Origin of the sequence: Lutibacter maritimus, assembly GCF_900116115.1 — a bacterium.
Lineage (GTDB): Bacteria > Bacteroidota > Bacteroidia > Flavobacteriales > Flavobacteriaceae > Lutibacter > Lutibacter maritimus.
Genome location: NZ_FOZP01000003.1, coordinates 115,343 through 230,685 on the forward strand (window position 1 = coordinate 115,343; position 115,343 = coordinate 230,685).

Consider the following 115,343-nt stretch of genomic DNA (forward strand, 5'->3'; position numbering starts at 1 on the left):
GTGATGGTCTAAAACCAGCAAAAGGATCTTCAGCATTTATTCTACATTCTATTGAATGTAATTTTGGTGTGTAATTTTTACCTGAAATTGGAATCCCTGCAGCAACTTTAATTTGTTCGTAAATTAAATCATAATCAATTACTTGTTCTGTAATAGGATGCTCAACTTGAATACGAGTATTCATTTCCATAAAATAGAAATTTCTATGCTTGTCTACCAAAAACTCAATAGTTCCTGCACCTTCATATGAAATATATTCAGCAGCTTTTACAGCAGCTTCTCCCATTTTTTTACGTAACTGAGTAGTCATAAATGGCGAAGGAGCTTCTTCTGTTAATTTTTGATGACGACGTTGAATGGAACAATCTCTTTCTGATAAATGACATGCTTTACCAAAAGAATCACCTACAATTTGTATTTCAATATGGCGAGGTTCTTCAATTAGTTTTTCCATATACATTCCGTCATTTCCAAAACAAGCAAAAGCTTCTTGTTTGGCAGAATCCCAAAGGTCCCGTAGTTTTTCTTTTTTCCAAACAGCACGCATTCCTTTTCCTCCTCCTCCCGCGGTTGCTTTTAGCATAACAGGATATCCCATTTCGTCAGCTAATTTCTCAGCTTCCTCATATGTTTCAAGAATACCATCTGAACCAGGAATTGTAGGAACTCCTGCAGCTTTCATAGTTGCTCTTGCTGAAGCTTTATCTCCCATTTTACTAATCATATCAGCTGTAGCGCCAATAAATTTAATACCATGTTCTTCACATAATTTAGAAAATTTGGCGTTTTCTGATAAAAATCCATATCCAGGATGGATTGCATCTGCATTTGTAATTTCGGCTGCTGCTAAAATTGATTGCATTTTTAAATACGACTCACTACTTGGCGGTGGACCTATACAAACAGCTTCGTCGGCAAATCTAACGTGTAAACTTTCTGCATCAGCTGTAGAATATACTGCTACAGTTTTTACACCAATCTCTCTGCAAGTCCTTATAACTCGTAGTGCTATTTCACCTCTATTGGCAATTAATATTTTTTTAAACATAAATTCTTCAATTTTTCAATATTCAACAAACAAATTCCAAAAAAATATGGAGATTGTGAATTGAAAATTGTGATTTTACATTATGATGGATCTACTAAAAATAATGGTTGCCCAAATTCTACTGGTGTACCATCTTCTACTAAAACTTTTACAATTTTACCTGATATTTCGGCTTCAATTTCATTAAATAATTTCATTGCTTCAACCATACACACAACAGTATCTGTATTAATTGAATCTCCTACTTCAACAAAAACTGGTTTATCTGGAGATGGCTTTCTATAAAAAGTACCTATAATTGGTGATGTTATCTCTTTATATTTAGAAGCTTCCTTAGCAGCTTCGTTTACAGGTGTTACCTGTCCTGTTTGAGTTTCGCCTTGCACAACATTTGGCATTGGATGCATGTTTAATGGAGCCTGTTGAACAATAGTAGTTTCGGTTTTTTCAGTTCCAGTTTTAATGGTAATTTTAATATCTTCCATTTCTAACTTCACTTCACTTGCGCCTGATTTGGCAACAAATTTTATTAGATTTTGAATATCTCTTAAATCCATATCATTCGTTTTAGGTTGTTAATTTGTTAAGAATTATATGCCCATTTAAAGTAGATTGATCCCCAAGTGAAACCTCCACCAAATGCAGCAAATATTATTTTATCTCCTTTTTTTAGTTGTTGCTCATAATCTGCTAACAATAATGGTAATGTTGCAGAAGTTGTATTACCGTATTTTTGAATATTCATCATTACTTTTGAACTATCCAAATTGATTCTATTAGCTGTTGCTTCAATTATACGTTTATTTGCTTGATGCGCCGCTAACCAATCAATATCTTCTTTTACTAAATTATTACGTTCAAGCATTTTAACAGACACATCTGCCATATTAAAAACGGCATTTTTAAATACTGTTTTCCCATCTTGAAAAACAAAATTTTCTCTATTATCAATTGCTTCTTTTGTTACTGGATACATAGAACCACTTGCTTTTACTTGCAAAAATTCTCTTCCAGTACCGTCGCTTCTTAAATATTCATCTTGCAATCCTAAACCTTCATTATTTGGTTCAAATAAAACTGCTCCTGCTCCATCACCAAATATAATACAAGTTGCTCTATCTGTATAATCAATCATGGAAGAACATTTGTCTGCTCCTATTAATAATACTTTTTTATATTTTCCTGATTCAATATAACGAGCTGCAACGGACATTCCAAATAAAAAGCTAGAACAAGCAGCTTCTAAATCAAATCCAAATGCATTTACCGCTCCTATTTCTGATGCTACATATGCTGCAGTTGCAGCGGCTTGCATATCTGGAGTTGCGGTTGCAACTATTACTAATTCAATTTCTTTAGGATTTAGTTTTCTTTTAGTTATTAGTTCTTGAGCTGCTTTAATTGCCATGAATGAAGTTCCTTTTCCTTCACCTTTAAGTATTCTTCTTTCTTTAATTCCGGTTCTAGAAGTTATCCATTCATCATTAGTATCAACCATTTTTTCTAACATTTTATTTGATAAAATGTCTTCAGGAACATACTTTCCAACGGCTGTTATTGCTGCGGTAATTTTAGTCATATTATATATTCTTTTAACAAAAAAAGACGGTCAAAAGTAATGAATTTTATTTCTATTCATTCACGATTTTTGTCATTTTTTAGTTTTATTGGGCATAAAAAACAAAAAAAACCCTCAAAATGAGAGTTTTTTGCTTAATTTTTTATATTAATTATGCTTGTGTTTCAACTGAATCAATAACAATTTGACCTCTGTAATAAAGCTTTCCTTCATGCCAATGAGCTCTGTGGTATAAATGAGCTTCACCAGTTGTTGGATCAACAGCTACTTGTGGTGTTACTGCTTTATAATGAGTTCTTCTTTTATCTCTTCTGGTTTTCGATATTTTTCTCTTTGGATGTGCCATTACTCTTATTTTTTTCTATTAGTATATTCTTTTAATTTACTCCATCTAGGATCAATTTCCTTAATGTTATCTTCTTCTATTTCTTCGTCTAGATCTTTAATTTCTAATTCTTTTAATTTTTCTAGTACGTCAGATTTTAATGTTCCGTCTTCAACACCTGGATGAATTCTTTTTAATGGAACATTTAATACAATTGCTTCATATATATATTGAGCAACATTAATTTTAAATTCGGAATGTGGTATAATTAACAACTCTTCATTTTCATCATTATATTCTTCTCCAAACTTTACAATTAAATCCATTTCAGCATTTATTGGTTGATGAAATAATTCGTTTGTTACATCACAAGCTACTTCTACCCAACCAGAAATTTGAAAACTTAATTCAAACATTGTTGTTTTTTTTAAAAATGATAAACCAACATTTACGTTTGAATTATTAAATTCATCGTACTTAAAAAAATCAAAGAACTTATTCTCAATTAAATATTCAAACTGATGATTACCTTCTTTTAATCCGATAAAAGAAATATCAAACTCTTTTAAATCTTTCATTTAGAACTTCAATTTGAGCGTGCAAAGATATAAAATTATAAATACTATTATAAAATTATTTTTGAAAATTTATTGTTTTTATTTTTAATTAGAAATTTTTAATACGTTTTCTGTCAAACTTTTATATTCACTTCTGGTTCTAAAAATTTGAATTGCACTAAAAACTGCTTCTTTAAATGAGTTTATGTTGGCTTTATCTTTACCAGCCAATTCATAAGCTGTGCCGTGATCTGGTGAGGTTCTAATTTTATTTAAACCTGCAGTATAATTAACACCTCCACCAAAAGCTAGTGTTTTAAATGGTGCCAAACCTTGATCATGATACATAGCTAAAATAGCATCAAAATTTTTGTAATTACCTGAGCCAAAGAAACTATCGGCAGCATATGGACCATAAACTATTTTTCCTGTTTGTTGAATATCAGTAATTGTAGGGCGTATTACAGTATCGTCTTCGGTTCCAATAACTCCATTATCTCCACAATGCGGATTTAAACCTAAAATTGCAATTTTAGGTTTTGAAATTGCAAAATCTTGAATTAACGTTTGATGTAAAATTGCAACCTTCTTTTGAATTAATTCTGAAGTAATAGTTTCTGATATTTTTGAAACAGGAATATGACCAGTAATCAAACCAATTCTTAAAGTATCAGACATTAATATCATCAAACTTTCTCCTTCTAGTTGAGATTCTAAATACTCTGTATGTCCAGGGAATTTAAAATTTTCTGATTGAATATTATCTTTATTAATTGGAGCAGTTACTAAAACATCAATTTCATTATTACTTAAAGCTTTTGTTGCAGCTTCAAGCGATTTAAATGCATATTCTCCAGAAAAAACTGAAGGGTTCCCTAAGTCTACTTCAATATCTTCCTTCCATAAATTTAAAACATTCAACTTATTTTCAATTGCCTTATCTGCTTCTTTAATACCATTTATTGGTATATTAGTATTTAATGTTTTTTGCCAAGTTGAAATTAATTTTGTTGAACCAAAAATTATTGGAGTACAAAAATCTAACATTCTTTTATCTAAAAATGTTTTTAATATAATTTCTATTCCAATACCATTAAAATCACCTATAGAAATTCCTAATTTTATTTTTTCGAATTTGTCCATCAAACAAGTTAATTATTCTTAATTTTGAGACTTCAAAAGTAATCAATTTAATTTACAAAATCATGTTTACAGGTATAATTGAAAGTTTAGGAACTGTTAAAAATATAATTAAAGAAGGCGATAATATTCATGTTACAATTGAAAGCAATTTCACAAATGAGCTAAAAATAGACCAAAGTATTGCCCATAATGGAGTTTGTTTAACAATTGTAAAAATAAATGACAATGAATATACGGTAACAGCCATTAAAGAAACACTTGAAAAATCTAATTTTAAAAATCTTAAAATTGGTGATTTAATTAATTTAGAAAGAGCAATGGTACTTGGTGCAAGACTTGATGGTCACATTGTACAAGGACACGTAGACCAAACCGCAACCTGCACCTCTATTACTGAAGAAAATGGAAGTTGGTTTTTTAGTTTTGAATATGACGATTCTTTAAACAACATTACTATTGAAAAAGGATCTATAACTATAAATGGTACTAGTTTAACTGTGGTAAATTCTAAAAAAAATAGTTTTTCAGTGGCTATTATTCCATACACTTATGAAAACACGAATTTTCATACCTTTAAAATTGGTACTGAAGTTAATTTAGAATTTGACGTTATTGGCAAATATGTAGCAAGAATTTTAGAAAAATAATTATTTCTTCTTTTTCAGTTCATAAACGCCATAAAAAATTCCTGAAGCTAGCAGATACAAAATACCTCCATTTATTGGTAATCCAGGGTTAGGCGGAGGAGCAGGAGGTGGTGGGGCTTTTTGGGAGTATCCTACTACACTTACAAACACAAAGAAAAAACATAACATATATATGTTACTCTTTTTTTTCATTTATTGGGGTTTATTTACAAATATATTTAAATTACAAATATATACATTTATTTTTAACCTTTTATAAATCAATAAATTGTATTTTATTATTAAAATTTAATTGAAAGTAAAAATAACTTTATATTATTAGTACAAATATAAATCTAATTTATTTATTTAATTAAAGATTTTATTAAATTAGACCAACTACAAGGAATTAATAATAATTGGTAAGTAAAGAAAAGCAAACTGTTCACTAAAATTATATTGCACTCAACAACATATAAGCTTTTATAAAAAAAGCCCTGCTAATGCAGAGCTTTATAGTTTTAAAAGTGGTCCCACTTGGGCTCGAACCAAGGACCCTCTGATTATGAGTCAGATGCTCTAACCAGCTGAGCTATGGGACCTAAAACTGGGCGCAAAAATAATACATATTTAACTTCTGTACAATATTTATTTATAGAAAAATTAAATAATTTAAAATCCTTTAATTATACTTTGTGTAATAATCAGTTTTTTAGCGATTTAAAAACTTTTGAAATTCTATTTTATGAATACATTTTTCTTAACAATACCTTTTGAAATTCTCTTTTTAAAATTAAAAAGGAGATATTTTCAATAGTATTTAGTAAATTATCATTTTTTATAGTGGCCATTTCATTTTCAGAAACATCTATTCTGTATAAAAGATTTAAATAATCATCATATTTTTTAGTGATTAAATTTAGGAGCAAACTATCTAAATTATTTTTTAGCGCTAAGGTTGAAATATTCAATTTAAATTCTTCATCAATATTTGCCAACTGAAAATCTTTGTTTAATTGTTCTATTAACTTGATAACTAAATTTTCAGTTTCAACAGCTTTTAATAGTTCTAAAGAATTTTTCTCTTCTAACATTATTATAAAGTACGTTTCATTAAACTACTTCCAAAATTTCTAAGAATTTCTTTTTTCTCATTTGAAATTTGTAATGTATCTAAAACTTCAAATGCTTTATTTGTGTATCGTTCTATTTCATTTACAGTAAGCTTATCAATACTATTCTTTTTAAAAAGAGTTGTTATCTCACTCACTTTATTTTCATTACTAGTTTTTGCTTTATAAAAATCTAACAAACAATTTTTATCTTTTTCATTACAAGTTTCAATAGCTTTTAAGTATAAAAAGGTTTTTTTATTCTCTAGAATATCTCCTCCAATTTGTTTTCCAAAAGTTACTACATCTCCAAATGTATCTAAATAATCATCTTGTAATTGAAATGCAATACCTAAATTTAAGCCAAAATCATAAATTTTTTCCGATTCTTCATCACTAACTTCAGCAATTATTGCACCCATTTTCATGGCTGCCGCTACTAAAACTGATGTTTTATAAGTAATCATTTTAATGTATTCTGCAATAGTTACATCATTTCTAATTTCAAAATCAACATCAAGTTGTTGTCCTTCACATACTTCTAAAGCTGTTTTATTAAATAGTTTTAATAGTTTTTTATAAATATATGGCTCGTAATTTTCAAAACATTGATATGCTAATATCATCATTGCATCACCAGATAAAATCCCGGTATTTACATCCCATTTAATATGTACAGTTTCTTTACCTCTTCTAATGGGAGCGCTATCCATAATATCATCATGAATTAACGTGAAATTATGAAAAACCTCCACGGCTAAAGCTGCATCATATGCATTTTTAACATTTCCGTTTAAAATATCACAAGTCATTAACGTTAAAATTGGTCGCAATCGCTTTCCTCCTATTTGCAATATATAATGTATAGGTTTATATAAATTTTTAGGCTCTTTAATTGTAATAGAAGTATTTAAATAGTCTAAAAAATCTTTTTTATAAGTTTCAACGATGTTCATTTAGTAATATTTTTTGTAAAAATACATCTTTCATTTTTACAATTAATAGTTAACTGTTTTTTTTTGAATGTTATTAAATTGTTAAAACTTAGGAAACTTTTTTTGTTTCTTAAGTTTCCTAATGTATATTTGCACACAATTTTTTGGAAAATGAATGTATGAAAGAAAAAATATTACAAAAATCTGGAGAATTTTTTTTAAAATTTGGATTTAAAAGTGTTACTATGGATGATATTGCCAATGAACTTGGCATTTCAAAAAAAACCATTTACAAATACTTTGGTAACAAAGAAGAATTGGTTGATGAATCAATATCTCATTTACATGGAGTAATTCTTAAATCAGTTTCCTGTATTTGTGACAAAGGCTATAATGCTATTGAGGAAAATTTTGAAATTAAAAATACATTTAAAGATTTATTTAAAAATACAGATGATTCTCCAATGTATCAACTTCAAAAATATTACCCAAAAACATACAATAAATTAATGACTGATGAATTTCACATGTTTAAAAATTGTATTCTTAAAAATATTGAAAAAGGAATAAATGAAGGCTTATACAGAGATAATATTAATATTGAATTAATTACAAAGTTTTATTTTTCTTTGGTAATGAGTGTGCATGATACAAATCTTCACAAATACAATAAAAACACAATTAACACATTGGAATTAAAAGCCTTGGAGTATCACACTAGAGCAATTGCAACAGAAAAAGGGATTAAAATATTAGAAAAACAACTTGAACAAAACGCAAATTAACTAATGAAAAAAACAATACTACTAATTGGAATACTATGTAGCATTCACATAAATGCTCAAGAAAGCATTTCACTATCACTTGAACAAGCTATTGATTATGCTTTAAAAAATAGTTATGCAAGCATAAATGCCACTAGAGATATTGATGCTGCCAAATTAAAAAAATGGGAAACTACCACAATGGGACTCCCGCAAATTAGCGCTACAATAGATTATCAGAATTGGATAAAACAACAAGTTTCCTTAATTCCTGCTGAATTTTTTGGAGGAAATGCTGGCGAATTTGCTGAAGTATCATTTGGTACAAAACATAATATGAATGCTACAGCAACTTTAAATCAATTAATTTTTGATGGATCTTATTTAGTTGGTTTACAATCAGCAAAAACCTATTTAAAAATTTCTGAAAACGCCAAAGAAAAAACAGATTTAAGTATTAGAGAAGCCGTTATTAACGCATACGGAAATGTACTTTTAAGTGAAGAAAGTATAAATATCATTGAAAAAAATATTGCAACACTTCAAAAAAACTTAGATGAAACACTCCAAATTTATAAAAATGGTTTGGCAGAAGAAGAAAGTGTAGAACAATTACAAATTACCCTAGCTTCAATAAAAAGTCAATTGTCTAAAACTAAAAACCTAAAAAACATTGCCTATAAAATGTTGAACATAACTTTAGGAACAGATATTAATACACCAATTATTTTAACTGATAATTTAAACAAATTAGCAGAAGAAAATTTAGATTTAGGACTCCTTTCAAGTGATTTATCTATTGAAAATCATATCGATTTTAAAATTGCAAAAAACAACGAAAGAGCTAATGAACTTTTAGTAAAACTAGAACAAAGTAAAGCATTACCTTCTTTAAGCAGTTTTATAAATTTTGGATATGCAGGCTATGGTGAAAATTTTGATTTTACAAAAAAAGAGCAAAAATGGTTCGATTCTTCGTTACTAGGCGTAAGTTTAAACATTCCAATTTTTAGTAGTTTAGCAAGAAGTTCAAGAACACAACAAGCTAAAATTGAATTAGATAAAGCTAAAACAAACCTAACAGAAACAGCACAAAAATTAAAACTTCAACTAGAATCAGCTAAAACCGAATACAACTTTAGTATTGAAGAATTTGAGACTTCTAAACAAAATTTAGCATTAGCAGAACGTATTGAAAAAAAGCAACAAATTAAATTTTTTGAAGGACTTTCAACAAGTTTTGAACTGTCTGAAGCGCAAAGACAATTATATACAATGCAACAAAATTATTTACAAAACATGCTGCAATTAATTGCAAACAAAGCAGCTTTAGATAACGCATTAAACACACCAATTAACAACTAGAAATCAAACAAAATGAAAAATATAGCATTACTTTTTATAGCAGCAACATTTCTTATTTCTTGCGGAGAAGAAATTGAAAAAACATCTATTTCCGAATTAAATTCAGAAAAAAATACTTTACTAAATCAAATAGACAGTTTAAATCAACAACTAAAAATTGTTGAAGACAAACTTTCTAAATTAGATACCACAAGAAAATTACACGTTGTTACTGTTTTGCCAGTAAAAAATGAAGTTTTTAAACATTATATTGAAATACAAGGTGTTGTTCAGGCAGATAAAAACATTGAAATTAGACCAGAAATGGGCGGAACAGTTACGGCTATTTATGTTAAAGAAGGACAAAAAGTTGCTGCCGGTCAAACACTAATTCAGTTAGATGATAGCGCCATTAAAAATAGCATTGCCGAATTAACAACACAATTAAATTTAGCAAAAACTACTTTTGATCGTCAAAAACGATTATGGGATCAAAAAATTGGTTCAGAAATGCAATTTTTACAAGCAAAAGCTCAAAAAGAAGGTTTAGAAAATAATTTAGCTTCCTTAAAAACACAAGCTAAAAAAATGAAAGTTATTGCACCTTTTAGCGGAATTGTTGATGAAGTTTTCCCTAGAATTGGAGAATTAACAAGCCCACAAACTCCAACCGTTCGTTTATTAAATTTAGATAATGTTTATATTGAAGCAGATGTAACTGAAACGTATTTACCAGTTGTAAAAATTGGAACTGAAACTATTTTAAACTTTCCTTCAATTGGAAAAGAAGTAGAGTCTAAAATTTCTCAAATTGGAAATTACATCAATCCAGATAACAGAAGTTTTAAAGCGCGTATTAATATTCCAAATAAAGACAACACTATTAAACCTAACCTTTTAGCAGACTTAAAAATTGTAGATTTTAAACAAGAAGGTTTGGTAATTCCTTCAACTTTAGTGCAAAAAGATCAAAAAGGAAACGATTACGTGTTTACATTAAAAACTGAAAACAATGAAAATGTGGTTATTAAAAAGTTAATCACTATTTCAAAAGAATATAACAACGAAGTATTTATTACAGAAGGTTTAGAAGCTACCGATACTTTGATAGATAAAGGCGCTAGAATTGTAAAAGCTGGTGATTTTGTGAAAATAAACAAGTAATTAAATCTGTAAACTTAATAATACAGCATTATAATGAATAAAGAATTTAAAATATCCACGTGGTCCATTTACAATAAAATGACCGTTTTTGTGATTATTGCTATGATTTTTATAGCAGGTATCTTCTCCTATACAAGTATGCCTCGTGAAGCATTTCCAGAAATTGTTGTGCCAGAAATTTACGTTTCTACACCATATCCAGGAAATTCGGCATTAGATATAGAAAAACTGATAACCAGACCTTTAGAAAAAGAAATTAACGGAATTTCTGGTGTTGATGAAATTATTTCAACATCTATCGAAGGTTTTTCATCAATTCAAGTGAAATTTGATTTTAGTGTAACACCAACAGAAGCTTTACGTAAAGTAAAAGATAAAGTTGATGCCGCTACTTCTGATAAAGATTTCCCAAAAGATTTACCAGCTGATCCGAACGTTCAAGAATTAAACTTTGCTGAGTTAATGCCAATTATGAATATTAATTTATCTGGAGATTTCTCTATGGATCAATTAAAAGAATATGGCGAATATTTAGAAGAAGAAATTGAAAAAGTTCCTGAAATATCTAAAGTTGATATTAGAGGAATTCAAGATAAAGAAATTGAAATTAGTGTTGATTTGTATAAGATGGAAACATCTCAAATTAGCTTTAATGATATTGCCATGGCCATTCAAAATGAAAACATGACTGTCTCTGGTGGCGATTTACTTGAAAATGGTATTAGAAGAAATGTACGTGTTATTGGCGAATTTAAATCGGCTAAAGAAATTGAAAACATTATTGTAAAACAAGAAAATAACAATATTGTTTATTTAAGAGACATTGCTGTTGTTAGCTTTAAAGAGCAGGAAAAAGAAAGTTTTGCTCGTGAGTTTTCACAGCCCGTTTTAATGTTAGATGTTACAAAACGTGGTGGAGAAAATTTAATTAATGCTTCAGAACAAATTGATGTTATTTTAGCAAAAGCCCAAGAAGAATATTTCCCTGAAAACCTAAATGTTTCTAAAACCAACGACCAAACCAACGATACTAAAACAATGGTTGCCGACCTTGAAAACAGTATTATTTTAGGAATTATATTGGTGGTTTTAGTACTACTTTTCTTCCTTGGAATTAGAAATGCCTTATTTGTGGGAATTGCTATTCCATTGTCCATGTTTATGTCTTTCATTATACTAAGTGCACTGGGCGTAACATTAAATACAATGGTGTTATTTTCACTGGTAATTGCTTTAGGAATGCTGGTTGATAACGGTATTGTAGTTGTTGAAAATGTATACAGATTATTAGATGAAGGTTATTCTAAAATTGACGCTGCAAAATACGGCGTTGGTGAAGTTGCAATGCCAATTATTGCCTCTACAGCCACAACTTTAGCTGCATTTATTCCTTTAGCATTTTGGCCTGGAATGATGGGAGAATTTATGCGCTATTTACCAATTACATTAATAATAGTATTAAGCTCATCATTATTTGTAGCTTTATTAATAAACCCAATGTTAACTTCTGTTTATATGAAAATAAAAGAAGATGAAGTTAACTTTAAAAGAGTTTTAATTTTTAGTAGCATACTATTTACTATCGGTGTACTATTTATAATCGGAGGATTATCAACAAACTCTAAAGTTTTAAACGCTATTGGGTTATTATTGGCTCTAGCAGGTTTATTACGTGTTGTAAATACCAAATTTTTAAGTCCAGCAACGGAATGGTTTCAAACAAAATTTTTACCAAGGTTAGAAACTTTCTACGAAAAAACTTTAGTATATACATTGAAAGGAAGAAGACCTAAATTTTTCTTTTTTGGAACGTTTGGCTTGTTATTTTTATCGTTTGTATTATTTGCAATTTTCCCTCCAAAAGTATTATTCTTTCCAGAAACGCCACCTAAACAAGTGTATGTTTATTTAGAATATCCTATTGGAACCGATATTGAAGTTACCAATAAACTTTCTATTGATATTGAAAATAAAATTCAAGAATATTTAAAAAAATATGAAGTAAACGGTAAAAATCAAATTATAACTTCTGTAATTGGTCAAGTTGGTGAAGGCACAAGTGATCCAAACCAAGGTCAACAAGGTGGCACAACACCAAATAAAGCACGTATTACTGTAGATTTTGTGAAATTTATGGAACGTGGTGATATTGATACTGATGATGTTTTAATTGAAATACGACAATTGTTAAAAAACTTTCCTGGAGTAAATATTACTGTTGATAGACCTTCGGATGGACCACCGACCGGAGCACCAATTAACATTGAAGTTTCAGGCGATGATTACGAAGAGTTATTAGCAACATCTGAAAATATAAAACAGTATATTAATGATGCAAATATTTTAGGTATTGAAGAATTAAGTTTAGATGTTGAACAAGGAAAACCTGAATTACCTTTTATAATTGACAGACAAAAAGCCAGAAGTTTAAATGTTTCTACTGGTCAAATTGGTGATGCAATTAGAACATCATTATTTGGTAAAGAAGTATCAACGTTTAAAGATGGTGAAGATGATTATCCAATTAATATTCGTTTAATGGATAAATACCGTTATAATAAAGAATCGTTATTAAATCAGAAAATCACATTTAGAAATGCTAGTAACGGAAAAATAGTTCAAGTTCCGGTTTCTGCAGTAGCGCATTCTGAAACTTCATCAACATTTAGCGCAGTAAAGCGCAAGGAGTTAAATAGAGTTATTACTATTTTCTCAAATGTTCTTGAAGGATACAACGCTACAGAAATAAACGACCAAATTAAAAAGGTTATGGAAAACTATAATTTACCTAAAAATGTTTCCGTTTCATTTACTGGTGAGCAAGAAAAACAAGCCGAAGAAATGGCGTTTTTAAGTAAAGCCTTATTAATTGCAGTTTTCTTAATATTTTTAATTTTAGTTGGGCAATTTAATTCAACTTCAACACCTATAATTATTTCATTATCTGTTCTTTTAAGTTTAATTGGAGTGTTGCTCGGATTAATAATTTTTAGAATGGAATTTGTAATTATGATGACCATGATTGGTATTATTTCCCTCGCCGGAATTGTTGTAAACAATGCTATTGTATTGATAGATTATACCAACTTAATTATGATTAGAAAACGTGAAGAACAAGGCTTAGAAGAAGGTACTTTAACAAAAGAATTAATTTACGAAAGTATTGTTGAAGGTGGAAAAACACGTTTGCGCCCAGTATTATTAACAGCAATTACAACCATTTTAGGGTTATTACCTTTAGCAATTGGAATTAACATAAACTTTATGACATTGTTTACAGAATTTGACCCTCAGTTTTATATTGGTGGTGAAAACGTAGCGTTTTGGGGACCAATGTCTTGGACAATTATTTTTGGTTTAACATTTGCTACTTTCTTAACTTTAATTATTGTACCAATTATGTACTCATTAATTAATAACTTAAAGGTTAGACTTCATAGAAAACAATAAATAAATTTTAAAAATAAATACAATTTTAAGGCAGCTTAAAAGTAATTTAATACTTTTAAGCTGCCTTTTTTAAGTTATCAAACATAAGTGCTTATTATTAAAAATATGAAACAAACACCTACAATTATTGAAAGTAATAAAGTTATTGAAATTGTATCTCAATATTTAGATTTAACGGTAACTCCTTTCGGACAATCAATTCGCTCCGTTGTAAGAGTAGATACAAGAGAAAACATGTATAATGGTGATGGTGTTGTGTATTTACTTCAAATGTTTGATGTTGAGGAATTAGTTAACAATAGAATTGGCGCGTATATGGTTTTTTTAAATAAAAATGATCAAGCAGGTTTTCATACACATGGAACCAGAAATGAACAAGAATTATATGTTGTAATGCAAGGTGAAGGAGAATATTTTGATAGAACTAGTGTTACAGGAACCATTAGAACTCAAAAAATAACAAAAGGAAGTATTACTGCTATAAATGGCATTGGTTTTCATTCCGTTAAAAACACAACAGATGAACCTTTAATAATTTTTGTAATTACAACAAACGAGCCAAAAAAGTAAATTACTTTTAAATGAAAAATGATAAATTATATACGGTTGATGAAGCTATAAAATTGTTAGAAAATTATTGTGCCTATCAGGAACGTTGCCACAAAGAAGTAGAGCAAAAACTTTATGATTTAAAACTAATTCCTGAAGCTAAAGAAAAAATTATTTTACATTTATTACAATTCAATTATTTAAATGAAGAACGCTATGCAAAAGCTTTTGTTAGAGGTAAATTCTCTATAAAAAAATGGGGAAAACAACGCATAATTAATGAGTTGAAATTTAGAAATATATCAACCTACAACATAAATACAGCACTTAAAGAAATAGATGAAAATGACTATTTTCAATGTTTAGAAAAATTAGCTCAAAAAAAATTACCGCTAATAAAAGAATCCAATAAATTTAAAAAATCTTCTAAACTAGCTAATTATCTAATCTCTAAAGGATACGAATCTGAATTGGTTTTTAAAGTTGTAAAATCAATTTTTTAAGCTTTTACATATTTTATCACTGACTTTAATCATTTTTAACGGATAATTAATTCAGTAAATTTGATGTTACTTTAAAAGTCAGATTATGAAAAATTTATTACTTTTTTTTGTCCTTCTATTCCTTTCAATATCAACTTATTCCCAAACAAAATACTTACCAAAAACTGAAACAAAAGGCAATTTACAAGAAATTACGTTGTATTACGAAAATGGCACAATAATGCAACATGGCTTTTACACAAAAGAAGGTAAATTACACGCATCTTGGGAAAGTTATAATACAGATGGAACCAGAAAATGTTTAGCAACCTATAACAACGGTGTAAAAGTTGGTGTTTGGACTTACTGGAATAAAGATAAAGTTACTAAAATAACGTACGAAAATAATAAGGTTTTAAAAATTGAAGAATTTGATGCTAAAGAATTAATTAAAAATACTTACTAACATATTTATTGGCGAATATTTCTTTTAGATTCTTTAATACTATTATTCATTCTTCTGTTATACTCAAAATTTTCACGTTTTTCCTCAATTGTTACAGGAACTTCTGTATCAATTTCTAATGAATTTTGAACATCTTCGGCTTTATAAATAGTATTAATTTTTGAATTTAAAGCTGTATACAATTCTAAAATTTTACCTACCTCTTCTTTAACTTCATCTTTTTTAATTGATGAAATTGTAGCCATATCAGCCAATCTTAAAGTTTCATTGTGTAAAACATTAAATCGTGCAATAACACTTAAATCTTTTAACTTTTCAACACGAATAGAATCTTTCATTAATTTCACCAAATCAGCCAATTCCTGAGCATTTGAAAGTGCTTCAGCACTACTTACATTATAAAATTTAAGTATAAATTCATCCACATTTTCATACTCTTTCCATTTAGAAATATCTTCTTTAGCTCTTGGAACCAAAGTTTCTCCTAATTGGTATGAAATTCTATCACTTACCTCTACAGAATCTTCAGAATCTGCAACTTCTTCCATAGGTACAGTTCTTTTACATGAAAAATTCAACAATAAAATGAACAATAAAAAACTATATAAATACTTCATTATAAAATTAATTGACTTCAAAAGTACTAATAAATAAAATGTTTTGTAAAAAAACATGTCATTTTCATAAAAAACAATAGTAGCTAATTTCAAATTTTAATTTCAGTATATTTGAAACTTAAATAATTTGATTTTTTTATAATGAATAAATCCATTTTAATAATTGGTGCTTGTGGCCAAATTGGCACTGAATTAACTTTAAAATTACGTGAAATTAATGGCATTAATAACGTAATAGCTTCTGATATTAGAGAAGGTAGCAAAGAATTAATGCAATCCGGACCTTTTGAATTTATAAATGCTATGGATTATCATTCAATTTTAGCAATTATAGAAAAATATAGCATTAATGAAGTGTATTTAATGGCAGCTATGCTTTCTGCAACTGGCGAAAAATTTCCAGCAAAAGCTTGGGAATTAAACATGAATTCGCTTTTTAATGTATTAAACATTGCCAAAGAAGGTAAAATACAAAAAGTATTTTGGCCAAGTTCAATTGCTGTTTTTGGACCTACAACACCAAAAGAAAATACCCCGCAAGAAACTATTATGGAACCATCAACCGTATATGGCATTAGTAAACAAACTGGTGAACGATGGTGTGAATATTATTTTAATAAATATGGCGTTGACGTTAGAAGCATCCGTTACCCAGGAATTATAAGTTGGAAAACTAATCCAGGCGGAGGAACTACCGATTATGCTGTTGAAATTTATCACAATGCACTTTTACTTGGTAAATACAATTCCTTTTTAAACAAAGAAACTAAATTACCAATGATGTATATGGATGATGCAATTGAAGCAACCATTCAAATTATGGATGCCAAACCTGAAAATATAAAGGTTCGATCGTCTTACAATTTAGCCGCAATGAGTTTTACTCCTGAAGAAATTGCACAAGAAATAAAAAAAATTGTGCCAGAGTTTAAGATTTCGTATCATTCAGATTTTAGACAAAAAATTGCTGACAGTTGGCCGAAAAGCATTGATGATTCTAGAGCGAGAGAAGATTGGGGATGGAAACATCAATTTAATCTAAAAAAAATGAGTGAAAGTATGTTGCACAGCCTAAAAATAAAATATGATGTTTTATAAAACCAAAACCCTTGATAGCTATCAAGGGTTTTTTTTGCAATATTCATATCATTATTAAAATAACTAATAATCAACACTTTAAATTAAAAAAATAATTAAATTTGTTGAATTTAACACACGCTAAAATTACTAAAACGTTTTAGTAGTTTTAGAGCAAATATGACATCTATCATATTTTTAACTTTTACTATACTCTAATTTTGTTATCTAAACTAGAATAAGCAAAAAACTTCACTTCTCCTTTAGGAATAATTAAAAAATAATACTAAAAAATATATAATTATGAATATTTCACATATTGAACACATTGGAATAGCTGTAAACAACCTAGAAGAATCAATAAAATACTATGAAGATGTTTTGGGAATGAAATGCTACGCAGTAGAAGAGGTTGTTGATCAGAAAGTGAAAACAGCCTTTTTTTTGGTAGGTACTACAAAAATTGAATTATTAGAAAGCACTTCTCCAGATGGACCAATTGGTAAGTTTATAGAAAAAAAAGGACAAGGAATTCATCACATTGCTTTTGCTGTTGATGATGCAACAGAAGCATTAAAACTAGCTGAAGAAAGAGGCGTTGCATTAGTAGACAAAGTATCTAGAAAAGGTGCTGAAGGTTTAAATATTGGCTTTTTACACCCAAAATCAACACACGGAGTGTTAACAGAACTTTGTTCAAAAAAATAATAAATAAAAAGAAAATTTATATAAAATGGCAAATCAAGATAAAATCAATGAGTTAATTGAAAAAAGAGCCAAAGCAAAACTAGGCGGTGGAGAAAAAAGAATTGATTCACAACACGCAAAGGGAAAATTAACCGCTCGTGAACGTATTGATATTCTTTTAGATGAAGATAGTTTTGAAGAATTTGATATGTTTGTAACACACAGAACCAAATCATTTGGTTTAGACAAACAAATTTACCTTTCTGACGGTGTTGTTACAGGTCATGGAACTATTGATGGAAGAATTGTTTATGTTTTTTCTCAAGATTTTACAGTATTTGGAGGTTCGCTTTCTGAAACTTATGCACTTAAAATTTGTAAAATAATGGACATGGCAATGAAAATTGGTGCTCCAGTTATTGGATTAAATGACAGTGGTGGTGCGCGTATTCAAGAAGGTGTTAGATCTTTAGCTGGTTATGCCGAAATTTTCCAACGTAACATTATGGCATCTGGAGTAATCCCTCAAATATCTTCAATTTTAGGTCCTTGTGCAGGTGGAGCAGTTTATTCACCAGCATTAACAGATTTTACCATAATGACAGACCAAACAAGTTACATGTTTGTTACAGGTCCAAAAGTTGTACAAACAGTTACAGGTGAGATTGTTACAACAGAACAATTAGGTGGTGCTAATATACATTCAACAAAATCTGGTGTTTCTCATTTCCTTGCTGAAAATGATGAAGAAAACTTATTATTAATCAGAAAATTAATGAGTTACCTTCCATCAAATAATTTAGAAGAACCACCATCAATTGTTTGTGATGATCCAATTGATAGATTGGATGATATATTAAATGAAATGATTCCTGAAAACCCAAATCAACCTTACGATATTGTTGATGTAATTTCTGTAATTGTTGATAATGGTGAATTTACTGAAGTTCACAGAAATTATGCACGAAATATTTGTGTTGGCTTTGCTCGTTTTAATGGTAGATCAGTTGGTATTGTTGCTAACCAACCAAAATACTATGCAGGTGTGTTAGACATTGAAGCTTCAAGAAAAGCTGCAAGATTTGTTCGTTTTTGCGACGCTTTTAACATTCCTATTGTAACACTTGTTGACGTTCCAGGATTCTTGCCAGGAACTGGTCAAGAATACGGTGGTATTATTCTTCACGGAGCAAAATTATTATTTGCTTATGGTGAAGCTACCGTTCCTAAAGTAACCATTACATTACGTAAATCTTACGGTGGAGCACATGACGTTATGAGTTGTAAACAATTACGTGGAGATTTAAACTACGCTTGGCCAACTGCCGAAATTGCAGTAATGGGAGCTAAAGGAGCCATTGAAGTACTTGAAGGTTCTAACATAAGAAAAATTGAAGATGCCGAAGAAAAACTTGAATACATTGAGAAAAAAGAAGATGAATACAATACCAAATTTGCAAACCCTTACGTAGCTGCAAAATATGGTTTTATTGATGATGTAATTGAGCCAAGAAATACTCGTTTTAGAATTATTAGAGGGTTAGAGTTATTAGCAAACAAAAAAGAAGTTAACCCACCAAGAAAACACTCAAATATTCCACTATAATGTTATACATGAAATTATACATCGACCAAATAAGTGAAGGTTACGTAATATTAATTACAGGTTTATTAATTGTATTTGGTGCCTTACTATTATTAACTGCGTTTTTTAAATTTGGATTACCTGTATTGCTATACATTTATAAAATTATTACCAAAGGAAGAGATAAAAAAATTAAAGATATATCTCCTAATGTTAATGAACAATTTACAGGTGAAATTGCAGCAGCAATATCTACAGCTATACATTTATATTTAAAAGAACAACACGATGAAGAAAATGCAGTTCTTACAATAAAGCAAGCTCGAAAATTATATTCACCTTGGAGTTCGAAAATATACGGAACGCATAATAGACTCAGATAAATTAATGATTATTAGTACACAAGGATAAAACCTTTAACTATAAAAATATATAAAATGAAAAATTTTAAATTTAGAATATACGATAACAATTACAATGTTAAAATTGTTTCGCACGAAGATAATATTATTGACCTGGAAGTTAACGGAACAGCATATTCTGTTAAATTAAAAGAAGAAGTTAAGGTTTCCAAAACTCCTACTTTAGTTAGATCGGCATCAAAAAGACCTGCTGAATTACTGAAAGTTAATCCAAGTTCTTCAAACACAAAAATTGTGGCTCCAATTCCTGGTACAGTATTATCAATTGATGTAAATATTGGTGATGAAGTTAAGGTTGGAGACAGACTTCTTGTTTTAGAAGCTATGAAAATGGAAAACAATATAACTTCAGAAAAAGCAGGAAAAGTTACAGCAATTCAAGTAAAAATTGGTCAACAAGTTTTACAAAATGAAGTAATGATTGAACTAGCATAGGAACTTTAAGAGTTATAGCATAATAAATAAGCTATAACACATAAAAAGAAAAAACATGAAAAAACTATTTATAATATTTTCTGTATTGTCCTTATTGGTATTTATTAGACCAGCACTTGGGATAAATACTAATTCAAATGCACAAAGCACATTACCCGTTTCAACTGTAGAACAAGTTGAAGAAAATTCTTCTGAAAGTTTTGTTGATGAAGCATTTGATGGAATTAAACAATTTTATTCTTACACAGGATTTGCAAATGCTGAAGGGGGTAATTTAATTATGATTTTTATTGGAATCATATTTATTTACCTTGGAATTAAATTTGATTATGAACCCCTTTTACTAATTCCAATTGGAACTGGTGTAATACTTGGTAACATACCATTTGTTGCAGGTAACCAAACTGGTATTTACGAAACAGGTTCAGTTTTAAATTACTTATATTTTGGTGTTGTAAAAGGTATTTATCCTCCATTAATTTTCTTAGGAATTGGAGCAATGACCGATTTCTCATCGTTAATTGCAAATCCAAAATTAATGTTATTAGGTGCAGCGGCTCAAATTGGTGTATTTGCCACATTTTTAGGTGCATTATATTTAGGATTTAATCTTCCTGAAGCTGGTGCAATTGGAATTATTGGTGGAGCCGACGGACCAACTGCAATTTTCCTTTCATCTAAATTAGCAAACGGTATTAACATATTACCAGACGGCACAACTGTTAAAAACTTAATTGGCCCAATAGCTATTGCAGCTTATTCATATATGGCATTAGTACCTGTTATACAGCCACCTATTATGAAATTGTTAACATCAAAAAAAGAGCGATTAATTAGAATGAAACCACCAAGAGCGGTTTCTCAAAAAGAAAAAATGATTTTCCCAATTGTTGCTTTATTGTTAACTACTTTTATTTCGCCAAGTGCATTGCCATTATTAGGAATGTTATTTTTTGGTAACTTATTAAAAGAATCTGGAAGAACTGAAAGATTAGCAGATACTGCACGTACAAAATTAATTGATATTGTAACTATTCTTTTAGGTGTAACTGTTGGAGCATCTACACAAGCTGATATCTTTATTACTAAAGATTCTATGTTAATTTTTGGCTTAGGTGCAATTTCATTTGTAATAGCAACAATGGGAGGTTTATTATTTGCTAAGTTCATGAATTTGTTCTTAAAAGGTGATGAAAAAATAAACCCATTAATTGGTGCCGCAGGAGTTTCTGCAGTTCCAGATAGTGCTAGAGTTGTTCATGCAGAAGGATTAAAAGCTGATAAAAACAACTATTTATTAATGCACGCTATGGCACCAAACGTAGCTGGTGTAATTGGTTCTGCTATTGCTGCGGGTATCATATTAAGTTTTTTAGGATAAAATGAATGTTGTTATTTAAAAAATAACAAATATTAAATATTATTAAAAATGAAAATACCAAATATAATGACAGCCGAAGAAGCTGTTAAATTAATTAAATCAGGAGATAGAATTTTAATTCAAGGAGGATCAGCTACACCACAAACTTTAGTAAAAGCAATGGTAAACCGTGCACCGGAATTAAAAGGAGTTGAAATTGTTCATTTACATACTGAAGGAGCTTGTGGTTATACGGCACCTGAATTAAGAGAAAGTTTTCACACAAACGCTTTCTTTATTGGAGGAAATATTAGAAAAATGATTGGTGATACAGCAGATTATATTCCAATTTTTTTAAGTGATATTCCAAGTTTATTCCGTCAAGGATATATGAATTTAGATGTTGTTTTAGTAAATGTTTCTCCACCAGACAAACACGGTTTTTGCTCTTTAGGCGTATCTGTAGATATTGTAATTTCTGGAATTGAGCAAGGAAAAACTGTAATTGCGCAAATAAATCCAAAAATGCCAAGAACTTTTGGTGATGCATTAGTACATTTAAATAACTTTAGTGCTTGTGTATTATTAGAAGAAGAAATTTACGAAATGAAATTTGTAGATCCTTCTGAAGAAGAAAAAGCAATTGGTAAAAATATTGCCGAAATAATTGATGATGGCGCTACGCTTCAAATGGGAATTGGTGGTATTCCAAACGCTGTTTTAACATTTTTAACCAACCATAAAGATTTAGGAGTACATACAGAAATGTTCTCAGAAGGAATTGTTGATTTAGTTGAAAAAGGTGTTGTAAATGGTTCACAAAAAAAAGTAAATCCTTATAAAATTGTTTCAGGATTTGCTATGGGAACTCGCCGTTTATACGATTTTATGGATGACAATCCTGAAATTGAAATGAAAGATATTGCCTATGTAAATGATACTGCAATCATCCGTCAAAACCCAAAAGCAACTGCAATTAATTCTGCCATTGAAATTGACATTACTGGACAAGTTTGTGCTGATTCTATTGGAACAAGAATGTTCTCAGGAGTTGGTGGACAAATGGACTTTATGCGTGGAGCTGCTTTATCACCTGGAGGCAAACCAATTATTGCAATTACTTCTACAACTTTAAAAGGTGTTTCTAAAATTGTACCAATGTTAAAACAAGGTGCTGGAGTAGTTACTACACGTGCACATGCAAGATTTGTTGCTACTGAATTTGGAGTTGCTGAACTATTTGGACGAAACTTAAAACAACGTGCACAATCATTAAGAGACATTGCACATCCAGACCATAAAGAAGAACTTGATAAAGCTATTTTTGAAAGATTTGGAAGCAGTTTAATGGTTAAATAATTTTATTTAAATTGCTGATATAAATCTAATATTGTCAACAATTTACCATATCTCAATTAATATAAAATATTATGAATGATACAAAAAAACCTCTTTTTCAAGATTTCAAACCTGTTACAAAACAGGAATGGATAGAAAAAGCAAACATCGATTTAAAAGGTGCTGATTTTAACAAAACCCTAGTTTGGAAAAACTTAAGTAAAGTTGAATTTCAACCTTTTTATACCAAAGAAGACAACCAAATTTTATTAAATAATACTGGTAAAAACTCACAATCTTTGGTTAACTACAGACTTATTGCTGTTAACACTAATGAAGAAGCAAATAAATTAGCCTTAAAAGCAATTGAAGAAGGTATAAACGGATTAATTTTTAATGTAACCGATAAAACAACAGCTTCAATATTATTAAAAGGAATTGATTTAAATACAATAACTGTTTCATTTCTTTTAGATAAAAATGCAATTGCTTTTGCCAAAGAATTTGTTGCTTTTGCCAAAGAACAAAATATTGCGAAAGAAAACTTAAAAGGATATTTTAATTCAAATATTATATCAACCTATGTAACCACAGGAAATTTAGATATTTCTCAATTTGAAATTGCAGCAGAACTTATTAAATTAACTGCTGAATATCCAAATTTTAAAGCGCTTACAATTTCTGGAAGTGAATATTTAAATTCCGGTGCAAATCAAGTTCAAGAAGTTGCCTACACATTAAATTCATTAATTTTTGTTACTGAAAAATTAATTGAAAAAGGAATAACTGCCACAGCTATTTTTAATAACTTAAATTTTGATTTTGCTATTGGTTCAGAATATTTTATTGAAATGGGTAAATTTAGAGCTTTTAATGTTTTACTAAATGAAATAGCTTTAAAATACAAAATCAGTACATTTTCAAATACAATAAATGCAAAAACAGCTATTTGGAACAAATCTATAACTGATGCTCACACTAATTTATTGCGTGCAACAACAGAAGCAATGTCAGCAATATTAGGAAATGTTGATGGTGTTTTAATTGATCCTTATGATAAAGAGTTTAAAAACCCTTCAGATTTTTCAAGCAGAATAGCCGGAAATATTTCAACAATATTAAAAGAAGAATCTTACTTTGGTAAGGTTTCTAATCCTGTTGACGGATCATATTATATTGAAGAAGTAACTTCTAAAATTGCCGAAAAAGCATTAGAATTATTCAAATCTATTGAATCAAACGGAGGATTTTACGCTTCATTTGAAAGCGAATTAATTCAACAGCAAATTGCTGAAATTCGTCAAGAAAAAATCAAACTTTTAAGTCAACGAAGATTAGTAATGGTTGGTGTAAATAAATATCCAAATTTAATGGAAAAAATTACTTCAAGCATTCTATCAAATGGCACTAAAGATTCTACTTCAAAAGTTTTAAAACCAAGAAGAGCAGCCTTAGAAATTGAAGCAATTAGAAAAACAACCGAAGAATTGGTAGAAAAAACAGGTATTAGACCTGTGGTTGAATTGGCTAGTTTTGGAAACTTAACAATGCGTAAAGCTAGAGCCGCTTTCTCTTATGATTTTATTGGCGTTAGCGGATTTAATGTTCAACAAGAAAAAAGTTTTGAAAGTGCACAACAAGCTGCAGAAGAAAGTGCAAAATCAGATTCTAATGTAGTTGTAATTTGTAGTTCAGATCAAGATTATGACGAAAGTGCTTTAACTTTTGTAAAAACATTTAGAACAATAAATACTAACAAAGTATTATTATTAGCTGGAGCACCAGCAAACTTAAGCGAATTAACCGACGCTGGTTTAGATGGTTGTGTAAATATGAGATCAGATGTGATAGCTACAATTTCTAGTATTCAACAAAAAGTTCAAAAAACAATTAAATCCTAAGAAGTATGAAACCAGATTTTTCAGATATAAAACTAAATTCAGCTGCTAAACAAACCGCAGCTCCAGAAAATAAAGACGTTTGGAATACTCCTGAAGGAATACCAGTAAAAAAACATTTTACAAAAGAAGATATTTCAGAAGCAGAGCATTTAGGTTTTGTAGCAGGTTTACCTCCATTTTTAAGAGGACCATACAGCACAATGTACGTTACACGTCCTTGGACAGTACGTCAATATGCTGGATTTTCAACTGCAGAAGAATCAAATGCCTTTTATAGAAGAAATCTTGCTGCTGGTCAAAAAGGACTTTCAGTTGCCTTTGATTTAGCTACGCACCGTGGTTACGATTCAGATCACCCACGTGTAACAGGTGATGTTGGTAAAGCTGGTGTTGCCATAGATTCTATTTTAGATATGGAAATTTTATTCGATCAAATTCCATTAGATAAAATGTCTGTTTCTATGACAATGAATGGTGCCGTTTTACCAATTATGGCATTTTATATTGCTGCAGCAAAAAAACAAGGTGTGGCATTAGACCAATTAAGCGGAACCATCCAAAATGATATTTTAAAAGAGTTTATGGTGCGTAATACATATATTTATCCACCATTACCTTCAATGAAAATTATTGGTGATATTTTTGAATATACCACTAACAATATGCCAAAATTCAATTCAATTTCAATTAGTGGTTACCATATGCAAGAAGCTGGTGCAACTGCTGATATTGAGTTAGCTTACACGTTAGCAGATGGTATGGAGTATATTAGAACCGGATTAGCTTCTGGTTTAAAAATTGATGAATTTGCGCCTCGTTTATCTTTCTTCTGGGCTGTTGGAATGAACCACTTTATGGAAATTGCTAAAATGCGTGCTGCACGTATGCTTTGGGCAAAAATCATAAAATCATTCAATCCACAAAACCCAAAATCAATGGCATTGCGTACGCATAGTCAAACGTCGGGATGGAGTTTAAGTGAGCAAGATCCGTTTAACAACGTAGCACGTACTTGTATTGAAGCTATGGCTGCTGGTTTAGGTGGAACACAAAGTTTACACACAAATGCTTTAGATGAGGCGATTGCATTACCAACAGATTTCTCTGCTCGTATTGCTCGTAATACACAAATATTTATTCAAGACGAAACACAAATTACAAAAGCTGTTGACCCTTGGGCTGGAAGTTATTATGTAGAGTATTTAACACAAGAAATTGCTAAAAAAGCTTGGAAATTAATTGAAGAAGTTGAGGAGTTAGGTGGAATGGCAAAAGCTATTGAAACTGGAGTTCCAAAAATGCGTATTGAAGAAGCTTCGGCACGTAAACAAGCACGTTTAGATTCTGGTCAAGATATTTTAGTTGGGGTAAATAAATTCCAAACTGCTGAAAAATCTGATATTGAAATATTAGAAGTAGACAATACTGTTGTTAGAGATTCTCAAATTGAACGTTTGAAAAAACTAAGAGCAAATAGAAATCAAACAATTGTAGATAAAAACTTAGCAGCATTATCAAAATGTGCCGAAACTGGTAAGGGTAATTTATTAGCTTTAGCTGTTGAAGCTGCTGAAAATTTTGCTACTTTAGGTGAAATTTCTGACGCTTTAGAGGTTCATTTTGGAAGACATAAAGCTGATACTAAATTAATAAGTGGTGTGTATAGTAAAGAAGTAAACAACGATAGCACTTTTGTGAAAGCTCAAAAATTAGCTGATAAATTTGCTGAAATTGAAGGTCGTAGACCAAGAGTTATGATTGCCAAAATGGGACAAGATGGACATGATAGAGGTGCCAAAGTGGTGGCTTCTAGTTTTGCAGATTTAGGCTTTGATGTTGATATGGGATCATTATTCCAAACTCCTGAAGAAGTTGCAAAACAAGCAATTGAAAACGATGTACACTTTGTAGGTGCATCAAGTTTAGCTGCGGGTCATAAAACATTAATTCCTCAATTAATTGGTGAATTAGAAAAATTAGGAAGACCTGATATTATGGTTTTTGCAGGTGGTGTAATTCCTGCTCAAGATTATGATTATTTATTAGAAAGAAAAGTAGCTGCCATTTTTGGTCCTGGTACTGTAATTTCTGAATCAGCCATAAAAATTATGGAATTATATTTAGAACAAGAATAATAGTAATAATGTTTGAATTATTAAACCCAGTACTATATTTGAAAGTACTGGGTTTTTAATTATAAGAAAACTACTTTTGCATTTCAAAAATAAATTATGGACTTTTCAAAGGTAAAATTAGTTGTTACTGATATGGATGGCACTTTATTAAACTCTAAAAGTGAAGTTAGTGCCCGTTTTTTTAAAATTTTCAACCAGCTAAAAAAACAAAATATCCATTTTATTGCAGCTAGTGGCCGTCAATATCAAAGTATTGTTGATCGATTTTTAGAAATCAAAGATGAAATAACTATTATTGCAGAAAATGGTGCTTTTGCAAAACAAGGAGATAAAGAATTATTTACCAATGAATTACCTTTTGAATATATTTTAAAAAGTATTGACACATTAAGAAAACTTCAGAACGTTTATATTGTTTTATGCGGAAAAAATGCTGCGTATATTGAAACAAAAGATGTGGAATTTATTGATGTATTTAAAAATTACTATTCAGAATATAAAATAGTAAATGATTTATCTAAAGTTACAAATGACACTTTTTTTAAAATAGCTGCCTATCATTTTGAATCTTCTGAAAAACACATTTACCCTGCTGTTAAACACCTAAAAAATGAAATACAAGTGATTGTTTCGGGTGAACATTGGTTAGATATTTCACACAACAATGCCAATAAAGGTTATGCCTTAAATATTCTTCAAAACCAATTAGGTATAACAAAAGAAGAAACAATGGTTTTTGGCGACTATAACAACGATTTACAAATGTTAGTATTAGCCGATTTTAGTTTTGCTATGGAAAATGCTCACAAAAACGTAAAAAAAATTGCAAAATTTCAAACTAAAAGTAACAATGAACAAGGCGTTGAAATAGTGCTTGAACAATTAATTTCTTTTAAAAGTATTTAAATAGATTTTTTAAATTCTTCAATAATTTTTTGAGCTGCTTTTACAGGTGAAATTTTTGAAGTTACAATGTCTGCTTCTAAATTATTTAATTCAACTGCAATATTTTTAGAACCATAAAACAACCGTTTTAGCTCTTCATTAACATTATTATACATCCATTGTATTTGCTGATGGTTTCTGTTTTTTTCAAAATAACCATTTTCATCAACTAGGTGTTTAAATTTTAAAACTTCATTCCAAACATTAGAAATACCAATATTTTTAATGGCTGATGCAGTACTAACAACTGGGCTCCAACCTGATTCAGATTGTGGGAAAATATGTAACGCATTTTGATATTGTAAACGTGCCATTTCACTCATTCTAATATTATCGCCATCAGCTTTATTAATAACAACCATGTCTGCCATTTCCATAATTCCTTTTTTAATGCCCTGAAGCTCATCGCCAGCACCTGAAAGCATTAACAATAAAAAGAAATCTGTCATTCCGTGTACAGCAGTTTCAGATTGTCCTACTCCAACTGTTTCAATTAAAACCACATCATACCCTGCAGCTTCACAAAGCAACATCGTTTCACCTGTTTTGTTAGCAACGCCTCCTAAAGTATCTCCAGAAGCTGATGGACGAATATAGGCTTCTTGTAAATTAGCCAATTCTTCCATTCTAGTTTTATCACCTAAAATACTTCCTTTTGAACGCTGACTACTAGGATCTATAGATAAAATGGCAACACGTTTGCCTTGTGTAATTAAATATTTTCCAAAAGCTTCAATAAACGTACTTTTTCCAACACCAGGAACACCTGTAATACCAATTCTAATTGAGTTTCCTGCGTTTGGAAGAATGTTTTGAACTATTTCTTTTGCAAGTATTTTATCGCTTTCTAAATTACTTTCAATAATAGTTATTGCTCTAGATAACAATACTCTATCGCCTTTTAAAATACCATCAATATATTGATTTGCGCTTAATCTTCCTTTTGGTTTGTAGTTCTTCATTAATAACAATCTTATCCATTTAAAATTCATTTCAAAGATAAGAATAATGGTAAAATGAGTTGTTGATAATTGTAAGTTTTATTCTTAAAAATTGAATTAAAAATCTTTGTTTTTCAATTTAAAATTTATTCTTGTTACTGGAATTATCACCCATAATATTAATATTGACATAGAAAGTACCATTCCTAAATTGGTTCCAAAGAATTTTCTAAAAACTGCACCTGTATATCCTAAAAGTGCTGATATATCTAACTTCAACAAAATTAAAATTCTTGATAAATCTATTGGATTAAACATTGTAGCAATTAATGAAAATTTATCTAACGGATATTCATCAAACATTACTAATGAAATAAGAAAAACACCATCGTAAATTACAGCTAAAAACAACCACATTAAAATGGCATAACCAAAGCCTTTTATTTTATTTTCTGTTGAAAGTGCAATATTATATGAAAGCGCAACAAAAATAAAGTTTAAGAAAGAACCAACTACCAATAACAATCCAAAGTTAAAAATTGCCGCCGATTTAAATAATCCGTACAATACAAATGGTATGCCTAAACCTAACACTAAACTAAGTGTTAGTGAAATTGAAATCCCTAAATATTGCCCCATAAAAATCTTCTTTCTATTAATTGGTTGGGCCAATAAAAGTTCTGTAAATTCTTTTGAATTATAATAATACATTACTCCAAAAATGGTCCCAATTAAAGGCGTTAAAACTATAATAATATTCATTAAAGTAATGACTGCTTTGTTTACATCATTATTTAAAAATAGTAAAACAAAACCTAATAATAAATAAAATAGAAAATACACATAGCTCCAACGGCTACGCATTAAATCGTAAAAACTATATTTTAATATTTTAAGCATATTGTTTGGCAATTAAATTGGCAATTGCGTGTTCTAAATTATCATTTTTTGTTTGTGTTTTTAAGGCATCTACACTTCCTTTAAAGTATATTTTACCATCTAAAATAAACACAATTTCGTCAGCCATTTCATCAACAAAACTCATTATATGAGTTGTGATTAATATGGTTTTACCTTTGGCCTTTTCTTTTAGAATTAGTTCTTTTAAATGTATTAGGGCAATTGGATCTAGTCCGTTTGTTGGTTCATCTAAAATAATTAAGTTACTGTCAAACATAAAGGTAAGCACAATATTTACCTTTTGTTTTGTACCACCAGAGAGGTTTCCTAATTTTTTATGAAGTGAATCTGTTAATCCAAAAAGTTTGATTAAATCTTGTTCATTACTTTGTTTTGGACGCAAATTTTTAACCATCTCAATCAATTCTAAAACTGTTAAGTTTGGTGGAAAATTGGCAATTTGTGGTAAATAATTTAAGTCGTTTCTATAATCCCATTTTCGTAAAACACTTTTATTTTTATAGGTAATAGTTCCTTCGTTTGGAATTACCATTCCTAACAAACATTTAATTAAAGTAGTTTTACCAGATCCATTTGGACCTAAAATGGCAAAAATTCCGCCTTCTTTAATATTTAAATCAAGACCATTTAGAACCACTAATTTTCCAAACTTTTTATGTAAATTTTTAAAATCTATCATTTATTCTATTCATTATAGGTTTTTTATCCATCAAATCATCTGGAGTAAAAACTGGTGATACTTTTTCAGAAAAATTGATAATATCTACAAACAAACTTCTTAATAAAACCAAGGCTTCTGGAGTTTTATTAACTACATACGAAAACAATTTTACAGGTCTATAAGGAATATCTCCAACACCATCTTTATCCAAATCGTACCCCGTATATTCACTCCAATGATTATTTTCAAATTTATTATCGTTTACCTTTGTGTTGTATGCTAAATCTAAGGAATTATGCATAAAATCGTTCTTTTCAAAAATATTTGTGTAGCAAGCTCCTGCAATTTTAATTGCCCAACCGTTTCGTAAAAATGTATTGTTTTTATAATTGATACGTGTACATCCTTCTCCTTTTATACCTATAGTGTTTTCTTGAAAAAGGTTATCGTAAATTTGTGTATCGTAAATTTCTTTTAACAACAAACCATATGAAGCTGACCCCCAATTATCAAGAAATTTATTTTGATACATTGTTATAAATTTTGAAAACATTACAGCAACACCTGCACCGTTATTTTTAAAAATGTTCTTATAGTAAGTATCATTGTTCGAAAACATAAAATGAAGTCCATACCTAACATTATTATGACTGTTATTGTTATGGACTTTACTTTCGGTAACAAACTCAAAATAGATTCCGTCACGCATTCCAAAAACTTCATTACTATCCACAATCATATTTGAACTGTGCCAAATATGAATACCATTTCCAGAGTTTGCTTCATCTTTAGCTGTACTTGAAAGTTTGTTTCCAATAATTTTTCCGTAATGTGATTTTTCAATTAAAATGCCAAAAAATATTTGATCTAACACAATATTTTGAATGGTAAAATTTTTACATTTCACCACTTTTACGGCTGCAAAATCTTTGGTATAACTTACCCCAACATTTATAATTTTAATATTTTTCAACACAAAATTATCTGACGTAATATGCAAAACACCACTTTTAAAACTACCATCTATTATGGAGCCTTCTTCTCCTGAAATTGTAACTGCTTTATTTACTTCAATATCATTTTCTTTGTAAACACCTTTTTTTATAAAAATTTCATCACCATTTTCAGCCAATTCCAACGCTTTTTTAATGGTTGAAATTTCACAGCTTTTACATACCTCAATTTTTTTAGCTTGAAGTAAAGTAATGCTAAAAAGTAAAAAAAAGAAGGTTACTTTTTTCATTTTATTTATCTGAAAGTCGTTGTTTTAAAGTTTGCCAAGTATAAATATCACCTGAATATTTTTGTTGTAGTTCATTAGCTTTTTCAGTAGTAGAAACTGCTGAAAGGTTTGCTCCCATTGGACTTTTTATTGCTGTACTAATTAAATATGAAGCTGTTTGGGCATCAATCATTTCACCTGGATTTGCATAATTAGCAACCAACATAATTGGCATTTCATCTTCATTTTTTTCACTTAAATCATTAACCATACATTCTATGGAATCAAATTTAAATTGTTTTCCTTTTTTTGTAACGTATTGTGCCGCATGTGTTTTATCAACAATATTCATCATACAAAAACTACATTGATCTTTACCAAAATCAATTGCTTCGGGTTCAGTTTTACACGAAATTGTAAGCAACAAAATAGCGAAACCAATAAATGGTTTGTAGAAATTAGTTCTCATTATTTTCGATTTTTTTAGATTATAAATATACATTAAAACGCATATAAAAAATATTCTATATAAGTTTTAACATAATAAGTTAGTACTTATTATTTCGATTTTGCTTCTTTTTTTCCAACAAAAAAAGCCATAAAAGTTAAAAACATTCCAAGAAACATAAAATAAGCACCTAGTCTTGGATATGAATGTGCTTTAAAGTTTAAAATATCTTTTGATCCAAATAATGGCGGTTGAAATCCCATAACTGTTCCATCTGGATTTTTAAAATTCATGATTGCCTTTGCACTTAAATTATGTCCATAATCATATTCCCATAAATAGAAATCATACATTCCTGCAACGCCCAATAAGGTCATTATTACAAACCAAACTAAAAATAATTTATAATTTCCAAGGAACCCAATAATTACACCAAGTACGACCATAATTCCAATAGCCCAAGGAAATATTTTAAACTCAGGAATGGTTTCTGGAATATACTGCATTCCTACATAATGGTTCATTAAGTTGATATTTTTAATATCAAACTCATGTGTATCTACAAATTTATTAATATGAATATCCATTCCTAATGGAATAGGATATTGTGGAGCTTCTAAAGTAATATTCCAAAGAGGAAATATAAATAGACCTAATAATAATAGTGAGCCTATTATCATTAATATTTTAGATTTTTTCATTATTATGATGAGATTTAAGTTTTAAGATAAAATCTGCTGAAAGTTAATTTTAAAACTTTTTTAATAGCTTAGTAACTTCAAAAGTTTTTATTGGAAACGGGCAAGTATAAATCTCTTGCCCGTTTTTTATCCTTTAAAAATCAATCTAAAAAGAATACTATTCACCTCCTATTGGATCACCGTCAAGTGTATAGGTAATTGGAACAGTTGATCCTTTTGGAGAAACTCTAACATAACCTTGCATTTCTTGGTGTAATGCAGAACAGAAATCTGTACAATAGAATGGCCAAACACCTACCTGATTAGGTTCCCAAACAAATGTTTCAGTTTGACCTGGCATAATTAAAAGTTCTGATGTGTTAGCACCAATCATTGAAATTCCGTGAGGAACATCATAATCTTGTTCTAAATTAGTTACGTGGAAATATACTTTGTCACCAACTTGCACACCTTCAATATTATCTGGAGAAAAGTGAGAACGAATCATTGTCATATAAATATGAACTTCATTACCTGTTCTAACAACTTTACCATCAGCTTCAGATTTAGTAACATATTTATGTTTGTTTTCTTCTAATTTGTATATTTTTTTAGAACGTTCTTTTATTAATTCCGCTGGTATTCCTGCGGCATAATGCGGTTCACCAATGGTTGGAAAATCTAATAATAATTCCATTTTTTCACCAGTAATATCATATAATTGCGCAGATTGTGTAACTTCAGGACCCGTTGGTAAATAACGATCTTTTGTGATTTTGTTCATTGCTAATACATACTTTCCAAATGGTTTTCTTGAATTTCCACCAGGAATCATTAAGTGACCTACTGAATAATAGGTTGGTTTTCTATCAATTACTTCCCAAGTTCCTAATTTCCATTTTACAACTTCCGAAGAAATAAAGAATGTAGTATACGCATATCCTTTTCCATCAAATTCAGTATGTAATGGACCTAAACCTGGTTGTTTTACTGAACCTCCTAAAATTTCTTCGTATTTTAAAATTGGAATTCCATACGCTTCACCATCAAACTTTTTACCTTCAATAGCTGCTAGCATTTTTGTAAATGAATGCGCAGTTAATTCTGCTGCTAATTTACCATTACCAATAATGTATTCTCCTGTTGGATCTACATCACAACCATGCGGAGATTTTGGTGTTGGTAAGAAATAAATTGCACCAGGAACATCTGAAGGATTCACAATTAAAATTTCTTTTTTCATTGTAGAAGTAGCGCTATGTGTTTCATCACTATAAACGTTATGCGCATAATTTGTTGGTGCTTTTGTACCGCCACCATTATTTACATATTCTTCAATTTTTTTCCAGTTAATTGCTGCAATAAAATCTTTATCGTTTTGAGATGCGTTTACTTCTAACAATGAGTTTGCTTCTTCTGTATTATAGGTTGTAAAGAAAAACCATCCGTGAGACTTTCCTCTTCCAGGATGCGATAAATCATAGTTAAAACCTGGCATCATAATTTGAAACTTGATATCCATTGCTCCATCTTCTGGATCAACAGAAATAAAAGTTAAAGCACCTTTAAAGTTACCTTTGTACTCTTTAATTGGCATATCTCTTTGAGGATAAGGCACAGAAAAACGAGTACCAGCAACAACATATTCTGTATTTTCAGTTACAAAAGATGAACTGTGGTTACCTGCTGAGTTAGGAATTTCAATAATCTCGGTAGTTTCAAAAGTTGTTAAGTCAATTTTTGCAATACGAGGTGTGTTGTTACCATTAATAAACACCCAACGTCCATCTAATTCACCTGCTGTTTGCGAAATGTCTGGATGGTGCGAATCATCCCAAGGAATAAATCCATGAGACGTATTTAACATCGGTTTTGTTTCTTCGTTAAATCCATACGCCTTTTCAGCATCTACTGAAAAAACAGGAATTACTTTAAATAAACGACCAGAAGGAAGGCCATAAACAGCTAACTGTCCACTAAAGCCTCCTGAAACAAATGCATAAAATTCATCGTGTTCACCAGGTGCAACGTATACTTTTTCAGCAGCGGAACTTGATAAAGCTCCCTGCTTTCCTTTGTCGCCTCCGTTACCACAACTACTTAGTACTGTTGATACTATTGTTAATGCTAATAAAGATTTAAAAATTGTTTTCATACTATTATTTGTTTGTTGTTTTAGTTTGTGTTTAAAGGTTTATTCTGCAACCTTTAAAGTTCTGAAGTATTCTAAGACTTTTCTAGCCTCATCTTCAGTTAAGCTTTGATTTGCCATTGGCGACAAATATTCTGCCAATAATTGTTTTGCGATTGGGTTTTCAGCAACCATAACTTCAGGATTTAAAATCATATTCATAATCCACTCAGGGGTACGTCTTTCAGTTACACCCGCCAATGCTGGTCCAACAAAACGTTTATCTTCTTTATGACAAGCAGAACATTTTGCTTTAAAAATTTCTTTTCCTGCATCTGCCATTGTTTGATCTATTTCACCTAAAGTTATACTTTTAACTGGTCCAATACCTTTATCTTGCATTGGGTCAACCACTGTTGGTTCTGCTTTTGCATCTTCTTGAGGTTGCGCATTTTTATCATCTTTTTTTCCATCACTTCCACAGCTTGTTACAAAGGCAACAATTACCGCTAATACAAATACTTTTAATTTCATGTTACTAATAGTTTATTATTTTTTTGATTTATTTAATTATTCTGTTGGAACTAATACGTTATCTATAACGTGAATCCAACCATTACTTACTTGTACAGTTTTTAATATTTTTGTTCCTCCTACATAAATTCCATCTTCTTTTTCTTCAACTACTAAATATTTACCTGATGCCATATATAATTTTCGTCCTTTTTTTGCTTCTTTTGATAACTGTGTGTCAGGGTAATTTGCAGGCGCAACGTGATTTTTTAAAATCATTGCTAATTGCGACTTATTTTCTGGTTTCAATAAATTTTCAACTGTTCCTGCTGGCAATTTATCAAACGCTGCGTTTACAGGTGCAAAAACAGTTAATGGTCCTGCATTTACAAGTGCATCTTCTACTCCAGCTGCTTCTACAGCTGTAACCAAGGTTTTAAAATCATCTAATGATTTGGCTACTTGCAATACATTTGCAGCAGATACTGTATCTTTAACTGCAGATTGTCCATAACCTACAGATACTTCATCTGTTTCTGAATTTTCAATAACTTGTTTTTTTTCTCCTCCATTGCATGCTATCGTAAAAATTGCTAATACTGCTAAAAGCGTGGTAGTTAAATTAATTTTTTTCATAAAATATATTATTAACGTTAATAAATAATTCAACAAATGTAATGTTCAAAAATGAGACGAAATATGATAAAAATCATATATTTAGATATTAAGATATTTTTATCTTTATTTCAGTGACTTATATAACATATTGATGTATAAATATGTTGTATTTTTGTGAAAATATAAAGTACATAATTTGTAAGTTTTAAATTTATAAACGACAATATACTGAGTTAAATATAACAAAAAAAAATGAATAACAAACTAATAGAGAGTAGTTTATTAAAAGGACTAACCTATAAAGAATATAGAGAAAAGATTAAAAATTTACTTTCACAAGGGCTGTCAACAGGCGTAGAACAATCGGAAGCTTTGTTAGATTATAGCTTATTAAATGATAAGCGTATGGATAGGCTTGATAAAACCTTAAAAATTTCTGATGAAACTTTAAATTCATTAAAACATCTTAATAAAAAATTTCAGTTTTTAGTAATTGCTGAAGGTTGGTGTGGAGATGCGGCTCAAATTTTACCAATTTTAAATTTACTTGCCGAAGCTTCTACCAAAATTGATTTAAAAATTGTATTTCGTGATGAAAATGAAGATTTAATGAATCATTTTTTAACAAATGGAAGTAAATCTATTCCAAAAGTAATAATTGTTGATGAAAAAAATACTGTGATTAATTCTTGGGGGCCTAGACCTTTTATTGCAACTAAAATGGTGCAAGATTATAAAGAAAAAAATGGTGCACTTGATGCTGAATTTAAAAAAGATCTACAAATCTGGTACAATAAAGATAAAGGAAATAGCACACAGGAAGATTTAATAAAACTATTAAAAGCTTCATAAGCTTAAACTACTGTTATTTTCAATATCTTTACCCAAAATTATAAAAATGATAGTAGGTTTTAGCACAATTCCAGAAGAAGCAAAAATTTGGGTTTTCCCATCAAACAGAAAGTTTTATCCACAAGAAGTTGATGAAATTTCTAAAAAAATTGAAACCTTTTTACAAAACTGGAAAAGTGACAGAAATGATGTAGAATGTTCTTTTTTAATAAAACATGACCGTTTTATAATTATTGCCGCTGATGATACTGAACATGCATTAAGTTTAGATACTCATGACGCATTAACAACACTTATTCTTGAATTAGAAAAACAATATAATATTGTTTTAATGGACAAAATAAATGTATGTTATAAACAAGGTGATTTTGTACAATACAAAGATTTAATTGAGTTTAAAAAACTTATAAAATCAAAAGCTGTATCTGATAAAACCATTGTTTTTAACAATATGATTACTGTTAAAGAAGAATTACGTTATAATTGGGAAATTAATATTATGGAAAGCTGGTTAGGCAGGTTGGTTAAATAAATTAACTTAATTGTTTTTCAATATATTTTAAAGGTTCTAAAGCATTTTCAACATTAAATTTACCAATTTTGGTTCTTCTTAATTTAGATAAATAAGCGCCGGAGTTTAATGCTTTTCCAAAATCATAAGCCAGTGAACGAATATAAGTTCCTTTACTACAAACTACTCTAAATTCAATTTTTGGTAAATCAATTTTAGTAATTTCAAATTCTGGAATTGAAATTTTTCGTACAGGAATTTCAATCTCTTTTCCTTCACGTGCCATATCGTACAAACGCACACCGTCTTTTTTTAATGCTGAAAACATGGGTGGTTTTTGTTCAATATCACCAATAAATTGTTTTGCTGTGTAATGTATTAATTCTTCGGAAATATGTTCAGTTTTAAAAGTTTCATTTAATTCAGTTTCCATGTCGTAACTTGGAGTAGTTGCTCCTAAAGTAATTTCACCTATATATTCCTTAATTTGCCCTTGATATTCATCAATTTTTTTTGTGAAATTTCCAGTACAAATAATTAACAAGCCACTTGCCAAAGGATCTAGAGTGCCAGCGTGCCCAACCTTAATTTTCTTTAAATTAAATTTTTGACGAATATGCCAACGTATTTTATTAACCACCTGAAAGGAAGTCCAATTTAAAGGTTTATCAATTAATAAAACTTGTCCGTTTTTAAAATCTTCAACAGTTAACATTAAATAATAGATAATGGGTAAATAAAATAGTGAATGAATAATAAAGCTATTCCTAAAATTATACGATAATAACCGAAAATTTTAAATCCTTTTTTACTTAAATAGTCTATAAATGATTTTATAGCAATTATAGCAACAATAAATGCTATAATATTTCCAATAATTAAATAGTTTATTTGTGATCCTGATAAAACCAAACCGTCTCCAAAATAATCGTATAATTTTTTAGCAGTTGCACCAAACATGGTTGGTACTGCCAAAAAAAATGAAAACTCGGCAGCTGTTTTTCTGTTTAATTTTTGAGTCATTCCACCAACAATTGTAGCTCCACTTCTTGATGTACCGGGAATCATGGCTAAACATTGAAAAAAACCAATTTTAAGTGCTGTTAAATAACTTATCTCGGAATGTGCTGTTGGATTTTCAGCATCAAATTCCTCATTAGATTTAAACCAATCATCAACTTTTAATAGTAAAACACCACCTAAAATTAGTGAAATTGCTACTACCAATGGACTTTCTAAAAGCCCATCAATTGTATTATTGAAAAGTAATCCAAAAAAAACGGCAGGAATAAATGCTATAAATAATTTTACATAAAAGTCTACACTTTGAAAAAATTGTTTCCAATACAATGCTAAAACTGCTAAGATTGCTCCTAATTGAATAACAATTGTAAATAGTTTTGTAAAATCATCATTGGCAATTTTCATAAAAGATGATGCAATAATCATATGTCCAGTTGATGAAACGGGAAGATATTCTGTAAACCCTTCAATTATGGCTAAAATAATGACTTCAATATAATTCATGCTTATTTTTTCGGCTTCGCCATAATAGCATAAATTTCAACAGCTAAACCAATTAAAACAAGTGTTGGTGCCAAACGAATTCTTCTAAAATTATAAATTTCTTCATTAAAAACAGTTGGGTCATCACTTCCACCACCTGCCATTAATATAAAGCCAATTGCAATTAAAAGAATTCCAATAAGCATAATTAAGTAATTCTTTTTTTTAAATAAAAATTCGCTTTGGTTGTTTTGATTTTTTTCTTTCATTTTTAGTAATATAATTCATCGGTTCTAAGGTTTAAAAACCTTTGAGTTGCAAAAAATGTGCTTATCCAGGTAATTAAAATTCCTAAACTAATTATTGTAACAAATAAAATTCCTAAAATTTTATAATCTGACAATAATTCAATTTCTGGAACCATTTTATTAATGTAGGTAATAAATAAAAGTAGTCCAACAATAGATACAAAAGCACCTATAATTCCTAACTTTATACTTTGTATAATAAACGGTACTCTAATAAATCCTTTGGTTGCCCCCACCATTTGCATGGTTTTAATTGTAAAACGTTTAGAGTAAACAGATAATCTGATAGAACTGTTTATTAAAACAACTGCTATTAGTGTAAATAAACCGCTAAATAGTAGCATCCAAAAACTTAAACGTGTTATATTTTTAGTTAAAATTTCAATTAAAGGTTTATCATAAGACACTTCAGCAACAATACTTCTTATTTTTAATTGATTTTCTATCTCTAACATTTTTTCTGGAGTTACAAAATCTGATTTTAAAGAAACATCAAAAGCGTCTTTTAATGGATTTTCACCTAAAAAATCTAAAAAATTTTCACCTATTTCTTCGCTGTATATTTTAGCTGCTTCAGATTTAGAGATAAAAGTTACCGATTTGGTATATTCTGCTTTTTTTAACTCAGCTTGTAAAATTTTAATATCATCATTTTTAGCATCGTCTTTTAAAAATACTGTAATTGCTACTTTTTCTTTAAAATGTTTAGTTATGCTGTTAGTTTTTAATACAATAAGCCCTAAAATTCCAACCAAGAAAAGCACCAATGCAATGCTTATAATTACAGAAAAGTATGAAGATCTTAACCTTCTTTTTTGATATTTTTCAAATGATTTATCCAAAAGTAATATGTATTAAATAGGCTGCAATATACAAATTTGTTGTTAGTTGTGGCAAGTGCAACAAACGATTAATTTAAGAACGAAGAAATTTGTTTTCTATTTTAATTTTCGGTTTATATTTATTTTTTTAAATACTGAATGTAAACCGTAAACAATAACAAATAGTATTGGTAAAATAACTATTGTGTAAGTATAATTCCAAAAATAAGTAGCTGCTTTCACTCCTCCTCTAAATACTGATTTACTTGAAAAATTAAAAGCCCAATTATCTGCTAAATAGTAACCCACAATACCCCATAAAAATGCTAGTATTATTAGTATTTTTAAAACTGTTTGATAGTTTTTTGAAAATCTTGTTTTTGGATTATTAATATGCTTACAAGCAAAATAAATTGAAAAAGGAAATGCTATAATGCCTATCCATGAAATTAATGTTCCAAAAGGCATTCCTATAGCATTTATTAAGGGTTTATTAAGTATTTCTGCTCCAGAAAACACTAAATATACAGTTAAAAAAAATGTACTTAATACTATAAACAATACTATTTTTCGTGGCATTTTTAAATGGTGTATGTTCAAAAAAAAACTTTTAAAGTATAATTTTCACAATACATACTCAAATTTAAGAAATAATAAAACTTTAAAAAACGTAACTGATAAAAACTTTTTCAACTTTCAGTAATTAGTTATGAATAAAAATAAAATAGAAATTATGTATATTTAACTATTATCTTTGCATTATGGAAACAAACAGACAAAAAAAAATAGCAGGTGTTTTACAAAAAGATTTAGCAGAAGTTTTACAACACGCCGCTCAAGATGGAATGAAGGGAGTAATTATATCTGTTACCAAAGTAAATGTTACTACAGATTTATCGCAAGCAAAAGTATACTTAAGCGTTTTCCCACAATTAAAGCGTGAAATTATTTTAAAAGGCGTAAAAGAAAATGCTGCTACAATTAGATACGAATTAGCAAAACGCACTAGAGATCAGCTAAGAAGAATGCCTGAATTATCTTTTTATATTGATGATAGTTTAGATTATATTGAAAACATTGACAATGCGTTACGTGGCAAAAACGAAAACCCAATTACAAATCCTGATATTTTAGACAAACGTCAAAAACGATAAATTGAATTTTCCTTTTTACATAGCTAAGCGATACTTATTTTCCAAAAGCAGCAACAACACTATAAATATTATCACATTTATTGCAGCAATTGGTGTTGTAATTGGTACGTTGGCTTTGTTTATTGTATTATCTGGTTTTTCTGGACTTAGAGAATTTAGTATTGGTTTTTTAAACACTTCTGATCCAGATATTAAAATAACTTCTGAAAAAGGAAAATCGTTTCTTTTTGATAAATCATTTCAATCTAAAATTGAACAGCAAAACGGAATAGCATCATATTCAAAAGTAATTGAAGAACGCGCTTTTTTTGAATTTCATGAAAAAACGCATATTGCTTATATTAAAGGAGTAGATATAAATTACACAAACGTAAATAGTATAGACACCACTGTTTATATTGGAAGTTGGTTAAATCAAGAAATTCCTTATGGAGCAGTAGTTGGAAACGGAATTTCAGCTATTTTATCTGTAGGTGTTTTTGATTATTTAGAACCGCTAAAAGTGTATGTTCCAAAACCAGGTTCGGGCTATATTACAAATCCAAATAATGCATTTACCGAAATCCATACACAACCTATTGGCATTTATGCTTTAACAGATGAAATTGATAAAAAATTCACTTTTATATCATTAGAAGTTGCACAAGAATTAGTAGGATACACGCCAGAACAAATTTCAGCTATTGAATTAAAAGTCACCAATATTGAAGATAGATCTGCAATTATAAACGCTTTAAAAACTACATTAGGATCCGATTATAAAATTGAAACACGTGAACAATTAAATGCTGTTTTTTATAAAATGTTGAATACTGAAAATTTGGCTTCGTATTTAATATTTACCCTTATTTTAATAATTGCATTATTTAATGTAATTGGCGCAATAATTATGATGATTTTAGATAAACGTGACAACCTAAAAACACTATATAATATTGGCGCAACCATTAAAGATATAAAACGCGTTTTTATTTTACAAGGTTTTTTACTATCCGTAGTTGGACTTTTTATTGGATTAACATTAGGAATACTACTGGTTTTACTTCAAAAAAAGTACAGTTTATTTATGATAACTCCTAACCTAGCCTATCCAGTTGAATTTAATTACACAAATGTACTTACCGTTATAATAACCATTTTGGTGTTAGGCTTTTTAGCTTCAAAAATTGCAAGTAGCAGAATTTCAATAAAATTGGTAGAATAATTAGTTCGGTTTTACAAAAACGTATAATTTATTTTGGCTATCACTCACACTAATAAATGATATTTAAAAATGCAATCTCTAAAAGTTCTTTAATAACCAATTTATAAGAATCAACAATTTTAAATGTTTCTTTAGATGTACCATTAATATTGCAGAAACTAGGCAAATTTTTGCAACACTTCTTCAAAAGCATCAAATACCTCTTGTGCAGAATCTGAAGTCACCATTTTCATTCTATATTCTTTAAAATTAGGAATCCCTTTAAAGTAATTTGTATAATGGCGACGTGTTTCCATAACACCAACTATTTCATTTTCTTTCCAGTCAATTTCCATTTGCAAATGTCTTCTTGCCATTTCAACACGCTCTGCAATGGTTATTTCGGGTAAATGTTCACCTGTTTCAAAAAAGTGTTTCACTTGTTTAAAAAACCAAGGATTTCCAATACTTGCGCGCCCAATCATTGCACCATCTAATCCAAATTTATCACGCATTTCCATTGCTTTTTCAGGAGTATTTACATCACCATTTCCAAAAACAGGAATGTGCATACGTGAATTATTTTTAACATCTGCAATTGGTTTCCAATTTGCGGAACCTTTATACATTTGTTTACGTGTTCTTCCGTGAATGGAAATTGCCGCACAACCAACATCTTGCAAACGTTCAGCAACTTCAACAATTTTTATAGAATCTTCATCCCAACCCAATCTGGTTTTAACTGTAATTGGCAGTTTGGTATGTTTCACCATTGCTTCGGTTAAACTTACCATTAAATCTATATCTTTTAAAATTCCAGCTCCAGCTCCTTTACTCACCACCTTTTTAACAGGACAACCAAAATTAATATCAATAATATCAGGGTTAGATTGTTCAACAATTTCAACTGTTCGTAGCATCGATTCTAAATTTGCTCCAAAAATTTGAATTCCAACTGGACGTTCTTTTTCATAAATATCCAGTTTTTTTCTACTTTTAGCAGCATCACGAATCAAACCTTCACTAGAAATAAATTCAGTATACACCACATCTGCGCCTTGTTCTTTGCACAACGCTCTAAACGGTGGATCACTCACATCTTCCATTGGTGCTAACAACAATGGGAAATCACATAATTCTATATCGCCTATTTTAATCAAAATCAAAAAATTAAGTGCGCAAAAATACATAATTTAAATTATTTATGAATTCTTAATTAAATTGTATTTTTGAAATTCTAAAAATATGAATATGAAACCAAACATTACTTTATTATTTATTTTAGCTTTATTTATTGGTTGTAAATCTTCTCATAAATCAGCTAGTTACGATGCAAAATCAGGTGCTACCAAAATTGTAAATACCATACATTATCCTCAAGAAAAACATTTAAAAAACATAAAACAATTAACTTTTGGTGGCGATAATGCCGAAGCTTACTGGAGTTTTGATGGTGAAAAATTAGTTTTTCAAGCAAGTAATATTTGGGATCTAAATTGCGATCAAATATTTACTATGAATATTACCGATGATTTAAGTAAAGGAGCAAAACCACAAATGATAAGTACTGGATTAGGTAGAACAACATGCAGTTATTTTTTTCCTGATAACCAAACTATTGTATATTCATCTACTCATTTAGCAGATGTAAACTGTCCGCCAGTTCCAAAAAAAGAAGATTATGGCAATAAATATATTTGGCCAGTTTATGAAGGTTTTGACATTTTTACAGCAGATATAAATGGTAATCAATTAAAACAATTAACTTTTGAAAAAGGATATGATGCAGAGCCAACAGTTTCACCAAAAGGCGATAAGATTGTATTTACCTCAACCAGAACAGGAGATTTAGAGCTTTTTACCATGAATTTAGATGGAACTGATGTTAAACAAGTAACTAACGAGTTGGGTTACGATGGTGGCGCATTTTTTTCACCTGATGGAACAAAATTAATTTTCCGATCATCACGCCCAAAAACTGAAGAAGATATTAAAGAATACAAAGATTTATTAGCGCAAGGTTTGGTACAACCCACAAATATGGAATTGTATATTTGTAATGTTGATGGAAGCAACTTAAAAAAAATTACCAATTTAGGAAGTGCAAACTGGGCGCCTTTTTTTCATCCATCAGGAAAAAAAGTCATATTTTCATCAAACCATAAAACCAAACACAGTTTTAATTTATTTATGATAAATGTAGATGGAACTGGTTTAGAACAAATTACTTTTGATACTGTTTTTGATGCTTTCCCAATGTTTTCGCCAGATGGTAAAAAAATTGTATTCTCTTCAAACAGAAATAATAACGGAACACATGATACCAATTTGTTTATTGCAGATTGGGTAGAATAATTATAAAATGAATAAAAAATATAATTGGGCAATTTTAGGCTGCGGAAAAATTGCAAAAAAATTCGCGTTAGAATTAAAAGGGTTACCAAATGCTAATTTATACGCAGCAGCTTCTAGAAATTTAGATAATGCAACTAGTTTTGCTTCAGAATTTGGATTTGAAAAAACCTATGATTCTTATAAAGAAATGGTAAAGGATCCATCTGTCGATATTGTTTATATTGCAACGCCACATAGTCACCATTTAGAGCATAGTTTACTTTGCTTAAATCATAAAAAAGCTGTGTTGTGTGAAAAAGCATTTGCCATAAACTCTAAAGAAGTTTTACAAATGGTAAATGCTTCAAAAGAAAACAATACATTTTTAATGGAGGCTTTTTGGGTACGTTTCCGTCCAAAATTTAAAAAAGTATTAGAACTTATAAAAAATGAAGATTTAGGAAAATTAAAAATGGTAAAATCTGATTTTAATTTTTTAGGAGAATACAACCCAGAAAGCAGGTTATATAATTTAAATTTAGGAGCCGGATCTTTATTAGATATTGGAATTTATCCAGTATTCACTTCGCTAATGTTATTAGGTAAACCAACACAAATAAAAGCAATACCACAATTCAGTCCAACTGGTTCTGAAGAAAGCATTACCGTTTTTTTAAGTTATAAAAACGGTGCTACAGCTATTTTAAACTCAAGTTTTAAAAGTGATTATAAAAATAATGTGGAATTAAGTTTTGAAAAAGGACATATTGCATATGATCGCTTTTCAAACGAACCAATATTATTACAAACAACAACTAAAAATCAACAAATAACTTTTGATGCAGGCCCAAATTTAGGATATCAATTTGAAGCTATGCATGTAATGGAATGTTTAGATAAAAACTTAACTGAAAGCCCTACTTTACCATTATCAACTAGTATTGATTTAATGAGTATTTTAGATACAATTAGAAAAGAAGCAGGTATAGTTTTTCCTAACCACGACTAAAACAAAAATTTACGTGTTAAAGGCAAAACAATTTAATTATATTTGCAAAAATTAGAGACAGGATTACGAAGTATGAAAAACATAAGAAATTTTTGCATTATTGCCCATATTGATCACGGTAAAAGCACCTTAGCAGACAGACTGTTAAGCTTTACCGGAACAACAACTGCACGTGAAGAACAAGCACAGCTATTAGATAATATGGATTTAGAACGTGAACGTGGCATTACCATTAAAAGTCACGCAATTCAAATGGATTACACCTATGAAGGGGAACAATACGTGTTAAATTTAATTGACACACCAGGTCACGTTGATTTTTCCTATGAAGTTTCCAGATCTATTGCTGCCTGTGAAGGTGCGCTTTTAATTGTTGACGCAGCCCAAAGTATTCAAGCGCAAACAATTTCAAACTTATATTTAGCTTTAGAACACGATTTAGAAATAATACCAGTATTAAACAAAGTAGATTTACCAGGCGCAAATCCTGAAGAAGTTACAGACGATATTGTAGATTTATTAGGTTGTAAACCTGAAGAAGTAATTCACGCAAGTGGAAAAACCGGCTTTGGTGTAGATGTAATTTTAAAAGCAATTATTGAAAAAGTTCCTGCACCTAAAGGTGATATAAACGCACCTTTACAAGCCTTAATTTTTGATTCTGTATACAATTCATACAGAGGAATTGAAACGTATTTTAGAGTTGTAAATGGTGAGATAAAAAAAGGTCAGAAAATTAAATTTATGGCCACCAATAAAATTTATGATGCCGATGAAGTTGGAACTTTAAAATTAAATCAAGTAGCAAAACAAAGTATAAAAGCTGGTGATGTTGGGTATTTAATTACCGGTGTTAAAACTGCCAGTGAAATAAAAGTTGGTGATACAATTACGGATGCTTTAAACCCAACAGATAAAAGAATAGAAGGTTTTGAAGATGTAAAACCAATGGTATTTGCAGGTATTTATCCTGTTGATACTGAAGAATATGAAGAATTACGTTCTTCAATGGAAAAATTGCAGTTAAATGATGCTTCCTTGGTATTTATTCCTGAAAGTTCTGCAGCACTTGGTTTTGGTTTCAGATGTGGGTTTTTAGGCATGTTGCACTTAGAAATTGTGCAGGAAAGATTAGAAAGAGAGTTTGATATGACAGTAATTACTACAGTTCCAAACGTATCTTACCATGCCTTTACTAACAAACATCCTGATACGGTATTATTAGTAAATAACCCTTCAGATTTACCTGAACCATCAAAATTAAACCGAGTAGAAGAGCCTTTTATTAAAGCTACAATAATTACAAAGTCTGATTTTGTTGGGCCAGTAATGAGTTTATGTATTGAAAAAAGAGGTCAAATTATCAATCAAACCTATTTAACTCCAGAACGTGTTGAATTAACTTTTGATATGCCTTTAGCTGAAATTGTTTTCGATTTTTACGACCGTTTAAAAACCGTTTCAAAGGGGTATGCTTCATTTGATTATCATCCAATTGGAATGAAAGCTTCAAAATTAGTAAAAGTTGATATTTTATTAAATGGCACTTCTGTTGATGCACTTTCTGCACTAATTCATGCAGATAACGCTTATAATATTGGTAAAAAAATGTGCGAAAAATTACGACAATTAATTCCTCGCCAACAATTTGATATTCCTATTCAAGCAGCTATTGGTGCTAAAATTATTTCGCGAGAAACTGTAAAAGCACTTAGAAAAGATGTTACTGCAAAATGTTATGGTGGTGATATTTCTCGTAAACGTAAATTACTTGAAAAACAAAAGAAGGGGAAAAAACGTATGCGTCAAGTTGGAAACGTAGAAATTCCACAAGAAGCATTTATGGCTGTATTAAAATTAAATGATTAAAAAATAAAAAAGCACTGATAGATTTCAGTGCTTTTTTATTTTAATACAAAGATTACTCTCCGTGTAACCAAGCTTTTTTAGCTAATAACTGTTCTTCAGTTTCAACGTGGTCTTCATCAGGAACACAACAATCAACTGGACAAACAGAAGCACATTGTGGCTCATCATGGAAACCTTTACATTCAGTACATTTATCAGTTACAATAAAGTAAAACTCATCAGACTTTGCTTCATGCATTTCTTCAGCATCAGCTGTTCCACCATTTGGCAAAGTAATTGTTCCACTTAAAGCAGTTTCGTCAGCATACGCCCACTCACTATCTGGTTCATAGATTGCATTGTTAGGACACTCAGAAATACAAGCATCACAGTTTATACATTCATCGGTTATTTTAATAGCCATGTTTACTAAATTTTAATATTTATTAATTTCACAAAATTATACATTTTTACCTAAAGCTATGTGACAAAAGTCATTTACTGTCTTAAAAAGTAAATTTATATTTGACTGTATGCTATAAGCATTAAAATATTTTCAATAAATTTAAACAAAATTTTCTAATTATCATATATTATGATTTCAGATAAAGTAAAATTACAACCCGAAGTTGTTGAAGCAGTCGTTATTCGATTTGTTGGCGACTCAGGTGACGGAATGCAGCTTACAGGAACTCAGTTCTCTGATACATCTGCCATGTTTGGAAATGATATTGCCACTTTCCCAAATTACCCTTCAGAAATTAGAGCTCCACAAGGAAGTTTATACGGCGTTTCAGGTTTTCAGGTTCACATAGGCAGTGTTGAAGTAAGCACACCTGGTGACAATTTAGATTTATTGGTTGCTATGAATCCTGCTGGATTAAAAACAAATTTACACGCATTAAAACCAGGTCACACAATAATTGTTGATTCAGATGCTTTTTCAAAGAAAAATTTAGAAAAGGCACAGTATGAAACCAATCCTCTTGAAGATGGGAGTTTGGAAAACTACAGAGTTATTCAAGTAGACATGACTTCTTTAACAAAAGAAGCTTTAAAAAACGTTGAAGGATTAGATAATAAATCCATTACCCGAAGTAAAAATATGTTTGCTTTAGGTATGGTTTATTGGATGTACGGCCGATCTAAAGATTATACTATAGACTTTTTCAATAAAAAGTTTAAATTAAAACCACATTTAATAGAAGCAAATACAAAAGTATTAAACGCTGGTTACTTTTTTGCTGAAACGCTAGAATTAATTCCGAACGCATATACAATTTCTCCTGCTAAAATGAGATCAGGTACCTATAGAATTATTATGGGTAATACTGCAACAGCTTGGGGATTTTTGGCCGCTGCTGAAAAATCTGGTTTAGAATTATTTTTAGGCTCGTATCCTATTACACCCGCTACCGATATTTTACACGAATTAGTAAAACACAAACATTTTGGTGTAAAAGCCTTTCAGGCTGAAGATGAAATTGCTGGTATTGCATCCGCTATTGGAGCATCGTTTGCTGGAGATTTAGCAATTACAACTACATCTGGACCAGGTTTAGCATTAAAAGGCGAAGCTTTAGGTTTAGCTATGATTATGGAACTACCATTAGTTGTAGTTAACGTTCAACGTGGTGGACCATCAACAGGTTTACCAACAAAAACTGAACAATCAGATTTATTACAAGCAATGTACGGCAGAAACGGTGAAAGCCCTGTTATTGTTATTGCTGCAAGCACACCAGCAAACTGTTTTCAATATGCATATGAAGCTGCTAAATTAACTTTAGAACATATGACTCCAGTTATTTTATTAACTGACGGATATATTGCTAATGGTTCTGCTCCTTGGAAAATAAAAAGTGTTGATGACTTACCTGACATTAAACCTAAAATATCTAAATACACTTCTGAAAACTGGCATCCATATGATAGAGATGAAAATACACTTGCCAGAAATTGGGCTATTCCGGGCACAGCAGGTTTAGAACATAGAATTGGTGGTTTAGAAAAAGATAGTATTACAGGAAACGTATCTCAAAACCCTGAAAATCATCAAAAAATGACTGAAATAAGAGCTGAGAAAATTAAACGAGTTCAAAACTATATTCCAGATATTAAAACAGAATTTGCTGAAACAGGTGATTTGTTAGTAATTGGCTGGGGAGGAACTTACGGCTCATTACATTCTGCTGTTAAACAAATAAATGAAGAAGGGTATAAAAATATTGGTTTCGCACATTTTAATTATATAAATCCACTTCCAAAAAATACCAGAGAAATTTTAACTAAATTTAAAAAAATTATTGTTTGTGAATTAAACAACGGACAGTTTGCTAAAATTCTGAAGATTAATTTTAATGGATTTGAGTTTTTACAATTTAATAAAATACAAGGATTACCATTTGGAAATAATGAACTGATTGGAGAATTTAAAAAATTAGTAGATTAATTATGGAAACAACTGCAGTACAAAAATATACTTTTAAAGATTTTGCTAGTGACCAAGAAGTTAGATGGTGTCCTGGATGTGATGATTATGTAATCTTGCGTTCAATGCAAAAAGCATTACCTGAAATGGGTGTTAAAAGAGAAGATGTAGTATTTATATCTGGTATCGGATGTTCGTCACGTTTCCCTTATTATATGAATACTTATGGTATGCACACTATTCATGGTAGAGCGCCAGGAATTGCTTCAGGTGTTAAATTAGCCAATCCAAATTTAAGTGTTTGGGTAATGACTGGTGATGGAGATTCTATGGCAATTGGTGGAAACCACTTTATTCATGTATTAAGAAGAAATATAGATTTAAACATTGTACTTTTCAATAATGAAATTTATGGTTTAACAAAAGGGCAGTTCTCACCTACTTCATTGGTTGGGCAAAAAACAAAATCATCACCTTACGGTAATACACAACCTCCATTTATTCCTGGAGAATTGGCGTTAGGTGCCGGTGCTCGTTTTTTTGCTAGAGTTGGGGGAAATGTACCAAAAGATATTACTCAAATTTTAATAGAAGCACATCAATTTAAGGGAACTTCATTAATAGAAGTTTTACAAAACTGCGTTATTTTTAATGATGGTTGTTTTAATAACATTACAGATAAAGATGTTAAAGAAGACAAACAAATTTTCTTAGAACACGGAAAACCAATGATTTTTGGTAAAAACCGCGACAAAGGGCTAATTTTAAACAAATTAAAATTAGAAGTTGTAACCATTGGTGAAAACGGAATTACACAAGAAGATTTGTTGGTACATGATGCAAAAGAAAAAGACCCAACACTACATCAAATGTTGGTTAGATTAGAATATCCAGTGGCTACTGGAATTATAAGAAGTTTTAATGATGTTACCTTTGAAGAACGTGAAGATGCATTAACCAAACAAGTAAAAGCTAATTCAAAATTCAAAAAAACCGACGATTTATTCTTCTCTGGAGAGACATACACAGTTAAGTAACAAATGTAACAAAGATACCTGATTTAAGTCAGGTATCTTTTTTTGCAGTTCATATACATTTGTCAGTAAATTTTTAAATATAAAAAGTTTAGGTTGGTTATATTAATTAATCTACTACTTTTGTAGACTAATAAAAAAGCGTATTAAAATGGGTTCAGAAGCTATTATTGTATTTCTACTCGCCGGAATTGTTTTAGTTGCAGGAGCAAATTTTTTATCAAATTTAATCTCGCATAAATCAGACAATCCACAAAAACGAGAACCTTATGAAAGTGGTATGACCACTATTGGACCAACTTGGGTACAATTTAAAGTAGGTTATTATTTATTTGCCATCTTATTTTTAATTTTTGATGTTGAGGTTGCCTTTTTAATTCCTTGGGCTGTTGTTTTTAAGGATGTGGGCGCTGTAGCATTTGTTGAAATCATTATCTTTTTAGTGATTTTAGGATTAGGATTATTATACGCTTGGAAAAAAGGAGCATTAAAATGGGAGTAGAAAAAAAACGATATACAAGTCAAATGGAACCAACGGAATCAGTTCCACAGGTACCAGCAGATTTTCCAGGGAAAGTTATTCCCGCAGGTAACGGAGCTAATGTAATTGTTACTTCGTTAGATCAAATAATTAACTGGGGTCGCTCAAATTCATTGTGGTCATTATATTTTGGCACAAGTTGTTGTGCTATAGAAATGATGCAAACTGGAGCAGCGCGACATGATTATTCCAGATTTGGTTTTGAAGTTGCAAGGCCTTCACCAAGACAAGCCGATTTAATTATTATTGCAGGAACTATTGTAAATAAAATGGCACCCGTTTTACGTCGTTTATACGACCAAATGGCGGAGCCAAAATATGTAATTGCAATGGGAGCTTGCGCTATTTCTGGAGGACCTTTTTATTACAATTCATATTCTGTAGTTAAAGGTGCAGATCACGTAATTCCTGTTGATGTTTATGTGCCGGGTTGCCCGCCACGTCCTGAAGCTTTATTAGAAGGTATGTTAATGCTTCAAGATAAAATCAGAACAGAAAATATGAAACATAAAGAGAATCCTGTTGATGGGTTTGATGAAGGACTATAAAAGAATAATTTATGACCAACGAAGCATTACAAAACTTAATTAGCAGCTGGATTCCTGAACTGGAATTTACTGAAGAAGGTTCTCAATTCTTAAATATTTCTGTAAAACCTGAGCAATTACACCAATTATTGTCACAACTTAAAAGCAATGCTGAAACTAGTTTCGACTATTTATTTTGCTTAACAGGTATTGATTATGAAAAAGCATTGGGTGTAATTTATCATTTAGAATCTACTACACACAGACATATTATTGTTGTTAAAGTTCAAACAGAAGATAGAGAAAATCCAACATTTGATTCTGTTTGGGATATTTGGAGAACTGCTGAATTTCACGAACGCGAAGTATTCGATTTCTTTGGAATAAAATTTAATAACCATCCAAAATTAAAACGCTTGTTTTTAACTGATGAATGGGAAGGATTTCCTTTAAGAAAAGATTATGTAGACGATATTAATATGGTTATTAAGTAATTATGGATACAACTATAAAAAACAGCAACTTAAAATCTGAAGAATATTTCATTAATATGGGACCTCAACACCCTGCAACTCATGGTGTTTTGCGTTTATTATTAACCATTGATGGTGAAATTATTAAAAAAGTTGAACCAGATTTAGGCTATATTCACCGTTCTATCGAAAAAATGTGTGAGCGAGATAGCTATCAGCAAATTGTACATTTAACTGACAGAATGGATTATTTATCATCACATATAAATAATGAAGCTGTTTGTTTAACTGTTGAAAATGCATTGCAGTTAGAAATTCCAGATCGCGTAAAAGTTATCAGAACTATTATTGGTGAATTAACAAGAATTGCATCACACACACTTTGGTGGGGCGTTATGGGAATGGATGTTGGTGCGTTAACAACTTACTTTTACGGTTTTAGAGATCGTGAAATGATTAACGATATTTTTGAGGAAACTTGTGGTGCGCGTTTAACAATGAACTACAACATTCCTGGAGGGTTGATGTTTGATATTCATCCAAATTTTGTAAAAAGAACAAAAGAATTTATTGCGCATTTCAAAACCAAATTACCAGAATACGACACCTTACTCACAGGAAACGTAATTTTTCAAAAACGTATGAAAGGTGTTGGAGTTTTAACAAAAGAAGATGCTATTTCATTTGGAGCTTCTGGCCCTGTTGGACGTGGCTCTGGCTATTCTTGCGATGTTAGAAAACACCATCCATATAGTGCAATAGACAAAGTTACTTTTAATGAAGTTTTAAAAACAGATGGTGATAGTTTTGCACGTTACCAAGTTAGAGTTCAAGAAATGTGGGAATCTTTATCAATCATTGAACAATTAATTGATAATATTCCTGAAGGTGATGTTCAAGTTGCAACAAATGCGGTTATAAAATTACCAAAAGGTGAATTTTACCAAAAAGTAGAAACTGCACGAGGTGAGTTAGGCGTTTATATAAACAGTACTGGAACAAAAAATCCTTACCGATTAAAATTCCGATCTCCTGGTTTTTCAAATTTATCATTACTAAATCATATTGCGGTTGGAAGTAAAATTGGAGATTTAGTAGCTTCAATGGCAACTTTAGACCTTGTAATTCCAGATATTGACAGATAAAATGAATACAATGAATATATCATTAAACATCACAAAAACCATTACCGAATTGCTGTCGGGTTTTATGCCTGAAAGTGCTGCTAATATTGGTGCAATGGTTACAATTGCTTTAATTTATTTAGCCATTTTTGCAGTTGCAGGATTGTATCTTGTTTTATTAGAACGAAAAGTAGCTGCTTGGTTTCAATTACGTTTAGGACCAAATAGAGTTGGACCTTGGGGATTGTTACAAACCATGGCAGATGCTTTAAAACTGGTTTCAAAAGAATTAACTGGAACAGTTAAAGCTGATAAATTTCTATATAATTTAGCACCTTATTTTGTAATTGTATCGTCATTAATGGCATTATCGGTTTTCCCTTTCACGCAAGAATTTCAAGCCTTTGATATTAATATTGGTCTTTTCTTTTTAATTGCTATTTCATCAATTGGTGTTATTGGAATTTTATTAGGTGGTTGGGCAAGTAATAACAAATTTGCTTTAATTGGCGCAATGCGTAGTGGGGTTCAAACAATAAGTTACGAACTTTCTGTTGGTTTATCATTATTAACAATGGTTTTACTAACCGGTACTTTACAGCTTTCAGAAATTATAGAAGTTCAAAAAAATGGCTGGTTAATTGTTCAAGGTCATATTCCTGCAGTAATTGCCTTTATGATTTATATGATTGCCGGAACTGCTGAAACAAACCGCGCACCTTTTGATATGGTAGAAGCTGAAAGTGAATTAGGAGCTGGTTTTCATACAGAATATTCAGGAATGAAATTTGCTTATTTCTTTTTGGCAGAATTCATCAACATGTTTATTATTGCCGCCATTGCTACAACGGTATTTTTTGGAGGATGGTTATCACCATTCGGAATTACAGAATCCATTCCTTGGTTAGGGGTTTTTTGGTTTATTGGAAAAACATTTATGCTGGTATTTTTAATGATGTGGTTCCGTTGGACTTTCCCTAGATTAAGAGTTGATCAATTATTAACATTGGAGTGGAAATATTTATTACCACTAAACTTACTAAACATTGTGCTTATGGCATTAATTGTTTGGTTAGGCTTCACAATTCAATTGTAAGATTATGAGTTATTTTGGAGACATATATAAAGGAATAAAAACGCTACTTACCGGTATGAGTGTTACTGGAAAGTACTTTTTAACCTCAAGAAAAGGAGCAATTACGCAACAATATCCTGATAACAGAGAAACATTAAAAATGTTTGAACGTTTTCGTGGAGAAGTTGTAATGCCTCACGATGAAAATAATGAACACCGCTGTACTGGTTGTCAGAAATGTGAATTAGCTTGCCCTAATGGTTCTATTGAAATTATTTGGGACAGACAAATTGACCCAGAAAGTGGTAAAAAGAAAAAAATGATAGATAAGCATATTTATCATTTAGGTATGTGTACAATGTGTGGTTTATGTATTGAAGCTTGTCCTACAGATGCCATTGTTTGGGCTCAGAATTTTGAAAATTCAGTGTATGACAGATCTTATTTGACCAAAGTTTTAAACCAACCAGGCTCCAAATTAAAAGCTGGTGTAGAAGAATAAGCATATGGAACAAATTATATTTTACATTTTAGCATTGATAATGATTGTGTTTGCAATCGCATCAGTGACCAGCAAAAAAATGCTTCGGTCAGTAATTTATCTATTATTCACTTTATGTGGAATTGCAGGTATTTATTTTTTAATAGATTATAATTTTCTGGCTGCTATTCAACTTACAGTTTATGCAGGTGGAATTATAGTATTAATCATCTTTTCAGTGGTGTTAGTTCATCATATTGAAATGGAACTAACATTAGCAAAAAGATCAAAACAAATTTTAACTGGTTTAGCCTGTTTAATTGGTTTAGGTATCTTTTTAACCACTATTTACGGTCATCAATTTAATGTTGTTGAAAATTCTGTAACTACAACAACTGAAGATATTGGTTATGGATTATTAAGCTACGAAACTGGCGGATTTATTTTACCATTTGAAGTAATTAGTGTGCTTTTATTAGCTTCTATGATTGGTGCAATTGTAATTGCAAAAGGGAAAAAACTAACCGACAAAAATGATACAACATTATGATAGCCGGAATTAGCATATACGAAATTTTAACCGTTACCTCTATCCTATTTTTTATTGGCGTGTACGGTTTTATTACCAGAAAAAACTTGATTTCAATTTTAATGTCAGTTGAATTAATTTTGAATGCATCGGTTATAAACTTTGTTGTTATCAACAAATATTTATATCCAGATATCTTGCAAGGTGTTTATTTTTCAATTTTCATTATAGCTGTAGCCGCTGCAGAAACAGCGTTAGCAGTTTCTATAATAATTAATTTATATAGACAAATTGCTTCTGTAGAAGTTAAGGACACTGAAATTATGAAATATTAATAGTTAAGAAATTATGGATTTTACTTACGTTATATTAATACCACTAATTCCTCTAGCTGCTTTTTTGTTGCTTGGAATTTTTAATCAAAAAATAAAACCAGCTGTTTCTGGATATATTGGTGTTGCAGGATTATCTACTTCCGCAGCCTTGTCCTTTTATACCGCTTATCAATACTTTTTTGAAGTTGGAAAGGTAGATGGAGTTTATCAAACATTTGTTGAAAAAACAACGTGGATTAATTTTACCGACACCTTAGCCATAGATATGGGTATTTTAATTGATCCTATTTCTGTAATGATGTTAATTGTTGTTTCAATCATTTCATTAATGGTTCATATTTATAGTAGAGGTTATATGAAAGGTGATGATGGTTACACCCGATTTTTTGCCTTTTTAGGTTTATTCTCCTTCTCAATGTTTGGCTTAGTTTTGGCAACAAATCTCTTTCAAATCTACATTTTTTGGGAATTAGTTGGAGTTTCATCGTTTTTATTAATAGGATATTATTATACAAAACCATCAGCAGTTTCTGCTGCAAAAAAAGCATTTATTGTAACGCGTTTTGCCGATTTAGGTTTCCTAATTGGAATTTTAATTATCAGTTATTACACAGGAACCTTCGATTTTGAAACTTTAAACAATCCTGAAGGAAGTGCTATTTTAAGTTGGGCATCTACCTCATTTATGGGATTATCAGTAATTACTTGGGCATTAATTCTGATTTTTATTGGTGGTGCAGGTAAATCTGCAATGTTTCCTTTACATATTTGGTTACCTGATGCAATGGAAGGTCCAACACCAGTTTCTGCTTTAATTCACGCAGCAACTATGGTTGTTGCAGGTGTTTATTTAGTGGCACGACTTTTTCCAATGTATTATTTTGTTGAAGATGGTTTTGCCTTAAATATAGTAGCTTATGTGGGTGCATTTTCTTCATTATTCGCAGCAATCATAGCTATTACTCAAACCGATATAAAAAGAGTTTTGGCATTTTCAACAATGTCACAATTAGGATATATGATGTTGGCTTTAGGTGTTTCTGGATATGATGGTCACGAAGGTGTTGGTTATATGGCATCTATGTTCCATTTATTTACGCACGCAATGTTTAAAGCCTTATTATTCTTAGGTGCAGGTTCTGTAATTCATGCTGTTCATAGTAATTATTTAAAAGATATGGGTGGTTTACGTAAGTATATGCCTATAACAAATATTACCTTTTTAATTGCTGCTTTGGCAATTTCAGGAGTGTTTCCATTATCAGGATTTTGGAGTAAAGATGAAATTTTAGTTGCCGCCTTTGAGCACAATAAATTAATTTACGGTGTAGGAATTTTTGTAGCTGGATTAACTGCTTTTTATATGTTCAGATTGTACTTCGGTATTTTTTGGGGAAAAGATACACAATACAAACATGCACCACATGAATCACATATTTCAATGACATTTCCTTTAATGGTGCTGGCATTGATAAGCATTTTTGGTGGATTTATTCCTTTCAGTGAATTAATTACTGCTGATAGAGTTGGATTTGAAGCGCATATAAATATTCCTTTAGCAATTGTTGCAACTGTTGTAGGTTTAACAGGAATTGGTTTAGCGTATGTTTTCTACAAAAAAGAAAATGATTTAGCAGATAGATTTTCAAATGCCTTTGGAGTTTTTTACAAATGGACGTTTAATAAATTTTATTTTGATGAAATTTATTTATTCGTTACAAAAAATATAATTTTTAATAGAATCGCTACACCTATTGCTTGGTTCGATAAAAAATTTGTTGACGGAACTATGGAAGGCATCGGAAATAAAACAGTGGTAATTTCTAAAAAAATTAAAGGAATTCAGTCAGGAAAGGTACAAGATTACGCTTTTGGTTTTATAGCTGGTGTAGTGGTTTTAGCATTGGTTTTTATTTATTTATGGACAAACTAACAAATTAATATGGATATTTTAACACTCTTTGTCATAATTCCAGTTTTAACAATTGTGGCCTTAGTTTTCACAAAAGGTTTAAAACAGGCACGTTTGGTTTCAATGGTTGGAAGTATTATTCAACTAGGAATGGCAATAAATTTAGTTTTCGCTTATTTCAAAGAAAGAGCTATCAATAAGGAAATAATGGTTTTTACCAAAGATTATGTTTGGTTTGAACAATTTAATATCCATTATACAATTGGTGTAGATGGAATTTCAGTTGCCTTATTACTTTTAACGGCTATTATAGTTTTAGCTGGTGTTTTCATTTCTTGGAAAATTGCTGATTTACCAAAAGAATTTTTTATATCACTATTAGTATTAGCATCAGGGGTATATGGTTTCTTTATTTCATTAGATTTATTTACAATGTTCGTTTTTTATGAAATCGCTGTAATTCCAATGTATTTATTAATAGGAATTTGGGGATCAGGTCCAAAAGAATATTCAGCAATGAAATTAACGTTAATGTTAATGGGTGCCTCAGCAGTTTTATTAGTTGGAGTTTTAGGAATCTACTTTAATTCTAATGCAGATGGAGGTACTTTAACCTTTAATATTTTAGAAATAGCACAAGTAAATATTCCTTTTGAAGCTCAAAAATTATTTTTTCCTTTAACTTTTGTTGGTTTCGCTGTATTAGGAGCTTTATTCCCATTTCATACTTGGTCACCTGATGGTCATGCTTCTGCACCAACAGCAGTTTCTATGCTTCACGCAGGTGTTTTAATGAAATTAGGTGGATATGGTATTTTTAGAATTGCTATGTTTTTATTACCTGCAGGAGCAATGCATTGGTCTTGGTTCTTTATTATTTTAGCCGCCATTGGTGTAGTTTACGGTGCATTTGGAGCTATTAGACAAACTGATTTAAAATATATTAACGCATACGCATCTGTTAGTCACTTAGGTTTAGTGTTGTTTGCGTTACTAACACTTAATAAAATAGCTTGGAACGGAGCAATACTTCAATCCTTATCACATGGGTTGTTAACTGCCTTATTTTTCGCCTTAATTGGAATGATTTATGGGAGAACACACACCAGAGATATTAGCAAACTGGGAGGTATGATGAAAATTTTGCCTTTTATAGGTGCTATTTATGTAATTACTGGTTTAGCATATTTAGGATTGCCTGGTTTTAGTGGCTTTGTTGCAGAGATGAATATTTTTGTTGGTGCTTTTCAAAATCCAGATAAGTTTCAAAGAATTTTAACTGTTTTGGTAGTATCTTCAATTGTTATTACAGCAGTTTATATTCTTAGATTAGTTGGGAAAATTATGATGGGACCATTGGTTACAAATGATTGTGAAAATTTACCAAAAGCAACTTGGTACGAAAAAACTGGTATTTTATTATTACTTATTCCAATTATAGGAATGGGTGTTGCACCACTTTGGTTGAGTGATATGTTATTAGAAAGTATTCAACCGTTTATTCAAGGAGTATTATAAAAATTAAAACAGATAACTAAAATGAATTTTAGTAACTTTTTATTAATGAGACAAGAAATTTTACTGTTAACAATTACATTATTGTTATTGGTTAGTGAAATTTTTATAAGCAAATCCAAAAAAAGTAGCTTGGTACATTTGGCTATATTTTTGTTTGGAATTCATACTGCAGTTGGATTTTTTCATATTGATGAATGCAGTATTTTTGGAGGATCTTTTCAAACAAATAATTTAATTCATTTCTTTAAAAATGTATTAAACATTGGTGTATTTATTTTATTATTACAATCTGCCGATTGGATTGAAGAAAAAATAGTGGGCGAAAACAGAGGTACAGAATTTTTTATTTTACTATTCTCATCGTTATTAGGAATGTATTTTATGATTTCTGCAGGTGATTTCTTAATGTTTTACATTGGTTTAGAGTTATCAACTTTACCTATTGCAGCTTTAGCAGCCTATGAAACTACCAAAAGAATTTCCAGTGAAGCTGGTATTAAATTAATACTTTCTGCAGCATTGGCTTCGGGAGTTTCATTGTTTGGTATTTCATTTTTATACGCAACATCAGGCTCTATATTTTTTCATGATATTATTGAAGTTATTGTTTCTAACAACTTAACAATTTTAGGATTCATCTTATTTTTTGCAGGTTTATCATTTAAAATATCATTGGTTCCATTTCATTTTTGGACCGCAGATGTTTATGAAGGGGCGCCAATTAGCGTGTCTTCATATTTATCAGTAATTTCAAAAGGAGCTGCAGTTTTTATTTTAATGATTTTAATGTTCACTATATTTAAACCATTAATACACGTTTGGGAAAACCTGGTATATGTTGTTGCTTTAGCTACCATGTTTATTGGTAACTTATTTGCTTTACGTCAACAAAATATGAAACGCTTTTTAGCATTTTCATCCATTGCACAAGCTGGTTTTATTTTATTAGGTTTAATAACCGGAACACAATTAGGAACTGCAACTATTGTATACTTTGTAATGATTTATATTTTCTCAAATTTAGCTGCTTTTGGAGTTGTACAAGCAATTTCATTAAAAACTGGTAAAGAAAATATGGACGATTATAATGGCTTGTACAGAACAAATCCAAACTTAAGTTTGGTAATGATGTTAGCCTTATTTTCATTAGCTGGAATACCGCCAGTTGCAGGGTTTTTTGGTAAGTTTTTCTTATTTACTGCAGCAGCAAGTAAAGGCTACTATTTATTAGTATTTTTAGCTGTAGTAAACGTAACCATCTCTTTATATTATTATCTTTTAGTTGTAAGAGCTATGTTTATCAGAAAAAATGAAAATCCTATTCCGTTTTTTAAGAATAAATTATATATGAAATTGGGTTTACTAATTACCGTAATTGGTATTTTAGCATTAGGACTATATAGTCCGTTGTATGATTATATTTATGAATTAAGCGCTGCTTTTAATTAAGATATTATGGGTTTAGATGGAAAACATTCTTTTGGAAGTATTGGTGAAACAAGAGTTACTTTTGTTGAAAAAAATACCGATGAAAACAGAAAAGACTTTTTAAAGAAATTATTAGAGCACAATGGTTTTGAGGTTATAATTGAAGAAGAAAAACGCAAAACGGAAGAAGATCCCCAATTATACACTGTTGCTGTAACTGACATGGTTTTTAATCCAACAATTTGGGTTTTTGAACGTAAATTAAAAACTTTTGATGGCCATAAGGTAACGCAAGATTATTGGAATCAGGTTTCTGAAAATACCAATCCACATTACTGGAACTACGCCAATTAAGTAAAAATATTTCTAAACGTCAAGTTAATTCTTGGCGTTTTTACTTTGGTTGTTTTAGGTAAACTATGCAACCATTTTTCTTGTGTTTCACCTTTCATAAGTATTAAACTACCAGATTGTAAAATTATATCAACTTTTTGCTTTGTTATTATATGTTTGAATGAAAATTTTCTTTCAGCGCCTAAACTTAATGAAGCAATTACAGGGTTTTCACCTAATTCTTTTTCATTATCCTGATGCCAACCCATTCCTTCATTTCCATTATGATATAAATTCAACAAGCATGAGTTAAATTTTTCTCCAGTTTTTAATTCAATTAAATCTTTTAGCGCAAGTAATTCTGGAGTCCACGCAAGTGCATTTTTTATGGTACTTGAATACGAATATTGATACTTTAAATCTCCAAACCAAGCAACTTTACGTGCAGTTATAATTCGTTTACCGAACATAACCAACTCATCTTGTTCCCAAAAATTAGCATTAAAAAAAGTAGTAAAATAATAAGCACATTCTTCATTATTTAATACCAAATCATAATCTAAAACTTCGCCATCAAAAGGCAAAATATTATGAATAGGATTGGTATTAAATAAATCCATTTATAAATTTTAAATAGTTCCTAATATTTTATCCATCACCCAACTTGTATGAAGCCCAGACTCACCCATTGAAGGATGCTCAGCATCGTTCAATAAAAAATCTCTCATTGCTTCTATATGAAAATATTGAACATTTTCAGGATGGCCAATCATTAAACTTTTATTTTTTAATGCACTTTCCAACACAATTGGAACATTATCAAAAATTGAAAACTGTATTGTTCCTTTACTCCCATAAATTTTTACAATATCTTCATTTAAATTACAACCAAAATTCCAACTTCCTGACCCAGTTACTCCATTTTTATGTACCCAACAAGCTGTAATTGCATCTTTTGCAGAATATAAACCTTGTTGATTTAAACTAATGCCCTTTGCCTCTTTGATGTTTCCTAAATAATAAGTAAATAAATCAAGTCCGTGACTCGCTAAATCATCAAAATAACCACCTGGAGCAACTTTAATATCTGTTCGCCAATTGTATTCTTTTGATAAATCTTGTTTACTTGTAGTTTTACTTAAATGCCAGTTAATATGCCTAATTTCACCAATAGCACCTTCATCAATCCATTTTTTAATTTGTTTAAATCTAGGTTGTGTTCGTCTATAATACGCAACAAATAGCGGAGTATTTGTTTTATTAAAAGCATTAAAAATTTCTAAACTATTAGCATAACTTGGTGCCAAAGGTTTTTCAATACAGCATGGTTTTCCAACAGCAGCAACCTTTAAACCATAAAATTTATGAGTATCTGGAGGTGTTGCAATATAAACTGCATCAATTTCTGTGTCATTTATTAAATCATCAGCGTTTGTGTAGTATTTTTTTACTTGATGACGTGTAGCATAATCTTTTGCTTTTTCTTTATCACGGCGCATAACAGCAGCTAAAGAAAAACCTTCAATTTTATAATACGGCGGACCGCTTTTAATTTCGGTAACATCACCACAACCAATTATTCCCCAACGTATTAACTTACATGTTTTACTTGTATTATACATATTTTCAGTTATTTTTAACTAAAATTAAAAGTTAAAAATACGAAGTTTTGAAATTATGACACTACAATAAAAAAAATTAGCATAAATTTTAGACAAATAAAAAATCTTCTTCAACAATAAAATCATATAAAATATGATCTATTATTTGTTGGGTTTCGTTAGGAAAATCTAATTCAATTTTTTGATTGCTTTCAATCCACATTTTAATTTTAGGAATATATTTCTTTTTTAAAGAGTTTAAAACAGGTACATTCAGCTCTTCTAATGCGCGAGCATTAAAATGCTGTTCGTATTGATTTTTCATTGGAATTATCATTAATTTTTTCTGTAAATAAATAGCTTCTGCTGGAGTTTCAAAACCGGCTCCACACAAAATTCCTTTACATGAAGCCAAACTTTTTTCAAATTTTTCGCTATCTATTGGTCTTACATATACATTTTTAACTTGGTAATATTTTTTGGCATTTTTTGAAAAAACCTTCCACTTTATATCTTTAATTTCAGAAAGCACTTCAATAATTTTTTTATCAGAATATGATGGTAAATACACTGTGTAGTGGTCTTTTTCAATTCTTTTTAATGTTCTTATAGCATTTCTTATAATTGGAGTATATATGTTATCATTGTATTTTTTAAAATGGAAACCATAGTTTATACTGCATTTTGCATATTTTTTTAAAATAAATTTTCCAATTAAATCTGTATGAGTTGGTTTTGGAACATTAGGAGTATACAATGCGCTTTGATGACTTAATGAAATACTTTTTACTCCTTTTAAATTACAAGCCATTGCTGTAATTGGTTCAAAATCATTAATTACTAAATCATAATTTTCAACAGGACAATTTTTTACTTCTTTTAAAACACTTAAAATTGAATTTCTTTTTATGGTTTTTATAAAATCTATTCCTCCTTTTTTACCAAAATAAAAACTTAATCCTTTATAAACATATTTAATTGGATGCGGAATAGAAACTTCAGCCTGAGTGCCACTCACTAAAACATCTACCTGAGCTCTATTTAACAAAGCTGGTATTATTTCTTTTGCTCTGCTTAAATGTCCATTTCCAGTACCTTGTACTGCGTATAATATTTTCATTATATTTTAAAATTAAAATCGGCTAATAATTGTCCAAATATTTCTTCTGTAGTTTGATCTATTATATCAATACTCGTTTCAGTTTCTAGTGTATTTTTTTCTAAATCATCATCATTATAACTATATAAATTCCATTGTTTGTTATAATATTCTAAAGCCGTTAAATTCTCAATCCAATCACCAGAATTTAAGTACATAACTTTACCTTTATTATTTTCAATTTCTTTAATAATTGGTTGATGTATATGACCACAAATCACAAAATCAAACTTATTTTCAATGGCTATATTGGTGGCTGTTTCTTCAAAATTATTGATAAATTTTACAGCTGATTTTACGCTATCTTTTATTTTTTTTGACAATGAAATTTTTCCTTTTCCAAAAAAGTTACTTATAAAATTTACACCTCTATTAATTAATATAAGGCTATCATAGCCTATGGCTCCTAACTTTGCTAACCATTTTGAATGTTGCATGGTAACATCAAAAACATCACCGTGAAAAAACCAGGCTTTTTTTCCATCCAACTCTAAAACAACTTTATTTTTAATAGAAAACGAACCTAATTTAAAGTCTGTAAATTTCCGAAGCATTTCATCATGATTTCCCGGAATGTAATACACTTCTTTTTCTTCAGAAATTAATTTAAAAATATACTTAATAACTTTCATGTGAGATTTTGGCCAATAGCGTTTGCTAAATTGCCAGATATCAATAATATCTCCATTAAGAATAAGCGTTTGTGGATTAATACTTTTTAAATAGCTTAATAACTCTTTTGCGTGGCAACCGTACGTACCTAAGTGTATATCAGAAATAACGACAATATCAATATTTCTTTTCGTTTTTTGGGAATTCACCTAATTAAATTTCATTCAAAAAATGAATATTTTACATAGGTACAATTACAGAAACATCTGTTATTTAAAAGTTTAGAGAATATTATATGTAGGTTAAAATTTATACTACTTTTTTACCAACATACATTAGTTTATTGCCTTTTTCTATAGTATCATCATTTAATAATGAAGAGATAATATGAATTACACCTTTATTGTCTTTAATAAACACTGGAATAGCATGGGTTTCGAAGTTGATTTCTTTTAGTAATTTTTTATAATTTTCTTTAGAAGAAATCTCGATTTCATTTATAAAAGGATAATCTCTAACTACTTCACTTAAATTTATATAATCGTTATTGTGAGTAAACAGATTTACATCAGGTTTGTGTTCTCCTGCTAACATTTCTTCCGTAGAAATTAACCTAAAAGCTCCTCGTTCTCCATAATTTTCAGAAAACCGTTCTAAAACAAATCTATTTACAGATGCACTTGCTGTTAATGCTAATAAATAACCCACATCATTTAATTCAATATTATCAATTAAATCATCAGAATACACATTACCTTCAATAGCTTCTAAACCCAAAGCTCTTGCTTTTTCAATACTTTTTGGGTTGCTATCAATTAACACTACACGTCTACCATTATCTTTTAAATATGATCCAATTAATCTTGAAAAACTAGAGGCACCCGCAATTAAAATACCATCGGATGATTTTAAAAACACACCTGAAAATTTTGCAAATAATCTGGCGGTAGTTGCATTCAGCACTACTGTACCTAATACAATCATAAAAACTAAAGGAGTAATATATTGCGCTCCTGGCTCACCTTGCATTGTTAATTTAAGTCCAAATAATGAAGCAATACCAGCTGCTACAATTCCTCTGGGGCCAACCCAACTAATAAATATTTTTTCATTTGTTTTTAGTCCAGAATTAATAGTACTTAAAAAAACACCCAAGGGTCTTAAAATTAAAATAACTACAGCAAAAAGTATTAAAGACTCCCAATTATATAATAAAAATAAATCGCTAATATTAATATTAGCAGAAAGCAAAATAAACAAGATTGAAATTAACAATACGCTTATAGATTCTTTAAAATATAAGATATCTTTTAATTCTTTTGCTTTTTTGTTACCTAAAACCATTCCCATAATTACCACTGATAATAAACCTGATTCGTGGGCAAAAAAGTCTGATAACACAAAAACAAACAATACACTTGCTAATGTTGCTACGTTTAATAAATAATGTGGTATTAATCTATTTTTTATTCCATAAAAAAGTCCATAAGCAAATGTAAAGCCAATAGAAATTCCAATAATTACTATTTTCCCAAATTCAACTAAAGCTTCTTTTGTGTATTCATAACCAGAACCAACACTAATAAACTCAAAAACTAGTACTGCAACTAATGCTCCAATAGGATCTATTAATATGCTCTCCCATTTTAATACTGTTGAAATATCCTTTTTTAAAGGAATGTTTCTAAGAATTGGCGCAATAACAGTAGGGCCCGTAACAATAATTAATGCAGAAAATAAAAATGAAATATCCCAACTTAGGTAAAAAATGTAGTGTGCAGCAATTCCTGCACCAATAAAAGTTATGATAGATCCTAAAGTGATTAATTTTAAAATTACAGGGCCAACATTTAAAATTTCTTCTTTTTTTAAAGTTAAACCACCTTCAAAAAGTATAATTCCAATAGCAAGTGATACAAAATTAAATAAACGTTCTCCTGGAAATAAACCTTCTGTTCCATTCCAAACAGGCTCTAACCATTTCGTGCCATCATCTGAAACTAAAGTTGATAAAGGACCAACTATTAAACCTATTAAAATTAAAGGTAAAATTGCTGGCATTTTAAATCGCCATGCAAACCACTGCGCTATAATACCTAAAATAATAATTCCTGCTAACTCTAACATAAATAGTATTAAAATTCAGGTCGAATATAACTAAAAATTACCAATTACTATATGGGTTCTTAGATAAAACCGAATTATAATATTTTAATTCGCCAGTAACTTCCTTTCCTAGCCACTTTGGCTTTTCAAAAATAAAATGTTCATTTGGCAATTCTATTTCTGCAATTAATAATCCTGTATTTTCACCCACAAATTCATCAACTTCAAAAAACAAATTATCATTTGTGGGAATAATGTGTCTGATTTTCTCAATTATTGAAGGCTCGCATATTGCTAATAATTCTTCAGCTTCTTTTAGTGTTATTTCTTTTTCCCATTCAAAGCGTGATGTTCCTGTTTGATTTGATACCCCTTTAACAGTAATAAATCCTGATGTATCTTTTATACGAATGCGTACCGTTCGCTCTGGAGCTGAAGACAGAAACCCTTGTGCAATTTTATAACTTTTTATAGCAAATTTTTTATAATCACCCTTCACCAAAAACTTTCTTTCAATTTCAATATTCATAAAAAATTATTTGAATTTTAATTCCCACGAAATACCTAATGAATACACCCAAAAGAAATTTCCTGGATCAAAACTTATTTCTTGATGCGATATTCCAAATTGAGTTCCCCAAGCATTCTGTTTACTTTTAGAAGTAAAATAATATCCGAAATTTATTTTTTGAGATTCTAGTTTAATAATCTCATCTTCATTTCCTTCAAAATTAAATCGGTACAATTCTGGTGAAAATCCAATTCCAGCTGCAATGCTAAAATAATTATCGGCATCACTGCTATATTTTCTATAATTTAATGTTCCTGATGTACTTGTTCCAGAATCTCCAGGTGTAAAATATGGCCTAAAGGACCAATAACTATTACCTGTATACCAACCTATTGAACCTGTATAAATATTGGTTGTTGAAGTATATTTTAATGATCTCATTCCTAATGAAATTTCAAAACTATGAGGTAAAGATTGATGTAATTCTGCACCAAAACGAACATCTGGATATAAATAAGAATTTGAAAACCCAATGTTTAAATATGCATATAACCCTTTTGCTATTTTTGGATATAAATCTACTTCAAACTGAGCGCCATTATCATTAAATCTTCTGCTAAAATTTCCTTTTGCTATAATACTTCCATATTTGGTTTGTCGTTTATATTTTAAGGTATAAAATTGCATTGGATCAAAAACTTCTGAATACAAATCAACAGAAGAACTAATACCAATTGCATTAAAGCGAAGCGATTGATTTAGGCTTTCTTTAAACTCGGTAGCTTCTTTATTATTTGGATTTTTATTTAAAATTTCTTGTACAGTTTTTAATGCGTCTTCTGGGTTTTGTGAATTTTCTTCGGCCTTTGCTTTTACCAATAAAATTTCTTCACTATTAGGAAAATATTCTAATGCCTGATTTGCCATTTCTAACGCACTAAAAGGTGCTTCAGACCATAATTCATTATTAATTGCCGCCACCCAAGTGGTTTCGTTTTTAGGATCTTTTTCTAAAACATACTGAAATTCCTTTTTAGCCAATTTATAATTTCCGTCCCATGAATAGGTACTTGCTAAAAATGAACGAATATCATGGTAATTAGGATATTTTTTTAGCAACATTATTAACGAATCTTGTGCTTGTTTTCTAGCGCCATTAAATGCTAATTTTCTGGCAGTTTCAAAAGTTACATCTGGGTCTCCGTTAAATTCTTTTTGTTGTGCAAAAACAGCAGTGCCAACTAAAAAAAATACTACTAATAGTTGTTGTTTTAGTTTCATTTTAGGGTTTGTTTAAAAGCTTTATATTCAACATTATCTGGATATATTTTTAACAAACTATCCATTAATGTATTTGATTTTTTTAAATTGTCTAATCTTTGATATGCTTTCGCTAATTTAAAACTCAAATCGCCATTTTCAATATTATTTTTAAATGCTTTTTTAGCTATTTCAATTGATTTTTGATCTTGATCAGACCACCAATATAAATCCATTAATGCTAAATAGCAATCGTAATAGTAAGGTACACGTTTAATTACATTTAGCAATTCTATCTCTGCTTCTTTGTATTTTCCTTCCCAAGCAAATGTTCGTCCTTTTAAAGTTCGTGCATCTGCATGGTTAGGATATTCATTTAAAATATAATTGCAAAGCAATTGTGCCTTCTTAAAATCTTTATTAAAAGCGGTTTTTTGAGCTAACTCAAAAATTTGATCAAATGTTAAACCTTTTGTTGATGTTTCAATAATTTTTAATTCCTCTTCAGAAAATTCTATTCCAGGATTCATATAAATATTATTTTCTTCAGGATAAATTCTATTTTTTAAAGTTGTGTATGCATTTAACTTTTTAAAGGCTTGTAATGAATCTGAAATTGTATTTAACAATTCTCGTTCAACAACTTTAATGGTTCCAAAATTTTCATTTATTTTATACAAACTACCATCTGAATATAAATAATCTTTATAAATATAATCGTTTATGTTGCCTTTATAGCGCATTAAAGGTATTTTATGAATATTTCTGAATTGCGCTGCAGTATCTAAACCTTTACTAATCCAAGGTACATTATCCAATTTTATAAAATTATAATTATGCATTAAAAGCGATAAAACGCTTGGTGTTACATTAAAATGTGAAGAAATAGATTTAAACTTTTTAGGTGCTTTTACCATTGGACTATAAATGTAAAATGGCACATGAAAACGACATAATTTATCCTTTTGAACTATTGGAATTAACCTATGATCTCCTGTAATAATAAATACTGTATTATCAAAATCTGGTCGTTTTTTGTATTCAGTAATAAAACCTTTAATAGAAGCATCTGTATATAATAAACTGGCAAAAATATCGGAGTACGATTTAATTTCAGTACTTAAATCTGAACTCATATTTTTTGCCGAAATAATACTGTCCACTTTTGTTAGATAAGCATTTTTATTTGGAAAAGAAAAAGGTTCATGGTTAGAAATAGTCATAATAATATCTAATCTTGGTTCAGCTTTTGTATCAAGAACAGAGACTACTTTTCTGAAAATTTCCGAATCTGGATAACCCCACGAAAAACCACCTTCATTAGCTTCTGTTTTGGTGAAATTTTCTCCAAATTTATCTTCATCAATTACTTCATCAATTCCATTAAATTCTAAAAAATTGATTTTTCTATCAAAACTAGATTTATCTCCAGAATAAAACGAAGTTGTATATCCATTTGCTTTTAAAATACTTATTAATGACAAATGCGATGGCAATTTTTGCTGTTCTAAAAATCCCTGTTGCGCAAATGGTAAAGAACCTAAAATTGATGGCAACACTCCAAAAGTTCTTCCGGTTGTACTTACAAAGTTTTCCCAATATAATGATTCATCTATTAATGAATCTAAAAAAGGTGTAAATCCACCATAGGCATTATTTCCAACAAATTCAGCACCTAAACCTTCAACAATTATAAAAACTATGTTTGGTTTGCTTTCTTTTAAATTTAATAATGGGCCAAGTACATTTTCAGCGTTTGCAGTAGATTTTAGAAAAGGGAAATCAGTTCTGCCATCTAAATTATAAGAATTCATTTCTCTTTTTTCTTGCTGAAATTTTAAAATATCAGAAACTAAATAATTTAGTTTGTTTTGATTTTCTGTTTCAGAAGTTTGAGAAAAAACTAATTTTCCGGCTCCAAAAAACACAATAGTGATTACTGAAACTGCTATTAATGATCTTTCTGAAAATAGTTTTTTAAAAGCGATATTTAATGCAAAAAAGCATCCAATAAAAATTAAATATGGCACAAAATAACCAATAGAAAATTCTACTGAAGAAGAAACTGTTGTAGTAATATCACTATAAGAATACCCCAATAAATCGGCTCCTAAATTAATTAAGGTTGTTAAGCTATAATTAACCAGCGTAAATTGACCAACAATTATAATTGTAAAAATAGCTTGAATAAAAATTGTAGCTGTTTTTTTGTGAAAATAAGCTATTAAAAAAAATAATGGTAACAGCAATATACTAATTAGTAATCCAGTCCAAAAATCATTTAATAATTTAAAAATTAAGGTTGAACCAACAGAAATATCGGTATTTTTTAAAGTTAATTGGTATACTTCAAAAAAACTAATAACCCAAAAAGTAGCTATTAAAGCTAAAGCCAAATAACCTAATTTATAAATTTCTTTAAACTGAGTTTTTATTTTCATATTAGTTTATTTCTATATAATTTTTTTTGATAAACCTTTGCGTTTCATTTCTCCCCATTTTTTCTTTTTATTAAAGTAATAATCGTAATTTCCTTTAATTGCGGCATATAAAATTACCGGATGTAAAATAAAAGGTTCTAATAATGTTACAAAAATTAACTTAAAACCTGTTCCTTTCTTTTTATATTGATGAAAAGTTAACTCTTCAGAAAAAATAGCAATAATTGTAAATATAACTGAAAACAAATATGCAAGTAAAAAAAATGCAAATGCATATTCCCATTTTACATTTTTTAAAGCTATTAAAATGATAAAATAAATTATACCAATTACTTCTATTACTGGCGCTAATCTTTCATAAAAAAACCAGTATGGAAAACTTAACATTCCCAATAAATTATATTTTGGATTAAAACCAATTTTTCTGTGCTTTCTTAAAGTTTCAATGGTGCCGCGTGTCCATCTATTCCTTTGAGAAATTAAAATTTTATAATTGTCTGGGGCTTCAGTCCAACACAAGGGATCTGGTATATACGCTACTTTATACTTTACATTTTTCTCTTCCATATACCGTCTCATCCGTACAATAATTTCCATGTCTTCACCAACAGTATTAGTGTCGTACCCTCCAACTTCTATTGCAGTTTTTTTCTCAAACATTCCAAAAGCACCTGAAATAACTAACAATCCATTTAATCTGCTCCAAGCCATTCTTCCCAATAAAAACGATCTTAAATATTCTAATATTTGAGCAATTTCAATCCATTTATTTGGCAAGTTAACATCTAATAACTTTCCTTCTTTAATAGTACAGGCATTGGCAATTCTGATAACTCCTCCTGATGCAATTACTTTAACATTGGTAACTTCTAAAAAAGGTTTTATCATTTTTTGTAACGAATCTTCTAACAACAAACAATCTACATCTATACAAGCACAATATTGACTGTTAGAAATGTTTAAACCAAAGTTTAAAGCATCGGCTTTTCCACCATTTTCTTTATCAACAACTATTAATTTTTCAAAAGCAGGATTTGTAGATTTAAAAATTCCGGCTCTTAATGGTTTTGTTGGTATTTGTTCATTTATTAAGTAGTTAACTTTTTCTAAATCGTAGGCTTCAATTAATAGCTCTAAACTATTGTCTTTACTTCCATCGTTTACAATTATTACATCATAATTTACGTAATGACTTGAAAGTAATGACCTTACATTTTCAATAATGTTTAAACTTTCGTTATAGGCAGGCGCAATAATTGAAATGGAAGGAGAAACGGTTGAGGAAAGTATTTCGTTATAATTAACAAAACTGTTTTTTTTCATATATTGATTTGACTCAATTCCAGAAATAATAGCTAAAATTATGTATGATACGATTACAGAAAATGCATATATAAAAAATAAGGTATGAATTATTAATAATATTATTTGTACGGTACTGCTATCCATAATTAAACAACTTCTAAAAAATTAAAAATTCTACTATTATCAAATTCGGTAGCATTTTGCTTTAATTCATGTAACTTTTCAATATGATTCTTTTTTAATAATTGAAATGCTAAAAACCTTATTTGAAAATTAGGATTTAGCGTATTTTCAATAATAAAAGCCTCATCATCAGCAGTTACAATATCTTGTAGAATTTTAAAAAACGTTATTTTTTCTTCACTGCTTCTATCTAAAAAATTTGATTTTACAATTTCTTTTGTTTCTTTTACTTGAAAGTATCCTAAAATTTCAATTGCACTAACTCTAATTTCTTTATTTTTATGATTTAATAATTGTAATAAAATTTCAATTACTTGAAACTGATTGTAAATTTTTGCTAATTTTAATGCAAATAATACTACCGAATCATTTTCTGATTTTAACCAAGGAGAAATGTCTGTAATTTCCTGATCATCAAATTTTTGAAGAATTTCTAATAGCTGTATTTGATTCCATTCAGAAATAGGTGTTTTTAAATTATCCAGGAATTCCAATCCTTTAAAATGAAATAAACTTACATAATATAGTTGTACTTGATTTCTAACTTCTTGCTTAGGATAATTTTGAAATTTACTAATTTCATTATAAACATTTGTAATTTCAAACTGTGTAAGCTCTTTAATACCAAGTGCAATTTGATTCCATTTTTTGCTTTCTAATTTTTTTAAAGCATAATTTAAAAGTCCTGTTTTAATAAATAATTGATTAATAGCTAATGCCATTTCACCCGAAATATCACTTTTTAATTTTGATAAAACTGAAATTAAAATAGTTCGCTTAAACGTATTTTGTATTGACACTTTCATTTTATCAATAATTGTTTGCTGCTCACTATTTATTTGCGAAGTATTTTCACCTAAATACAAATAAGTGATTAAATCATTTTCATATTGAGTAAATAGATTTTTAGAAATAAGTTCTTTGCTTCTTAAATAAGTTCTTAAATAATATAGGTAAAATAGAAAAAATAAAATTAGTATAAATAACACAACCGAACCAATCCAAACAATTTTTAGCAACGTTGGAAGTTGGTTAAAATATTCTAAAATATTTTGGTTGTTAAACATAAAATTTTCTAAAACTTTAAATTAATAATCTTTTTACTCTAATTACCAATTCATTTGGACTAAAAGGTTTTCCCATAAAATCATTTGCGCCTAAGTTAAATGCTTTTAACACCATTTCTTCTTGCCCAGCTGCGGAAAAAACGATAATTGGAATTTGTAACTTTAACTTATTTCTAACGTGGCTAATTACTTCTAATCCACTTATATATGGCATCATAATATCGGTTAAAATTATATCTGGAGCATTCGCTTCAATTAATTCAACTGCTTTTTTACCATCTTCAGCAATTAAAAGTTGAAACCCTTCTTTTTCTAACCTAAATTTTAATAAAAGTGACAAAGTTGAATTATCTTCGGCTAATACAATTTTTTTTAAATTACTCATTTTCTAAAATTTTTAATTCTTCTTTTAATTCTTCTTTTACTTTTTCAATAATTTGTTTACACTCATTTAATAGCGTTGATACGTTATCGAAATCTTCACGTTTCTCTAATTTTTTCATTAAAGTGTGTACCAAAGGTTCCATTTTAGAAATACCAAACATGCTAATATTTGGTTTAATTTTATGTGTAGCTCTGTGTAAAATTTCCCAATTTTTTGTTTTTATTTCTTTGGTTACCACCTGAACATATTCATCTAAATCTTTTATAAATAATTGTATAAGTAATACTAAAATTGATGTTTCATTTAATGATTCTTGCTTTAAAAATTCCAAATCTGTGTATTTTTCACTTTTGGTATTTTCATTAATAATTTTAATTTCTTTACTATCTTCTAACTTCTCTATATTCGTTAATTTTCCATACTTTTTTAATAATAAAAGTAATTCTTCTTTTTTAAAGGGTTTAAAAATATAATCGTTCATTCCTGCTTCTAAAGCCATATTAATATCTTTTTTAGAAGTATACGCTGTCATAGCAATTATAGGAATTTTGCTTACTTGTTTTGATAAATCATTTTTTATAATTTTTGTAGCTTCGTAACCATCCATAACAGGCATTTGAATATCCATTAAAATAATGTCGTACATGTTTTTTTGAACTTTTTTTACGCCTTCAATACCGTTATTGGCAATATCTACTATGCAATTCCATCTTTCTAATCTTGTTTTTGCTAATAATTGATTTGTTTTATTGTCTTCAACTAACAATATTTTTAAATTTAATATTGATTTTTCTACTTCACCAAGTTCTACAAAATGCTTTTCAATTTTAGTTACATCTTTTTTAAATGGTATGGTCATTTTAAAATTACTACCAACGCCAAATTTACTTTGTACTTTAATTTCTCCGTTTAACAATGAAACCAGTTTTTTAACAATAGCCAATCCTAAACCAGTTCCGCCATAAATTCTTGAAGTATCACTTTTAGCTTGTGTAAATACGCCAAAAACAGTACTAATTTTGTTTGAAACTATTCCAATACCGGTATCTTTTATTTCAAAATAAACTTCTGTTAAATTATTTTCATCTTTGGTTAATTTTACAGAAACTATTACCGATCCTTCATCTGTAAACTTAATGGCGTTTCCAATTAGGTTTAAAAGTATTTGACCAATTCTGGTGGGATCTCCTAAAACAAATTCTGGTGTATTTGGATTAATATCTAGCTCTAAAGCAATTTTTTTCTCTTTTGCTTTTAGCTTCATAAGTTTTACAACTTCGTATAAACTTTTATGAAGATTAAAAGGAATTTCTTCAATTTCTACTTTGTTTGAATCTAGTTTTGCTAAATCTAACACATTGTTTATTAGCGAAAGAAGGATTTCGCCTGAGTTACGCATGGTTTCTAAATGCTCTTTTTGCTCAGGTGTTAATTGAGTTTCTAACAATAAATCGGTAAACCCAATAACAGCATTTAAAGGTGTTCTAATTTCGTGGCTCATATTTGCCAAAAACTCATCTTTAACTTTTAATGATTTTTCTGCTGTTTCTTTCGCTTCTTTCAATTCCATTTCTGTTAAAACTCTATTGGTTATATCTGTTCCAACAGAAATGTAGGTATCATTTAATCCTTTAGACAATTGCCATTCAATCCACTTATAATCGCCATTTTTAGTTTTAATTTGTCTTTTTGAAATATCTGTAAAATCTTTAATATGAAAATATACAAAATTATGAATGGCTTCTTTAACTTTTTGTGCTTCGTATTGGTTTTCATAGGTTAATTTCCACCAATTATCGCCCATAATTTCTTCATCACTATAACCCAACATTCTTTCTACGGAAGGTGAACAAAAAATAACATTATCATTTTTATCACTAACTAAAATCATAGCATCAACGCTATTGATAATATCGTTAGAGTGAAACGATGCTATTTCTTGCGATTTTCTTATAGTAATATCTACGCCAACTGTGGTAAAAGTGTTATTTTCTAAAACCGTATCTCTCCACTCAATCCATTTAAAATTTCCATCACTACATTTTACTTTAGTTTCATAAGGTTTATTTGAAACTTTTAATTTACCTAAAGAAATTTCTTTAATTTTTAATTTGTTTAAAATACTTTCATCATTGGTAAAACTTATTTTATCCCACCAATCTTTTTTTAATTTATCGTTAACTTTATAACCTAACAAAGTTTCACAATAAGGAGATATGTACGTGATTTCACCATTATTATTTGTTGAAACAATTAGTATATTTAATTCATTTAGGTATTGAATTGAATTATCTCTCATTTGTTAATTTTCATTTTTTTTAATACTTTGCTTTTTTAAATTTCAAAAAAACACAGTAATATTACAATATATTTTAATATGTAATTCACTTCATATAAATATACCTAAATTATTCTATAAAAATAAAAAACCACTTTAAAAGTGGTTTTTTAATACATATAAAGTTTTTAGACTTTAGTTATCTGATACTGTTAATTTAACATTCCAAAACCTAATAAAAGTGATCCTATTCCAAATGTTATTCCTATAATTTTAAAAGAATTTGAAGACTTTTTATTTTGTTTTTGAATATTTAAAATAGCATCTTCATCTAAAATAGTTTTAATTTCATTATTTTCTATAGTTTTAATACCATATAATTCTAAATCTGTTCTCTCAATTTTTTCAAAAATAAGTTCATCACCATTCTTCATATTTACTTTAAAAAAGCCTGAATCAGTATTTTCTATCGCTTCATTAACCGTTACCGGATTTTGGTAAACCTTACAACTTAAACAAACTGTAAAAATTAATATGTAACTTATTATTTTCAGAATATATCTTTTTTTAATCACTTTAAGAGGTTTTAAAATTTAAATACAAGTTACATTTTAAATTTAAATGAACTACAAAAAAAATAATTTTTTAACTGAAATATTTATGAAAATTTTATATTTTTTTAAATCGCTTTTTATATATATTTGCAGCGTAAATGCGCTTTTAAAGCATTATAAAATAGCAATGAAAACAGCTGTTAAATTTGTGTTTATTTTTAAAAACACATTTTTTAGATTTACTACTCAAGTCGTTCGACAGAGATAACCACTATTCTTTTTAAACCTAATAAACCAACTAATTTATTATTAAAATTTGTTGAAACGTTCTGTGGTATGTGCAATTTACCTTTATTAATAAATTTCATTAAAAATTGCGGCTCAATTCAAATTAAAAAATTTAAAAAATCACAAAAAACATGAAAGCACTTTTAACCTTTTTTACAATTATTTCTTTAGCCTTTGGCAAAAATGATCAAGAAGTATTTACAATGAAAGCCATTTTTGACGGATTTGAAGATGATACTTATTTTTTTACTGATAGTGAGGATGAAACATACTATATTCAAGAAGTTACAGCAGAAGTAACAAAAACTTATGATCTTAAAGACATAAAATACAACGGAAAAACATTTAACGTAACTTACGAAACTCAAAAAAGAATTGATGAAAACAATGAACCTTACGAAGTTTTTGTAATTACAAAATTAACTTTAGTTGAATAAACAAAAAGAGGAGTTTAAACTCCTCTTTTTGTTTAACTTTGTTATTATGCAAAGAAATGAGCACCAAAAAATGAGTACCAAAAATCAAAAAAAGAAAGATGTTTCGCCTAAAAACGACCAACATATAAAACGAAATTTTTTATTTGTTTCAAGATGGGGAGAATCACTTGATATTGCCCATGCATCACAACAAGAAGGAAATTCAGTAAAACTTTTTATTGAAGATAAAGCTTCAAAAGAAATTGGATTTGGATTTGTTCCTAAAGTTCCAAATTGGAAAAAACATATTGATTGGGCAGATATTATTATTTTTGATTATACAGGTTACGGAAAAGAATGCGAAGAGTTAAGAACTGCAGGAAAAATTGTTTTTGGAGGATCTGAATATACCGATCAACTTGAACTAGATCGTAATTTTGGACAAGATGAATTAAAAAAACATAAAGTAAAAATATTGCAATCTAAAGAGTTTTTTAATTTTCAAGATGCAATTACTTTTGTTGAAAAAAACCCAGATGCATATGTTATAAAGCCTTGTGGTGAAACTCAAGAATTAAAACAACTCCTTTTTGTAGGAAATGATGATGAAGGCCATGATGTTATTAGAGTTTTAAAAGCTTATGAAAAATCTTGGGGAAATGATTTTGGTAATTTTCAATTACAAAGAAAAGTAAAAGGTGTAGAAATTTCAGTTTCAGCTTTTTTTAATGGAAAAGAATTTTTAACACCTATAAATGTAACTTTTGAACATAAAAAATTGTTCCCTAAAGAGTTAGGAGTATCTACAGGCGAAATGGGAAGTAGCATGTTTTGGGTAAAAGATTCACCAATTTTTGATGCTACTTTAAAAAAATTTGAAACTACACTTGGCAAAAAAAACTTTATTGGTCATATAGATATTAATTGTATTGTAAACGGCAATGGTATTTATCCATTAGAATTTACTTCACGCTTTGGATTTCCTCAAATATTTATTCAAAGAGCAGGCATAAACGAACCTATTGGAAATATGCTATTTAAAATTGCTAGCGGACAAAAGTTTACAATTAATGTTAAAAAAGGATTTCAAATAGGCGCTTTTATTGTGGTTCCTCCTTTTCCTTTTGATGACAAAAAAAGCTTTGAATTATTTTCAAAAGATTCTATAGTTATTTTTAAAAAAGAAATTAAGGAAGGTATTCATCCAATGCATCTAAAAAAAATAAATGATGAGTGGTTAATAACTGGAAATACCGGAATTGCAGTAATGGTTTCGGGAACTGGATTAACTATGAAAGATGCTCAAAAAATGATGAATAATAGAATCGCCAACATTATTGTAAATAACAGCTATTACAGAACCGATATTGGCGACAGATGGTTTGACGATTCTGACAAACTTTGGTCTTGGGGATTGTTATAATTTAATTTTATTGAAATGGAGTTACAATTTGAAAAACTTAAAGGAAATCCAAATCAGTTTTTTGATATTTTACCAGAAGATTGGAAAATTAGCATTGTTCCTAATTGGGTTTACTATAAAAAAACAGCATCAATTTATGTAATTAAAGAAAATAACGAAATTATATGTGGCGGCATTGTATTTACAGAAAAACTAAAAGAAATGACTTCTTTTGAAATTTTACACGCATATTTATTTACTGAAGGATATTATTATTTAGGATACATTTGGGTTTCAGAACATAAAAGAAACCAACAATTGGCCACAAAATGGTTTACGCATTTAAAAGATCAAAATCCAAAACAAAAATATTGGTTAACTATTGAAGAAGAACAACTCAATTATTTTTATAAAAAAAATGGATTCAAACTATTTGCAGAAAGCAATGATGATTTTGATGCTAAAGAGTGGATTTTCACCAACAATCCAATAAAATAAAAAAACGAATACATAATAAAGTATTCGTTTTTAAAATTTCTTTTTAGCTTTTTTAAACTTCTACACCTTTCATCATTTTATTCCAATACAAATAAGGAAGCATATATTTTTTCAACAGCCATAATCTCCAATGCTCTTTTGATGAATCTGAAATCATTAAAGGAAACTGTTTCAATTTTGGGTCTGGTTCAAAGTTTTGATTATAATCAAACTCAGCCAAAACCATTTTTCCATAACCCGTAACTAACGGACAAGAAGTATATCCTTTATATTCTTTTGTTGAAAGCGCATTTGTTTCAATTAACTTTAAAATATTTTCAACTACAACCGGAGCTTGTTTTCTAATGGCTGCACCTGTTTTTGAAGTTGGTAAATTAGAAACATCTCCTAAACTAAAAATATTTGCATATTTAAAATGTTGCATTGTTCCTTTATTTACATCAACCCAACCAGTTTCAGAAGCCAATGGCGAATTTTTTATAAAATCGGGAGCACATTGTGGTGGTGCCAAATGCATCATATCAAAATGAATTCCAAATTGCTCTCCTCGTCTACTTACTTTAACATCTTTATAATTGTATTGAATTTCTTTATCTAGTGAAGCAATATCACCATCAGCAATGGTAACACAGCCACCTGCTGTTAAATCTTTATCAATTTCATACCAAGCAATTTTTTTATCACCATCAACCTTTACAAGTCTGTGAAAAAATCGAACGTTAATATCTTTTTTATCAACTACATTCATTAATGTATCAGCAATAATTTTTACACCAAAAATAGAACCGCTTGGTAATGCAAAAACAATATCTGTTTTATCTCTCAATCCTACTTTTCTAAAATATTCATCAGCTAAATACATTATTTTTTGAGGCGCTCCACCACATTTTATAGGTGTAGCTGGTTGTGTAAAAAGTGCTGTTCCTCCTTTAAATTTTTTTAAAACTTCCCAAGTATGTTTTGGGTTGGTATAATTACTACATACTACACCACTATCCATCGCTTCTTTTAAACCCTCAATCATTTCAGGAGCAATCTTTAATCCTGGCACAACAACTAAATAATCATAGGTAAATTCTTCACCTTTTTTAGTAATGACTTTATTATTTTCCGGTTCAAATTTATCAGCATATTGTTTTATCCATTCAACTCCTTTTGGAATTAAAGAAGCCATCGGTTTTGCTGTTTTTTCAAAATCATATGTATTAGCGCCAACCAACGTCCAAGCAGGTTGATAATAATGCGTTTCTGCTGGCTCAATTAACCCAATTTGAATGGATTTATTTTTTCTTTTTAGCATTGAAGAAACCATAATTCCGGCGGTACCACCACCAATTATCAGTACTTGATAATGTTTTGACATAATAGTGTTTTTTAGATTAACGTTCAACTAAGAAAATTAAATAAAAAAAAGCATTTTAATGTGATTATAATCACATTAAAATGCTTTAAATAAATCATTAAGATTCAATTATTCTTTTATTTCACAAGTATTAATCCCAAAAAGAGTATAAAGCGGACAATACCCTGTTATTGGAGTTACCAACATTACAGCTGATATAACATATAAAACATACTGAATCCAATTGGTTTCAAATGTTGTTGAATAGGCAAAATAGCCAATTGCAATGGCTAAAACCATTCTTATAATTTTATCAGTACTGCCTACATTCTTTTTCATAATTGGTGTTTTAAGATTCTGAACCCAATTTCCCTGTTGCACAACTCACAAATGATTTTGCCTTGTGAATTATGGTGTTTGCATCACCTACTTCTGGATATCCCATTGTTGCAAGTTTATTTTTTACTTCTGTTAAAACCGAATTATCTTTGCTATCTATAGTCACTTTTGATGTTTCTAATTCTACAGAAACATCAGTAACTCCATCAATTGCTAACAATCCTTTTTTAATAGAATTGGCACAACCACCACATTTTAAGTTTAATATTTCTAATGTTATCATATTATTAATTTGAGATTACAAAATTACAAAAATAATTTTAGGAGTGACCTCTTACAACTATCATCATTACTTTTAAATTTAACCTGAAAAAATTATAAATCTGATATGGAAAAAAAACTCTCATAAATCGAACCAATTTTGTTGGTTCTGTTCCGTATGAAATATTACTATAAGGTACTGTTTTATCTGTTGTTGTTTTCATGTGTTTCGCTTTAAATTATTCTGGAATTAACCACCAAAATGGTTTTGCTTTAGCTTTATATAAAAACATATAATGCATAAATAATTTCATCCAATGTCCTGCTGTACCTACAACTCCAACAGTATCATCAATATTTCTTCCCCATTTTGGATATTTTTCCCAATCTTGAACAATTGGATTTACAGTCATTACAGCAGCTTGACCATTTCTTAATCCATAACCGGCAGAAACTATACAAGCAGCACCCATTTTTGCCATTGATGCTTTATGCGGATGCTCAATTTTACCAACTTTTATGGAATGGATAATATTTTGAGCAACAATTTTACCAATAACACCTGATGGCATTCCTGTTCTTGGAGGGGTTGGAAATATTTTTGTGCCGTTTGGACTTTCCATTGGTTTAGACATTGCATGTGGTGGTGCAAAAGCTATACCTGCTGCATAAATATTACTATATTTTACACTTTGGTAAGTTAATGGCCAATCTTCAGCTTTCCATTCTTCATAAGGTTTTGGAGTATAATCAGCATCTACTTTCATCATTCCATTGGCAGCAAAAACTTCAGCACTAATATCTTCATTACTTTTATTAAAAGCTTTCATTCCAGCTCCTGCAAAACCAGGAATCAACATTGCAAAATCAAAATTTACAGTTTTATGTTCACCTTTTAAATTTTCATAATATACAACACCTTTTTCTACTTTTTGTACACCAGCTTGCTTAATCCACTGTACGCCATATTCTTTTAAAATAGATTCAGCAAAAATTTTGGTTGGCGTTATATATCCGTTTCTTTTAATATAAGCGCCTCCCATACCAAAATCACCCAACTCATATTCATTGGTTATCCACCATAAATCTGCTAAATGTTGTAGTTTACGTTTTTTAATTTCAAAAGCTATATTTAAAATATACTCAAAAGCAGCACCTTGACAAGTTGCCATTGCGTGTCCAGTTCCAATTAAAAATGTTTGTCGCTCACCATTTTCCATTTTCTTTAAAGACTCTTGTAATTTGGTCCAAGCATGTGCAGCATGATCATATGTACAAACTGATTCTGTATGTTTTTTTGGCCCCAAACCTTCTGTCGCTTCAAAATTTAATTTTGGCCCTGTAGCATTTATCAAATAATCATAAGTAACTTTTTCTTCAACATCTTTTTTATCATCAGAAACATATTTTATAGTAACAAATCCTTTTTCGTGAACTGCATCTCCTTCAGGATTTATTGAAACTGCTAATGCTTGCTTATAATCTACACCCATCTTTTTATAAACTGGTGCTAAAGAAAATTTCACCTGATCTGGAGTCATTAAACCTACTCCAACCCAAATATTAGAAGGTACCCATTGAAAATTACTATTTGGAGAAACCATCACTACTTCGTGTTGTTTTTTAAGACTTTTACTTAAATATGAAACTGCTGTGTGTCCAGAAATTCCTGCACCTAAAACAACTACTTTTGCCATATTATTTATTTTTAAAAGTAATACTCCAAATTCCTCTTAAATCGCCTTCTGCATATCCGGTAGCCTTATCATTTGGATATAATGATTTTATAATTGAATCTGTTTTAATATTTACTGTTTCATTTAATTTACCGTGACAGACCAGACAATTTGCTTTTAAAATTATTGGTGCATAAAAATGTTTTTTGTTATTAGCATCTAATTCAACTATTGGAGATAATTGTTTACCGTCCATTTTCATTTTTTGAAAATCTGCTAAAATTTCTGATTCTCTTTTTGAAGGAGCGTTATCAGGATTTCTTAAATTATTTGAAGTTCGTTTAATTGTAGCTTTAAATTTATCTGACAACTCATTTGTGATTGGCATTGCTTTTTGATTGCAAAATGGTATTGCTTGAGCCGGACCGCCAGCTTTCATCTGTTCAGTTAACTGTGTACTTAACGCTAAAAATGATGCTTCAGCAATTTCTTTTCCTTTTACACGATATTCTTCCTTTTCTTTTTCAGAAAAAGAAGAATTACAAGAAATAGTTATCAATAGAATACTTAATAAATAAAATGTTCTTTGTATCATTATTTTGTAATTTGAAGATTTTCTTTGGACCAATTCATGATTCCTCCTTGTAAATCATATACTTCATTAAACCCTAATTTAGCAACTTTTGCTGCTGCAGAAGAGGTTCTATTCCCTGATCTACAATATAAAAATATTGGTTTTGATCTATCGTATTTTCCAATTTCTTCTATAAAAGAGCGATCAAAATAATTAATATTTATTGCACCTTCAATATGTCCTTGATTAAATTCTTGAGGTGTTCTAATATCAATAATAATTTGATTTACTGATTTCTCTTTAAATTCAGTTGGTTTAACTATGTGAATTGCTGCTTTTTCTTGCTCGTTTAATGGAGGTTTTGAGTTACAACCTATGCTAATAAATAGCACAAATAAAATAATGCCTAATTTTAATTTCATATTGATATGTTTTTGATTTTTAACAAATGTACCTAACCACATTTTGAAATGTGGTAACTAAAGTTACGAATAAAAATAAAAAAGGGGAGTTTAAAACTCCCCAAAATATTAAATAAAAAAGAACACTTATAATAATGTTGTTGGGCAAACATAATCTGTTAATTCTACCCCAGTATCTTTAATGTCATTAAAACCTCCTCTAACATCAATTACATTTTTAACGCCATTTGCTTTAAAAATTGACGCAGCAATTAACGAACGGTATCCACTTGCACAATGAAGTACATAGGTTTTATCTGGTTTTATTTCAGCAAAATTAGAATGAATATAATCTAACGGGAAATTTCCTACTCCCACTACATGCTCAGAAAGGTATTCTGACTCTTTTCTAACATCAAGCGCTTCACCAAGTGAGCCTTCTTTTAATTTGTTTGCAAATTGAGTTGCTGATATAGAACTAATTTTATCAGCTTCGTATCCAGCAGCAAGCCAAGCATGCATTCCTCCTCTTAAAAATCCGTAGGTATTATCATAACCAACTCTTGAAAAACGTGTTACCACTTCGTGCTCTCTTCCTCCTTCGGCAATAAAAATTATTTTTTGTTTTATATTAGGAATTAAAGCTCCAACCCAAGGTGCAAAACCTCCATCGGCTCCAATAAACCAGGCACCCGGAACAGTTCCTTCTTCGGTATATTCTTCTTTTGAACGTGTATCAACAACTAAAATATCATCACGTTCACTCATTTCTTTAAAGGTTGCAGCATCCAATGGCGTAGTTCCTCTATGAAGAATTTCATCTATACTAGTATTAATTCCTTTGTTCATTTTAACATTATTACCAAAATATTGTGGTGCTGGTTTTAAGCCAGTTGTAACTTCGGTAATAAATTCTTCTTTGGTCATATCTGCTCTTAATGCATAATTTGTTTTTTTCTGATTACCAAGTGTATCAAAAGTTTCTGAACTCATATTTTTTCCACATGCAGAACCTGCTCCGTGATTTGGGTACACTATAATATCATCTGGTAAAGTCATAATTTTATTTCGAAGAGAATCAAATAAGTGACCGGCTAAATCCGTTTGAGTTAAATCTGATTTTACGGCTAAATCTGGTCTACCAACATCACCAATAAATAAGCAATCTCCAGTAAATACGTACGGCATTTTTCCGTTTTTATCAATTAGCAAATACGATGACGATTCCATTGTATGACCTGGAGTATGTAATAGCTTTAAAGTTACATCACCAATTTTAAAAAATTCACCATCTTTTCCTTGATGGATATCATAATGAGGATTTGCATTTGGGCCAAAAACGATTGTAGCTCCTGTTTTTTTTGCTAAATCTACTTGACCAGACACAAAATCAGCATGAAAGTGAGTTAAAAAAACATATTTAATTTTAGCTCCATCAGCTTTCGCCATTTCAATATATGGTTCAGTTTCTCTAAGAGGATCAATAATTGCAGCTTCTCCATTAGATTCAATGTAGTAAGCCATTTCTGCCAAGCAGCCTGTAAATAATTGTTCAACTTTCATAATTCTCTGATTTTAATATTTTTAAACTTAGTATGTAGTTTTTCAAATCTACATGAAAGGTTCTTTTTTTTTGTAACCGAGGTTACATAAATAACTTTTTTAAGAAAAGTTTAATTATTTGTTTGTTGTATGTATTCAAAATATTTTAGTTCCAATTCTTTATTTTTTACTTTATCTTCAAAAGCATCAACTGCTTGCTGAATACTCATAAAACAATTTTCGTAACTAATTTTTTTCATAATACCGCTTTTTTCTAAAACATCTCTTACAGGACCTTTCATACCTGTAAGTGCAATTTCAATTTGTTGGTTGTGATATTTTGAAATGACATCATTAAACATGTAAATTCCAGAACTATCAATGGTATTAATACTTTCTCCATCTATGATAATTAGTTTTAAGCCAGTACCTTTTTCATTTACAAAATCTTCTAACTGATCTTTAAAATATTGCACATTTGCAAAAAATAATTGCGCATCAAAACGTACTATTAAAATTGCTGGATTTATTTCTAACAAGCCTTCAAACCGTTTAATGTTTCTATAAAAATGAGTATTTGGAATTTTTCCTAAAATAGCAATATGAGGTTTTGTACTTCTGTAAATTAACATTCCTAATGACAAAACAACTCCAATAAATATTCCTTCCTTAATTCCTATTGTGGCGGTAACAATTAAGGTAATATTTAAAATAATCAATTCTCTTTTTGAGTATTTTAGCAATTGTTTTGGTACCGTAAAATCTAACAAACCGAAAACAGCAACTATAATAATTGCTGCCAAAACCGCTTCTGGCAAATAGTAAAAAACGGGTGTTAAAAATAATAATGTAAGTCCAACAATTATACTTGAAATTATTGCTGCCATTGGTGTTTTTGCACCAATTTGATTGTTTACTGCTGATCTTGATAAACCGCCAGTTGCTGGATATGTTTGAAAAAATGAACCTACAATATTTCCCATTCCAATAGCAATTAACTCTTGGTTTGGATTTACTTTATAGTTATTGTGCTTTAATTCTATGGCTTTAGCAACAGATATTGCTTCTAAAAAAGCAATGAATGATAACGTTAATGCTATAGGAAATAAATCGACAATTATATCTAAACTAAACCTCGGCATTTTAAATGCTGGTAAACCTTGCGGAATATCGCCAATTATTTTTACGCCAATTTCATTTAAATTTAAATATTTAACAGCAACAATTCCTAATATCACTAAAACTAATGCTGCTGGAATTTTTTTTGTCAATTTTTTAAAAAAAACTAAAATTAATATGGATATAATTCCAATAGCAAACGTAACCCAGTTTATTTCGCTAATATGTTTATAAACTTCAATTAGTAGTTCGTGAATTTTATTCCCTTTTTGAAGATTTACACCTAATAAGTTTTTAAGCTGACTTAAAGCAATTATTAAAGCTGCAGCTGATGTAAAACCACTAATAACAGGTCGCGATAAAAAATTAACTAAAAAACCCAATTTAAACATTCCAAACAATACTTGTAAAACACCCATGATAAATGCCAGTAAAATAGCAAACTCAATAAAATGTTCCGTACCAACTTCTGCTAATGTAGCAACACCGGAAGCTACAATTAATGAATCCATTGCAACTGGACCCACAGCTAATTGGCGTGATGTTCCAAAAATTGCGTAAATAATTTGAGGAATCATTGCTGTGTATAAACCGTAAATTGGTGGTAATCCGGCAATCATAGCGTATGCAATTCCTTGTGGAATTAACATAATTCCAACAGTTAACCCTGCTCCAAAATCATCTTTAAACCAAGATTTTTGATAATTTGGCAACCATTCTAGTATTGGAATAAATTTTTTAATACTCATTATGTAAGAGCTTTTTACATTCGCCAAATAACTTAATATCACAATTTTCACAAATATTTTTATCTAATTTTTTATAAATAGTTGAAATTGCTGTGTATTTATCTTTAAAAAAGTTTTCTGAACCAATTGCGCTTATAAATCCACCATTTTGAAGTATATCCTGGCTGATAATTTTTAAGCCAACAAAGTAGATTCCTCCACCACGTTTTTGCCATTTCAAAACTTCTCGCGACAACCATTCTGCACCAGCTACATCAATAAAATTAACTCCGTTTGATATAATTAACAAATGTTGCTGCTTATTTTCTTCATATAAATCTGCAAAATAATTTGAAATTCCTTCAACAGCACCAAAATAAATAGAACCATCAATACGAATTATTTTTAATTGTGGACATTCTTTTGTGGTTTCATCTCTTATAATATTGATAAATTTATCATCACTATTTTTTCCTAAAACAGCAATATTTGGTTTAGATGTTTTTTCTAAATAGAAAAATAAAGAAATTAATATACCCAAAAGTAATGCTATTTCAAGTTCTAAAAACAAAGTACCTAAAAGCGTAATCATCAATACAATAAACTCTCGTTTGCTACTTTTAATAATGATTTTTATATTTTCAAAGTCAATTAAATTATAGCCAACTAATAAAATAATTCCGCCCATTGCAGGTTTTGGTAAATAGGATGCATATTTTGCAAAAAACAACACTACTAACATTAAACCAATTGCCGATACTATTGCTGATAAAGGTGTTTTTGCACCAGCTTGATAATTAACGCCAGAACGAGTAAAAGAACCTGAACTAGCATATGATGAGAAAAAACTTGAAATAATATTTGACAATCCCTGTCCAATAAATTCTTGATTATTATGTAACTTTTGATGAGAATGCAATGCTACAGCTCGTGCAATTGAAACCGCTTCAACCAAACCTAATAAAGCTAACGTTACGGCTCCTGAAGTTAACAGTCGCATATCTTCAAAGTTAAAATTTGGAATTTTAAAAGGAGGTAAATTAGAAGGAACAGTTCCAACAGTTTCAATTCCATGGATATTTCCTCCCAACAAGATAGCTAAAATACTTCCCAAAACCATGGCTATTAACATATACAATCTGGAAATATATTTTATTTTTTTTATGATAAAAGCCAAAATTAATGTACCTACAGCAACTGTCAACACATATAAATTTGTTTCTTGTATATGAACAATTATATAATTAACAATTTCATAAAATGAGCTACCCAACGGTACTTGAATACCAAAAACATGTTTTAATTGTTTAAATGCAATTAAAATACCTGCACCTGCTGCAAAACCTATAACAACTGAATTAGAAACAAAATTTACCAATTTTCCCATTTTAGCCAACCCCATAATTAACTTTATAACACCAGCCATAAATGATAATACTATTGCTAAAGAAATAAAGGCTTCTAACTCTGTTTCCGGACTTGCAAATTTACTAATTACTGCAAATACAACTATAGAACTTGTGGTGGTTGGACCAGAAATTAAATGATACGAAGATCCAAATAATGCTGCAATTATGGGAGTTATCATAGCAGTATAAAAGCCATAAATAGGTGGTAAACCAGCAATCATTGCAAAAGCAACAGCTTGTGGAATTACAATAATAGTGCCTGTAATACCAGCAATAAAGTCATCTTTCCAAGTGTATTTAACTAATGGTAACCAAGTTAAAAAAGGGAATATTTTTTTTAAACTCATATTCATAAGTTTATATAACAATTAACAACAAAAATACTTCGATATATATTTAGTATTGTGATGAAAGTCACATTAAAATTAAAATAACTCGCCCTGATTATGACTTTTAATTCTACCTAAATGTTTGTATGCAAGTTCTGTAACCTCTCTTCCTCGTGGAGTTCTCATAATAAAACCTTCCTGAATTAAAAAAGGCTCATACACTTCTTCTATAGTTTCTGAATTTTCTCCAACCGCTGTTGCTAATGTACTTATACCAACGGGACCACCTTTAAATTTATCGATAATAGTAGATAATATTTTGTTATCCATTTCATCTAAGCCATGCGCATCAACATATAAAGCTTCTAAGGCATACTTTGCAATTTGAATGGTTATACTACCATTTCCTTTTATTTGCGCAAAATCTCTAACTCTTCGTAATAATGCATTGGCAATTCTTGGTGTGCCTCTACTTCTTCCTGCTATTTCAATAGCTGCTTCCATAGAAATTGGTACTTTTAATATGGTTGCACTACGCTGCACAATGGTAGTAAGCAATTCTGTATTATAATATTGCAGTCTACTACTAATTCCAAAACGGGCTCGCATTGGTGCTGTTAATAAACCTGAACGCGTTGTTGCGCCAATTAAAGTAAAAGGTTCTAAATCTATTTGAACAGTTCTTGCATTTGGACCACTTTCAATCATTATATCAATACGATAATCTTCCATTGCTGAATACAAGTATTCTTCTACTACAGGACTTAACCTATGAATTTCATCAATAAAAAGCACATCGCGCTCACTTAAATTGGTAAGTAAACCTGCTAAATCTCCTGGTTTATCTAACACAGGACCTGAAGTAATTTTTAAACCAACATTTAATTCATTAGCCAAAATGTGAGCTAAGGTAGTTTTTCCTAAACCTGGAGGTCCATGAAAAAGTGTATGATCTAATGCTTCATTCCGCTGATTGGCAGCTTGAACAAAGATTTTTAAGTTTTCTAAAACTTGTTCTTGCCCAGTAAAATCATGAAATGATAATGGACGTAATTTTTTTTCTACATCCAATTCTTCCGATGAAAAATGTTCTTTATCTGGATTCAAGTTGTCATTCATAAAAACAAAGATAGTAGAAATTAAAAAACCTTTGTATAAAAACAGTAAGCTTTTCTATTTATATTTTTTTAATTTATTATAGTATACAACTATATTAAAACCATTAAAAAAAATTATAGCCGTTTAAACTTATTGATGGTACTTTTTTTAATATACCGCACTTTTAAAACCAATTTTCTAAATTAACTTAAGTAAATTTTACATACAGTAATGATTTTTTTATTTTTGTGAAAAATAAATTTTAATGATTTGCCGATTAGAAAAGAAAGCCATAGAAGAAATTAAAACAACACATATTTTACCCCAAACTCCCTTTTGGGGACGATTAAAAAGTAAACAAGGCTTTAAACCTTATGGATTTGAATTAACAGTTTCAAAAGATTTACTTTACAACACTGAAAATACTTCAAAAAGCATTAAAGATGATATCCTTATTCTTATAAAATATATCGATTCTAAACACTGTTTTGCTTATGTGCCTTATGGACCAAAATTAGAACCAGACTTTGAAAATCATGGAGTATTTCTTGAGTATCTTTCTGAAGTTTTAAAACCACAATTACCTACTAATTGTATTTTTATTAGATATGATTTAATGTGGCAAAATCAATGGGCGGTTGATGAAGAATATTTTGACGAAACGGGCAATTGGATTGGCCCGCCTCAAAGTCAAGTACAAGAATTTAGAGTAAATTTTAAAACTGCTAATTGGAACTTACAAAAAAGTCCGAATGACATTTTACCAAAAAATACATTCTTTTTAGATTTAACATTAAAAGAAAAAGATTTACTATATAATATGCGTTATAATACGCGCTATAATATTAAAAATGCTGCTAAAAAAGGAATTCAAATTAAAGAATATGGTATTGAACATATAGAAAATTGGTATTATTTATATAAAGAAACTGCTTTACGTCAGCATTTACCCTTACAAAATAAAGAATATTTTTCCACTATTTTAAGAAATCAAGATAACACTAAAAATGGCGTAAATGTAAAAATGCTAATGGCTGATTATGATGGTCAATTTTTAGCATCAATGTTTTTAGTATTATCTAACAAAAGAGGCACTTACTTGTATGGAGCTTCTTCTTCACAAAATAAAAATATGATGGCAAGTTACGCGCTACAATGGGAGTCATTAAAAATTGCTAAAAAATGGGGATGTTCTGAATATGATATGTTTGGTTCTGCACCAAACTTAAACCAAAAACACCCTTTACGTGGTATACATATTTACAAAAAAGGATTTGGTGGGAATTTATTTCATAGAATGGGATGCTGGGATTACCCATATAATCACAAAATTTATGAATTATACAAAATGCATGAAATCAATAATTAAAAACGCTATCAACAGCAACTTTTACAATAAAAAAACCTTACTGAAAATATCAGTAAGGTTTTTTTTTATTGTGTTTTATAAATAATTATGATTCTTCTTCACCTTCTTTTAAAGGAGTAATTTGAGTTACAAAATCATCATCATGACCTGGTTTACTATAATCATATGCCCAACGATGCACAGTTGGAAGTTCTCCTGGCCAGTTTCCATGAATATGTTCAACAGGTGTTGTCCATTCTAACGTGTTAGATTTCCATGGGTTTTGTTCTGCTTTTTTACCTTTATAAATACTGATAAAGAAATTTGCTAAAAATATAATTTGAGCAGCACCACCTAAAAGTGCAAACATAGTAATAACAACATTTACATCTGCTACATCATCAAATAATGGAAATGCAGTGTTAGAATAATATCTACGTGGTAAACCTGCTAAACCAATAAAGTGCATTGGAAAGAAAACTCCGTATGCCGCTACGGCTGTAATCCAAAAATGCCAATAACCTAATGTTTTATTCATCATTCTACCAAACATTTTTGGGAACCAATGATAAACACCTGCAAACATTCCGTAAATTGCAGAAACACCCATTACTAAATGAAAGTGAGCTACAACAAAATAAGTATCGTGCACATTAATATCTAAAGCACTATCTCCTAACACCAAGCCTGTTAAACCTCCAGATATAAATGTTGAAACCAGTCCAATTGAAAAAAGCATAGCTGGATTCATTTGTAAATTCCCTTTCCATAAGGTTGTAATGTAATTAAATGCTTTTACTGCTGAAGGAATAGCAATTAATAAGGTTGTAAATGTAAATACAGATCCTAAGAACGGATTCATACCTGATACAAACATATGGTGCCCCCAAACAATAGTAGATAAAAATGCAATTGCTATAATAGAACCAATCATTGCTCTGTATCCAAAAATTGGTTTTCTTGAATTTGTTGAAATAATTTCAGAAGTAATTCCTAAAGCTGGCAATAAAACAATGTATACTTCAGGATGACCTAAAAACCAAAATAAATGTTCAAACAATACTGGAGAACCTCCTTGGTAATGCAGCACTTCTCCTTGAATAAATATATCGGATAAATAGAATGAAGTTCCAAAACTTCTATCAAAAATTAATAACAAAGCTGCAGATAATAATACTGGAAACGAAACAACTCCAATAATTGCAGTAATAAAAAACGCCCAAATTGTTAAAGGTAATCGTGTCATTTTCATTCCAACAGTTCTTAAGTTAAGAACTGTAACAATATAATTTAATGACCCTAACAATGAGGATGCAATAAAAATAGCCATTGAAATTAACCATAATGTCATACCTAATCCCGATCCAGGAATTGCTTGTGGTAATGCACTTAAAGGAGGATAAATTGTCCAACCTGCAGATGCTGGCCCAGCTTCTACAAAAAGAGAGCAAACCATAATTACACTTGATAAAAAGAACAACCAATATGAAACCATGTTTAAAAACCCTGAAGCCATATCTCTGGCACCAATTTGTAAAGGAATTAATAGGTTACTAAAAGTTCCGCTCAATCCAGCAGTTAATACAAAAAATACCATAATGGTACCGTGAATGGTTACAATTGCTAAATAAATATCTGGCGACATAACTCCTCCATCTTGATGACGACCTAAAAAGGCCTCAATTATACTGAAGGATTGTTCTGGCCAAGCAATTTGTAAACGAAATAGCATAGACATAAATACACCTATAATTCCCATAAAAATACCAGTAACTAAGTACTGTTTTGAAATCATTTTATGGTCAGTACTAAAAACGTATTTTGTGATAAATGTTTCTTTATGATGATGATCTGACATATTATATTTTTTTAGTAAAGTAGTAGTAATTTTTATTGAACAACTTGAGCCATAGTTTTTTGACTAGCTAACCAAGCATTAAACTGAGCTTCTTCTTCAACAATGATTTTCATTTGCATATTGTAATGTGAAGCTCCACAAATTTTGTTACAAAGTAATAAATAATCAAACTCATAAGGGTCTTCTCCTTTTTCAGCTCTTATTTTATTAATTCCTTCAACCTTGGTAATTGTTTTTTCATTTGCTCTCATTTCTTCAGTTGTCATACTAGGAGTAAATGCAAATTCGGTTACCATTCCAGGAACGCAGTTCATTTGTGCTCTAAAATGTGGCATATAAGCAGAGTGTAACACATCTTGTGATCGAAATTTAAAAATCACTTTTCTTCCTTTCGGTAAGTGTAATTCTCTGGTAGGTATATCATCTAAGGCATTTTTATCTGTCATATCAACACCCATAGTGTTAATGCCTTGAATATTTCTAACATTTGCTAAACCTAATTCATTATCATTTCCAGCGTAACGTGCTTCCCATTGAAATTGTTTTGCATACACTTCAATAATTAATGGGTTTTCAGCATCAGAAGAATCCATTACATCGTTCCATACAGTTAAACCATACAAAACTAAACCTGCTAACACAATTGCTGGTACTACGGTCCAAATAGTTTCTAATTTATGACTATCTGCATAAAATAATGCTTTTCTACCTTTTATACCTCTATATTTAAAAGCAAAATAAAATAGTAAAAATTGAGTTATTGCCTGTACAACAAGAATTAATAACATTGTAATTAAATACAGCGTGTCATATTTTTCACCTTCTAAAGAAGCTGAATCTGGCAATAAAAGAGAAGAATATTTTACAAATGAAAATATCATCAACCCATAAAAGAAAATTCCAAATAGGGCAAATAAAATTCCTTGTGTATTGTTATCTTTTTCTGTGGCTATTACACCTTTTAAGTTAAAAATACTTGCTATTTGCCATATTGCTACGGCAATTACAACTGCAAGTAATACATAAAGTAATGCTGTCATATTTTTTTAGTTGTTAGTATAGTAGTGCCAAATATAAAAAAAATCCTGAATAATTAGAATTCAGGATTCTTTTATACTTAAAATTATATTATTAATAGTGAAAATGTTCACTTTCTTTAATAAATGGGTTTCCTTTTGCTAATAAAGGCGCTTTTGTTAATGCCGAGAATACAAAATAAATAAATAAGCCCAATATTAAAAGTACTGAACTAATTTCTGAAATTCCAAAATACCATTGATCTCCAACAGTTGCTGGCATAATCATTACAAAAATATCTATGTAATGACCAATTAAAATAATAATACCTGTGCAAACTATAAACCAGTTAACACGTTTAAAATCACTATTCATTAATACCAACAATGGAAATAAGAAGTTTAACACCAGCATTCCTAAGAAAGGTAATTTATAATCTCCAAATCTTGATACAAAATAGGTAACTTCTTCTGGGATATTTGCATACCAAATTAACATAAACTGAGAAAACCATAAGTATGTCCAGAAAATACTAAATCCAAACATAAACTTGGCTAAATCATGTAAATGGCTATTATTTACAAATTCTAAATACCCTTTTCCTTTTAAATAGATAGAAACTAATGCAATGGTAGTAACTGCAGACACAATCATACTTGCAAAAACATACCATCCAAATAAAGTACTAAACCAATGTGGATCTAAACTCATAATCCAATCCCAAGACATCATAGATTCTGTAACTAAAAAGAATACTAAAAATGCCGCAGAGCGTTTAAATAATTTTGTATAGTTACTAATGTCTCCAGACGTAGCATTATCTTGTGCCAAGGTCAATTTTCTTGCGTGTTGACGGTACCAAATCCATCCACCAATATAAATTGCAGCTCTCGCTAAAAAGAATGGTACATTTAAATATCCCGTCTTATTTTGAATTAACTCATCGTGTGCAACCACTTCTGGATCCATCCAAATAAAAAGGTGATTTAAATGTAACGATGATAATACAAAAAACACAAATAACAACACCCCTCCAACAGGTAAATACGCTGTTATTGCTTCCATAACTCTAAATAACACAATAGACCACCCTGCTTGCGCTGCATGTTGAATTGCATAAAAAGCTAAAGTTGCCAATGAAATCATAAAAAAGAAAAACAAAGCAACATATAATGCAGACCAAGGTTTATTTTTTAAATAATGATATGCGTGTTCTGCATGAGCATCATCTGAATGCGCAACATTTTCTTGAGACTCAGTTGTTTCGGTTGCATGTGCTTCTTTTTCCTGTGTAGCACTTTCTCCATGAGTTTCATGCGAGTTTGCTAACATTACTTTCACATCTTCTACTGAATTTGGTGTTGAGAAAAACCCATAGGCTACTCCCAAAAATCCTATAATCATTAAAGCAAATGAAAATTGTTTTAATTTACTTGAAAAGGTATACATATCTAAAAAATTCTATCTTAGTAAAAGTGTTATTGTAATAATTCTGTTCTAAGCTGTTGAACGTACATGGTAATTTGCCAACGTTCTTTAGCAGTTAATTGAGAAGCATGTGAACCCATCATATTTCTTCCATACATGATTACATGGTAAATGCTTCCTTCTGTAATTTCTCTATCCTTATAATTAGGAACTCCTAAAAATTTATCTCTTTTAACTAATTCTCCATCTCCTGCACCTGCGCTACCATGACATGATATACAATAAATATCATACATTTTTTTACCATTCGCTAAATTAGCTTCATTAACTTCTAAAGGGTTTTTTAAATTAAGCTTTGCTGCTTCATATCCTTCATTGGTGTTTTCGTAATCATAAGGCACATGACCACGAGCAATTGTTCCATCAACAGGAGTTTGAGTAGTCATACCATTTGCATAATTCGGATTTTGAGAATACGTTTCATACCCCACCGATTTATACATATCTGGCATATATTGGTAATTAGGCTTAGTTTTGTCACCCCAACAAGATGATAAGGTTATTAAAAAAGCCAATGCTATTGTTATTTTTAAAATGTTTTTCATTTTAATTATGCTTTTCTGTTACTTTAATTTCTACAGTTCCTGTATTTTCTAAGAAAGAAACTAGTTCGTCTTCATTTCCATCAACATAAACTTCCATTACAAACATATCATCTGTAGTTCTTGGGTCAGGGTTTTCCGCTTCTTTAAATGGCCATAATCTACTACGCATATAAAATGTAATTACCATTAAATGCGCTGCAAAAAACACACTTAATTCAAACATAATTGGCACAAATGCTGGCATGTTTAAGAAAAAACTAAAACTTGGTTTTCCACCAATATCTTGTGGCCATTGTTCAATCATCATATAGTTCATCATCCAAACGGCAAATGAAAATCCAACACAACCATATAAAAATGCAGTAATTGCAATTCTGGTTCCTTTAAGTCCCATTGCTTTATCTAATCCATGAACTGGAAATGGCGTGTACACTTCTGCAATATGATGATTTGCTGCACGTACCTCTTTAACGGCATCCATCAGGATGTCATCGTCGTTATACATTGCTTGTATTACTCTATTACTCATGATTTGTGTCTCTTAATTTTTTATAATTTTCACCTGAAGATTTTAAAATAGATTTTACTTCGGCTTGTGCAATTACTGGGAATGTTCTGGCATATAATAAGAACAATACAAAGAAGAATCCTATGGTTCCAACGTAAATTCCAATATCAACAAATGTTGGAGAGAACATTGTCCAAGATGATGGTAAATAATCTCTGTGTAATGAAGTTACAATAATTACGAATCTTTCAAACCACATTCCAATGTTTACAACAATTGAAATAAAGAAAGAGAACATTATGCTTGTACGTAATTTTTTAGACCACATGAATTGTGGAGAGAATACGTTACAACTCATCATTAATAAATAAGCCCACCAGTAAGGTCCAGTTGCTCTGTTTAAAAATGCATATTGTTCATATTCAACACCTGAATACCAAGCAATAAATAACTCAGTAATGTATGCACATCCAACTATTGAACCTGTAATCATAATTACAATGTTCATTAATTCTATATGTTGAACTGTTATATATGCTTCTAAATTAGAAACTTTTCTCATTATAATTAACAAGGTATTTACCATCGCAAATCCTGAGAAAACCGCTCCAGCAACAAAGTATGGAGGGAAAATTGTAGTATGCCAACCTGGAATAACTGATGTTGCAAAGTCAAAAGATACAATTGTATGTACAGAAAGTACTAATGGCGTTGCTAAACCTGCTAAAACCAACGATACTTCTTCAAAACGTTGCCAGTCTTTTGCTCTACCGGTCCAACCAAAACTCACTAAACTATAAATTTTCTTTTGAAAAGGTTTTACAGCTCTATCACGTAACATTGCAAAATCAGGCAATAAACCAGTCCACCAGAAAACTAATGATACCGATAAATAGGTTGAAATTGCAAAAACGTCCCATAATAAAGGAGAGTTAAAGTTTGTCCAAAGTGTTCCAAATTGGTTAGGAATAGGTAATACAAAGTGCGCATTCCACACACGCCCCATATGTATTACTGGGAATAAACCTGCTTGAACAACAGAGAAAATTGTCATTGCTTCCGCAGAACGGTTAATACCCATTCTCCATTTTTGACGGAACAATAATAGTACTGCGGAAATTAATGTACCTGCGTGACCGATACCTACCCACCAAACGAAATTGGTAATATCCCAAGCCCATCCAACAGTTTTATTCAATCCCCAAACTCCAATTCCTGTTCCAATAGTGTACATAATTGATCCTAAACCCCATATAAAGGCTAGTAATGCAATTGTAAATGCAGTCCACCATAATTTATTTGCTTTACCTTCAATGGGAGCTGCTACTTCAACGGTAATATCGTGGTAGCTTTTATCTCCAACAATTAAAGGTCTTCTAATAGGTGCTTCGTAATGAGACGACATAATTCTAATTTAATTATTATCTATTATTATTAATTTATGCTTCTTGTGTATTTCTTACTTTTACATGGTAAACAACATTTGGTTTTGTTCCTACATGTTCTAATAAATGATACGCTCTTTTATCTTTTGTTAATGCTGTTACAGTATCTTCTTCTTTGTTTATATCACCAAACACCATTGCTCCTGTACTACACGCATTTGAACACGCAGTTGAAAACTCATTTGTATTCACTGGTCTTCCTTCTTTTTTAGCTTTTAAAATTGTAGCTTGAGTCATTTGTATGCACATAGAACATTTTTCCATAACCCCACGTGAACGTACAGTAACATCTGGATTTAATACCATTTTACCTAAATCGTCATTCATATTGAAATCAAATTCATTGTTATTAGGATAATTAAACCAGTTAAATCTACGTACTTTATATGGACAGTTGTTTGCGCAGTAACGAGTTCCAACACAACGGTTATACGCCATATGGTTTTGACCTTGACGACCGTGCGATGTAGCAGCCACTGGGCAAACAGTTTCACATGGTGCGTGATTACAATGTTGACACATTACTGGTTGAAATGCTACAGCAGGATTTTCTGAAGGATGTTCTAAAGTTGCCATTGTATCTTTGTAACCAATAACACCTGTTCCATTTTCTTTTGTTTCAACATCACCAGCAAAATCTTCTTCATGAGAATAATATCTATCGATACGTAACCAATGCATATCTCTAGATTTTCTGATTTCACTCTTACCAACTACTGGAACATTATTTTCAGCGTGACAAGCTATCACACAAGCTCCACAACCTGTACAAGCATTTAAATCGATTGACAAGTTAAAATGATGACCAATTGATCTATCAAAAGAATCCCATAAATCTACGCTTGTTGCATCAACTTCATTATGGTTTAAAGATACTTTTGGAACTTCATTCCATTCAGAAGCATCTTTATTAATATAATCTTCTAATGTAGTTTCTTTAATAATATCTCCTCTACCCATTAACGTATTATGCAACTGTACACACGCAAATTCGTGTTCTCCAGCAACAACTTTTAATGTAACATCAGATTGATAGTTGTTAAAACCTTTATAAAATTGGTAAGCGTTTTTACCCGTTTGCATTTCTTCTTTTAATCCTTCTTTACGACCATAACCAAGTGCCAATCCTAAAGATCCTTTTGCTTGACCTGGCTGAATTAAAGCTGGTAAAATTTCTGAAACTCCGTTTACAGTAACTTCAACTAAACTTCCGTTTAACGCTCCGTTTGCCACATTGTGATTTTCTACTCCAATTGCCTCAGCATCTGCCTTAGAAATTGTTAAATAGTTATCCCAAGATGTTCTAGTAATCGGATCTGGAAATTCTTGTAACCAAGGGTTGTTAGCCATTTGACCATCTCCCATTCCTGTTTTTGTGTATAATGAAAGTTCAAAATCACTTCCTTTTATAGCTGCTAATGCTGACCCAGCTGCATCAATATCAACTTCCATTGTTGATGCTTCATCATTTATTTCAGTAGTAAATATACCATCATGTAATGCTTGATTCCATGAGGTTCCACCTAAAATATTAGCATTCCAAGTTTCTTTTAAGAAATCGTAGTATGAAGTAGAACTACCAGTCCAATTTAATAAAGCATCTTGAAACTGACGTGTATTAAATAATGGCTTAATAGTTGGTTGCATTAAACTATATTGTCCTTTTTTGATAACAACATCACCCCAAGACTCTAAATAATGAGGTGTTGCTAAAGCATATTGAACAGCTTTTGCTGTTTCGTTATCTTGCATAGAAAATGCAACAGATAATTTCACTTTTTTCAATCCTTCAACAAATTCAGCTGAATTTGGTAATGTATAAACCGGATTAGCATTGTTGATAATTACTGCACCAATTTTTCCAGCATTCATATCCGCAATTAACTGGGCAACCTCAACATCATTACCTTTTCTTATATTTTTAGTTGCAACAACATCAATTACTTCACTTTGTATAGCATTATTAATAGCTAACGCCAATAATTGAGCATTTTTATCTTGAATTCCTGCTAAAACAACCGCTTTATTACCAGCTGCCTTAATTTGTGCCGCTGCTTTTAAAATTACATCATTTAAAGGACTCGCCTCTCTTGTTGATATTCCTTTAACAACTGCATTGTATAATTTAATAAGTGCTAAATTTTGTTCTGATGGTTTTACCATAAAACGTTTATCTGCATTTGCACCTGTTAATGTCATATTAGATTCTATTTGAATATGACGAGACATTTTTCCATTTTGAGGAACACGTCCTTTTGCATATCCAGCATCAAATCCTCCACCTTGCCAATCTCCTAAAAAATCAGCACCAATAGAAACTATTACCTCAGCTTTATCTAAATTATAATCAGGTAAAGCTCTGGTTCCATACATCGCTTCAAAAGCATCTAAAGCAGCAGATTCTGAAACAGCATCATAAATTACATGATTAACAGTTCCAAAAGTTTCTCCTAAATTAGCAACTAATTTTTTTGTAGAAGGACTTGCACAAGTACTAGTTAACACCGCAATTGGCAATCCAGCTTCTTTTATTTCATTTAATTTTGAAACAATTTGACTATCTGCATCAGCCCAAGAAATATCATTTCCATTGGCTTTTGGTGATTTTAAACGGTGACTATCATATAAAGAAAGTACAGAAGCTTGCACACGTGCATTAGTTGTTCCATTTGCTTCTTTATTAGGTTCAATTTTTATTGGACGTCCTTCTCTAACTTTTACCAATACATTAGCAAAATCAAAACCATCTGCCATTGTGGTTGCATAATATTCTGCAACACCAGGAATAATATCATCTGGTTTTATAACGTAAGGTATTGATTTAACTACTGGACCTTCACAGGCAGCTAAAGACGCTGCAGCTGTTGTAAATCCAACATACTTTAAAAAGTCTCTACGTGTTGTTGATGATGCCTCAAGAGTTACTTTATCACCTAAAAATTCATCAGTAGGAATTTCTTCAACAAACTCGTTATTTTTTAACGTATCAACAATAGAACTACTTTCTTTTAGTTCTTCAACACTTTTCCAGTATTTTTTGTTTGATGCCATTTTATATTTAGTTATTTACTTCGTAATTAATTTTAATAGTGACATTTTCCACATTCTAAACCACCCATTTGAGCAGCTGTCACTTCTTTTACACCATACTTTTTAGCCAATTGATCGTGAATATTTTTATAATATCCATTTTCGGTCATATCAACTTTTGTAGTTCGGTGACAATCAATACACCATCCCATAGTAAGTGGTGAAAACTGACGCATTTCGTGCATTGTTTCAACGGGTCCGTGACATTTTTGACAATCTAACCCAGCAACTGTTACGTGCTGAGAGTGATTATAGTAAGCAAAATCTGCTAAATTATGAATTCGAACCCACTCAATAGGTTTTTGTTGATATCCTTCAATGTATTTAACATTTTCTTTATCCCAACCTACTGCATCGTATATTTTTTGGATTTCTTTATCTAAATCTTCTTTGGTATGACCATCAAATAATTCTCCATTATATTCTGAAATAGATTTATGACAATTCATACAAACATTTGCAGTTGGAATTCCTGATGTTTTACTGTGTTTTGCAGAAGAGTGACAATATTGACAATCAATTTTATTATCACCCGCATGTACTGCGTGCGAAAATGCAATTGGTTGAATTGGCTGATATCCTTCGTTTACATCAATTTGTAATAACCAAGCAAATAACATCCAAGCGCCACCCAATAAAACAAATATTAAGGTTAAAAAACGTAAGAAAGGATTAAAAAACATTGATTTTAACATGCTTTCAGATTCTTCTTCTCCTTCTTCAACTTTTTTATTAGTAGTTGCAGCAACTATAATTGACAATAATAAAAATGCCAAAATAGTAATTGCTAAAGATGGAAGAATTCCTATTCCTGGTTTGTTAAATATTTCTTCACTGCCAGCAGTAGTAGTTGCAACTGCAGCAGGTTGAACATCACCAACAGCTAAATATTTTAACACATTATCTATATCTTCATCAGATAATTGAGGAAAAGGTGTCATTGCTGCAGGGTTGCTTTCTTGAACTTCTTTGGCTAATTTATCACCAGAAGCAACTAAAGCATTATTATCTTTAATCCATGCTTTTAACCAAGAATGCTCACGCTTTTCAGTAATTTTCAATAATTCTGGACCAATAAGCTTCCCTTCTAACTTGTGACAAGCTGCACAATTGGCTTTAAAAATTTGTTTACCCAATTCTACACCTGGATCTACTTCAGTAGATGCAACTGTAGTTGCAGCAACTGGCGCTCCATTAGTATATACCAATATGTCATTGATATCTGAATCACTTAATTGAGGAAATGGTGTCATTGCTGCAGGATTGCTCTCTTGAACTTCCTTAGCTAATTTATCACCTGAAGCAACCAAAGCATTGTTATCTTTAATCCAAGCTTTTAGCCATTCTAAATCTCTTTTTTCAGTGATTTTTAATAATTCTGGACCTATTAATTTTTTATCTAACTTATGACAAGCTGCGCAGTTAGCTTTGAAGAGTTTTTCTCCATTAGCGGCATCGCCTTCTTGTGCAAATAAATTAAGTGAAAATAATAAAAGGAAAGCAAGACTATAATTGACTAATCTTGATAAGGGACTGTGTAATTTCACACTTTTCATACTTAAAAAAAATCTTTTCTTTCTTGTTTGGTACAATATTTTCATGTAAAAATATATGACATAAGTCATTTTTTAAATGATTTCACAAAAGTACTATTATTAACCAAAACTAAAAATCTAAAAATTGTGTTAAAGTTAATTTATATTCATTCTAAATAAGTAATTTAAATATGTGTATTTCAGATAAAACTATAAATTTGAACAAAAATTAAATTTTTTATGAAAAATTCATCAAAAAGTATAAAAATATTAGCATTTCTCGCTGTTTTTTTGAGTTTAAACTACAGCTATGCTCAAACAGAAAGTGCTAAAATTGATAAATTAATTGAGCAAAAAAGATCATTTAATAAGAAAAATAAAAACCTTGGAGGTTTTAAAATTCAGATTTACAATGGAAATGAGTCTCAAGCTTATAAAATTGAACAAGAGTGTAAAGCTAATTTCCCAGAGTATATTACAAGTACAAAATACAAAGCTCCGGAATGGAAAACTCAAATTGGTCCATTTAAAACTAGGCTAGAAGCTGACAGAAATTTATTGTTAATTAAGAAGAAATATTTAGGAGCAATAGTTATAGAGGATAAAATTTAACCTAAACAACTCTTGCTAGCCTTTCGGCAACTAAAACTTTAAGCGCATTATAATCAATTATTGAAAGCATCGATTCATCTCTTTCTACTTCATTTTTAAGTTTTAATTGTAATGAATTAATTTTTTGTTCAATAAGTACGCGACGCAAATTGTAAATGGCATCTAATACCATTTTAGAAAGATCGCTTTCTTTTGATTTGGTAAATATATTTTTACGTTCCCAATTACTTAAAACATATTTTTCATCATCCATTAAAATATTGGTTACCAAATTAGCTATTTCTGGATTTGAATTATTTACCAAAACATCTACAGAAATAGATTCGTTTTGGTTTAATTGCTCAATAACTGCATAATAAATATGTTTAAAAATATCATCTGTAAACTCCACTTCATCTTCTTGTAAATTCAAATATATTTCTTTAGATACAACATTAGTAATATGAACTTTTTTTAATTTTTGAGGTTTCTTTGGATCAATTGTTTCTGGAGCTTCAAAATCAACAAAATCAACTTCCTTATTACCATACAACAATAATATTTTTATAATTTCTCGTTCGTATTTTTTTAATTCGTTAACTTTTTCTAGCTGAGGTGTTTTGGTTAAAACTGGCTCAGAAGGTTTATCATATGGTTGTTTTCCTGATGCTTCTCTTTTTTCCTTTTTATCTAATTGTGCTAACTCACTAAATAAAACAGATTCTGAAATATCCATAATGCGTGAACATTCCTGAATATACACTTCACGTTGAATTCTATCTGGTATTTTTGAAATACTTACAACAATATCACGTATTAATCCAGCTTTCTTTACTGGATCATTTTGAGCATCTTTCATTAATAAAGACACTTTAAAATTGATAAAATCTTGTGAGTTGTTTTCTAAATATTCTTTTAATTCTTGTTCCGATACTTTTTTAGCAAAACTATCTGGATCATCGCCATCAGGAAAAGAAAGTACACGTACATTCATTCCTTGTTCTAAAATTAAATCAATTCCTCGAATGGAAGCTCTAATTCCGGCAGCATCACCATCAAAAAGAATGGTAATATTTTTAGTCAACCTATTTATAAGTCGAATTTGATTTTCGGTAAGCGCTGTACCCGATGAAGCCACCACATTTTCAACACCTTTTTGATGAAACGAAATTACATCGGTATATCCTTCAACCAAATAACAATTGTCTTCTTTAGCAATGGTTTGTTTGGCATAATAAATACCGTATAAAATATTTCCTTTGTGGTAAATATCACTATCTGGCGAGTTTAAATATTTAGCTGCTTTTTTATCGTTGGTTAAAATTCGTCCACCAAAACCAAGTACTCTTCCACTCATACTATGAATTGGAAACAACACTCTACCTTTAAATCTATCAAATTGTTTTGTGCCGTTTGGCGCTAACAAATCTTGCTTAACAATGGTTAAACCTGTAGATTCTAAATATTTTAAATTATACCCTTTATTTAATGCTTCAGATGAAAATGCATCCCAATCATTTAACGCATAACCAAGTTGAAATTTTTTAATAGTTTCATCGGTAAAACCACGTTCTTTAAAATAGCTTAAACCAATAGCTTTTCCTTCGTTATCCTCTAATAAAATTCTTTGAAAATAATCACGTGCAAATTCCGATACCAAAAACATACTTTCACGTTCATCTGCTTGTTGTTTTTGTTCATCGGTTTGTTCGGTTTCTTCTAATTCAATATTGTATTTTTTAGCTAAATACCGAATAGCTTCAGGATATGAATAATGCTCATGTTCCATTAAAAAAGAAACAGCATTTCCGCCTTTTCCGGTACTAAAATCTTTCCAAATTTGTTTTACTGGCGATACCATAAATGATGGTGAACGCTCTTCAGAAAATGGACTTAAACCTTTAAAGTTACTTCCTGCTCTTTTTAATTGCACAAATTCCCCAATCACCTCCTCTACGCGGGCAGTTTCAAAAACTCTATCAATGGTTTCTCTAGAAATCAATTTTATTGAATATTTTTAAAGTGTTCTAAATTACAAAAATTAGATAAAAAAATGAGGCTGTTTGAAAACTACTGAAAAACGTTATTCTGAACTTAAATCAGATGCTTATCATATTGATTATTCATCAATATGAGTCCTAAATATATTTAGGATAACGTAAATTTCATATTTCAAACAGCCTAAGTATTATTTAAACTATTTATCCTACAGCTTTTAATTTTTTGATGGTAGATTTGTTTATTTTGTTTTCAGCATATTTTTTATCAACAATTAATATACTTTCATCACTTCCAGGTAAATCAAACATCGCATCAGTTAAAATAGCTTCACATAATGAACGCAATCCACGAGCTCCTAATTTGTATTCAACTGCCTTATCAACAATATATAACAATGCATTTTCACTGATGGAAAAATCAATACCATCCATTTTAAACAATTTTTGATATTGTTTAATAATAGAATTTTTTGGTTCGGTTAAAATAGCTCTCAACGTATCAGCATCTAACGGATCCATATGTGTTAAAACTGGTAAACGACCAATAATTTCTGGAATTAAACCAAATTCTTTTAAGTCTTTTGGAATAATATATTTTAGTAAATTACTTTCATCTACTTTATCAATTTTTATTGATGCGCTATAACCAACCGCTTGTCTGTTTAAACGTTTTCCAATTACTTTATCAATTCCTGAAAAAGCACCACCAGCAATAAATAAAATATTTTTAGTGTTTACTTCAATAAACTTTTGATCTGGATGTTTTCTTCCTCCTTTTGGCGGAACATTTACAACCGAACCTTCTAATAATTTTAATAAAGCTTGTTGAACTCCTTCTCCTGAAACATCTCTTGTAATAGATGGATTGTCTCCTTTACGTGCAATTTTATCAATTTCATCAATAAAAACAATTCCTTTTTCTGCTTTGGCAACATCATAATCTGCGGCTTGTAGTAAACGTGTTAAAATAGTTTCAACATCTTCACCAACATAACCTGCCTCTGTTAAAACCGTTGCGTCTACAATACAAAAAGGCACATTTAACATGCGTGCTATGGTTCTGGCAATTAAGGTTTTTCCAGTACCTGTTTCTCCAACAATTATAATGTTACTTTTTTCAATATCAATATCATCTTCATCTTTAGAAACTGGTTGCAACAAACGTTTGTAATGGTTGTATACTGCAACTGCCATTACTCTTTTGGCATCAACCTGACCAATCATATATTGATCAATAAATTCTTTTATTTCTCGAGGTTTTTTTAGAATTAATTCTGAAGAAAGATTAGAGGTTTTATTCTCTGCAATTTCTTCCATCACAATTCCATGCGCTTGCTCAATACATCTATCACAAATGTGTGCATCTAAACCTGCAATTAACAAATCTGTTTCTGGCTTTTTTCTTCCGCAAAATGAACATTCTAAAACATCATCCTTTGCCATTCTTTTGTATTTTTTTAGTTAAATTTTGTAATTTAAGTGTAATGAAATTATTTTCTTATTAAAATTTCATCAATCATTCCATAAGCTTTAGCTTCTTCAGCCTTCAACCAATAATCTCTATCTGAATCTGCGTGTACTTTTTCCATACTTTGCCCAGAATGTTTTGAGATTATTTGATATAACTCATCTTTTAACTTTAATATTTCACGTGCTGTAATTTCAATATCACTTGCTTGTCCTTGTGCACCACCTAAAGGTTGGTGAATCATTATTCTTGAATGCGGTAATGCTGAACGTTTTCCTTTTTCACCTGCACACATTAAAACTGCACCCATTGATGCTGCCATACCTGTGCAAATTGTAGCAACTTCTGGCTTTATAAACTGCATAGTATCATAAATACCTAAACCAGCATACACGCCACCTCCAGGAGAATTAATATAAATTGAAATATCTTTAGAATTGTCAACACTTTCTAAAAATAATAATTGCGCTTGAATAATATTTGCTACGTAATCGTCTATGGCAGTACCTAAAAATATGATTCTATCCATCATTAAACGAGAAAAAACGTCCATTTGAGCTACATTCAACTGACGCTCTTCAATAATATATGGCGTTACACTGCTCACCAATTTATCATAATGCATACTACTAATACCTTGATGTTTTGTAGCAAACTTTTTAAATTCTTTTCCGTAATCCATTTTTCAGGGTTTTAAATATTTAGTGGGTAAAGATAAGAAGTATTTATTTATTTTAAAGTCAATTTGCTTAATGAATATTTAATCAACCTCATTTTGTGATATTTATGACAAATATTTTTTATTATTTTATTATGCGTGCATAATATTTTTACGTACCTTTGATAAGATTTTTTAGAAATTTAAAAAGTAATAAAAGCACATCATGAAATTAAAAATAATAACACTTTTACTTATTGCTTTTACAATAAGTATTTACGGACAAGAGTTTGAGAAAGGAACTATTATAACTAAACATTACGATACTATTAAAGATGTTAAAATTGAAAAAATGAGCGATGCTAAAAGCATTCTTCATATAAATTATATTGATGCGAACGGAATGATGCAATCTCCAGACATTGAAACTATTAAATATTATAAGCGTGGAGAAGAACAATTTTGTAGAATTTACAATTCAGGAGAAATGATTTTGGCAAAAAAAGTTGCCTCTGGTGAAAAATTGAATTTATATTTAAGAGATAACTCATTTTATATTGAAAAAGTGTATGATGAATTAATTAAAGTACCATCATCAAGTAATAAATTTAAAAAGGTATTAAGTGATTTTTTAAGTGAATCGCCACAAATTGCTGATAAAATTAAATCACAAGAATTACAAGATATTGTAGAAATAGTGAACCTTTATAACAAAGGTTAATATTTTTGGTTTTAGTTAAAAAGCTCGAAAATCATTTATTTTCGAGCTTTTTTATGCAACTAATTCTATGTTTTGGGTATCTTTGAACTTCAACTATGTTAGTACCTCATGAAAAACACAATTAATTTCGTCCTAATTTTAATTTCTTTTATTTCAACCTCAAATGCTCAAAACTTCAAAAATAGATTTGAAACAATTGACGTACAAAATTATAAACTTGCAATTGAAGTAAGCGATACAACAAATCGTATTACAGCATCTATGAACATTGCTCTAAAATTTAAAAAAAATTCAACAGAATTTATTTTAGATTTTATAAAAAAAGATAGTACTGGAAAAGGTATGCTTATAAATTCAATATATGAAAATGATAAAACCGCAACGTATTTACATGAAAATAATCAATTAAAAATTTATCCAAACGCAACAAATACAGATAGTATTTTTAATTATACCATAACTTATGAAGGAATCCCAAAAGACGGCTTAATAATTTGTAATAATTTGTACGGTGATAGAACTTTTTTTGGAGATAATTGGCCCAACAGAGCCCAAAATTGGTTTCCTTGTGTAGATCATCCGTCAGATAAAGCAACTATTGAGTACATTATAACTGCACCAAATCACTACCAAGCAATTGCCAATGGTTTTGAAGTGGAAGAAACAAATCTTGATAACAATTTAAAACAATACAATTATAAAACAAACGTTCCGCTTCCCACAAAAGTTATGGTAATTGGTATTGCAAAATTTGCCGTGCAAAACATTGGCGAAACACATGATATTCCGGTTTCAACTTGGGTATATCCACAAACAAAAGAAAAGGGTTTTTACGATTTTTCAACGGCAAAAGAAGTGCTCAATTTCTTTATTGAAAATATAGGAGAATATCCTTTTGAAAAATTAGCAAACGTACAATCTAAAACGCGTTTTGGCGGCATGGAAAATGCCGGAAATATTTTTTACTTTGAAAAATCTGTTACCGGAAATAGAGAACATGAAGATTTAATTGCTCACGAAATTGCACACCAGTGGTTTGGAAATTCCGCATCAGAATTAGATTGGCCACACATTTGGTTAAGTGAAGGTTTTGCAACGTATTTTACCAATTTATACATTCAAAAAAGTTTAGGTGAAGAAGCACTTCAAAAACGTTTATCAGAAGAAAAAGCTAAAGTTATTGCGTTTCACAAATACCAACAAACACCAATTATCGATTATACTTCAACTAATTTAATGAGCATTTTAAACCCAAATTCTTACCAAAAAGGAAGCTGGTTTTTGCGTATGCTTCATCATAAATTAGGCGATGAAACATTTTGGAAAGGCATTCAATTATATTATCAAACCTATAAATTTAAAAATGCTACAACTGATGATTTTAGAAATACTATGGAAACTGTTTCCAATAGTAATTTAGAAGATTTTTTCCATAATTGGCTTGGTCAATCAGGGCATCCAACTTTAAAACCAAGTTGGATTTATCATAAAAATAAGCTACGATTAATTATTGACCAAGTTCAAGAAAGTAATTTTACATTTCCTTTAGATATTGCTCTTTTATATAAAGATGGCACTTCTGAAATTAAAACGATACAAGTCAACACGAAATTTGCACCACACGAAATTGAAACCAATGGAGAGGTTATTGATATAAAACTTGATCCAAATAATTATTTATTATTTGAAATAATTAAAGACTAAATATGATTTGTACGCTTTGTAATACGGGAACTATTTTTTTTGAGAATATTCATTTAAAAACGTATTACAATTGCCCAAATTGTAAAGGAATTCTTATGAATCCTGCAAATTTTGTTTCAACATCAGAAGAAATTACACGTTACAAAACTCACAATAACGATGTGTACGATATAGGCTATCAAAATTTTGTGAAACCAATTGTAAATAGTGTTTTATTAGATTTTAGCCCAACAAATCAAGGTTTAGATTTTGGTTGTGGAACAGGACCCGTAATTACAAAATTATTGCGTGATAAAAACTATAACATTACCACTTATGATCCTTTTTTTGATAATAATTTAGCTGCATTAAAAACCACTTATAATTTTATAGTTTGTTGCGAAGTTATTGAGCACTTTCACAACCCTTTTAAAGAATTTAAATTATTAAAATCGATATTAAAACCCAATGGTAAGTTGTATTGTATGACAGATATTTACAACGAAACTATCAACTTTAAAAACTGGTATTATAAAAACGATGAAACTCACGTATTTTTTTACCATAAACATACTTTTGATTGGATTAAAAACAATTTTGGCTTTTCAAAAGTAACAGTTAAAAACCGATTAATTATTTTTGAAAACTAGTATAAATTTCAATTTATTACTAACAATCAAATTATGTGTGTTTTAACACTTATATTTGCAAAAAAAACAAACAATGACTTTTTCAGATTTAAACTTAAACCGCTTTTTATTAAATGCCTTAGATGACCTTGGTTTAAAAACACCAACGCCTATTCAAGAAAAAGCCTTTTCGGTTATTATGAGCAGTAAAGACGTTGTTGGAATTGCACAAACTGGAACCGGTAAAACCTATGCTTATTTACTACCAATTTTAAGGCAATTAACATATTCCGATCAAAAATTTCCACGTGTTTTAATTATAGTACCAACCAGAGAATTGGTTGTGCAAGTTGTGCAAGAAATTGAAAACTTAACACCATATATAAATGTTAGATATGCCGGCATTTATGGAGGAACTAACATAAACAATGATAAACAACTTGTTTTTAAAGGTTTAGATATTTTAGTTGCAACACCAGGAAGATTGTTAGATTTAGCTTTAGATGGTATTTTAAAACTAAAATCTATTCAAAAACTTGTAATTGATGAAGTTGATGAAATGTTAAACTTAGGTTTTTTACCGCAACTTACAACGCTACTAGATTTACTTCCTAAAAAACGTCAGAATATTTTATTCTCGGCAACGTTAACAAAAGAAGTAGATGATTTGTTGGAAGATTTTTTTAAATCGCCTATTAAAATTGAAGTTGGAGCCAGCGGAAGTCCATTAGATACTATTAAACAACTTGCATACCCAGTTCCAAATTTTAATACCAAAGTAAACTTTTTAATTTCGCTTTTAATTGATAAAGAAACTTTTAAAAAAGTTTTAGTGTTTGTTAAAAACAAAAAACAAGCCAATATTTTACACGCCGAATTAGATATTGCATTGCCAAATCAGGCGCAAGTTATACATTCTAATAAAACTCAAAATTACAGATTACGTTCAGTAGAAAACTTCGAAAAAAATAAATTCCCAGTTTTAATTGCAACTGATATTGTGGCGCGTGGAATTGATTTATCTGACGTAAGCCATGTTATTAATATCAATATTCCTAAAAAACCAGAAAATTATATTCATAGAATTGGTAGAACAGGTAGAGCAGAACAAGAAGGAACCTCTATTTCATTTTTTACAGAAGAGGAAGCTGAATATTTAGGTGAAATTGAATTATTAATGAACAGAGAAATTGATGTGTTTGACCTTCCCGATTCTGTTGAAATTTCAGAAGAATTAATAGATGAAGAAATTCCAAGAGATCCTCAAGAAATTAATAATGACGCACGAAACAAATCAACAGAATTAGGTTCTGGTTTTCATGAAAAGAAAGAAAAAAATAAAAAAATAAATTTAGGTGGCTCTTATAGAAGAGAGATTGCAAAAAAGTACAAAAAGCCAAAAACTCGTGGACCAAAAAGAAAATAATGAACTAAATTATTTGTAATTTTAGTTCAAAATTTTTTATGTTATTCGATATTCAAAAATTGCAAGAAGTAAATGCTCAAATTGATGCCATTATTGAAAAAATGGAAGCTTTTGAAAACATTTACAAATCGCAAATAGAAAATGTACATCTTAACTATACATACAGCGCAAAAAATTTAATTCATTATTTGGCATTTAGAAGTTTTGACAATACACCATTTCAAAAAAATTTAAACGATTTAGGCTTACCCACATCTGTAAATACTGAAAGTAGTATTTTACATACAATGCTTATTTACAGAACGTTAGTAAATCATTTATTAAAAATTGATGATACTATTCCTAAAAAATCATTTTTAACAAACAAAGAAAGCAAGCAACTTCTAAAAAAAAATACCAACGCTTTATTTGGTGAAAAACCATTAAATAGACGTACCAGAATTTTAGTTACACAACCAACAACAGCCGCTGAAAGTCCTGTTTTTTCTGAAAATTTAATAAACGCCGGAATGAATTGTGCTCGTGTAAATTGTGCACATGATAATGAAGTAACCTGGAAAAAAATTATTGAAAATATAAGACAAGTAAATCCAACTTGTAAAATAATGATGGATTTGGGTGGACCAAAGTTACGAACTGGAAAAATGAAACCAGGCCATAAAGTAATACACATTAAACCAAAACGAAACTCATTAGGACAATTAATTGCTCCAGCAAAAATTTGGTTAGCTCCTTATGGAATGCTTCCTCCTAAAGATTCGCAAGTTGATGCCATTATTACCGTAAATAAAAAATGGCTTAAAAAAACCAAAAAAGGTTCCTATTTTACTTTTACTGATTCTCGCGATAAAAAATGTAAAATAACCATTCAAGATAAAGAAGGTTTTGGCAGATGGGCAACTTGTAAAGATTCTGCTTTTGTAACTACCGGTATGCAGTTAACCGTATTTCTTCAAAAAAAATCTACTTCAGAAATACATACGGTTCATGAATTATTACCGCTTGAAGAAATTATTTATTTATTTGAAGGAGATACTTTAAAATTAAACAAAGAACCAATTTTAGGAGAACCTGCAACATATAATGACCAAGGAAATTTGGTTGATTTTGCCCATATTTCTTGTACGTTACCACAATTATTCTCTAAAGTAAAAAAAGGCGAATTAATTTATTTTGATGATGGTAAAATTGAAGGTGTAATTGATGAAATTCACTCAGATTATTTATTAATTAAAATTACCAACGCAAAAACTACGGGCGGGAAACTTAGAGCCGATAAAGGAATAAATTTACCCGATAGCGACTTAGGAATTTGTGGTTTAACTGAAAAAGACAAAATTGATTTAAAATTTATAGCAAAATATGCAGATGCAGTTAACTTTTCGTTTGTAAACAACAAACAAGATGTTGAAGATTTAATACAAGAATTAAAAAAATTAAAAGCATCTATTGGTATTATTTTAAAAATTGAAACTCAAAAATCATTTGAAAACTTACCTAGTATTTTGCTAAAAGCAATGGAAAATTACCCAATTGGAGTAATGATAGCACGTGGCGATTTGGCTATTGAAACAGGCTGGAAAAATTTTGCTATTATACAAGAAGAAATTTTAAGCATTTGTGAAGCCGCTCATATTCCGGATATTTGGGCAACGCAAGTATTGGAAAATTTAGCAAAAAAAGGAATTCCAACAAGAGCAGAAATAACTGATGCTGCAATGTCTCAACGTGCAGAATGCGTAATGCTTAATAAAGGTCCGTATATTGAAAAAGCTGTAAAAATGTTGGATAAAATTTTGAGTAAAATGCAACAAATTCAGAAAAAAAGAATTGCATTATTACCACAACTAAAGTTTACAGAAAACTTATAAAACAAAAAACCCTTAAAGAAATTTTAAGGGTTTATTATAGCTATTTTTAAGAAAATTATTTATAAACTTCTTTTACAAAATTTTCATAATTTACTTCTTTTACTTTAAAAGTAATGTTCTCTTTGTAGAACGTTAATAATTTTTGACCCATTAATTGCTCTTGTAAACGCTTAGCTTCGTCTTGGTTGCTTAAAACCCTTTGTACAATATCTTCTAAATCTTTTTCTTCAGGATTTAATTGTCCGTATTGAGCCATTTGCGCTTTTACAAAACCTTTTGTAAAGTCTTGTAACTCTTTAAAATCTATTTGTAAGTTATTATCTTTTATAACTTTTCCTTCAATTAATTGGTAACGTAAACCTTTTTCAGATTTATCAAACTCTTCAGCAGCTTGTTCAGCACTCATTGGTTTTTCACCAGCAACAGCTAACCATTTTTTTAAGAATTCAGCAGGTAAATCAAACTTAGTATTTTCAACTAAATATTCAGTTACTGCGTTTAATAATTGTTGATCCGCTTGTTGTTGAAATTGCTTTTCAGCATCTTCTTTAATTTTTTCTTTTAACTCTTCAACTGATTTTACTACATCAGGTCCAAAAATTTTATCGAATAATTCTTGATTTACTTCAGCAAGTTCAGTAACGTTAATTTCTTCAATTGTAAAAGTTAAAGGAATTTCCAATCCGTGAACTTCATCGTGTCCTAAACCTAAAGCACCCATTAATTTATGATCATCATCAAAAAGTCCTTTGCTTTCTAACGCAACAACATCCCCAACTTTTTTACCAATAAATTTCTTTTGGTTTACTTTTCCTTTGATGTCTTCTAAAGAAATAGTAGATTTTTTATCAATCCCTTTTTCTTCATTTGCAAAAGAACCAGCAATATTTACACCTTCTTCAACAACTTCTTTTGTCACTAATTTACCAAAACGTTTTTGAAGGTTTTCAACTTCTTTATTTAACAATTCTTCGTCAGCTACAATATTATATTGTGTAATTTTATTTTTTCCACTTAAATCTACATCAAAATCAGGAGCTAAACCTAACTCAAATTCAAAAGCATAATCTTCTGCATCCCAGTTAAAATCGTCTTGCATTTTTGGTAATGGATTTCCTAAAATGTCTAAT

The 115,343-nt window shown here is 29.9% G+C and carries 111 protein-coding genes and 1 tRNA gene (2 of these 112 running past the window's edge); 49 read left to right on the top strand and 63 right to left on the bottom strand.

Annotated elements, in window-relative coordinates:
* The 6 genes from accC to pdxA all read right to left on the bottom strand — a co-directional run.
* A protein-coding gene (gene accC, locus BM335_RS05990; RefSeq protein ID WP_090224273.1) for an acetyl-CoA carboxylase biotin carboxylase subunit crosses the window boundary here: on the bottom strand, positions 1 to 1,048 show its 5' portion. Its footprint begins 302 nt before the window's first position; only the first 1,048 of its 1,350 coding nucleotides appear in the window; it begins with the start codon at positions 1,046 to 1,048; its stop codon lies beyond the left edge, outside the window.
* An 80-nt stretch (positions 1,049 to 1,128) separates the two neighbouring features.
* Entirely contained in the window at positions 1,129 to 1,605 is a 477-nt protein-coding gene (gene accB, locus BM335_RS05995) for an acetyl-CoA carboxylase biotin carboxyl carrier protein (protein WP_090224275.1), read from the bottom strand.
* A gap of 26 nt (positions 1,606 to 1,631) precedes the next feature.
* Positions 1,632 to 2,627 carry a beta-ketoacyl-ACP synthase III gene (locus tag BM335_RS06000; protein WP_090224277.1) on the bottom strand — a complete coding sequence of 332 codons (996 nt, stop codon included), beginning with the start codon at positions 2,625 to 2,627 and terminating at the stop codon, positions 1,632 to 1,634.
* 151 nt (positions 2,628 to 2,778) lie between these two features.
* Positions 2,779 to 2,973, bottom strand: a complete 195-nt coding sequence (gene rpmF / locus BM335_RS06005; RefSeq protein ID WP_090224280.1) for a 50S ribosomal protein L32 — start codon at positions 2,971 to 2,973, stop codon at positions 2,779 to 2,781.
* 5 nt (positions 2,974 to 2,978) lie between these two features.
* Complete coding sequence (locus tag BM335_RS06010) at positions 2,979 to 3,530, bottom strand: YceD family protein (protein ID WP_090224283.1); 552 nt, start codon at positions 3,528 to 3,530, stop codon at positions 2,979 to 2,981.
* Positions 3,531 to 3,614: 84 nt separating this feature from the next.
* Entirely contained in the window at positions 3,615 to 4,652 is a 1,038-nt protein-coding gene (gene pdxA, locus BM335_RS06015) for a 4-hydroxythreonine-4-phosphate dehydrogenase PdxA (protein WP_177219168.1), read from the bottom strand.
* 62 nt (positions 4,653 to 4,714) lie between these two features.
* Between pdxA and BM335_RS06020 the strand changes: the two genes are divergently transcribed.
* The gene (locus BM335_RS06020) at positions 4,715 to 5,299 is read left to right on the top strand and encodes a riboflavin synthase (RefSeq protein WP_090224288.1); all 585 of its coding nucleotides are present in this window, start codon (positions 4,715 to 4,717) and stop codon (positions 5,297 to 5,299) included.
* On the opposite strand, the gene BM335_RS15995 is transcribed toward BM335_RS06020, so the two are convergent.
* The 4 genes from BM335_RS15995 to BM335_RS06040 form a co-directional block, all read right to left on the bottom strand.
* Positions 5,300 to 5,491 carry a PID-CTERM protein-sorting domain-containing protein gene (locus BM335_RS15995; protein ID WP_090224291.1) on the bottom strand — a complete coding sequence of 64 codons (192 nt, stop codon included), beginning with the start codon at positions 5,489 to 5,491 and terminating at the stop codon, positions 5,300 to 5,302.
* Positions 5,492 to 5,806: 315 nt separating this feature from the next.
* A tRNA-Ile gene (locus BM335_RS06030) sits at positions 5,807 to 5,880 on the bottom strand.
* Between the two features lie 141 nt (positions 5,881 to 6,021).
* Positions 6,022 to 6,372: a hypothetical protein gene (locus BM335_RS06035; protein WP_090224293.1), complete on the bottom strand. Its 351-nt coding sequence runs from the start codon at positions 6,370 to 6,372 to the stop codon at positions 6,022 to 6,024.
* Positions 6,373 to 6,374: 2 nt separating this feature from the next.
* Positions 6,375 to 7,346: a polyprenyl synthetase family protein gene (locus tag BM335_RS06040; RefSeq protein WP_090224295.1), complete on the bottom strand. Its 972-nt coding sequence runs from the start codon at positions 7,344 to 7,346 to the stop codon at positions 6,375 to 6,377.
* 158 nt (positions 7,347 to 7,504) lie between these two features.
* Here BM335_RS06040 and BM335_RS06045 point away from each other — a divergent pair, with 158 nt between their 5' ends.
* The 7 genes from BM335_RS06045 (at position 7,505) to BM335_RS06075 (ending at position 15,544) form a co-directional block, all read left to right on the top strand.
* On the top strand, positions 7,505 to 8,110 hold the full coding sequence (locus BM335_RS06045; protein ID WP_090224297.1) for a TetR/AcrR family transcriptional regulator: 606 nt from the start codon (positions 7,505 to 7,507) through the stop codon (positions 8,108 to 8,110).
* Between the two features lie 3 nt (positions 8,111 to 8,113).
* On the top strand, positions 8,114 to 9,454 hold the full coding sequence (locus tag BM335_RS06050) for a TolC family protein (RefSeq protein WP_090224301.1): 1,341 nt from the start codon (positions 8,114 to 8,116) through the stop codon (positions 9,452 to 9,454).
* A gap of 12 nt (positions 9,455 to 9,466) precedes the next feature.
* A complete protein-coding gene (locus BM335_RS06055; protein ID WP_090224303.1) occupies positions 9,467 to 10,597 on the top strand; it encodes an efflux RND transporter periplasmic adaptor subunit in 1,131 nt (376 codons plus the stop codon).
* A gap of 33 nt (positions 10,598 to 10,630) precedes the next feature.
* Entirely contained in the window at positions 10,631 to 14,047 is a 3,417-nt protein-coding gene (locus BM335_RS06060) for an efflux RND transporter permease subunit (RefSeq protein WP_090224305.1), read from the top strand.
* Positions 14,048 to 14,152: 105 nt separating this feature from the next.
* Positions 14,153 to 14,617, top strand: coding sequence for a cupin domain-containing protein (locus tag BM335_RS06065; RefSeq protein ID WP_090224308.1), 465 nt, complete (start codon positions 14,153 to 14,155; stop codon positions 14,615 to 14,617).
* 11 nt (positions 14,618 to 14,628) lie between these two features.
* Positions 14,629 to 15,099 carry a regulatory protein RecX gene (locus BM335_RS06070; protein ID WP_090224310.1) on the top strand — a complete coding sequence of 157 codons (471 nt, stop codon included), beginning with the start codon at positions 14,629 to 14,631 and terminating at the stop codon, positions 15,097 to 15,099.
* Between the two features lie 85 nt (positions 15,100 to 15,184).
* Positions 15,185 to 15,544 carry a toxin-antitoxin system YwqK family antitoxin gene (locus BM335_RS06075; protein WP_090224312.1) on the top strand — a complete coding sequence of 120 codons (360 nt, stop codon included), beginning with the start codon at positions 15,185 to 15,187 and terminating at the stop codon, positions 15,542 to 15,544.
* A 5-nt stretch (positions 15,545 to 15,549) separates the two neighbouring features.
* Here BM335_RS06075 and BM335_RS06080 read toward each other — a convergent pair whose 3' ends face one another.
* On the bottom strand, positions 15,550 to 16,092 hold the full coding sequence (locus BM335_RS06080; RefSeq protein WP_090224314.1) for a hypothetical protein: 543 nt from the start codon (positions 16,090 to 16,092) through the stop codon (positions 15,550 to 15,552).
* A gap of 210 nt (positions 16,093 to 16,302) precedes the next feature.
* On the opposite strand from BM335_RS06080, the gene BM335_RS06085 reads away from it, so the two are divergent.
* The 10 genes from BM335_RS06085 (at position 16,303) to BM335_RS06130 (ending at position 28,007) form a co-directional block, all read left to right on the top strand.
* Complete coding sequence (locus tag BM335_RS06085; RefSeq protein ID WP_090224317.1) at positions 16,303 to 17,259, top strand: NAD-dependent epimerase/dehydratase family protein; 957 nt, start codon at positions 16,303 to 16,305, stop codon at positions 17,257 to 17,259.
* A gap of 282 nt (positions 17,260 to 17,541) precedes the next feature.
* Positions 17,542 to 17,946, top strand: a complete 405-nt coding sequence (mce, locus tag BM335_RS06090) for a methylmalonyl-CoA epimerase (RefSeq protein ID WP_090224319.1) — start codon at positions 17,542 to 17,544, stop codon at positions 17,944 to 17,946.
* A gap of 25 nt (positions 17,947 to 17,971) precedes the next feature.
* Complete coding sequence (locus BM335_RS06095) at positions 17,972 to 19,531, top strand: acyl-CoA carboxylase subunit beta (protein ID WP_090224321.1); 1,560 nt, start codon at positions 17,972 to 17,974, stop codon at positions 19,529 to 19,531.
* A gap of 8 nt (positions 19,532 to 19,539) precedes the next feature.
* Positions 19,540 to 19,893, top strand: a complete 354-nt coding sequence (locus tag BM335_RS06100; protein WP_177219169.1) for an OadG family protein — start codon at positions 19,540 to 19,542, stop codon at positions 19,891 to 19,893.
* Between the two features lie 54 nt (positions 19,894 to 19,947).
* Positions 19,948 to 20,367: a biotin/lipoyl-containing protein gene (locus BM335_RS06105; RefSeq protein ID WP_090224325.1), complete on the top strand. Its 420-nt coding sequence runs from the start codon at positions 19,948 to 19,950 to the stop codon at positions 20,365 to 20,367.
* Positions 20,368 to 20,422: 55 nt separating this feature from the next.
* Positions 20,423 to 21,748, top strand: coding sequence for a sodium ion-translocating decarboxylase subunit beta (locus tag BM335_RS06110; RefSeq protein ID WP_090224328.1), 1,326 nt, complete (start codon positions 20,423 to 20,425; stop codon positions 21,746 to 21,748).
* Between the two features lie 48 nt (positions 21,749 to 21,796).
* A complete protein-coding gene (locus BM335_RS06115; RefSeq protein ID WP_090224330.1) occupies positions 21,797 to 23,086 on the top strand; it encodes an acetyl-CoA hydrolase/transferase family protein in 1,290 nt (429 codons plus the stop codon).
* Between the two features lie 71 nt (positions 23,087 to 23,157).
* Positions 23,158 to 24,966, top strand: coding sequence for a methylmalonyl-CoA mutase family protein (locus BM335_RS06120; protein ID WP_090224332.1), 1,809 nt, complete (start codon positions 23,158 to 23,160; stop codon positions 24,964 to 24,966).
* A 5-nt stretch (positions 24,967 to 24,971) separates the two neighbouring features.
* Complete coding sequence (gene scpA / locus BM335_RS06125) at positions 24,972 to 27,101, top strand: methylmalonyl-CoA mutase (RefSeq protein ID WP_090224334.1); 2,130 nt, start codon at positions 24,972 to 24,974, stop codon at positions 27,099 to 27,101.
* Between the two features lie 96 nt (positions 27,102 to 27,197).
* Positions 27,198 to 28,007: a Cof-type HAD-IIB family hydrolase gene (locus BM335_RS06130; protein ID WP_090224336.1), complete on the top strand. Its 810-nt coding sequence runs from the start codon at positions 27,198 to 27,200 to the stop codon at positions 28,005 to 28,007.
* Here BM335_RS06130 and meaB read toward each other — a convergent pair.
* From meaB to BM335_RS06175, 9 genes are all read right to left on the bottom strand, one after another.
* Positions 28,004 to 29,008: a methylmalonyl Co-A mutase-associated GTPase MeaB gene (gene meaB / locus BM335_RS06135; RefSeq protein WP_090224339.1), complete on the bottom strand. Its 1,005-nt coding sequence runs from the start codon at positions 29,006 to 29,008 to the stop codon at positions 28,004 to 28,006. The genes BM335_RS06130 and meaB overlap by 4 nt on opposite strands.
* Before the next feature lie 96 nt (positions 29,009 to 29,104).
* Complete coding sequence (locus BM335_RS06140) at positions 29,105 to 29,887, bottom strand: ABC transporter permease (RefSeq protein WP_090224341.1); 783 nt, start codon at positions 29,885 to 29,887, stop codon at positions 29,105 to 29,107.
* Entirely contained in the window at positions 29,880 to 30,587 is a 708-nt protein-coding gene (locus BM335_RS06145; protein ID WP_090224344.1) for an ABC transporter ATP-binding protein, read from the bottom strand. The genes BM335_RS06140 and BM335_RS06145 overlap by 8 nt, the downstream gene beginning before the upstream one ends.
* The gene (nosD, locus tag BM335_RS06150; RefSeq protein WP_090224346.1) at positions 30,574 to 31,812 is read right to left on the bottom strand and encodes a nitrous oxide reductase family maturation protein NosD; all 1,239 of its coding nucleotides are present in this window, start codon (positions 31,810 to 31,812) and stop codon (positions 30,574 to 30,576) included. The genes BM335_RS06145 and nosD overlap by 14 nt, the downstream gene beginning before the upstream one ends.
* Position 31,813: 1 nt before the next feature.
* Entirely contained in the window at positions 31,814 to 32,260 is a 447-nt protein-coding gene (locus BM335_RS06155) for a nitrous oxide reductase accessory protein NosL (protein WP_090224348.1), read from the bottom strand.
* Between the two features lie 89 nt (positions 32,261 to 32,349).
* On the bottom strand, positions 32,350 to 32,940 hold the full coding sequence (locus tag BM335_RS06160) for a hypothetical protein (RefSeq protein ID WP_090224351.1): 591 nt from the start codon (positions 32,938 to 32,940) through the stop codon (positions 32,350 to 32,352).
* 157 nt (positions 32,941 to 33,097) lie between these two features.
* On the bottom strand, positions 33,098 to 35,074 hold the full coding sequence (gene nosZ / locus BM335_RS06165; RefSeq protein ID WP_090224353.1) for a Sec-dependent nitrous-oxide reductase: 1,977 nt from the start codon (positions 35,072 to 35,074) through the stop codon (positions 33,098 to 33,100).
* A gap of 39 nt (positions 35,075 to 35,113) precedes the next feature.
* Positions 35,114 to 35,584, bottom strand: a complete 471-nt coding sequence (locus tag BM335_RS06170) for a c-type cytochrome (RefSeq protein ID WP_090224355.1) — start codon at positions 35,582 to 35,584, stop codon at positions 35,114 to 35,116.
* A 36-nt stretch (positions 35,585 to 35,620) separates the two neighbouring features.
* The gene (locus BM335_RS06175; RefSeq protein WP_090224358.1) at positions 35,621 to 36,199 is read right to left on the bottom strand and encodes a fasciclin domain-containing protein; all 579 of its coding nucleotides are present in this window, start codon (positions 36,197 to 36,199) and stop codon (positions 35,621 to 35,623) included.
* 234 nt (positions 36,200 to 36,433) lie between these two features.
* Here BM335_RS06175 and BM335_RS06180 point away from each other — a divergent pair, with 234 nt between their 5' ends.
* Both BM335_RS06180 and BM335_RS06185 read left to right on the top strand, forming a co-directional pair.
* Positions 36,434 to 37,033 (top strand): thioredoxin family protein, encoded by a 600-nt coding sequence (locus tag BM335_RS06180; RefSeq protein ID WP_090224360.1) that lies wholly within the window; start codon positions 36,434 to 36,436, stop codon positions 37,031 to 37,033.
* A gap of 46 nt (positions 37,034 to 37,079) precedes the next feature.
* A complete protein-coding gene (locus tag BM335_RS06185; RefSeq protein WP_090224362.1) occupies positions 37,080 to 37,565 on the top strand; it encodes an ABC transporter ATPase in 486 nt (161 codons plus the stop codon).
* A 1-nt stretch (position 37,566) separates the two neighbouring features.
* Here the strand turns inward: BM335_RS06185 and truB are convergent, their stop codons facing one another.
* The 5 genes from truB to BM335_RS06210 all read right to left on the bottom strand — a co-directional run bounded on the left by truB (position 37,567) and on the right by BM335_RS06210 (position 40,758).
* Positions 37,567 to 38,259 (bottom strand): tRNA pseudouridine(55) synthase TruB, encoded by a 693-nt coding sequence (truB, locus tag BM335_RS06190; RefSeq protein WP_090224364.1) that lies wholly within the window; start codon positions 38,257 to 38,259, stop codon positions 37,567 to 37,569.
* On the bottom strand, positions 38,259 to 39,071 hold the full coding sequence (locus tag BM335_RS06195) for an undecaprenyl-diphosphate phosphatase (RefSeq protein WP_090224366.1): 813 nt from the start codon (positions 39,069 to 39,071) through the stop codon (positions 38,259 to 38,261). Before BM335_RS06195 ends, truB begins: the two co-directional genes overlap by 1 nt.
* Before the next feature lie 2 nt (positions 39,072 to 39,073).
* A complete protein-coding gene (locus BM335_RS06200; RefSeq protein ID WP_090224369.1) occupies positions 39,074 to 39,319 on the bottom strand; it encodes a DUF3098 domain-containing protein in 246 nt (81 codons plus the stop codon).
* 2 nt (positions 39,320 to 39,321) lie between these two features.
* A complete protein-coding gene (locus BM335_RS06205) occupies positions 39,322 to 40,200 on the bottom strand; it encodes a cell division protein FtsX (RefSeq protein WP_090224371.1) in 879 nt (292 codons plus the stop codon).
* Positions 40,201 to 40,296: 96 nt separating this feature from the next.
* A complete protein-coding gene (locus BM335_RS06210) occupies positions 40,297 to 40,758 on the bottom strand; it encodes a hypothetical protein (protein ID WP_090224373.1) in 462 nt (153 codons plus the stop codon).
* Positions 40,759 to 40,940: 182 nt separating this feature from the next.
* Between BM335_RS06210 and rbfA the strand changes: the two genes are divergently transcribed.
* Together rbfA and BM335_RS06220 are read left to right on the top strand one after the other, a co-directional pair.
* Positions 40,941 to 41,333: a 30S ribosome-binding factor RbfA gene (gene rbfA, locus BM335_RS06215; protein WP_090224376.1), complete on the top strand. Its 393-nt coding sequence runs from the start codon at positions 40,941 to 40,943 to the stop codon at positions 41,331 to 41,333.
* A 1-nt stretch (position 41,334) separates the two neighbouring features.
* Entirely contained in the window at positions 41,335 to 42,537 is a 1,203-nt protein-coding gene (locus BM335_RS06220) for an ABC transporter permease (RefSeq protein ID WP_090224378.1), read from the top strand.
* Between the two features lie 158 nt (positions 42,538 to 42,695).
* Here BM335_RS06220 and dusB read toward each other — a convergent pair whose 3' ends face one another.
* On the bottom strand, positions 42,696 to 43,676 hold the full coding sequence (gene dusB / locus BM335_RS06225; protein WP_090224381.1) for a tRNA dihydrouridine synthase DusB: 981 nt from the start codon (positions 43,674 to 43,676) through the stop codon (positions 42,696 to 42,698).
* Positions 43,677 to 43,767: 91 nt separating this feature from the next.
* Between dusB and BM335_RS06230 the strand changes: the two genes are divergently transcribed.
* From BM335_RS06230 to lepA, 3 genes are all read left to right on the top strand, one after another.
* Positions 43,768 to 44,871 (top strand): TolB family protein, encoded by a 1,104-nt coding sequence (locus BM335_RS06230; protein WP_090224384.1) that lies wholly within the window; start codon positions 43,768 to 43,770, stop codon positions 44,869 to 44,871.
* 7 nt (positions 44,872 to 44,878) lie between these two features.
* A complete protein-coding gene (locus BM335_RS06235) occupies positions 44,879 to 45,859 on the top strand; it encodes a Gfo/Idh/MocA family protein (RefSeq protein ID WP_090224387.1) in 981 nt (326 codons plus the stop codon).
* Between the two features lie 72 nt (positions 45,860 to 45,931).
* Positions 45,932 to 47,728: a translation elongation factor 4 gene (gene lepA, locus BM335_RS06240; RefSeq protein WP_090224389.1), complete on the top strand. Its 1,797-nt coding sequence runs from the start codon at positions 45,932 to 45,934 to the stop codon at positions 47,726 to 47,728.
* A gap of 52 nt (positions 47,729 to 47,780) precedes the next feature.
* On the opposite strand, the gene BM335_RS06245 is transcribed toward lepA, so the two are convergent.
* Entirely contained in the window at positions 47,781 to 48,131 is a 351-nt protein-coding gene (locus tag BM335_RS06245; protein ID WP_090224391.1) for a 4Fe-4S binding protein, read from the bottom strand.
* Positions 48,132 to 48,302: 171 nt separating this feature from the next.
* On the opposite strand from BM335_RS06245, the gene BM335_RS06250 reads away from it, so the two are divergent.
* The 14 genes from BM335_RS06250 (at position 48,303) to BM335_RS06315 (ending at position 61,469) form a co-directional block, all read left to right on the top strand.
* Entirely contained in the window at positions 48,303 to 50,159 is a 1,857-nt protein-coding gene (locus BM335_RS06250; protein WP_090224393.1) for a 2-oxoacid:acceptor oxidoreductase subunit alpha, read from the top strand.
* Between the two features lie 2 nt (positions 50,160 to 50,161).
* Positions 50,162 to 51,175: a 2-oxoacid:ferredoxin oxidoreductase subunit beta gene (locus BM335_RS06255; protein WP_090224395.1), complete on the top strand. Its 1,014-nt coding sequence runs from the start codon at positions 50,162 to 50,164 to the stop codon at positions 51,173 to 51,175.
* 148 nt (positions 51,176 to 51,323) lie between these two features.
* A complete protein-coding gene (locus BM335_RS06260; protein WP_090224398.1) occupies positions 51,324 to 51,674 on the top strand; it encodes an NADH-quinone oxidoreductase subunit A in 351 nt (116 codons plus the stop codon).
* Complete coding sequence (locus tag BM335_RS06265; RefSeq protein WP_245780619.1) at positions 51,665 to 52,261, top strand: NADH-quinone oxidoreductase subunit B; 597 nt, start codon at positions 51,665 to 51,667, stop codon at positions 52,259 to 52,261. Before BM335_RS06260 ends, BM335_RS06265 begins: the two co-directional genes overlap by 10 nt.
* A gap of 11 nt (positions 52,262 to 52,272) precedes the next feature.
* Positions 52,273 to 52,734: an NADH-quinone oxidoreductase subunit C gene (locus BM335_RS06270; protein ID WP_090224401.1), complete on the top strand. Its 462-nt coding sequence runs from the start codon at positions 52,273 to 52,275 to the stop codon at positions 52,732 to 52,734.
* 2 nt (positions 52,735 to 52,736) lie between these two features.
* Complete coding sequence (locus BM335_RS06275) at positions 52,737 to 53,858, top strand: NADH-quinone oxidoreductase subunit D (protein ID WP_090224404.1); 1,122 nt, start codon at positions 52,737 to 52,739, stop codon at positions 53,856 to 53,858.
* Between the two features lie 10 nt (positions 53,859 to 53,868).
* Positions 53,869 to 54,933: an NADH-quinone oxidoreductase subunit NuoH gene (gene nuoH / locus BM335_RS06280; RefSeq protein WP_090224831.1), complete on the top strand. Its 1,065-nt coding sequence runs from the start codon at positions 53,869 to 53,871 to the stop codon at positions 54,931 to 54,933.
* 4 nt (positions 54,934 to 54,937) lie between these two features.
* Entirely contained in the window at positions 54,938 to 55,414 is a 477-nt protein-coding gene (locus BM335_RS06285) for a 4Fe-4S binding protein (protein WP_090224406.1), read from the top strand.
* A gap of 4 nt (positions 55,415 to 55,418) precedes the next feature.
* On the top strand, positions 55,419 to 55,943 hold the full coding sequence (locus BM335_RS06290; protein ID WP_090224408.1) for an NADH-quinone oxidoreductase subunit J family protein: 525 nt from the start codon (positions 55,419 to 55,421) through the stop codon (positions 55,941 to 55,943).
* Positions 55,940 to 56,257: an NADH-quinone oxidoreductase subunit NuoK gene (gene nuoK, locus BM335_RS06295; RefSeq protein WP_090224411.1), complete on the top strand. Its 318-nt coding sequence runs from the start codon at positions 55,940 to 55,942 to the stop codon at positions 56,255 to 56,257. Before BM335_RS06290 ends, nuoK begins: the two co-directional genes overlap by 4 nt.
* Before the next feature lie 13 nt (positions 56,258 to 56,270).
* Positions 56,271 to 58,190 (top strand): NADH-quinone oxidoreductase subunit L, encoded by a 1,920-nt coding sequence (nuoL, locus tag BM335_RS06300; protein ID WP_090224413.1) that lies wholly within the window; start codon positions 56,271 to 56,273, stop codon positions 58,188 to 58,190.
* A gap of 9 nt (positions 58,191 to 58,199) precedes the next feature.
* Entirely contained in the window at positions 58,200 to 59,687 is a 1,488-nt protein-coding gene (locus tag BM335_RS06305) for a complex I subunit 4 family protein (protein WP_090224416.1), read from the top strand.
* Between the two features lie 45 nt (positions 59,688 to 59,732).
* Complete coding sequence (locus BM335_RS06310) at positions 59,733 to 61,136, top strand: NADH-quinone oxidoreductase subunit N (RefSeq protein ID WP_245780620.1); 1,404 nt, start codon at positions 59,733 to 59,735, stop codon at positions 61,134 to 61,136.
* Positions 61,137 to 61,142: 6 nt separating this feature from the next.
* Positions 61,143 to 61,469 carry a hypothetical protein gene (locus BM335_RS06315; RefSeq protein ID WP_090224420.1) on the top strand — a complete coding sequence of 109 codons (327 nt, stop codon included), beginning with the start codon at positions 61,143 to 61,145 and terminating at the stop codon, positions 61,467 to 61,469.
* Here the strand turns inward: BM335_RS06315 and BM335_RS06320 are convergent.
* The 13 genes from BM335_RS06320 to BM335_RS06380 form a co-directional block, all read right to left on the bottom strand.
* A complete protein-coding gene (locus BM335_RS06320; RefSeq protein ID WP_090224422.1) occupies positions 61,466 to 62,068 on the bottom strand; it encodes an alpha-ketoglutarate-dependent dioxygenase AlkB family protein in 603 nt (200 codons plus the stop codon). The two genes, BM335_RS06315 and BM335_RS06320, sit on opposite strands and share 4 nt — an antisense overlap.
* Positions 62,069 to 62,077: 9 nt before the next feature.
* The gene (locus BM335_RS06325; RefSeq protein ID WP_090224424.1) at positions 62,078 to 63,070 is read right to left on the bottom strand and encodes a Gfo/Idh/MocA family protein; all 993 of its coding nucleotides are present in this window, start codon (positions 63,068 to 63,070) and stop codon (positions 62,078 to 62,080) included.
* A gap of 88 nt (positions 63,071 to 63,158) precedes the next feature.
* Positions 63,159 to 64,169, bottom strand: coding sequence for a glycosyltransferase family protein (locus BM335_RS06330; RefSeq protein ID WP_090224427.1), 1,011 nt, complete (start codon positions 64,167 to 64,169; stop codon positions 63,159 to 63,161).
* Positions 64,169 to 65,029: a UDP-2,3-diacylglucosamine diphosphatase gene (locus tag BM335_RS06335; protein ID WP_090224429.1), complete on the bottom strand. Its 861-nt coding sequence runs from the start codon at positions 65,027 to 65,029 to the stop codon at positions 64,169 to 64,171. The genes BM335_RS06330 and BM335_RS06335 overlap by 1 nt, the downstream gene beginning before the upstream one ends.
* Before the next feature lie 100 nt (positions 65,030 to 65,129).
* Positions 65,130 to 66,947, bottom strand: a complete 1,818-nt coding sequence (locus BM335_RS06340) for a cation:proton antiporter (protein WP_090224431.1) — start codon at positions 66,945 to 66,947, stop codon at positions 65,130 to 65,132.
* Between the two features lie 37 nt (positions 66,948 to 66,984).
* Complete coding sequence (locus BM335_RS06345) at positions 66,985 to 67,455, bottom strand: CYTH domain-containing protein (protein WP_090224433.1); 471 nt, start codon at positions 67,453 to 67,455, stop codon at positions 66,985 to 66,987.
* A gap of 6 nt (positions 67,456 to 67,461) precedes the next feature.
* Positions 67,462 to 68,718 carry a YaiO family outer membrane beta-barrel protein gene (locus BM335_RS06350; RefSeq protein WP_090224435.1) on the bottom strand — a complete coding sequence of 419 codons (1,257 nt, stop codon included), beginning with the start codon at positions 68,716 to 68,718 and terminating at the stop codon, positions 67,462 to 67,464.
* Positions 68,715 to 71,138, bottom strand: a complete 2,424-nt coding sequence (locus BM335_RS06355) for an LTA synthase family protein (protein WP_090224437.1) — start codon at positions 71,136 to 71,138, stop codon at positions 68,715 to 68,717. The genes BM335_RS06350 and BM335_RS06355 overlap by 4 nt, the downstream gene beginning before the upstream one ends.
* 12 nt (positions 71,139 to 71,150) lie before the next feature.
* A complete protein-coding gene (locus BM335_RS06360; protein WP_090224440.1) occupies positions 71,151 to 72,587 on the bottom strand; it encodes a glycosyltransferase family 2 protein in 1,437 nt (478 codons plus the stop codon).
* 2 nt (positions 72,588 to 72,589) lie between these two features.
* Positions 72,590 to 73,693 (bottom strand): HEAT repeat domain-containing protein, encoded by a 1,104-nt coding sequence (locus tag BM335_RS06365; protein WP_090224442.1) that lies wholly within the window; start codon positions 73,691 to 73,693, stop codon positions 72,590 to 72,592.
* Between the two features lie 16 nt (positions 73,694 to 73,709).
* Positions 73,710 to 74,078, bottom strand: coding sequence for a response regulator transcription factor (locus BM335_RS06370; protein ID WP_090224445.1), 369 nt, complete (start codon positions 74,076 to 74,078; stop codon positions 73,710 to 73,712).
* Positions 74,071 to 76,377, bottom strand: a complete 2,307-nt coding sequence (locus BM335_RS06375; protein WP_090224447.1) for a response regulator — start codon at positions 76,375 to 76,377, stop codon at positions 74,071 to 74,073. The genes BM335_RS06370 and BM335_RS06375 overlap by 8 nt, the downstream gene beginning before the upstream one ends.
* 191 nt (positions 76,378 to 76,568) lie before the next feature.
* Positions 76,569 to 76,931 (bottom strand): hypothetical protein, encoded by a 363-nt coding sequence (locus tag BM335_RS06380; protein WP_090224449.1) that lies wholly within the window; start codon positions 76,929 to 76,931, stop codon positions 76,569 to 76,571.
* A 398-nt stretch (positions 76,932 to 77,329) separates the two neighbouring features.
* Here BM335_RS06380 and BM335_RS06385 point away from each other — a divergent pair, with 398 nt between their 5' ends.
* From BM335_RS06385 to BM335_RS06395, 3 genes are all read left to right on the top strand, one after another.
* Positions 77,330 to 77,635, top strand: coding sequence for a hypothetical protein (locus BM335_RS06385; RefSeq protein WP_090224451.1), 306 nt, complete (start codon positions 77,330 to 77,332; stop codon positions 77,633 to 77,635).
* A 70-nt stretch (positions 77,636 to 77,705) separates the two neighbouring features.
* Complete coding sequence (locus tag BM335_RS06390; protein WP_090224833.1) at positions 77,706 to 79,037, top strand: phosphoribosylamine--glycine ligase; 1,332 nt, start codon at positions 77,706 to 77,708, stop codon at positions 79,035 to 79,037.
* A gap of 15 nt (positions 79,038 to 79,052) precedes the next feature.
* On the top strand, positions 79,053 to 79,514 hold the full coding sequence (locus BM335_RS06395; RefSeq protein WP_090224454.1) for a GNAT family N-acetyltransferase: 462 nt from the start codon (positions 79,053 to 79,055) through the stop codon (positions 79,512 to 79,514).
* Between the two features lie 52 nt (positions 79,515 to 79,566).
* On the opposite strand, the gene BM335_RS06400 is transcribed toward BM335_RS06395, so the two are convergent.
* The 11 genes from BM335_RS06400 to ruvB all read right to left on the bottom strand — a co-directional run bounded on the left by BM335_RS06400 (position 79,567) and on the right by ruvB (position 90,353).
* A complete protein-coding gene (locus BM335_RS06400) occupies positions 79,567 to 80,877 on the bottom strand; it encodes an NAD(P)/FAD-dependent oxidoreductase (protein WP_090224456.1) in 1,311 nt (436 codons plus the stop codon).
* Positions 80,878 to 80,985: 108 nt separating this feature from the next.
* On the bottom strand, positions 80,986 to 81,195 hold the full coding sequence (locus BM335_RS06405) for a YgaP family membrane protein (protein ID WP_090224458.1): 210 nt from the start codon (positions 81,193 to 81,195) through the stop codon (positions 80,986 to 80,988).
* A 10-nt stretch (positions 81,196 to 81,205) separates the two neighbouring features.
* Positions 81,206 to 81,478: a heavy-metal-associated domain-containing protein gene (locus tag BM335_RS06410; RefSeq protein ID WP_218157806.1), complete on the bottom strand. Its 273-nt coding sequence runs from the start codon at positions 81,476 to 81,478 to the stop codon at positions 81,206 to 81,208.
* Between the two features lie 37 nt (positions 81,479 to 81,515).
* On the bottom strand, positions 81,516 to 81,680 hold the full coding sequence (locus BM335_RS15700; RefSeq protein ID WP_177219170.1) for a hypothetical protein: 165 nt from the start codon (positions 81,678 to 81,680) through the stop codon (positions 81,516 to 81,518).
* Between the two features lie 15 nt (positions 81,681 to 81,695).
* On the bottom strand, positions 81,696 to 83,153 hold the full coding sequence (locus tag BM335_RS06415; protein WP_090224461.1) for an NAD(P)/FAD-dependent oxidoreductase: 1,458 nt from the start codon (positions 83,151 to 83,153) through the stop codon (positions 81,696 to 81,698).
* Between the two features lies 1 nt (position 83,154).
* Positions 83,155 to 83,727, bottom strand: coding sequence for a Tll0287-like domain-containing protein (locus BM335_RS06420; protein ID WP_090224463.1), 573 nt, complete (start codon positions 83,725 to 83,727; stop codon positions 83,155 to 83,157).
* The gene (locus BM335_RS06425) at positions 83,727 to 84,128 is read right to left on the bottom strand and encodes a rhodanese-like domain-containing protein (RefSeq protein WP_090224837.1); all 402 of its coding nucleotides are present in this window, start codon (positions 84,126 to 84,128) and stop codon (positions 83,727 to 83,729) included. The genes BM335_RS06420 and BM335_RS06425 overlap by 1 nt, the downstream gene beginning before the upstream one ends.
* 126 nt (positions 84,129 to 84,254) lie before the next feature.
* The gene (locus BM335_RS06430) at positions 84,255 to 85,670 is read right to left on the bottom strand and encodes an MBL fold metallo-hydrolase (protein WP_090224467.1); all 1,416 of its coding nucleotides are present in this window, start codon (positions 85,668 to 85,670) and stop codon (positions 84,255 to 84,257) included.
* Between the two features lie 110 nt (positions 85,671 to 85,780).
* Positions 85,781 to 87,517 carry a SulP family inorganic anion transporter gene (locus BM335_RS06435; RefSeq protein ID WP_090224469.1) on the bottom strand — a complete coding sequence of 579 codons (1,737 nt, stop codon included), beginning with the start codon at positions 87,515 to 87,517 and terminating at the stop codon, positions 85,781 to 85,783.
* Complete coding sequence (locus BM335_RS06440; RefSeq protein ID WP_218157807.1) at positions 87,507 to 89,252, bottom strand: SulP family inorganic anion transporter; 1,746 nt, start codon at positions 89,250 to 89,252, stop codon at positions 87,507 to 87,509. Before BM335_RS06440 ends, BM335_RS06435 begins: the two co-directional genes overlap by 11 nt.
* Before the next feature lie 78 nt (positions 89,253 to 89,330).
* The gene (gene ruvB / locus BM335_RS06445) at positions 89,331 to 90,353 is read right to left on the bottom strand and encodes a Holliday junction branch migration DNA helicase RuvB (protein ID WP_090224475.1); all 1,023 of its coding nucleotides are present in this window, start codon (positions 90,351 to 90,353) and stop codon (positions 89,331 to 89,333) included.
* A 244-nt stretch (positions 90,354 to 90,597) separates the two neighbouring features.
* Between ruvB and BM335_RS06450 the strand changes: the two genes are divergently transcribed.
* Positions 90,598 to 91,701, top strand: a complete 1,104-nt coding sequence (locus BM335_RS06450; protein ID WP_090224478.1) for a lipid II:glycine glycyltransferase FemX — start codon at positions 90,598 to 90,600, stop codon at positions 91,699 to 91,701.
* A gap of 85 nt (positions 91,702 to 91,786) precedes the next feature.
* Here the strand turns inward: BM335_RS06450 and BM335_RS06455 are convergent, their stop codons facing one another.
* The 8 genes from BM335_RS06455 to BM335_RS06490 all read right to left on the bottom strand — a co-directional run bounded on the left by BM335_RS06455 (position 91,787) and on the right by BM335_RS06490 (position 103,187).
* Positions 91,787 to 93,538, bottom strand: a complete 1,752-nt coding sequence (locus BM335_RS06455; protein ID WP_090224480.1) for a cytochrome c oxidase subunit I — start codon at positions 93,536 to 93,538, stop codon at positions 91,787 to 91,789.
* Between the two features lie 32 nt (positions 93,539 to 93,570).
* On the bottom strand, positions 93,571 to 94,578 hold the full coding sequence (locus tag BM335_RS06460; RefSeq protein WP_090224482.1) for a cytochrome c oxidase subunit II: 1,008 nt from the start codon (positions 94,576 to 94,578) through the stop codon (positions 93,571 to 93,573).
* A gap of 91 nt (positions 94,579 to 94,669) precedes the next feature.
* Complete coding sequence (locus BM335_RS06465; RefSeq protein WP_090224484.1) at positions 94,670 to 96,004, bottom strand: quinol:cytochrome C oxidoreductase; 1,335 nt, start codon at positions 96,002 to 96,004, stop codon at positions 94,670 to 94,672.
* A gap of 29 nt (positions 96,005 to 96,033) precedes the next feature.
* Positions 96,034 to 96,588: a c-type cytochrome gene (locus BM335_RS06470; RefSeq protein ID WP_090224487.1), complete on the bottom strand. Its 555-nt coding sequence runs from the start codon at positions 96,586 to 96,588 to the stop codon at positions 96,034 to 96,036.
* 1 nt (position 96,589) lies between these two features.
* The gene (locus BM335_RS06475; RefSeq protein WP_090224489.1) at positions 96,590 to 97,117 is read right to left on the bottom strand and encodes a DUF3341 domain-containing protein; all 528 of its coding nucleotides are present in this window, start codon (positions 97,115 to 97,117) and stop codon (positions 96,590 to 96,592) included.
* Entirely contained in the window at positions 97,110 to 98,501 is a 1,392-nt protein-coding gene (gene nrfD / locus BM335_RS06480; protein ID WP_090224491.1) for an NrfD/PsrC family molybdoenzyme membrane anchor subunit, read from the bottom strand. Before nrfD ends, BM335_RS06475 begins: the two co-directional genes overlap by 8 nt.
* A gap of 34 nt (positions 98,502 to 98,535) precedes the next feature.
* The gene (locus BM335_RS06485; protein ID WP_090224493.1) at positions 98,536 to 101,592 is read right to left on the bottom strand and encodes a TAT-variant-translocated molybdopterin oxidoreductase; all 3,057 of its coding nucleotides are present in this window, start codon (positions 101,590 to 101,592) and stop codon (positions 98,536 to 98,538) included.
* A gap of 32 nt (positions 101,593 to 101,624) precedes the next feature.
* Positions 101,625 to 103,187 carry a c-type cytochrome gene (locus tag BM335_RS06490; protein ID WP_245780621.1) on the bottom strand — a complete coding sequence of 521 codons (1,563 nt, stop codon included), beginning with the start codon at positions 103,185 to 103,187 and terminating at the stop codon, positions 101,625 to 101,627.
* A gap of 219 nt (positions 103,188 to 103,406) precedes the next feature.
* Here BM335_RS06490 and BM335_RS06495 point away from each other — a divergent pair, with 219 nt between their 5' ends.
* Complete coding sequence (locus tag BM335_RS06495; protein ID WP_090224495.1) at positions 103,407 to 103,778, top strand: SPOR domain-containing protein; 372 nt, start codon at positions 103,407 to 103,409, stop codon at positions 103,776 to 103,778.
* Position 103,779: 1 nt separating this feature from the next.
* Here BM335_RS06495 and dnaG read toward each other — a convergent pair whose 3' ends face one another.
* The 3 genes from dnaG to clpP all read right to left on the bottom strand — a co-directional run bounded on the left by dnaG (position 103,780) and on the right by clpP (position 107,907).
* Positions 103,780 to 105,759: a DNA primase gene (dnaG, locus tag BM335_RS06500; protein ID WP_090224497.1), complete on the bottom strand. Its 1,980-nt coding sequence runs from the start codon at positions 105,757 to 105,759 to the stop codon at positions 103,780 to 103,782.
* A 199-nt stretch (positions 105,760 to 105,958) separates the two neighbouring features.
* On the bottom strand, positions 105,959 to 107,200 hold the full coding sequence (gene clpX / locus BM335_RS06505; RefSeq protein WP_090224500.1) for an ATP-dependent Clp protease ATP-binding subunit ClpX: 1,242 nt from the start codon (positions 107,198 to 107,200) through the stop codon (positions 105,959 to 105,961).
* 47 nt (positions 107,201 to 107,247) lie between these two features.
* Complete coding sequence (gene clpP, locus BM335_RS06510; RefSeq protein WP_090224502.1) at positions 107,248 to 107,907, bottom strand: ATP-dependent Clp endopeptidase proteolytic subunit ClpP; 660 nt, start codon at positions 107,905 to 107,907, stop codon at positions 107,248 to 107,250.
* 202 nt (positions 107,908 to 108,109) lie between these two features.
* Here clpP and BM335_RS06515 point away from each other — a divergent pair, with 202 nt between their 5' ends.
* The 5 genes from BM335_RS06515 to BM335_RS06535 all read left to right on the top strand — a co-directional run bounded on the left by BM335_RS06515 (position 108,110) and on the right by BM335_RS06535 (position 114,213).
* Positions 108,110 to 108,604: a hypothetical protein gene (locus BM335_RS06515; protein WP_090224504.1), complete on the top strand. Its 495-nt coding sequence runs from the start codon at positions 108,110 to 108,112 to the stop codon at positions 108,602 to 108,604.
* 108 nt (positions 108,605 to 108,712) lie between these two features.
* Positions 108,713 to 110,308, top strand: coding sequence for a M1 family metallopeptidase (locus tag BM335_RS06520; RefSeq protein WP_090224506.1), 1,596 nt, complete (start codon positions 108,713 to 108,715; stop codon positions 110,306 to 110,308).
* A gap of 2 nt (positions 110,309 to 110,310) precedes the next feature.
* Entirely contained in the window at positions 110,311 to 110,937 is a 627-nt protein-coding gene (locus BM335_RS06525; RefSeq protein WP_090224508.1) for a class I SAM-dependent methyltransferase, read from the top strand.
* 73 nt (positions 110,938 to 111,010) lie between these two features.
* Positions 111,011 to 112,342: a DEAD/DEAH box helicase gene (locus tag BM335_RS06530; protein WP_090224511.1), complete on the top strand. Its 1,332-nt coding sequence runs from the start codon at positions 111,011 to 111,013 to the stop codon at positions 112,340 to 112,342.
* 38 nt (positions 112,343 to 112,380) lie between these two features.
* A complete protein-coding gene (locus BM335_RS06535; protein WP_090224514.1) occupies positions 112,381 to 114,213 on the top strand; it encodes a pyruvate kinase in 1,833 nt (610 codons plus the stop codon).
* A 55-nt stretch (positions 114,214 to 114,268) separates the two neighbouring features.
* Here BM335_RS06535 and tig read toward each other — a convergent pair whose 3' ends face one another.
* Positions 114,269 to 115,343: the 3' portion of a trigger factor gene (gene tig / locus BM335_RS06540; protein WP_090224517.1), read on the bottom strand. Its footprint extends 248 nt past the window's final position; only the last 1,075 of its 1,323 coding nucleotides appear in the window; the start codon falls outside the window, past its right edge; it ends in the stop codon at positions 114,269 to 114,271.

Bases quoted from the DNA above. Each gene is read 5' to 3' on its own strand.
- BM335_RS06345 (WP_090224433.1), bottom strand. From the start codon at position 67,455: ATGAATATTGAAATTGAAAGAAAGTTTTTGGTGAAGGGTGATTATAAA.
- truB (WP_090224364.1), bottom strand. From the start codon at position 38,259: ATGTTAACTGTTGAAGATTTTAAAAACGGACAAGTTTTATTAATTGAT.
- BM335_RS06315 (WP_090224420.1), top strand. From the start codon at position 61,143: ATGGGTTTAGATGGAAAACATTCTTTTGGAAGTATTGGTGAAACAAGA.
- BM335_RS06085 (WP_090224317.1), top strand. From the start codon at position 16,303: ATGAATAAATCCATTTTAATAATTGGTGCTTGTGGCCAAATTGGCACT.
- rpmF (WP_090224280.1), bottom strand. From the start codon at position 2,973: ATGGCACATCCAAAGAGAAAAATATCGAAAACCAGAAGAGATAAAAGA.
- BM335_RS06250 (WP_090224393.1), top strand. From the start codon at position 48,303: ATGATTTCAGATAAAGTAAAATTACAACCCGAAGTTGTTGAAGCAGTC.
- BM335_RS06270 (WP_090224401.1), top strand. From the start codon at position 52,273: ATGACCAACGAAGCATTACAAAACTTAATTAGCAGCTGGATTCCTGAA.
- rbfA (WP_090224376.1), top strand. From the start codon at position 40,941: ATGGAAACAAACAGACAAAAAAAAATAGCAGGTGTTTTACAAAAAGAT.
- BM335_RS06525 (WP_090224508.1), top strand. From the start codon at position 110,311: ATGATTTGTACGCTTTGTAATACGGGAACTATTTTTTTTGAGAATATT.
- BM335_RS06420 (WP_090224463.1), bottom strand. From the start codon at position 83,727: ATGATACAAAGAACATTTTATTTATTAAGTATTCTATTGATAACTATT.
- BM335_RS06115 (WP_090224330.1), top strand. From the start codon at position 21,797: ATGAAAATACCAAATATAATGACAGCCGAAGAAGCTGTTAAATTAATT.
- nosD (WP_090224346.1), bottom strand. From the start codon at position 31,812: ATGAAAAAAGTAACCTTCTTTTTTTTACTTTTTAGCATTACTTTACTT.
- clpX (WP_090224500.1), bottom strand. From the start codon at position 107,200: ATGGCAAAGGATGATGTTTTAGAATGTTCATTTTGCGGAAGAAAAAAG.
- BM335_RS06450 (WP_090224478.1), top strand. From the start codon at position 90,598: ATGATTTGCCGATTAGAAAAGAAAGCCATAGAAGAAATTAAAACAACA.
- BM335_RS06360 (WP_090224440.1), bottom strand. From the start codon at position 72,587: ATGGATAGCAGTACCGTACAAATAATATTATTAATAATTCATACCTTA.
- BM335_RS06055 (WP_090224303.1), top strand. From the start codon at position 9,467: ATGAAAAATATAGCATTACTTTTTATAGCAGCAACATTTCTTATTTCT.
- BM335_RS06185 (WP_090224362.1), top strand. From the start codon at position 37,080: ATGATAGTAGGTTTTAGCACAATTCCAGAAGAAGCAAAAATTTGGGTT.
- BM335_RS06255 (WP_090224395.1), top strand. From the start codon at position 50,162: ATGGAAACAACTGCAGTACAAAAATATACTTTTAAAGATTTTGCTAGT.
- BM335_RS06375 (WP_090224447.1), bottom strand. From the start codon at position 76,377: ATGAGAGATAATTCAATTCAATACCTAAATGAATTAAATATACTAATT.
- BM335_RS06390 (WP_090224833.1), top strand. From the start codon at position 77,706: ATGAGTACCAAAAATCAAAAAAAGAAAGATGTTTCGCCTAAAAACGAC.
- BM335_RS06130 (WP_090224336.1), top strand. From the start codon at position 27,198: ATGGACTTTTCAAAGGTAAAATTAGTTGTTACTGATATGGATGGCACT.
- BM335_RS06430 (WP_090224467.1), bottom strand. From the start codon at position 85,670: ATGAAAGTTGAACAATTATTTACAGGCTGCTTGGCAGAAATGGCTTAC.
- BM335_RS06080 (WP_090224314.1), bottom strand. From the start codon at position 16,092: ATGGAAGAAGTTGCAGATTCTGAAGATTCTGTAGAGGTAAGTGATAGA.
- BM335_RS06330 (WP_090224427.1), bottom strand. From the start codon at position 64,169: ATGAAAATATTATACGCAGTACAAGGTACTGGAAATGGACATTTAAGC.
- BM335_RS06160 (WP_090224351.1), bottom strand. From the start codon at position 32,940: ATGAAAAAATCTAAAATATTAATGATAATAGGCTCACTATTATTATTA.
- BM335_RS06395 (WP_090224454.1), top strand. From the start codon at position 79,053: ATGGAGTTACAATTTGAAAAACTTAAAGGAAATCCAAATCAGTTTTTT.
- nrfD (WP_090224491.1), bottom strand. From the start codon at position 98,501: ATGTCGTCTCATTACGAAGCACCTATTAGAAGACCTTTAATTGTTGGA.
- BM335_RS06470 (WP_090224487.1), bottom strand. From the start codon at position 96,588: ATGAAAAACATTTTAAAAATAACAATAGCATTGGCTTTTTTAATAACC.
- BM335_RS06305 (WP_090224416.1), top strand. From the start codon at position 58,200: ATGGATATTTTAACACTCTTTGTCATAATTCCAGTTTTAACAATTGTG.
- BM335_RS06105 (WP_090224325.1), top strand. From the start codon at position 19,948: ATGAAAAATTTTAAATTTAGAATATACGATAACAATTACAATGTTAAA.
- BM335_RS06350 (WP_090224435.1), bottom strand. From the start codon at position 68,718: ATGAAACTAAAACAACAACTATTAGTAGTATTTTTTTTAGTTGGCACT.
- BM335_RS06385 (WP_090224451.1), top strand. From the start codon at position 77,330: ATGAAAGCACTTTTAACCTTTTTTACAATTATTTCTTTAGCCTTTGGC.
- BM335_RS06405 (WP_090224458.1), bottom strand. From the start codon at position 81,195: ATGAAAAAGAATGTAGGCAGTACTGATAAAATTATAAGAATGGTTTTA.
- BM335_RS06310 (WP_245780620.1), top strand. From the start codon at position 59,733: ATGAGACAAGAAATTTTACTGTTAACAATTACATTATTGTTATTGGTT.
- BM335_RS06060 (WP_090224305.1), top strand. From the start codon at position 10,631: ATGAATAAAGAATTTAAAATATCCACGTGGTCCATTTACAATAAAATG.
- BM335_RS06065 (WP_090224308.1), top strand. From the start codon at position 14,153: ATGAAACAAACACCTACAATTATTGAAAGTAATAAAGTTATTGAAATT.
- BM335_RS06050 (WP_090224301.1), top strand. From the start codon at position 8,114: ATGAAAAAAACAATACTACTAATTGGAATACTATGTAGCATTCACATA.
- nuoH (WP_090224831.1), top strand. From the start codon at position 53,869: ATGAATATATCATTAAACATCACAAAAACCATTACCGAATTGCTGTCG.
- BM335_RS06515 (WP_090224504.1), top strand. From the start codon at position 108,110: ATGAAATTAAAAATAATAACACTTTTACTTATTGCTTTTACAATAAGT.
- BM335_RS06070 (WP_090224310.1), top strand. From the start codon at position 14,629: ATGAAAAATGATAAATTATATACGGTTGATGAAGCTATAAAATTGTTA.
- mce (WP_090224319.1), top strand. From the start codon at position 17,542: ATGAATATTTCACATATTGAACACATTGGAATAGCTGTAAACAACCTA.
- BM335_RS06200 (WP_090224369.1), bottom strand. From the start codon at position 39,319: ATGAAAGAAAAAAATCAAAACAACCAAAGCGAATTTTTATTTAAAAAA.
- scpA (WP_090224334.1), top strand. From the start codon at position 24,972: ATGAAACCAGATTTTTCAGATATAAAACTAAATTCAGCTGCTAAACAA.
- BM335_RS06120 (WP_090224332.1), top strand. From the start codon at position 23,158: ATGAATGATACAAAAAAACCTCTTTTTCAAGATTTCAAACCTGTTACA.
- BM335_RS06175 (WP_090224358.1), bottom strand. From the start codon at position 36,199: ATGAAAAAAATTAATTTAACTACCACGCTTTTAGCAGTATTAGCAATT.
- BM335_RS06110 (WP_090224328.1), top strand. From the start codon at position 20,423: ATGAAAAAACTATTTATAATATTTTCTGTATTGTCCTTATTGGTATTT.
- BM335_RS06195 (WP_090224366.1), bottom strand. From the start codon at position 39,071: ATGAATTATATTGAAGTCATTATTTTAGCCATAATTGAAGGGTTTACA.
- BM335_RS06045 (WP_090224297.1), top strand. From the start codon at position 7,505: ATGAAAGAAAAAATATTACAAAAATCTGGAGAATTTTTTTTAAAATTT.
- BM335_RS06535 (WP_090224514.1), top strand. From the start codon at position 112,381: ATGTTATTCGATATTCAAAAATTGCAAGAAGTAAATGCTCAAATTGAT.
- BM335_RS06370 (WP_090224445.1), bottom strand. From the start codon at position 74,078: ATGAGTAATTTAAAAAAAATTGTATTAGCCGAAGATAATTCAACTTTG.
- BM335_RS06425 (WP_090224837.1), bottom strand. From the start codon at position 84,128: ATGAAATTAAAATTAGGCATTATTTTATTTGTGCTATTTATTAGCATA.
- ruvB (WP_090224475.1), bottom strand. From the start codon at position 90,353: ATGAATGACAACTTGAATCCAGATAAAGAACATTTTTCATCGGAAGAA.
- BM335_RS06455 (WP_090224480.1), bottom strand. From the start codon at position 93,538: ATGTCAGATCATCATCATAAAGAAACATTTATCACAAAATACGTTTTT.
- BM335_RS15995 (WP_090224291.1), bottom strand. From the start codon at position 5,491: ATGAAAAAAAAGAGTAACATATATATGTTATGTTTTTTCTTTGTGTTT.
- BM335_RS06210 (WP_090224373.1), bottom strand. From the start codon at position 40,758: ATGCCACGAAAAATAGTATTGTTTATAGTATTAAGTACATTTTTTTTA.
- BM335_RS06285 (WP_090224406.1), top strand. From the start codon at position 54,938: ATGAGTTATTTTGGAGACATATATAAAGGAATAAAAACGCTACTTACC.
- BM335_RS15700 (WP_177219170.1), bottom strand. From the start codon at position 81,680: ATGAAAACAACAACAGATAAAACAGTACCTTATAGTAATATTTCATAC.
- BM335_RS06100 (WP_177219169.1), top strand. From the start codon at position 19,540: ATGAAATTATACATCGACCAAATAAGTGAAGGTTACGTAATATTAATT.
- BM335_RS06020 (WP_090224288.1), top strand. From the start codon at position 4,715: ATGTTTACAGGTATAATTGAAAGTTTAGGAACTGTTAAAAATATAATT.
- accB (WP_090224275.1), bottom strand. From the start codon at position 1,605: ATGGATTTAAGAGATATTCAAAATCTAATAAAATTTGTTGCCAAATCA.
- BM335_RS06155 (WP_090224348.1), bottom strand. From the start codon at position 32,260: ATGAGAACTAATTTCTACAAACCATTTATTGGTTTCGCTATTTTGTTG.
- BM335_RS06245 (WP_090224391.1), bottom strand. From the start codon at position 48,131: ATGGCTATTAAAATAACCGATGAATGTATAAACTGTGATGCTTGTATT.
- BM335_RS06410 (WP_218157806.1), bottom strand. From the start codon at position 81,478: ATGATAACATTAGAAATATTAAACTTAAAATGTGGTGGTTGTGCCAAT.
- BM335_RS06415 (WP_090224461.1), bottom strand. From the start codon at position 83,153: ATGGCAAAAGTAGTTGTTTTAGGTGCAGGAATTTCTGGACACACAGCA.
- BM335_RS06000 (WP_090224277.1), bottom strand. From the start codon at position 2,627: ATGACTAAAATTACCGCAGCAATAACAGCCGTTGGAAAGTATGTTCCT.
- BM335_RS06475 (WP_090224489.1), bottom strand. From the start codon at position 97,117: ATGAGTAATAGAGTAATACAAGCAATGTATAACGACGATGACATCCTG.
- BM335_RS06355 (WP_090224437.1), bottom strand. From the start codon at position 71,138: ATGAAAATAAAAACTCAGTTTAAAGAAATTTATAAATTAGGTTATTTG.
- BM335_RS06040 (WP_090224295.1), bottom strand. From the start codon at position 7,346: ATGAACATCGTTGAAACTTATAAAAAAGATTTTTTAGACTATTTAAAT.
- BM335_RS06075 (WP_090224312.1), top strand. From the start codon at position 15,185: ATGAAAAATTTATTACTTTTTTTTGTCCTTCTATTCCTTTCAATATCA.
- BM335_RS06340 (WP_090224431.1), bottom strand. From the start codon at position 66,947: ATGTTAGAGTTAGCAGGAATTATTATTTTAGGTATTATAGCGCAGTGG.
- BM335_RS06490 (WP_245780621.1), bottom strand. From the start codon at position 103,187: ATGAAAAGTGTGAAATTACACAGTCCCTTATCAAGATTAGTCAATTAT.
- BM335_RS06365 (WP_090224442.1), bottom strand. From the start codon at position 73,693: ATGTTTAACAACCAAAATATTTTAGAATATTTTAACCAACTTCCAACG.
- lepA (WP_090224389.1), top strand. From the start codon at position 45,932: ATGAAAAACATAAGAAATTTTTGCATTATTGCCCATATTGATCACGGT.
- BM335_RS06520 (WP_090224506.1), top strand. From the start codon at position 108,713: ATGAAAAACACAATTAATTTCGTCCTAATTTTAATTTCTTTTATTTCA.
- BM335_RS06530 (WP_090224511.1), top strand. From the start codon at position 111,011: ATGACTTTTTCAGATTTAAACTTAAACCGCTTTTTATTAAATGCCTTA.
- BM335_RS06485 (WP_090224493.1), bottom strand. From the start codon at position 101,592: ATGGCATCAAACAAAAAATACTGGAAAAGTGTTGAAGAACTAAAAGAA.
- BM335_RS06435 (WP_090224469.1), bottom strand. From the start codon at position 87,517: ATGAGTATTAAAAAATTTATTCCAATACTAGAATGGTTGCCAAATTAT.
- BM335_RS06495 (WP_090224495.1), top strand. From the start codon at position 103,407: ATGAAAAATTCATCAAAAAGTATAAAAATATTAGCATTTCTCGCTGTT.
- BM335_RS06260 (WP_090224398.1), top strand. From the start codon at position 51,324: ATGGGTTCAGAAGCTATTATTGTATTTCTACTCGCCGGAATTGTTTTA.
- BM335_RS06235 (WP_090224387.1), top strand. From the start codon at position 44,879: ATGAATAAAAAATATAATTGGGCAATTTTAGGCTGCGGAAAAATTGCA.
- BM335_RS06265 (WP_245780619.1), top strand. From the start codon at position 51,665: ATGGGAGTAGAAAAAAAACGATATACAAGTCAAATGGAACCAACGGAA.
- BM335_RS06230 (WP_090224384.1), top strand. From the start codon at position 43,768: ATGAAACCAAACATTACTTTATTATTTATTTTAGCTTTATTTATTGGT.
- BM335_RS06325 (WP_090224424.1), bottom strand. From the start codon at position 63,070: ATGTATAATACAAGTAAAACATGTAAGTTAATACGTTGGGGAATAATT.
- BM335_RS06035 (WP_090224293.1), bottom strand. From the start codon at position 6,372: ATGTTAGAAGAGAAAAATTCTTTAGAACTATTAAAAGCTGTTGAAACT.
- pdxA (WP_177219168.1), bottom strand. From the start codon at position 4,652: ATGGACAAATTCGAAAAAATAAAATTAGGAATTTCTATAGGTGATTTT.
- BM335_RS06140 (WP_090224341.1), bottom strand. From the start codon at position 29,887: ATGCTTAAAATATTAAAATATAGTTTTTACGATTTAATGCGTAGCCGT.
- BM335_RS06320 (WP_090224422.1), bottom strand. From the start codon at position 62,068: ATGGATTTATTTAATACCAATCCTATTCATAATATTTTGCCTTTTGAT.
- BM335_RS06400 (WP_090224456.1), bottom strand. From the start codon at position 80,877: ATGTCAAAACATTATCAAGTACTGATAATTGGTGGTGGTACCGCCGGA.
- BM335_RS06460 (WP_090224482.1), bottom strand. From the start codon at position 94,578: ATGACAGCATTACTTTATGTATTACTTGCAGTTGTAATTGCCGTAGCA.
- BM335_RS06465 (WP_090224484.1), bottom strand. From the start codon at position 96,004: ATGTATACCTTTTCAAGTAAATTAAAACAATTTTCATTTGCTTTAATG.
- BM335_RS06145 (WP_090224344.1), bottom strand. From the start codon at position 30,587: ATGATAGATTTTAAAAATTTACATAAAAAGTTTGGAAAATTAGTGGTT.
- nuoL (WP_090224413.1), top strand. From the start codon at position 56,271: ATGGATTTTACTTACGTTATATTAATACCACTAATTCCTCTAGCTGCT.
- nosZ (WP_090224353.1), bottom strand. From the start codon at position 35,074: ATGAAAACAATTTTTAAATCTTTATTAGCATTAACAATAGTATCAACA.
- nuoK (WP_090224411.1), top strand. From the start codon at position 55,940: ATGATAGCCGGAATTAGCATATACGAAATTTTAACCGTTACCTCTATC.
- BM335_RS06290 (WP_090224408.1), top strand. From the start codon at position 55,419: ATGGAACAAATTATATTTTACATTTTAGCATTGATAATGATTGTGTTT.
- BM335_RS06275 (WP_090224404.1), top strand. From the start codon at position 52,737: ATGGATACAACTATAAAAAACAGCAACTTAAAATCTGAAGAATATTTC.
- clpP (WP_090224502.1), bottom strand. From the start codon at position 107,907: ATGGATTACGGAAAAGAATTTAAAAAGTTTGCTACAAAACATCAAGGT.
- BM335_RS06170 (WP_090224355.1), bottom strand. From the start codon at position 35,584: ATGAAATTAAAAGTATTTGTATTAGCGGTAATTGTTGCCTTTGTAACA.
- meaB (WP_090224339.1), bottom strand. From the start codon at position 29,008: ATGAAGAACTACAAACCAAAAGGAAGATTAAGCGCAAATCAATATATT.
- BM335_RS06440 (WP_218157807.1), bottom strand. From the start codon at position 89,252: ATGAGTTTAAAAAAAATATTCCCTTTTTTAACTTGGTTACCATTAGTT.
- BM335_RS06180 (WP_090224360.1), top strand. From the start codon at position 36,434: ATGAATAACAAACTAATAGAGAGTAGTTTATTAAAAGGACTAACCTAT.
- BM335_RS06095 (WP_090224321.1), top strand. From the start codon at position 17,972: ATGGCAAATCAAGATAAAATCAATGAGTTAATTGAAAAAAGAGCCAAA.
- BM335_RS06010 (WP_090224283.1), bottom strand. From the start codon at position 3,530: ATGAAAGATTTAAAAGAGTTTGATATTTCTTTTATCGGATTAAAAGAA.